Genomic DNA, 115,343 nt, shown 5'->3' with positions numbered 1-115,343 from the left:
TGTCATGTTCAATCTCATAAAGGGTTAAGATCATTTCCTCAACAATCTTGACTTCAGAGCCCCTGAAACCAGTCTCTAGTAATTCATCTAACTCATTAATTGCTTTGCAAGCCTGTTTTGATGCGTCAAGACAACGACTTAAAAAAGGCATAAAAATGGGAACTATTGCTGCGGGGACGGTCATTTGTCTACTAATAATAAGTATCGCAATATCTTCTGTCTTATTCGCGATGAAGTCTTGAGCACTAAGCAACTCAAGCAAATCAGTACGAGAAACAGGAAGGAAAAGTCCAGTAGGCAAATGAAGACGTAGATCTCGCTTGATTAAATCTGCTTCCTTTTCAAGAGAAATTATTTTTTCTTTTATTTTATTGGCCGTCGTCCAGTCTTTTTTTAGAACCGCTTCAAAAAATGGGTAGAGCTGTTTGGCACATTGGTGCACTTTTCGCATGTGTTGTTCTATCGGTCTAATTGGTGAAGGACCAAACATATTAAATATGCTACCCATGATGTTCGCATCTCTTAGGCAAATTTTTGAGAAGTATACCCAAACTTTTTCCGGAACAAAACTATTGAATTGCAGTTAACTAATTTTTTCGCTTTATTATTGGATTTTTAGGGTGAAAAATAAAAATATTTTCAATTTGCTGCAATGATTTTTTATATTGGTCTACAATTGAAAATATTAGGGTTTTCCACAATACATTGTTTTACTCAGATCGATGAAATCGGAACAAGGAGCTCAGGATGAAGCGATTTTGGCTAATAAGTTTATTGTTGTTAGCACATAACGTATTTTCCCAAACGATTACTAAGGTAATTGAATTGCATTATGTTCCTGTCGAAAAAGTTATCCAATTGGTACAACCTTTGCTGCAAACTGGAGAAAAAATAAGTGGCTCCGATCAAACCTTAGTCGTTCAGGTTTCTCCTGAAACATTAACCCAAATTAGAACCGTATTACATCAAATCGATGTACCACCAGTAACATTTAATATTTCTATTTATCAAGGTGACCCAAATTGGCTTAGTGCACAAAATGAAAATTCGGTAACTTATAGCACAAACTCTCCGGCTGAAGTGAAACGTTCCCAATCGGTTAAAGTGATGAATGGAGAATCTGCTTTCGTTTCGACTGATCAAGAGGTACCCATTATTACTGCTGTAGGTGCGGGTTTTTTTACAGGAATCGAGTATCAACAACATCAAATTAAAAATGGTTTATTAGTACAGCCCGTCATGCGTGGATCACAGGTTGAATTGAAGCTGCGTCGGGTGCGTGAACAACAAAATCCTGCTGGCGGCCAACAATTTGATGATCAAAATATAGACACAACATTGATGGTACCATTAAATAAGTGGGTTTCTTTGGGAAGTCCAGAGGGAACACAGGATACGGATTCCACCTCGGTTTCATATACAGCAGGAAGACCATTTTCCCAACAAGCAACGCTTTATGTAAAGGTTACGGTGGTAGGTAATCATTAAAATAGTTGAATAAAAAACGAACAACTGGTGTATAATTAAAATAGAAGCAGCTAAATAAACCGACCTTTTATGGAGGGCTCATGGCAATTATAAGCTCCTTGGCTAATCACTTGCTCATTGCGATGCCTTCCCTCAATGATCCTAATTTTGAACGAACTGTAATTTATATCTGTGAACACCATGAGCAAGGTTCGGTCGGTTTGATTATAAATCGCCCCATGCAATTTCCCTTGTCAATTGTTTTTGAACAATTACATATTGAACCGGTTCGTATAGAGCAAAGCCATTTACCATTAATGTTTGGCGGACCCGTACAGCCGGAAAGAGGATTTGTTATTCATAAACAATTAGGGGGGTGGCGTTCTAGTTTGTTTTTGCAAGATGAGGTGACGGTTACGACATCAAATGATATTATTCGCGCCATTGCAGAGGATAAAGGACCTAAAGATGTTTTAATTACTTTAGGTTATGCTGGATGGGTTGAGCAACAATTAGAAAAAGAGATCCTTGAGAATACATGGTTAGTTTGCCCATATCGCTCCGAAATTCTGTATGAGGTGCCCTTCGAAGATCGTTGGGATTATGCAGGATCCACTTTAGGGATCAAAATGAGTCAACTTAGTTCAAATATCGGCCATGCCTAGTCCTGTTTTCATAGGTTTTGATTTTGGTTATAAACGCATTGGTGTTGCCGTAGGTCAACAACTAACGTGTAGTGCTTCTCCTCTTGCTACTCTTAATGCGCGTGTGGGTGTTCCTGATTGGAATGCAGTCGCTAAAGTTATTGCGGAATGGTCCCCTCAAGGATTAATTGTTGGTATTCCCACGTGTATTGATGGCAGTGAATTATATACAACTTCTGCTGCGCGTCGGTTTGCCAAAGAATTACGCAAGCGATTTTCTTTGCCGGTTCATTTAGTCGATGAACGACTCTCAACAGTTGAGGCGAGGGAGCAATTGTTTGCACAAGGTGGATATCGTAAAATCAAACAATCTGAGGTAGATAGTATAGCGGCTTGTGTTATACTTGAGCAATGGCTGCAACATCCTGAATAGGGCTTTTTCTATTTCTATTATCTTGAGCTCAATCTAACGAAATGGAAAAGAAACCCTGGATTTTTGGGAGTGAAGTTAAAAGAGATAAGGGTTTTATGAATCATTTTTTAGAAATTAGTCAATTATCACGACAACAGATTGAGTCTTTATTGCACCGCGCGGTTTATTTCAAAAACCATGGCCAATCCCAATATCCTTCATATGCACAACATACGGTTGCGAATTTATTTTATGAAAATAGTACCCGCACCCGGGTGAGTTTTGAGTTGGCTGCCAATCGTTTATCTATGCCAGTAATCAATCTGGATTTACAGAGCTCTTCTGAAACTAAGGGTGAGATTATTGAGGACACCATCCGTACCCTGGCTGCAATGGGAATTAAATATTTTGTAATTCGTCATTCGCAAGATGGTTTGCAACAAAGTTTAGCAAGTCAAGTCGGTGATAGTGTTCACATAATAAATGCTGGTGACGGCACTCATGCTCATCCAAGTCAGGGTTTGCTTGATATGATGACGATCCTTGAACAAAAACCACAATTGGATCAATTAAAAATAGCAATTTTGGGAAATATTAGACACTCACGTGTTGCTAATTCATTTCAATGCATTTGTGCACAACTCGGTGTAGGTGAGCTTGTTTTAGTTGCGCCGGAACTGTGGCAACCAAAGACCTTGCATTATGGACGGGCAACTCAAGACTTACACGATGGATTATCTGATGCTGACGTCGTGATTTGTTTGCGGGTTCAGCACGAGCGTTTATTAGAGTCTGATCATTTGGATCTCGATTCTTATCGACGTGATTTTGCATTAACCAAAGAAAATCTAGCGTATACTAAATCGGATGTGATGGTGATGCACCCGGGACCTATAAATCGTGGTGTTGAAATAGACAGTAATGTGGCCGATGGGCCAAATTCCTTTATACTAAATCAAGTTGCTAATGGTGTTTTCGTACGTATGGCAATTTTTGATGCGTTATGTAAGCAAAGCTAATTATTTTGAGAAGCTACAGTGGAAGTGCAATTTAATACGGAAAGAGTTAAGGATAAATGGATGAGTCGTTGCTACCAGAAAATAGGCATTCTTCTGCTACTGAGCTTTTATTGCTTACTGACCTATTTTATTTTTAATCATTATCAACGTATTGATTTTTCTTCTTTTTATTTCTCCTCTCAGGCTTTTTTACAGGGTGAAAATCCTTATAGAAATTTTTTTACTACCTACTTATCTTCTACAAAAATATTACCTGCCAATTTGAATCCTCCATTTGTTTTGTGGAGTTTTAGTTTTTTAGCATATTTTAATTATTCGAATGCATTACTTTTTTGGTTTTGTTTTTCTTTTGTTCTGGGAATAATTGGGGTTACCATAACATTTTATTATGCTTTTTCTAAACGATTTTTTCATAAAAACTATGTAAATCTATACCTCCTTTATTTCGCATTTTTTCCAACACTAATGAATTTTGTTACTCAGCAATTTGGTTGCGTTTTATTGTTCCTCATTATGTTGGGTTATTATTTTTATCTAAATCGCCGGGATTATCTTGCAGGTATATTTTGGGGTATTATCATTGCGATTAAATTGTTTCCTGCACTGTTATTTTTCTATGTTGTAAAACAAGGTCGTCTTCGTGTTTTTCTGAGTATGCTTGTTACATTCTTGATTGCTGTATTTATTCCAGTGCTGGTATATGGTTCAGAGGTTTACCATCAATATTTTAAAATGATGCATAATGTATTTTGGTATGGTGATGAGTGGAATGCTTCAATTTATGGTTTTATGTTTCGATTATTCTTTGGTGGCGAAATACTCCCTAATATGTCGTATTTAATACCGGTTAATTTGGTTTATAGTGTTATTTTTGTCATTTTAATTTTATGGTATTGGCGCAACCTTGGACCAACAGAGAATGCTCCGATAAACCACCAACCTTTTTGTTTGACTTTGGCTATGATGCTACTTCTAAGTCCTTTTGGTTGGGTTTATTATTTTCCTTTATTAATTTTGCCAATGACCCTTCTTTGGTTTGAAGCAGCCCTAGAGAACCAAAATATCTCTATAAAAACAATGATTATTTGGCTTCTATGTCTTTTTCTTATCAATTTTCCTGTTGATTATGTAAATAGCAAAGAGATGGATCATTTACTGGTACGAATCAGCTTTTTCTCTACTTTTTTTTATGGTTTATTATTTTTAATTTATCTTTTAGTTAAAAGAAAAAAAATTTATGGTCATAATGAAATAATCGGTGATGGAGTAAAGCATTATTCGATATCAGTGATAATTATTATTTTTATATTCGGCGTGTTTGTCCCGATAATATATTATCTTACGCGTTTGTTAAATTTGCATTTGAATTTAGGATTACCCTAAATTCAAGCGCAATCCATCCTGGATTATAAATTTCCTGGAGTCGATAAAGTATGTCTAAAGGACAATGCTTGTTGTAGATGAATTTTAGAAACCTGGCTGCTTTCATTTATGTCCGCTATAGTTCGTGCAACTTTCAATAAGCGATGATACCCTCGAGCAGAAAGTTTAAATTGCAGCATCGATTGACGTAAAAAATCCTGTTCTTGAGAACCTAATTCACAAATCTTTTCACAAGTATTAGCGCTTAAATAGGCATTCAAGCAATTTTGTCGCTCCACTTGTATTGATCGGACTTTGATAACTTTTTCTCGGATTAATTCACTTTGTTTCATGGGATTAACATTAGGAGCAACTAATTCTTCCTGGGTTAGCGCTTGGACCGAGATATGCATATCAATACGATCCATCAAAGGAGCAGAAATCTTCGCATGATAACGTTTAATACGATCAGGGCTGCATAAACAGTTTGCTTGAGGATTACCCCATTGTCCACATGGGCAAGGATTCATTGCAGCGATGAACTGAAATTGAGCGGGAAATTCTGTTTGTGCCGCGGCTCTTGAAATGCATACGGTTCCTGATTCAAGCGGTTGTCTAAGCGTTTCTAGAACTTGCCGGTTAAATTCAGGTAACTCATCAAGAAACAAAACCCCATGATGTGCCAGAGAGATTTCTCCCGGCTTAGGCGGGTTTCCTCCGCCAACTAAAGAGACAGGTGATGCGGTGTGATGTGGGGCGCGAAAGGGGGGTGAGCGCCAATTGCTAAAATCAGGTAATTTACCACGTATGGAATTGATGACCACACATTCCAATGCCTCTGTTTCAGATAATTGAGGTAATAAGGTATTAAATCGCTTTGCTAACATCGTTTTGCCGCTTCCAGGGGCCCCACTTAGCAAAATACTGTGACCACCACATGCTGCAATTTCCATTGCTTTTTTCGCATGAAATTGTCCTTTGATATCAGACCAATCCATAGTGTATTGTGTGGTACATGATTCAGGCTTGGGTGGGAGAGCGTGTAATGATGTTCCTTGGCAAAGGTAGCTGCATATTTCTCTCAAATTGTTGGCACTATAGATGTTTTGATAGCCGGTTAATGATGCTTCATGAGCATTGGCGCTGGCAATAATAAGTAAACTTTGGCTTTTATGCGCTGCTAAGACTGCAGGAATAATAGCGGAAATGCCTCGAAGTTCTCCACTTAAGGCAAGTTCTGCTATAAATTCGTGATTGGCTAATTGATTTTGGGGAATTTGATTTGATGCAGCAAGAATTCCAAGAGCGATTGGCAAATCAAAACCACTTCCTGTTTTGGGTAAATCGGCAGGTCCCAAGTTCACAGTGATTCTGCGGCAGGGAAATTCAAATTGACTATTAATAATCGCAGAACGAACTCGATCCTTACTTTCCTTTACTGCGGTTTCGGCAAGGCCTACTATTGTAAATCCAGGCAAACCATTTGATAAATGAACTTCTACTGACACGGGTTGTGCCAATATCCCAACAGTACTACGTGTTTTAGTAAATGCAAGATTCATTGCTTATTCCTGTGATGTTGGACTAATTGAGCGACAAAATTTCCTATTCGCCGCTTAAACTATTTTGTAATTATTTTTGATCTTTATTAAGCTGGGTCATTAATATATCGACTTGCTTTTGAAGTTGTTCTACTTTTTCGCGAGTTCGTGTCAGAACTTTGGTTTGTACATCAAATTCTTCACGAGTAATAAGTTCCATGTGAGAAAAGGCAGCTTGAAGCACTTCTTTAAATTTTTGTTGGATGTCTTTTTCAATGTTTTGTAGACTGGGGGGAAGAGCTGAAAAAAGTTTTTTTGCTAAATCATCAAATTGCTTGGGGTCGAACATAATCACTCCATGTTTGTTTTTGCAAAGAGTCTAACAAAAGTATAAACACAGCGGAATATATTATGAAAATGATTATGGCAATTATTAAGCCTTTTAAATTAGATGATGTTCATGAGGCATTAATGGAAATTGGAGTACCGGGAATAACCATTTCTGAAACGCGTGGTTTCGGACGACAAAAAGGTCATACTGAATTGTATCGTGGGGCTGAATATGTGGTGGATTTTCTTCCTAAAATTAAAATTGAATTAGCGTTACCAGATGATATGGTGGAAGCTGCGATTGAAGCAATTTGCAAGTCAGCATATACCGGTAAGATTGGGGATGGCAAAATTTTTGTTTACGAATTACAACAAGTGGTTCGCGTGCGTACTGGGGAAATCAATGCAGATGCTTTAACCTAAAAACTAGAATTATCCACCATACCAATAAATGGCGCGTTGGGTTATTACGGCGTTAAGCTGAATATCCCAAGGTTCTGGTTCGAGGTACTCATCGACACGTTGGAATTGGTACGCTACGCCAAGCAAAGGACAGTTTTCTTTGCCTTTAAAGGTACGATCGTAATAACCAGCACCCATACCAACACGATTACAGCGTACATCAAAAGCAACTAACGGAACAAAGACCAAATCCAGTTCCTCTACTGGGATTGCTAAATCAGGACTAACATCGGGCTCAGAAATCCCATAGCGATTTTTTTGAAAAGGGGTATCCGCTGTAGCAGGTAAAAAAGAAAGGGTTAAATCCTCATTGAGGACAGGGAAATAACAAATTTTCCCTTGTAAAAGCGCATTTTTCCATAGCTCATCTAAGTCAATTTCGCCGTTTATCGCAAAATAAAGTGCTATTTGCTTGGCATGGCGATATTGCTCCAGCAAGCGGATGCGGGTACAAACTTGAGTTGAAGCTGTGGCGCGATACGAAACAGATATCTTGGAGCGTATTTGTTTCATTGTATCTCTTAATGCCTTCTTGACGTAATCTGTCATAAGTTATCAATGTATTGTGCTTATTAAATTATCGATTCTTTATTGTAAAAATTCAAGGTATTGAAATCTTGGAAAAAATTTGTCACTCTCAAAATCACAGGGAATTGCTATTTTTAAAAAAAAAACTAGTCAAGACAAAAAAAATAAGGTATATAAGCCGTCCTGGTTTTTAGATCCTTTTGGATGGTTCTAGGTACAGTATAACTCATTGAGAGAATGGTATGAGTGATTTGTTTGAAGATGATGAAGATGCTGTTGTAGAAGTCGGAGAAGACTTCGGTGATGTTGATAGCGAATTGGATGTTGAAGCAGAAGTTACGGAAAATGTTCCTCGTGGTTTGGATGCACGTAGGCGATTGGAAAATATGTTGGACGAAAAACGTTTACGGGATGAACTGGACGATTTTGGAGACTATTAAACCCAATTCGTCAGTAATCATTTCGTAGTGAATCAACTGACAAATTAGGGTTAAGCACCGTTTATGATACGAACACGAGTACTCACAGAAGGGGAATGTAATTTTGCATTTCCAATAGATGATCGCATCTTTTTGGGCGAGGGGTTGTTTGAAACGCTCAGAGTAGAGGAAGCCAAGCCATGTTGTGCTTATTTGCATTGGCAGCGGTTAACTGATTCGGCGCGAAAATTGGATATCCCCTTCGATCTTTCCTTTGAGCATTGGTTAGAACATCTGCTCAATAAAATTAAGCAAGATAATTTGTATCAAGGTGGTATTAAAGCGATTTTAAGTGGTGGTTCTGCACCTAGAGGTTTAGCTGCACGAGGCCAGGTAAGCCAGCTTGCATTTCAAGCTTTTAATTATTCTATAGAAACCCATCCACAACGATTGGTTAGTGCGTCATGGCTAAGAGATGGGGCCAATCCTATATATCAAGTTAAATCAGTCAATTATTTAGAGGCGATACTTGCTCGTCGTCAAGCAATTGCGGCAGTTGCGGATGATGCTTTGTTTTTTAACTTGCAGCATCATGCGACAGATACTACATGTGCTAACTTATTTGTGATCCACGATAATTGTTTGCTAACTCCTCCTATAACAGATGGTGTGCTTCCTGGTATTACTCGCTCAAGAGTTCTCCAGCATTCCAAGCAACAAGATATAAATTGTATGGAGGTTTCTGTGACCAAAACAATGTTAAAGGAAGCGGAAGCCCTTTTTGTAACTAATTCCTTACAGGGTATTCGTCCTGTATGCTCTCTGGATGAAACTGTTTTTGCAGTGGACCATCCATTACTTAATCAATTATCTTCTTCTCTACATTTTGAAAACGGTAGTGATTAAAATGCAACAACTTGATAACACACAATAGCAAGAGAACTAGGCCTGCTATTAGAACTACATTATTTTTATAAAATACTTCTTGTTTTAAAACTCCCATTCCAGCATAGCCTAAATAGGTATAAACAATCTCAGCTGGAATAAGAAAAATAAAAGTAGTGAACAGATAAGGTCGGAATTTTATCGTGGTGATCCCTAAGCCATAATTAACTATATTAAACGGGATTATGGGAACTAAGCGCAGAAAAGCAACAATTACCCATCCTTTTTGCTCGACGGCTGAAATGAGTTTGCTTAACCTTTCTCCTTTTCTTTGGGAAAACCAATTATAAATCAAGTGTCGGGTAATTAAGAAAGAGAACGCGGCGCCACTTGTTGCGCCCAATAAGTTGAGTAGGGTGCCAAACAATGGACCGAAAAGCGCACCTCCAGCCAATGTGATCACCATAGTTGGCAAGAACAGGATGGTTGCAAGGCAATATACCACCAAAAAGAGAATGGGGGCAATCCAGCCAAGATGCTCAATCCAATTAATTATTTCAGTTGAATATTTATGAAAAAAAAAGGCAGTCGAAATGAGCGATATCAAAGCTAAAACAATGAAAATTGTCTTAATAGGATGAGTGACTCGATATTTCATAGACGTTATTTTTGTATGAGATAAATCTGTGTCTGTAATCGTACAGTCCTTAACAGTTCGTTAATAATGAAAGTCTATTACACCTGGTTATCGGTTGCAATCTTGAAAAATGATGATTGATTGGGTATAACCAAGAGCGGATTTTCATAAGAGAAACAAAAACATGGAACAAGTTATGTGGAAGGAACGACAAAAGCAGCGTGCTCGTAGATGGATTAGAGCAATTTTAGCCTACTGGTTTAAAGTGGAGCTGCGAGGAAATTATCAGCCGGAATCTAACTCAGTCATTATTGCCAATAGAACTTCGAAAATTGATTTACTTTTGCTTGCTGCTTTTTTACCTGAGCAATTGACTGTAGCGTTCCCTCCACGCTCAGCGGGTAAACTTTGGATGAAGATGATGATGCTTTTTGCGGATGTCATTGTCATTGACTCCACCAACGCTTTTGCAGCAAGAGCTTTAATCAAAGCCATACGAGAAGGGAAGCGTTGTGTTATTTTTCCTCAGGGAATAGGATTGCAAGAAGAGAGCTTGAAGGTTTTTGATGCTCCAGGAATGGTACTCCAAAAAGCGGGAGCCTCAGTGATTCCGATTCGTATCGATGGAGCACAACACAGTATTTTTTCTATAAGTAAAGATAAACATCGTATTCGTTTATTTCCCAAAGTTATTTTGCATGTATTACCAACACAATCCTATATTCAGGAGGATAATGCGCCTCTTGATCGAAATGCGATGAGTACTCGTTTGTTTCAATTAATTAGCGAGCTTACTTTTGAAAATAGCTATCAACCAATGCCAATGTTTGAAGCACTCATTCAAGGAGTCGTATTAGGGACAAAGAATAAAGCAAAAATTGAAGACTCTAATCGTGCGCCATTAACTGCCAAACAATTTCTTGCACGTTGTTTTATTTTAGGCCGACAAATCAAGGACCAAACTCAAGTAGGAGAACATGTCGGTGTCATGCTTCCTACCACGATTGCGGGAATGGTCACCTTTTTTGCTTTACATGCATATCGACGTATTCCAGCCATGCTGAATTTTAGCTTGGGACTTCATAATTTATTAGCTACTTGTGATGTTGCAGAAGTAAAAACAATTTATACGGCAAGACAATTCATTGATACAGCTAAACTGGACGACTTGGTCAAAGGATTACAGAATGCAGGGATAAAGATTTATTTCCTTGAAGATTTTAAGTCTTCCATAACATTAGCCAATAAGCTTTCCGGGATATTCAAGGGGATCTTTCCTTCTCGAGCATATCGATTAATTGGTAACCCGGTTTCTGCAGAGGATCCAGGAGTTATATTATTTACTTCGGGTTCAGAAGGACTTCCGAAGGGAGTTGTTTTAACGCATGCTAATTTACTGGCAAATTGTTGCCAATTAACTTCTCGAGTGGATTTTTCTTCTCGTGATAAATTTTTCGATTCCTTACCTATATTTCATTGTTTTGGATTAACAACGGGCGCAATTCTGCCACTAATACATGGAATTAGTTGCTTTTTTTATCCCTCTCCTTTGCATTATAAAATAATTCCGGGATTAATTTATCAAACCGGTGCTAGCATTATGCTTGGAACCGATACCTTTTTAACAGGTTATGCTCGAGCCGCAGAACGACATGATTTTAGTAGTGTACGTTATATTTTTGCTGGAGCAGAAAAAGTGAAGCCGGAAACAATTCGACATTGGATAGACACTTTTGGAGTAAAAGTTTATGAAGGGTATGGTGCAACAGAGGCTTCGCCAGTGATTTCTATGAATTGTCCTTTAGCTTCTATCCCAGGTAGTGTGGGGATGTTGCTACCTTCTATGGAAAGTCGGATTCAGCCTGTAGATGGCATCGCTGAAGGAGGCCGGTTAATGTTGCGTGGCCCTAATATCATGAAAGGTTATCTCTCTTCCGAAAAGTCGGGAGCGATTGTTACTCCTGAAGAGGGCTGGCATGATACGGGTGATATCGTGACTATGAATGAAGAAGGTTTTATTACTATTGCGGGCCGAGCAAAACGTTTTGCGAAGATTGCCGGGGAAATGGTTTCGCTTACTGCTGTAGAGGGTGTTGCTGCCTCAATTTGGCCTGAGTTATTGCATGCTGCAGTAAGCAAGAAAAGTCCAAAAAAAGGAGAGCAAATTATATTATATAGTGAGGCTGAAAGTGCAGATAAAACCAGCTTTGTTAAGCGAATAAAGGAACTGAGTTATTCGGAATTACTTGTTCCACATAAAATTGTTCCAGGAAGTAAAATTCCAGTATTACCTTCAGGAAAAATTGATTATGTAACCATTCAAAATGAATTAATTGATGAGTAATACGGTTTTAAAAGTGTTTAATACCACCAGGCATTATAATCAGTCTTAGGGCATGTGCTAGTCCCTGTTTGAATGCAATGTCCTAGGCCATCGTCACAACACTTCGTATCACAATTACTTAATAGAATAGATGAGCCCGCGATGATTAAGGCAACTATTATTTTTTTCATTTTTCTCTGCCTCACTTGATCATTTGTACCCTCTATGATTTTATGCTAGACCATGGGCAAGACGTTTTCCATTTTTTATTACTGATAATTTTTGTTTTTAAACAGATACATAGCAATTAAATAAAGTCAGCGGTACTATATTTTTTAAAAGCTAGGAGTATTTTAATTACAGGTATTTGTGATGCGACGAACATCTGGCTTTACCCTTATCGAACTCATTGTGATGATTTTGATTATTACCCTTGTGGCACTATTTTTTGGGATAAAAACTCCATCAGTATCACTTTACAGTTTGTCTTCCATAACAGAACAATTAAGACGTGATATACGTTATACTCAAACTTTGGCGACTAGTTTAAATACAAACTATAGTATTATTCTTTCAACAAATAGCTATACGATTGCTCCCAATCCTCCCAATGGCGCATACTCTGTGAGCATGCCTACAGGGATTACACTATCTTCGGTGAGCATTACCTTTAATTCAATGGGGGCGCCCGCATCAGGCGCTTCAATCACAATTACAGCATCTGGAGTCGGTACCAACACACTGACAGTTTCTGCAGAAACGGGGTTCGTGAATGGGTAAGCAATCTGGTTTTTTAATGATGGTTATTGCTGTCTTACTTGTTGTAGTGGGTGGGCTTGCTACAGCCTTTGTTTCGATGATTGTAAGTGGCACTAATTCAACCATAAGTACTATATCTGCAAATAATGCTTTTGATTTGGCTAAAGCTGGTATTGAAAATGGCAGTTACCAATTATCACTTGGAGCGTGCAATAATACATGGAGCTCGATTGTCACTGTTACGGGGCAAGGGGAATACCAATACAGTTGCAGTCAAAACCAAGCCACCACAACGATTACTAGTACGCTGACGGCTACTTCTTCATCAATGCAACTTGCTTCTGTTGCCAATTTAGGTGGTTTTGGAGCCATAGCTATTGATTCAGAAATTATTTTCTATGATGGGATAAGCGGAAATACCTTGCTCAATTTGCGACGAGGACAAAATGGTACAACCGCGGCAGCCCATCTTTCTGGCGCAACTGCCAGTCAGTCACAATATATAATTAGCAGTCAAGCTGGTGCCCCTTCTCTAGATGCGCCTAATGGCAAGGTAACGCTCTATCAAGCAGTATTATTGTCTCAAGGAGGAGCTTATTATGCTGTGGGGACTCAAGGTTCAAACGGTGTTATTCTCAAATATGATGGCACTTCGTGGTCAACAGTACTGACAGCCCCTGGTGTTACCCTTAGAGGGGTAGAAATTAGCACTAATTATGGCCTGGCTGTAGGTTCTTCGGTTATTAACTTGGGCTATATCTTTCGATTTAATGGAAGCTCGTGGGCTTTATTAGGAACGGTTATCAATGCAAATTTTATCGCAGTTTCTTGTGATGCCCCTAAATATCCAACTCTTTGTTGGATAGTAGGACAAGGCAAAAGCCCACAGTGGCCACTGATGTATTATACGGGGATTGGTCTACCTTATAGCACGAATGGTATGGGGAGTGTCCCAGTCTCAAGTGTGAGTTGTGCTAATGATATTTGCATGGCCACTCTTCCTAATGATGTTTATATGTTTCCGATAAATTCTACTAACCCATTTGGCAATCGGACTAATATAGGAGGTACTTTAAATGACATTGACTGTGTCCAATCGAATAGTTGTGTACTTGTACGCAGCATTGGCGCGGTACATTATTTTAATGGCGTTGCATGGAGTAATGCGTTTAATATTAGTAGCCAGTCGCTTAATGAAGTGCACTGCCCGAGCACGGGTAACTGTATGGTGGTAGGAAATAATGGAGTCATTTTTAATTGCAGTATTCCTATTACCTCTAATGCATCATGCGTAGCTCAAACATCTCCTGGAACACTGAATTTATTGGGAGTGCATTGTAATGCCGCAAACGACTGTTTAGCTGTAGGTGCGGGTGCTGTCGCGTACCGCTATACAGGCGGGGCTTGGACTGCTATTTCACTTCCTACGAGTTTTACTCTTAATTCTGTCAGTGGGTTAGGCTCGGGAACTGGGGCGGGAGTAGTCCCTACTGTATTGCTTAACCAATGAGGGAACGGTATGTCAAAGCAGAAACAGAGCGGTTTCTCTATCATTGAGCTGATAGTTTTTATAGTAACTATAGGGATTATTGTAAGCGGATTGTTGATTGGGATAAATCAAGCACAACGTTACAGCGGTATACCTAGAGGAACACCTCAAGCAAGTTTTTTAGCCAATGCACGTATGCAAATAATATTAATGAACCGTGATATAAATGGTTATACAGGCCTAGACGATCCATGTACTAGTACACCAAGTCTTGATATCTGTATGGCATTATCGAATTATGCATTAGAAAACGATTTTGTTGTCAGTGATCCTACTATTTTAGGCTCCAATCCCAAAGTAATTACCCTGAATGTAACGGGTTCCGGGAGCGCTACCATTAATGCAAGGGTCTATAATTATGCGAACAACTAAAGGATTTACTCTCATTGAAATGTTGATTGTGATGATTATCACAGGTGTGGTTTTGTCTGCAGTATCTCTTATGTTAAGTGCGGGGTTTACTAACTATTTTACAGGAGTAAAAGTTACTGCGTTGACCAATCAGGCAACGATGGCTATGGCACGCATGACTAAAGAGTTACAACAGGCAAATCGTTTTTCAACAATTAACCCAACCAATATGACATTTACCACCACCGATGGTTCAACTATATCTTATAGTTGGTCCAGTCCGATTTTGTTAAGAACAGGTGCTTCAGCTCAGACACTCAATAACCAAGTGACTCGCTTTTCTCTCACTTATTATCAATCCAATTTTACCTTAACGACAACATTGACGGCGGTTCGTGCTGTAACAATCGATATGACTTTAAGCAATGGTAATGAAAGCGTTCCTATGATCAATACAGTGTACTTAAGTAATATGTCATAAACAATTTTCCGACCTTAAATTATCAATTTTTTTCAATCGACAATCGTATGTAGCTCAGTTTATACTGCCATTCATGAACAATGATCAGGATGATCCATGTTTGGATTGGGTAAATTTAAATCGCCTCAACCTCTATCTTGCTTTCTTAGTGAGTTCGGATATTCACTTGTGGGCTTAACTGATAATCAGCACATCCTTTTTTGTGAAGAGCATTATTCTTCTGAACCATCTCCTGTTTATATTGCTAAATGCTTAGAAGACGATGTTAATAAACATCATTTAGTTGGACGCCCATGCCAAGTAATTCTTTCCCCAAGCTTATACCAGCTGCTATTAATAGATACCCCCGAAGTTCCTGAAAATGAACTCGCAAAAGCATTACGTTGGCAACTTAAAGGTTTAGTCGATTATCCCTTAAATGATATCGTTGTAGATGTTTTTACGGTACCCCCACATGGTGCGGGCAGCAAAAGAAAAAAAGCTTTTGTTGCGGTGACATTACAGTCTGCATTACTCAGTCACATATCGATGATGGAAAGTTGTCTATTAAATGTTACTGGAGTGAGTATTAGTGAGTTGGCTTTAAGCAAAATCTTATCTCTTGAGCCAGTATCGACCACAGCGCCACTCATCGTCATTAGTTATGATGATGAGAACTGTCAACACCATGTATATTACATGGGAGACTTGTATCTGTTTCGTACCTTACCTATGAGTAAAACCATTATACAACCCAATAATTCTAAAAATCAGGATATGTTATTGGAAATTCAACGTAGTATTGATTATTGTTTAATGGAACTGAAACTTCCTGAGCCAAAACAAATTTTCTTCACGCCCAGTTTTTATAAGGCAGCAGATTTATTTGCCTATTTACAAGAAGAACTTAATAAGGATGTAAGGTTATTAGATATTAATTCGTTTTTTTCGTCTAAACCCATTGCTCCCGAAACTCTGGAAAAGGTTTTCTATGCTATTGGTGGTGCCCTAATGCTTCTAGATAGGGAAAGTAGATCATGAGTCAATCGATAAATTTTCTCAAGGGTCTTCCTAAAAGTACCAGTCGATTAACTGCCTCATTAATGGGGTGGATTGTCCTTATTACCTTGGTTACTTTAGCTATTATCTCAATAGTTCTTGCGTTAATTAATTTCCAAACTTATAAATCCTTTAGGAGGACTCAAAAGAGCTTAATGCACGCACAAGCCGAGTACAATAAATTGGCGAAGACCTATCCGTTGCTCGTCAGCGATATTCCTTTTGTAGCCCGCGTTAAAACCCTTGAGAAAAAACTGCAAGCTAAGAAAATTGAACTTAACTCCTTGGAGCATCTTGTTGTTCGGCGCGGATTTTCTGAATATATGTTTGATTTAGCTCAAACAACATCAAATACTTTATGGCTAAATCAAATTCAAATTGATCATGATGCTAATAGTATTACCTTAAATGGGTATGCCATTCGTCCTGATTCAGTATCGGAACTGATGAGTCAATTATTAACGACCAATTCTTTTAAAAATGTCATCTTCAATTTATTTTTTGTAAAAACGATTAAAAATCATCCTTATTTGAAATTTTCTATTGCTACCCATGCGCTCGGTCCCCAGGAGGAAGCAATTACTGAACAAACTGATCAAGCTAAAAATGCCCAGGGAGTAAAGTGAATGGATTTAAAGTTCTTTTATTCAAAGCAATTATATTTAGTAAAACAAAAAATTGATCATCTGAGTGAGCGCGATAGAATCTTGTTACTCTTCATTACCATAATCGTTTTTATTATTTTATGGTTTTTTGCTGTTGTAAAGCCAATAATAAATTCAAAACATCACAAAGAACAACAAATCCAAAAGATAAACGAACAGCTTACTATATTGACACAGAAAAAGAAGATCGTTGAAATTTTGATCAGCAACCCGGAAACAGTAAAAGTTATTACTCATATTAGAGACTTATCTACTGAGATTACGAGTCTCGATAAAAAACTCATCCATTATAATAAGCGTTATATTGCGGGACGTGATTTAGCAAAGCTACTGCATGATATGTTGAAACAAACAATGGGGGTAACTATTGAGAGTTTTGCTACGGTTGCGCTACCACCAGCACCTCCTCCTCCTGTGAACCAACAAACAAGTGATGCAGCACCATCTAAAACGCCTCTAGTTAAAACGCCAGCACTTCCATCAACCATACAAGCGAATCATTATCGCCTAGTTATGCGGGGCACTTATTTCCCTGTGATGAGGTATTTGCAACGTCTGGAACAATTACCATGGCAACTCTATTGGGACAAATTTGATTATACGGTAACAAAATATCCGGAAGGATTGGTAACGGTCGATTTTTATACTTTAAAACCCCAAAGTGCTCAACTGATAATAAAAAGAGGGCAAAATCAATGAGCATAAAAAAACAATTCATTATCTTTTACTTTTGTTGTTTTAACTTAATGAATATCGGTTATGCTGCATTATATGATCCAACAAAACCGATTATAAGCCCATTAGTTCATGAATCATCAATAGATGAGGATGATTTTAATTTGCAAAGTATTTTGATTGGGCCAATGCGGCGATTGGCTATGATTAATGGTCAAATTGTAGGAACAGGCAGTAGCATTCAGGGCGCTCGTGTTCTTGCTATTGATAAAAATCATGTGGTATTGTTCTACGCTGGACATAGAAAGATTCTATATTTATTTGGCAAACGCTTGTGGAAGACTCATTGATGAGAAGAGGGATCATAGTAGCAGTTTCTTTATTTCTTACTGCCTGCAACACTCATGCTCCCATAAAGGGAACTGCTATTGATGAGATGAATAAAGTGATGCAACAAGGCGTTGCTAATAATAAAATAATCATGAGAAAAGATCATACTAAGGGGCGAGGAAGCCCGGTCAGAGCATTACTTCCAAGCTTAAAAATCCGTGATGCACGATCCCGAGGTGGTCCCCAACGTTTTGATATAGCGGTTAAAAATGTGCCCGCCCAAGCCTTTTATATGGGATTGGTCGCGGATACTTCAACCAATATGGTGGTGAGTCCTGAAATTAAAGGCAATATTACCTTAAGCATGAAACGGGTTACTGTAGAGCAAGTCCTCCAAGCATTAGAGGATGCATATGGTTATTCCTTTAATGCTATTCCGGGTGGATATGAAATTTTACCTAACACGTTAAGAACCCAGATTTTTAAAGTAAATTATCTTGAATTAGAACGAAAAAGTCGTTCAAGCATGACGGTAAGTTCGGGTGAAGTGACCAATGCGGGCTCTCCTGGAGGCCCAGGTGGCACAGGAACCTCAGTTTCTGGTGGAAATATTTCTGGGGTACTAAGTAATGGAAATCAAAACTATAGTGCTGTCGTTGGTGATGTGGAAACCAAAAGTAATATCGATTTTTGGAAGTCACTTGAAAATACCGTCAAAAAGATGGTAGGTAAAGAGGATGGTCGCACTGTAACGGTCAATAAAATGGCTGGCTTAGTTGTTGTCCATGCTGCACCTCGAGAGCTCAAACACGTCGAACGTTATTTGGACATGGTGCAAAACAGTATGGACCGACAAGTGATTCTGGAAGCTAAAATCCTGGAGGTCAATTTGACCAATCAATTCCAAATGGGAATTGATTGGAAAATTTTTGGAGCAAGGCTCAACGCATTAAGTAATTTCCCAGAAGTTGATATTTCTCAATCGAGTTTCCCTAAAGCGTTTGATATCGACATTCACTGGAATCCTCAAGATTTTACCTCGGTGATTCAAGCATTAGAAACTCAAGGAAACGTTCAGGTTCTTTCAAGCCCACGCGTTACTGCCATGAATAATCAAAGCGCAGCAATAAAAGTAGGATTTGACGAATTTTTTGTAACTAACGTATCCCAAAATCAAAATATTGTCACTTCGAGTCTTGTGACTCAACCGATGTTAAATGTTAACTTGACTCCGTTTTTCTCGGGTATTACGTTGGATGTTACACCACAAATTGATGCAAATGGTCAAGTTACTTTACATATACATCCTACCGTAAGCTTGGTGAAAGACCAACGCAAAGTCATTGATTTAGGAACTCAAGGTGGGATATTGGATTTACCTTTAGCCAATAGCACCATTCGTGAATCAGATACTATGGTACATGCTAAAAATGGCCAAGTAGTGGTTATTGGTGGTTTGATGCAAGATACAACTACGGAAGGAATAGGGCAGTTGCCTTGGTTTGGTAATATCCCGTTTTTAGGCACTTTAGTGCGCGCGACAAAACAAGACTCTCAAAAAACGGAGCTTGTCATTTTATTAAGACCAACTATTGTGAATGGAAGAACTACTAATAAAGACATTACGGTAACTGCGCGGCGCGTTTCTAGTCTCAAACGTGGTTTCCATATTGGTGGTAGACCTGATATTTATGGTACTCAGGGAGAGGTACCTATTATGTTAGGTCCAAAAACTACTGAGAACTTAGGTACGCGCTAAAAGGGAGAAGCAATGTATTTAGAACATTTTAAATTACAAAAAGCGCCATTTACGCTCACACCTAATACGGAGTTTTTTTGTGAACTCCCAACCCATAAAGAAGCATTGAATGTCCTTTTGCTTAGTTTGGCTCAAGGTGAGGGCTTTATCAAAATTATCGGTGAGGTAGGAACAGGAAAAACTTTGTTATGCAGGTTATTGCTTAACTACTTAACTGAGGAGTACGTCACTGCCTATATTCCTAATCCGGATCAAACCGCTGAAGGGTTACGACTTTCTCTTGCCCGCGAGTTAGGGATGCAACCCGATGAAAGTTGGACACAATATCAATTGCTGGAAGCAATAAATCAATGTTTATTAGAATTGCATCGAGCAGGCAAAAAAACAGTATTGATTATTGATGAGGCTCAGTTTTTATCTGACGAATGTTTAGAAGCAGTTCGACTTTTGACTAATTTAGAAACTGAAGAACATAAATTACTGCAAGTAGTTCTTTTTGGACAACCAGAATTAAATACTAAGCTTGAGCAATCTGGATTGCGTCAATTAAAACAACGCATTACTTTTTCGTATCATTTACAGCCCTTGGCGCGTCACGAACTGGACAAATATTTGAATCATAGGATGGCCCGAGCTGGATATACCTATGGTTCGGCCTTTACTCAAAAGGCGCAAAAACGTTTATATCGTGCAAGCCAAGGATTACCAAGATTGTTAAATATTTTGTGTCATAAATCACTTTTAGTGGCTTATGGACAAGGAAAGAGTCAAGTTGATGGGTACGCCGTAAGGCGAGCCATAATTGATACATTAAGTTCTACACGCTTAGAATGGATTTATTCATTATTAATCTACTCTGGAATCGGAGTACTGGGGCTTAGCGTTATTTTTATGATGTATTGGACCTATGGACTATATCTATGAGTTTGCTTAATGAAATGTTACATGACCTTGCGAAGCAAAAGCAGACAAGGCCAGTCACACCTTTATATATGCCTGTACCTCTTAGAAATAAAGGAGCAAGCAAGAAAATTTTATTATGTCTTGCATTGGTCGCCTTCACTTTGTTCCTTTTTTTGCTTCATAAACATTCATCAAAAATCAACCTTACAACACCCCCAAGTGTTCCTGAAACTAAAATCAATAATGCTGACGTAACCATAAACCCTGAACCCATAATTCAAGCTGCCGTTAGTGCAGTTCCAGAATCAGTCATCCTGGAAAGTTATCTTGAGCCCTTTGCCTCCGCCGCATCACAGCACGTTGCTATCCAAGCTCCGATTGCACCAGATACATTGAGCACTCGGGTAGATAATCAAGGTGAACCACCTGTAACTATAGCTGCAGTTAATAAGGTCTATACACCCCAAACTCTTGAGGAATGGCATGATGCTCAGTTAAATAAAGCACTGGAGGCCATAGACAAAGGCTTTGATCAAGAGGCGATAACCCTATTACGAGAAATCTTGATTCGAGTACCTAATGCATCTGATGTTCGAGAAAATTTAGCCTCATTGTATTTGACCTATGGAGATTTTGCCCAAGCCTCTGAAATTGTAAATGAAGGGCTTCAATATGCACCCGCAGATACGGCTCTTATTACGATTAAAGCACGATTATTTCTTGATCAAGGAAAAGCCAAAGAGGCTATTAACCTTTTATCAAAATACCGCCCTTCTATAATGTCTTATCCTGATTTTTATGGCACTTTAGCAGCAGCGCTGCAATCTGAGGGTCGGACTCTTGAAGCAGGGAGTCTTTATCGATCTTTAATACAAATTGATCCTAATGATGGTCGCTATTGGTTGGGTTATGCGATTGCGTTAGAACATAGTAATAAAGTGAATCAAGCCATTGAAGCATATCTTCGTGCGAGCCAAAATCCGGATAGTGATCCAACCGTACGCGATTATGCCGAAAATCGATTGAAAGTCTTACAGGGATAATGATGAAACGGCTTCGACTCGGCGAATTATTGTTTAAGGAGAAGTTAATTACTCAAGAAAGCTTGGATAAAGCAATTGAGTTACAAATAAAGTCCGGAGGTAAATTAGGGCATATATTAGTTGATATGGGGGTAATTTCTGAAGAAGAAGTTTTAAACTTCATTGCCAATCAGCTTAAGATACCTTTTATCAATTTAAATCATCATGAAATAGATAAAAATCTCACGCATCTTCTCCCTGAAATTTATGCTCGTCGCTATAGAGCTCTTATCATTGAAGAGGAAGATGGTGTATTAATAGTCGGGATGTCTGACCCTCAGGATATTAACGCCTTTGACGCAATCTCAAAAATCTTGAAACGGCCTATTAAAATGGCTGTAGTGAGCGAATTGGCACTACTGAAAGTGTTCGATAGAGTTTATCGTCGTACACAAGAAATCACCAACTTTGCTGAAGAGCTTTCCCATGAGATTTTAGAAGAATTTAAAGAACAACAAGATGATTTATTTGATGAAGCACAAGAAAGTGAAGAGCAAGCCCCGGTTGTTAAACTTTTAAATTCTTTATTTCGTGATGCAGTTCAAGCACGTGCTTCAGATATTCATATTGAACCAGGTGAAAAATCGCTACGAATTCGCTTTCGAGTGGATGGAATTCTAAATGAAAATATTTTAGACGATAAACGTATCCTAGGTGCTTTGGTCCAACGTTTAAAACTCCGTGCTCATTTAGATATTGCTGAAAAACGTATTCCTCAAGATGGACGGTTTAATTTTAAAATTAAAGGAAAATCATTTGATGTACGCGTATCAACGCTACCCACAGCGAATGGAGAAGCAGTAGTCATGCGTTTATTAGATCAATCATCCCAGATTACTGACTTAAGTCAGTTAGGTATTGACCCTAAAATTGTTAAACGTTTAGAGAATATTTATTCGAAACCCTACGGAATGCTCCTTGTTACTGGTCCCACAGGAAGCGGTAAAACAACTACATTATATAGTGTACTCCAGCGTATTAATTCTCCAGAACGTAAAATCTTAACTGTCGAAGATCCTATTGAATATAGGATTGAGCGAGTTAATCAAGTCCAAGTGAACCCCAAAATAGATCTTACTTTTGCACGCGTTCTTCGTGCCATGCTACGTCAGGACCCTGATGTCATTATGGTTGGAGAAATTCGTGATTCTGAAACAGCACAAATAGCCATGCGGGCAGCAATTACAGGGCATTTGGTATTAGCAACATTACATACGAATGATGCCATGACTTCCGCCATGCGTTTAATTGATATGGGTTCAGAAGGTTATATGGTTGCAGCTGCTGTTAAAGGAATTATTGGCCAACGATTAGTTCGTAATTTGTGTGATAATTGCTCAAGTGTTGAGGATCTTGAGCCGCATGAAAGCCTGTGGCTTGAGTCAATGAAGGTTGATTTAACGCTCCCATTTAAAAAAGGTAAAGGATGTTCTGCTTGTAATTATCGTGGATATTTGGGACGTACAGGGGTTTACGAACTGTTAGAGTTAAATAAAGACATGCTTATGGCGTTAAGACATAACGATTCAAGCAGCTTTGTCAAAGCAGCATTGGCATGCGAAACCTATCGACCATTATCTGAATCAGTGCTCGATTTAGTGAAGCGAGGCATCACTTCGGTTTCTGAAGCTATTCGTGTCGTGGGACAATTAGATGAAGAGTTTATGAGGCGATAAATTGTATGAAGGAAAAGCACACTCTTTAAAAACGTGTAATCTGAACGCGCATTAAACCAATCCTATTTGAGTAAGCGTTTTAGATTAAAGCTTTATCTTTTTTCGCTACAATCTTTAGTATTACGAGTAGAGTATTATTTTGATAAGGGACTATTAGGGATGCCAGAATATTACTTCAATGCCCGTGATCAACAGGGTAAAGCACTAAGTGGACAACGAAACGCGCTTAGTGCGGAAGATCTCGCTAATCAATTGATCAGTGAGGGTCTTATACCGCTAGATATTTCGGTTAGCGCTGGTAAGAAATCTAGTGCTTCTAGTACTCCAAATCCCAAAAAGGATTGGTTTGTACCTAAAGTCACTTTAAATGATTTGCATATATTTTGTCACCAGATGTACTCTCTAATTCATGCTGGAATTCCCGTTGCTTCTGCGATAACACGTCTTGCCGAGACGACACGCAATAAAACCTTAGCTGAGGCGCTGCAAAAAGTAGTTGTTTCTTTAAACAAAGGCAGTTCACTTAATATTGCGATGAGACAATTCCCTGATATTTTCTCTGATTTTTTTCTTAATTTGATTGTGATTGGAGAAAATACAGGTAACTTAGATAATATTTTTCTCCATCTTGCTGAATATCTTGAGATGGAAGTAGATATTACAAAAAAAGTAAAATCTGCTTTACGGTATCCCATAATGGTGATAGGAGCAATTATTATAGCTTTGCTCATCATTAATGTGTTTGTCATTCCTGCATTTGCGAAACTCTATGCCAATATGCATGGAATTTTACCCTTGCCGACACGCATTCTCTTAGCTACCTCCAATTTCATCATTCATTATTGGTATTTATTGATCGGGATCATAGTAGTAGGTACATGGGTTATTAGAGCCTATATCCATTCGCCTAGAGGAGCAATTCAGTGGGGGAGAATACAACTTAAAATTCCAATTGTGGGATGGCTTATCCACCGCATATTACTAACTCGATTTGCCAGACTTCTTTCTCTGGTATTACGTGCGGGTATCACTGCAGTTGATGGCATTCAAATGGTAGGAGCATCAACTAATAATGCTTATATGGCTTTGCAGATACAAGGTGTTACCGAATTAATTGCTAAAGGAAATACAATTTCAGCAGCTATAGATAGAACCCATCTTTTCCCGCCTCTAATTATTCAGATGATTGTACTTGGGGAGGAGAGTGGTACCATTGATCGTCTTCTTGACGAGGTGGCAGACTATTACCAGCGGGAAATTGATTACGACATTGTGCGTTTAAGTGACACCATTGAGCCTATTTTACTGGTGATTATTGGTGGGATGGTATTGATTCTTGCATTGGGAGTATTTCTGCCGACATGGAACTTAGCATCTTTGGTGAAACAACAATGATGGATATGAAAAAATTCAGTACGTAATAAAGAGTATTTTAAATCAAAATTTTCTTACCAGATGATTATTGATCTATACTTTACAAAGGGTAATAATCATTTTTAAGCTAAACCTATTTCAATGCCATGATAAAAAAATCTGGGGATGTTGATTCATGGTAAATGATTTATTTTTGTTATGTAGGAATAAAATCTCTTAACATAAGGATATGCAAATGAAGACGCAAAAAGGTTTCACTTTAATTGAATTAGTTGTTGTAATGGTCATATTAGGAATTCTGGCTGCTTATGCAATTCCCAAGTTTTATGATTTTAGTTCCCAGGCTAATATTGCAGATCTCAATGGTTTGGCAGGAGCGTTAAATTCCGCCAATGTAACTGCTCATGGTGCGGCTTTAGCGACAGGTCAGACTGGAGCTACTGGTTCCATAACGATGGAAGGTGCTACAGTTGGATTAGTTTTTGGCTATCCATCCGCTGCAGGTATTGTGAATGCAGTGAATGTATCAAGTGCCTTCTCAGCCTCTACTTCAGGATCAGCAACAACTTATACACTCAAAACCAATTGTACCGTGGTATATACCCAAGCAACCAGTGCATCAAATCCTCCAACGGTGGCTGTGACTACTTCTGGATGTTAATTTTTGAGTTTTATACAGTAGCCTGGATAAGTGATGAAGATGTATCTGGGCTACATTTACTATAACCTATACAGTTGGTATATCTGCGATCCGTTCGTCTATAGTGAATAGACCTCTAATGCAAAAACGATTCAAGGTTTGAAATGGATAAGGGAAAGGGTTTTACATTAATTGAGCTTGTTGTAGTTATGGTTATATTGGGAATTTTGGCTGCTTACGCAATTCCTAAGTTTTATAGCTTTAGTACACAAGCGAATATAGCGGATCTCAATGGTTTAGCTGGAGCGCTAAATTCAGCTAATGTAACCGCCCATGGTGCGGCTTTAGCGACAGGCCAAACTGGAGCTACTGGCTCAATTACTATGGAAGGTTCTACAGTTGGATTAGTTTTTGGATATCCATCTGCCTCAGGTATTGTAAATGCAGTGAATGTATCAAGCGCCTTTTCATCTTCTACGTCAGGATCTACAACAACATATACACTAAAAACGAATTGCAGAGTGGTATATACTCAAGCAACCAGTGCATCAAACCCTCCAGTGGTGGTTGTAACTACTAGTGGATGCTAAGCTAATTAGAAGTTATTTAATTCGCGTATAAGACTTCACTTTTACAAACTCGGCAAATAAAGAAGTGGTCTGTTGGCATTTCAGGATTGTGCTTCATCTAAGGGATTAATCCCGGTTGCAAGCAACCGGGCATGGGACAAATCCTGGGGAGGATCCTGGATTTTATTATATTTATTTTTTTAAAACATAACTACCTGGGGCATCCATTACTGATTTTAATGGCAATTGGTTAAAATCTGGCGCGGGTATGAGTTTTCCTGAATGTGTTTTTAGCCATTTTAGCCACTCTGGCCACCAAGAACCTGAATATTCTGTTGCTTGCTCTAGCCATTGCTCTGCCTGGGTAGGACAATGATTATTGACCTTGTAGCCATATTTTTTTGTTTCAGGGGCATTGATAATCCCAGCTATATGTCCGGATCCACCAAGTACAAAGCGTTTGGGACCGTTCATAAGTTTAAAGCCCAGGTAAGTAGTTTTCCAGGGAGCAATATGATCTTTTTCGGTGGAAAGGAAAAAGGTTGGTATGTCAATGGCACTGATGTTAATTGGGGTATGATTAAGATGGATTTTACCCGGTTTTACCAGATCGTTATGCAAATACATCCATCTTAAATATTGGGAATGCATTGTTGCTGGCATGTTGGTGGAATCTGAGTTCCAATACAATATATCAAAAGGAACCGGATTTTTACCGCGCAGATAATTTTTAATAAAGAAAGACCAAATTAAGTCATTTGCCCTAAGAGAGTTAAAACTTGAGGCCATGAATTTTCCAGCAAGATAACCTTTAGACTTCATTTCATCTTCTAGTTTTGCGATTTGCTGTTCATCAATAAAAACAGCGATATCACCTGGATCACTAAAATCAATCATGGAGGCTAAAAAGGTTGCACTGCGAATGGAGTTGTCTTGCCGTGCTTTATTATAAGCAAGTAACATTGATTGAAGTGTTCCACCTATACAAAAGCCCATAGTATTAACCTGCTTTATACGTAGTTGCTTTTGAATCATACTAATCGCGGTTAATGGTCCTTCGTTTAAATAATCATATAGACTTTTATGAGAAAAATTTGAGTCTGGATTAACCCATGAAATGATAAATACAGTAATTCCTTGTTTTACTAACCACCCAACAAGAGAATTATGTGGGCTTAAATCCAGAATATAATATTTGTTTATCCAGGGGGGAATAATAAGAAGGGGAATAGACTTTACCTTAGTGGTTTGTGGCGTATATTGAATAAGCTCCATCAGGTTATTACGAAAGACTACTTTTCCCGGAGTAATAGCAATGTTTTCACCGAGCCGAAATGCCTCCGTATCTGTCATTTTAATCATGAGACGAGGAGAACCTATTTCTAGATCAGAAAGTAAATTATGAAGTCCATGCAATAAATTTTTACCATGACTTTTCAATGTTTCATCCATGATCTGAGGATTCGTATGAAGGAAATTAGCTGGCGATAATGCATCTAAATATTGCTTGGTAAAAAATTGGAGCCGCTTTGCGGTATTTGTATCAGGGTATTCTATCCTTTCAAATAAAGTATTCATATGCTGACTGGCTAAAAGGTAATGCTGAGTTAACACATTAAAAAAAGGATTATTTATCCAATCTTCTTCATGAAAGCGTGGATCATTTATGGGCATGGGCGTCCCATTTAACCAATATTGTAATTGGGTTTGGGCTAAATTAAATGCATCTTGCCAGTATGCGAGTTGCATTTCCCAGATTTTTTCAGGATTCTGCAGAAGAATACTCATTACATTTTGGAAATGTTCCGTTAGCTCAATATATTGATTGATTATCACGGGTACTTGTAAAGGAGTTTCTTTAATATCAGAAATGATTTGCAAACTTTTTGCAGCTATAGCTTGCAATAACTCGCCAAGCTCTTTGTCATGGGTCATCCTAACTCCTGTGGACAAATAATTTTGTTTCCTATTTTGGTTGGTTTATCGTTATGGATCAAGAGCTGAGTGCTTGGAAAGTTTATGATTTACCAATTCCTTGTTTTCCCTTCATGCCAAAAATAACCGCTCTCTTTCTTCTTGTTAATCAATTCAAAAAGTTCGTATGCCGTATCCGAAGGCAGCTTGGGGGCGTTATTTTTTCCCATATCCGTTCTTACCCAACCTGGGTCAAAACTGGAGATAGTAACTCCAGGGAGCCTTTTGGCCAAAAGGAGAGTATACATATTTAGGCATGATTTTGACATTTTGTAATGGGGTACTGACGCAGAGTCATTTGAACTAAAAGCGCCCCATCCTGAAGAGATATTAATTATTTGGGCATTAGGATTTAACTTTGGAATGCACTGTTCAGTTAATTCAATAGTTCCGAACACATTAACAGCAAATGTTTTTCTTAGCTGACTCATGTTTATGTTCATTTCACCCCAATCCTCTAGGAGGATGGCTGCATTATTAATTAATACATCAAATTTGGGTAACTGTTCCGCGAAATGATTAATTTGTTCTGAATCCAACAAATTAAGTGGATGAACTTTTAAATTCTTGTGTTTTAGGGGAGTATCACCTTGTGTAGAAGTTCCAATAACGAACCAACCATGCAATAAAAATATTTTGGCTGTTTCTAATCCTATTCCTCGACTAATTCCTGTAATTACAAGAGTATTCACAGTTGTTTTCTCCATAAAACTACTTCGGTAACTTCATTAAGTTAAGAACTTTGGGTTTGCCTACGTCACTACGATGTGTTCGCGGGACATAGGGATAAGGTTTTTTGTTTCTACCTATCAATGTTTAAAGTGACGGATTCCGGTAAATACCATAATTATTCCATGTTCTTCAGCGCAAGCAATAATTTGTGCGTCTCTGATTGAACCACCTGGTTGAATAATCGCCGCAATCCCAGCCTCTGCAGCAATTTCTACTGTATCTGGAAAAGGGATAAATGCGTCAGAAGCCATAACTGAACCATGGGGGTCAAATCCCATTTGTGCTGCCTGCCAAAGGCCAATACGAGCACTCATAACCCGGCTGGTTTGACCACCTCCAATGCCTATTGTTGCTGCATCTTTCGCATAAACAATCGCATTGGATTTGACATGTTTTACTCCAAGCCAGGCAAACATTAAATCATTCATTTGTTGTGCTGAGGGGTTGTTTTGAGTCATGACTTTAAATTCATAACTGCCTAATGAAAGAGAGTCATGTTCTTGTACCAGCAAGCCGCCATCTACTTTTTTCATGTTCAAGCGAAATGCATCATCGTGTTTCCAAGCTCCAGTTGATAAGACGCGAATATTTTCTTTGCTGGCAAAAATTTCTTTGGCTTCATCACTGATTTCAGGGGCTAAGATGACTTCTACAAATTGTTTTTCAAGAATGGTTTTCGCGGTAGTACCATCCAATTTTTGGTTAAAAGCGATGATGCCGCCGTAGGCTGATGTTGGATCACATTGAAAAGCCTTGAGATAGGCGTTAAGAGGGGAGTCGCTTATAGCAATTCCACAAGGGTTTGCATGCTTGATAATCACACAAACGGGTTTTTCGCAAGAAAAGGATTTAGCACAATCCAACGCCGCATCGGCATCAAGAATATTGTTATAGGATAATTGTTTACCTTGAATTAATTGGGCAGAACCTAAGGAGCCGGATGAAACTTTTTTATCAACATAAAAAGCGGCTTGTTGGTGTGGATTTTCTCCATAACGTAGATCAGTTATTTTATTAAATTGACATGTGAGTACATCTGGGAAACCACAAGGGGTGTATTGTGCATCTAAAGTAGTGAGATAGTTAGTAATTGCTGCATCATAAGCAGCCGTGTGAGCAAAGGCTTTTTTAGCGAGGGTGAATCCCCAATCTGACGGAATTTTTTGGCTTTTTAGGTGCTGAATAAGTTCGGCGTAATCTTCTGGTTTTACCACTACCAACGTATGTGCATGATTTTTCGCTGCTGAGCGAATCATGGCGGGGCCGCCAATATCAATATTTTCTATAGCCTCATTGAAATTACAGTCAGGGCGACTGATGGTTTGTTCAAATGGATATAAATTAATTACCAGCAAATCGATCGGTTTGATTGAGTGCTCTTTAAGTGTTTTTTCATCTTTTTTCCCGCGTGCGAGTAAACCTGCATGAATGGCTGGGTGCAAGGTTTTGACTCGGCCATCCAGCATTTCAGGAAAGCCTGTACAGTCACTAACCTCGATGACTGGCAATTTATGTTCTTTGAGTAATGCAGCAGTATTTCCCGTTGCAATAAGCTCCACGCCCATTTGGTGAAGTACTTTACCCAAGTCCACTATGCCTCGTTTATCTGAAACACTAAGCAGAGCTCTTTTGGGTTTAAAGGCAGAGAAAGCATGTTCTTGGGCCATTATAATTTCCTTAACTAAGTGTAGCCTGAGTGAGGTGCTGCGGAACCTGGAAAATTTAGAGTATTATCTCAGGTTTTATTCTTGCACTACCAAACAACGAGTTCGACAAGTTAATCTGCTTTATGGGTAAAAGCCAATAATGACCATCCATTAAGATTTTCCTGATGAATCGGAGTAAATATTGAAGCATACGTTTCAATGAGTTTAAGCGCTTGTTCTTCTAATATTCCTGATACAATAAGCATCCCTTGAGGGCTTAGCAATTGTTGAAATCGCTCTTTCAGGGTAATTAATGGTGCCAACAATATGTTTGCAATAATCAAATCTACAGGCTCGTCTAATATATCGGGCTTGCTAATAAACAACTTTTGTTCATCAATTTGGTTTGCTAATGCATTGTTTTGAGTCGCTTGCAGGGCTTGTTGATCGATATCGACTGCATGCACTTTTGCCGCGCCTAACTTTAAAGCGGCCAAAGAAAGTATTCCTGATCCACAACCGTAATCAATAACTGATTTATTTTTTAAATCAGCCTGCTCCAGCCAGGTTAAACATAAAGCAGTCGTAGGGTGCGTTCCGGTACCAAATGCCAAACCAGGGTCTAACATTAGGTTAACTGCATCGGATTCTGGTGGAGTAGACCAAGTAGGGCAGATCCATAGGCGTTGACCAAAACGTTGTGGTTTGAAATCATCCATCCAAGCCCTTTCCCAATCCTTGTCCTCAAGAACTTCTAGAGCACAGGTAAGTTTGGGATAAGTGTGCAGCAAGTGCTCTCGGGTGTATTGCGCTTGGAACACTTCCGCAAATAAAGCCTGAATAACAACTTCAGGCCATAATGGCGTTGTTCCGGGTTCAGGCTCAAGAACAGGATTGTCATTTTTATCGGTGAGCATAATGGACAACGCACCGAATTCTTCTAACTCCTCGCTAAGCAGTTCTATTTCTTGGCTTGGACAATGTTCTATTTTTAATTGAAACCACACAGCATTAATCCTTCAGCATTTTTTCCAGATAGTGAATATTAGTACCACCTGCTATAAAAGATTGATCATGGAAAATACGTTGATGTAGTTCAATATTGGTTTTTATACCATCAATGATGATTTCATCCAGCGCATTTCGCATTCTTGCAATGGCTTCCGCACGAGTTTCGCCGTAACTAATCAGCTTGCCTATCATGGAGTCATAATTAGGCGGAACGGTATAGCTACTGTAAATATGAGAATCAAAGCGAATACCAGGTCCTCCTGGTTGATGTAATAATTTTATTGTTCCTGGCGAAGGCATAAAGGTTCTTGCATCTTCCGCATTAATTCGGCATTCAATAGAATGACCATGTATTTTTATGTCTTCCTGGGTGAGCGTCATTGGTATATCACTTGCAATTTTGATTTGTTCTTTAATCAAATCAACTCCCGTGATCATTTCAGTTACTGGATGCTCAACCTGAATTCGGGTATTCATTTCAATAAAATAAAAACATCCATCTTGATATAGGAATTCAAATGTTCCCGCACCTCGATATTGCAAGTCTTGACACGCTTTGACTACAGAAGCGCCAATTTTAGTTCTCAGTTCAACACTTATTCCGGGAGCAGGTGCTTCCTCTACTACTTTTTGATGGCGTCTTTGCATCGAGCAATCACGCTCACCTAGATGTATGGCTTTACCTTTACCATCTCCAAGCACTTGGAATTCAATATGGCGTGGATTTTCCAGGAATTTTTCCATGTAAACAACGGGATTATTAAATGCAGCTTTGGCTTCGCTACGGGTAAGGGCTATAGAATTAAGTAGATTCGCTTCACTATGCACAACACGCATACCGCGCCCACCGCCCCCTCCCGCTGCTTTAATGATCACGGGATAACCAATTTTTCGAGCAATTTCTAGATTTAGTTGATCATCATCAGATAATGGACCGTCCGATCCAGGCACACAGGGGACCCCGGCAGCTTTCATGGCGTTAATCGCAGACACTTTGTCTCCCATGAGGCGAATGGTATCACCTCGCGGACCGATAAAACGAAATCCACTCTGTTCTACTACTTCTGCGAAATCAGCATTTTCAGAAAGAAATCCATAACCAGGATGAATTGCTACAGCATCAGTAATTTCAGCAGCAGAAATGATTGCTGGAATGTTGAGATAACTTTTTTGTGCTGGAGCAGGGCCTATGCATACGGTTTCATCCGCGAGACGGACATGCAATAAATCTTTATCTACATCTGAATGTACGGCTACAGTCTGAATGCCAAGTTCTTTACACGCACGCAAAATGCGAAGAGCAATTTCACCTCTGTTGGCAATAACAATTTTACTGAGCATTGATGCACCTCTATTCTATGACAAACAGGACCTGATCGTATTCAACAGGTTCACCATTAGCGACGAGTATTTCTACAATTTTACCGGCGCGATCCGCTTCAATTTCATTAAACATTTTCATTGCTTCAACAATACATAAAACATCACCTGCTTTGACTGATTGGCCAAGAGTCACAAAGGCAGGACTTTCTGGTGATGGAGATGTATACATTGTACCAACCATAGGCGAACGAATTTTGTGTCCTGAGGCTGTAGGTACAGGTTTACTTTCATGGTGTGAAGGTATTACAGAAGCAGGTACATTATTTACAGCAGGATGTGATTCCTGACGTGGGGCAGGTGATGTAACATAGTGGACCTGGGGATGTTCTACCGCCGGTGCGCTGCTATGCCGACTTAGTCTCAGCGACTCTTCACCTTCTTTAATTTCAATTTCAGAAATGCCAGTTTCTTCCAGCAATTCAATTAATTTTCTTATTTTACGAATGTCCATTATTTGATTCTCTTTCAATAATTGATGTTAATGCTAATGAATATCCTTGCGCACCCAATCCACTGATAGTACCTTTCGCTATATCAGAGAAATAGGAATGGTGGCGAAAAGGTTCGCGGGAATAAATGTTACTGATGTGTACTTCAATAAAGGGGATTGCAACAGCACATAAGGCATCCCTCAAAGCGACGCTGGTATGGGTAAATCCAGCGGGATTAAAAATTATATAATCTATTTTGTCGATACTTGCTTGGTGAATTACTTGAATTAAATCTGCTTCAGAATTACTTTGATGACATTTTAATGCAAATCCTGCTTTTGTTGCTTCTTTGATTAAACGAGTATTGATATGATCTAACGTCGTAGCTCCATAAATTGAAGGTTCTCGAGTTCCCAAGAGGTTTAAATTTGGTCCATGTAAAACCAGAATTTTTTTCATATTTTAGTTAGTATCGAGCGATTTTTGCAGATTTTGCCTGATCTTCCTGAAATTGTCCATATATCTCCGAAGATATCCACATGATCCCCACTTTTTTTATATTTTTTGTGTGCCCCTGATATCTGGGTAAAAATTTGCTCACTTTCATACAGTAACCTAGACTATTAGATTAGGTAAGGATTGAATTATTTTAAGGATTAAAATGGGATTTTATTCAATCCTTCTGGAGAAAGGAATTTTTGATGCAAGCAACGCTCGACCAACAACAGAAGGTACAAAAAGTAAGACCTGTAATATATTTTGTGATTTTTATGATGATGATATTGGTGCAAATTTCCATTGACCAATATGTTCCGTCATTACCAGCCATTACTAAATCCCTTAATAGTAACGAATCATCCATTCAATTCACCATATTTCTTTTTATGTTTGGATTGGGAATTTCTCATATATTTTTTGGACCTTGGTCCGATAAAGTTGGGCGTAGACGCCCTCTAATTTATGGTATTGGTATAAGTATTATAGGATGCCTTTGTTGTTTATTGGCACCTTCTGTCTGGGTGTTAACCTTAGGTCGCTTCTTACAAGGATTTGGCATTGGCGCGTGCAGTTCAGTGGGGCGCTCTTTAATACGCGATCTTTTTAATGACCGGTATTTGTCGAAAATTGGTTCCTATGTTGGCGTGGCAAGTACGCTTCTTTTAGTTGCTTCCCCAATTTGGGGTGGATTTATTCAGGAACATTTTGGATGGAGGGCCAATTTTTTATTTATCCTTGTTGTTGGTTTGGGTTTTTGGTTTTTTATTCTTCTGGTTCTGCCGGAAACCAATAAAAATCTTAATCCTAATGCAACGAAGATAAGGGTGATACAGCAAAATTATTATGCTTTATTAAAATCTAAAGTTTTTTTAGGTTATACCTTATGTGCGTGTTTTGCATGTTCGGGTTTGGTTGCTTACCTGACTATAGCTCCTTTTTTATTTCAAAATGGATTAGGACTAAGTCCTTTGGAATACGGGCAACTTTCAATTTTTATTGCGGGTGCTATTTGTCTTAGCGGACTAATTAATAGCCAATTGGTTATGTCTAAAGGTGTTTCCTACATGTTGTTCATTGGTATCTTGTTGATGATTAGTGGGGGCGGGATCATGCTTAGCTTTGCTCTTGCAGGAATAATGAATGTGCTGACAATCATGATTCCTATTGCTTTGTTTAGTATGGGGGCAGGTTTTACTTTCATTAATGCGTTTGCTGGAGTTTTTCATCCATTTCCACAAATTGCAGGAACTGTAGCTGCTTTGTATGTCAGCATGCAGGATTTAACTTCTGCATTGACCAGTGGTATTATTGCAATAACCAAGATACAAGGTCAATTTTCTTTAGCTGCAATATTACTTGTTCTTGGTATAAGTGCTTTGGCTGCATGGTATTATCAAGAAACAATAACTCAATAAAATAAATTCACGTTCTTGAAAACCACACCATTTTAGGAATTCTTTGGCGATAAGATTTTTTTCATCACACCAGTATTTTCATATAGGTATGTCGCGAAGCATCAAATAATAATTTCAAAAATTCTAAAACTATGCTAGCTTGGATAAGTTTTTAGAGTTATTGGTTGTGTTCAAAGGTGTAACTCACTGTTGAAACCAATCAGGTTTTTTATGACTTGATTTTAAGGATTATTGGTTTGGCAGGAGATGAGTTGCTTTCAATTTAGATTAAGTTGCAAAGAAGGAGTGGGTTTCCATGCATCATAATTACTATTTATCTCCCTTAGCTGTTGCTCTGGCTTTAGGGATAGCATCCTCTGCGAGAGCCGCAGAGCCTATGCCTTTACAGAAGGCGTCTCTTGAGCAAGTAAAGCAAAAATTTGCTTTGACGACACAAGGTGTCGCGGTTGCTAAAGACAGTTTAGGTTTTGTAAGCGAACATACTGACAGTAATAAAGTAACTCATGTTCGTATGCAACAACAATATGTAGGATTTCCTGTTTATGGTGGTTATGCAATTATGCATAGCATGTATACAGCGCAATCATTAACTAAAGCACAGTCCAACGTGGCAATGAATGGCGTTATTTATCAAGGCCTACAATCCGAATTAGGACAACCTGATGCTTCTTTTGTAAAAAATGCGGATTCAGCGCTACAACAGTTTAAAGCGAAGTATGCAGGTAAAGATGTGAGTGAGGAAAAAGTCACTCCTATGGTTTATATAGATGCTCAGCATAAAGCACATTGGGCTTATAAAGTGAGTGTTCTTGTTGTTCATAAAGATCAAATTCCAGAGCGCCCAACTGCAATAATTGATGCAGAAACTAACAAACCTTTTGTCCAATGGAATGATATCAAAACTGGCAAAAGTGCGGTTAATGGAGCAGGTTTTGGTGGAAATAATAAAACAGGTTTCTACCGATATGGTGCTGACTTACCTTATTTAGATCTAACTCGTGATTCAGGTACTGAATCCTGCTTTATGGAGAATACCGATGTCAAAGTAATTGACATGGATCACCGATACAGTTCAAAACGTAGAGCAATGAAATTCAATTGTCCAACCAATGACTCTAATATTTACCTCACTGGTTATAGAGGAGATGGTTACGACAAACAAAACGGAGCCGCTTCTCCAACGAATGATGCATTGTATGCCGGTCATGTGATTAACCATATGTATAAAGAATGGTATAACGCGAATGCGCTGAGTAATTCTGATGGTTCTCCAATGCAATTAGTGATGCGAGTTCACTATGGCGAAGGCTATGAGAATGCATATTGGGATGGCCAACAGATGACCTTTGGTGATGGTGATACCATGATGTATCCTTTGGTGTCTCTGGGAGTAGGTGCACATGAAATCAGCCATGGTTTTACAGAACAACATTCTAACCTTGAATATTATGGGCAATCAGGCGGCATGAATGAGGCGTTTTCTGACATGGCAGCCCAAGCAGCCGAGTATTATTCTGTAAATAAAAGCACTTGGCAAATTGGCGGCGAAATCATGAAAGAAGACAGCGGCTGGGATGCATTGCGTTATATGGATAAACCAAGTCGTGATGGTGAGTCGATTGACACTGCTGATGAATATTATGGTGGTTTGGATGTTCATTACTCCAGTGGGGTATACAACCATTTATTCTACATATTAGCCAATCAACCTAATTGGAATACCCGATTAGCCTTTGATGTTATGGTTAAAGCCAACATGGATTACTGGACCCCTTATTCAAACTTTGATGAAGGTGGTGAGGGCATAGTAAGCGCAATCTCTGATCTGGTAGCTGCTGATCCAAATCATGAGAGATATCCTTCAACTGCTCTTTGTGATGTTAAAAAGTCATTAAATGAAGTTAAAATCACCACTAATATGAGTGATTGCGCTAATTAATCCGCTTGGTAATAAAATCAGCCAGAAGTTTGCTTATAACTTCTGGCTGTTCCATATGAATATGATGCCCGCCATCCATTTTTTTTAGTGTAAGATTTTTTACCGCTTTAATTCTATTATTGATGATTTCAGTATCAAAAGAAAATCCTCTGCTCGATAACACTAAATAGGTTTTTGCAGTAATTTCTTGTAAACAAGAAAGGATTTGGGGTTCTGTCATACGCAAAGGGGAACGTACCAATAAACGTTGATCGTGTCGCCAATAAAATTTACCTTTTTTTTCTATTAAACTTCGTTCACAAAGAATTTTTGCAATCTCTAAAGAAACATATCCTTTAAAGGCACGTGCAAGAGCGGCACTATTTAAACTGTCATATCCTTTAGATTTTTTGCTTTTTTGAGTAAGAAAATAGGAATAGTCTCTTAATTGCTGACATGCCGTCTCTGCAGGATGAGAAAATGGTCCTAAACCCTCAATGAGGCTTAGTGATAAAAATCGTTCGGGGATTACACCGCCAACCAGACTTGCGAGACAAGCCCCCATTGAGTGTCCTAACAGATGGAGCTTATCAAGTTTTAGCGCATTAATTAGTTCAATAACCACAAAAATGCCATCAAAAAAATGATAGTGACATCCTTCAGGAAGATGTGACGAATAACCATGTCCAGGTAAATCTACTGCAATAAAGTGAAAATCATTAGCTAAATAGGAGGCAAGGGGAGCAAAACTGTTTGCATTATCTAACCAACCATGTAGAGCTAGGATGGTTGGCTTATCTGGGCTTCCCCAGGTCCTGCAGGCTATAGAAAAACCTGGAATTGTAAGATTTAATGTGTTCATTTTATTTAATATTTTTTGATTATTATAAGCAATGATTATATCTCTACTGCAAATAGGAGAGCTATAATCCATTATAGATGAATAAGAATTTTTTACCGCGTCGTTTTACATATTACAATCACTTGCCACAAACAACTGTTGCATGTGATTTAAGACGTATGGAGTACAATTTTTTTTATCCATTTAATGTTATGCTTAATCCAGGAACTTGAACAGAGTTAACTATGCAACAAGAAACACAAAGCGTTTCATTAATTACTTACAATATCCATAAAGGGTTTGGTGTAGGGGCTGTACGTTTTTTGCTTCCTAAAATGCGTGACGCCATTACAAGCTTACAACCTGATTTTGTTTTCTTGCAAGAAGTTCAAGGTGAACATATAAAACGACAAAAGCGAATTAATTCTTGGCCTGACTCGCCACAATTTGAGTATATTGCTGAAAATATATGGCCTCACTATCTTTATGCCAAAAATGCCGTATATGAATCAGGACATCATGGAAATGCAATTTTAAGTAAATATGCTTTTGAACGATTTGAAAATATTAATCTTGCAAACATTCGCAGGGCTTCGAGGGGAATATTACACGCTCAACTAAAACTGGATAACGTTACTATTCATTTGTTATGTGTGCACTTAGGCCTTTTTAAGGCGGAGCGAATGGTACAATGTAATGCTTTAATGCAACGTATAAAGGACGTTGTTCCACAAGACGAACCTCTGTTGATGGCAGGAGATTTCAATGATTGGCGTACTATTATTTCTAAGCCTTTGGCTGAGGAATTAAATATAGAAGAAGCTTTTGTTTCGGTAGAGGGGCAGCACGCGCGTTCTTTTCCTGCGATTAGACCAGCGCTTTGCATTGATCGCGTCTATTTTAGGGGTATGAAAGTACAAGAAGTAGCTTGTTTACATGGCAAGCCTTGGCGAATGCTGTCTGATCATTTACCGCTTTATGCACGTTTTGAAGTAATTAAGCCCTAGATGAAGCTAAAGTAGCTACCTTTGCTTCATCCTGGCAATGTTCTTTTACAAAGATTATTCCATTTTGTTGTTGTATTCCCCAACACATGCAAGGCTATTTAAGCGAGCACGCTTCAATAAAGCTTCTTGTGCTTTAGCAATATTATCTTTATTTCCGCCCCAGGCCGCTAAACAATCTTCTTGTAATGCTCTACCGAAAGAGAAACTGAGCAACCAAGGTTGATGGTCGATGCTATTAATCGCATTTAAATTTGCTGTAGCTTGTTGTGGTGTTTGTCCACCAGATAGGAAATTAATTGTTGGTACTGAAGCAGGTACATTATTACGGAATACGCCGATTGTGTAATCAGCAATTTCATCAGGCTCACTGAAAGGGCTATGTGCTTTACCACAGGTTACCATGCTAGGTTTTAAGATAATATGTTCTAATTCAACCTGGTGAATAAATAATGCGTGGAATAACTCATGCAGGACAATTTCACATACTTCTGCACAATGTTCAATGCTGTGATCGCCATCCATAAGTACTTCAGGCTCAACGATAGGAACAATCCCTGCTTCTTGACAGGCTGCCGCATAACGAGCCAGATTTTCTGCCCCTGTTTTTACTGCAGTTAAACTGGGGGTAAATTCAGAAATTGAATAAACATTTCGCCATTTAGCGAATTTTGCACCTAACTTTTTAAAATGTTGTAAACGTTCAGCTAATCCATCTAAACCTTGAGTGACTTGCTCATTTTCAGTATTAGCTAAAGCAATTAATCCTTTATCTACTTTAATGCCAGGAACAATACCTTTATCGGCAAATAGTTTAGGAATAGGAGTTCCATGCTCGTCTGTTTGGCTAAAAGTTTCTTCAAATAAAATAACCCCGTTAACATATTGTTCCAAATCAGATGTAGTGGCGAGCAGTAGCCTATAGTCTCTGCGATTTTCTTCGGTATTCTCAATACCAATTGAGACAAAACGCTTGCCTATAGTTGAATTGCTTTCATCTGCAGCTAATATTCCTTTTCCCTCTTGCAGTATTTGCTCCATTGTATTAGATAGTTCTTCATAATTCATATTGTGTTTGCTCCTGATTGTTTATTATCTAGATATATATTTTTCACGAATAATTTGTTGCATGGCAAAACCTTGTTCTTTTAACGAGTTAAAAGCTTCGTCAATCATGCTGGGATTTCCACATAAATAAATAACATCACGCTGAGGGTCGAGGTTTAATGTAGGAAAAGCATGTTGTACGTAGCCACTGTATTCGTTTTCATTCAACTCATGCGTTGCCTGTCTGCTTAGATAGGGTCTAAATGTGACTTTAGGGTATTTTTGAGCAAACGCATAAAATTCGTTGGCGTAGAGAATTTCTTCCCGTCGTTGTACTCCTTGCAGAATTACTACTTCGAGTTCAGAATGTTGTTCCATGAGTACACTTAGTTCTTGCAACATTGCTCGATAGGGTGTTACTCCTGTACTGGTGGCAACTAAGATAAATCGATTGGGTATATCCTCTTTGATAATTAAGCGCCCATATGGACCACTGATCTGAATAGTGTCTCCAGGTTTTAAATTATAAAGGAATTCAGTGCCAGGTCCATTTTCAAAATAACCGGCTGCGATTTCAATTTTATTATCTTGTTTTGGCGCATTAGCTATACTATAACTACGTTTTAACGATTTTCCTTGATGTTCAAAGTGAATGGTTATAAATTGTCCAGGTAAATAATTAAAATTGGGTGCCACTTCACAATTAAAAATGAAGTGTTTTACTTTAGGAGAGATCATAAATGACTCTTTTAAAGTGATGGGGAATGTATTTATTTGCATGACGAATATCAACTTTACTGTAAAACTAGAGATTATAACTCTGAACTAAAGTTAATATAAGCAAAAAATTATGCATTACAAGTTTTAACGGCATATAATTATATTATGAATACACCAGATCTGATTACAATTATAGGCAATTTCAGCCGTTCTTTGTACCCGGTGCAGCATTTAATCAGTGGACTTGCGTACATACTGGGCATTTTATTTTTTTGGACTGCTATTTCCAAACTTAAAAAAATCGGAGATCACCGAGCACAATCATCATCGCAGGAAAAGATGTATACCCCTATGATGTACTTAGTATTTGGCGCGGCACTCCTGTATTTACCTACTGCCTTAGATGTTATGGCCAATACAACCTTTGGCGTTGGTAATATTTTAACTTATACTTCCTATAGTCCCTTAAATATATTCAGTTCTATGGGCTTATTGATTCAAACAGCAGGGGTATTATGGTTTGTTCGTGGGAGTGTATTGGTTGCACAGTCCAGTCAACCAGGGACCCAGCATGGGCCTAAAGGCTTGGTATTTATAATTGCTGGGGTATTGGCAATGAATTTCGATAATACCATCGCCATGCTAAATTACGTAGTGAGTTCTATGGCTCGTTGGACTATGGCAATCACAGCCAGTCAAGGATATTAATCGTTTCTAACTTTCTTCCCCACAGATTCTAAGGTTGTTAGCTTTGGCAAAATCAATAATGGATTGATACAACAAAGGACTTGATTCTTTAAGTTTGGGATCAAGTAAAACGCATTGATATCCCTCACTATTTACACTGGGTCGTAATAGGGGTGAATAATGAATGCGGCTGTTTTTAAAGCTTGCTAGCGAACCACTCATTCGCTCAGCCCAGTCGCTGGGTCGAAAAGTTTTTCCTTGGTCAGTTATTCCCTCTATAATAATGGTCTTATTTTTCGGTGTAGCCATAGCTTTTTATGCAATATAAATACAGTGTGATAAGTATACCATCATATGCTAGATGCTGTACCGTAATTTATTCATTTTTTACAGAAATAAATTTGTGTTAAATTTGGTTTTCAAAAGTAATTTTTATCCCTATTATGTCAACATATTCTATTTGGCATTTTTTTGAAGGTTATTAAGAATGGAAAAAGATAGTCATTCTGGTATTTATTTGTTGCCTAATTTGTTTACAACGGCCAGCTTATTTGCAGCATTTTATTCCCTTGTTGCATCAATGAAAGGGCAATTTGAAGCCTCTATCATTGCTATATTTATTGGTATGATTGCCGATGGTTTGGATGGGCGAATTGCTCGCTTAACTCATACACAGACTGAATTTGGTGCTGAATATGACAGTTTATCCGATATGGTGACATTTGGCGTTGCGCCTTCATTATTGGTATATAATTTAATTTTAAGTCAGTTGGGAAAAGTAGGCTGGCTTGTTGCGTTCGTATATACAGCCGCTGTTGCTTTACGATTAGCGCGTTTTAATACCCAGCTTGAGACAGCAGATAAACGATACTTCCAGGGATTACCTTGTCCACCAGCCGCTGCTGTGATGGCTTCCTTTGCTTGGTTATGCTATCAAAATGAATGGCAGAATATGTTTGTTTCTCTATTAACAGCCATTTTATCATTAGTTGTTTCAGGCTTAATGGTGTCCAACTTTCGCTATTACAGTTTTAAAGAAGTGGATTTTAAGGGAAAAGTTCCATTTCTTTACGTCTTAGTGATGATTATTTTGTTTGTAGCCATTGCAGCAAATCCTTCGTTGGTTTTATTTGTTGGTTTTACCATTTATGCATTATCTGGCTTGCTTATGACTTTACTGGCGTTGCAAAAAATGAGAAAGCAAAGGAAGAACTCGGAGAAATAAAGCAATTCAAAATAAACTTACAAAAAAATTCAATGAATATTTTTAGGATTGATTTTCAGAAAGGATCATTATTTCAATCCTGTTTACTCACCTTCGCCAAAATAATTATTAATTAGATGCGTTAAGGCCTCATTCATTTGTACTTCATCGGGGCCTTCTATTTCCATAATGAGTTCACTCCCTTTATTGGCTGCAAGCATCATGACCCCCATAATGCTTTTTCCATTAACGGTTTGTGAGTTGCTGGTTACATCAATTTGGCTTTGGTATTTTGCTGCGGTAGAAACAAATTTTGCCGAAGCGCGTGCATGTAAGCCCAACTTATTAATTATTTTAATCTTAGTTTTAATCATAGCGCCCACAATGTACCACGAATTAAGTAATAAGTGTAGCTGAGTGCCGTCAAGTGGAGTCTAGAAGAATAAGGAGACACCTCTCTGTTCTCAAGCATACTTCGATTAGGGACTGATTACATTTGACTAGCTTGGCCAAATTGTCCTTATTTTTCAATTAGTCCACTTTGGCTCAAGCTAGCAAATGCAAACGGCCTTTATTTCTTAATCATGGTGTTTCTGACTTTTTTCTTTATGTTTGAGCAGTTGACGTTCCAGTTTATCAATTAAAGCATCAATTGCAGCATATAAATCTTCAGATTCTGAAGTTGCATGCAGTTCAACTTTGTTTACGTGAACCGTTGCTTCAGCAATTTGGCGTAGTTTTTCTACATTGAATACTACATTAATGGATTTGATTTGATCAAAGTGACGCTCAAGCTTATCGAATTTTTCTTCGGTAAATGCTCTGAGGGCGGGAGTAACATCAATATGATGTCCAGTGATGTTAATTAACATAAAAAAATCTCCGAGTTACATAGAATCATGATGAAATCATGATCCTTAATTAATTACAAATAATTTTTCGTTCATTAGATGGAGCAATTCCCATTGCTTCACGATATTTTGCTACGGTTCGTCTTGCTACTTTGATACCCTGTTCTTCCAATAATTGGGTAATTTTACTGTCACTTAATGGTTTTTTTCTATTCTCCGCGGAAATTAATTTTTTTATCACAGCACGTATTGCAGTAGAGGAGCATTCATCTCCTGCATTTGTGTTGACATGGCTTGAGAAAAAGTATTTAAGTTCAAATACTCCTCGGGGTGTATGGATAAATTTTTGTGTAGTGACACGAGAGATTGTCGATTCATGCATATCCAGAGCAGAAGCAATGTCATTGAGAATCAATGGTTTCATTGCTTCTTCACCATATTCGAGAAATCCTTGCTGATATTCCATAATACATTTGGCTACTTTAAGGAGCGTTTCCTGACGGCTTTGGATACTTTTTAAAAACCAACGTGCTTCTTGTAGGTTATTTTTCAAGAACTGATTGTCTGCACTATTATCAGCGCGTTGAATCAAAGAGGCATATTGGTTATTAATACTTAAATTAGGAAGCACGCTTTGGTTGAGTTGAACCTTCCATTTATGGTTAACTTTTTTAACAGTTAAGTCCGGAATAATGTATTCAGTAATGTCTTCATGAATCAAATTACCAGGCTTAGGGTTTAATCCTTGAATGGTCTTTAATACTTCATCAACCGTTTTTTCAGTAATCTGATGATTTTTCATTAATTGCTTATAATTGTGCTGGGCTAGCAACTCGATGTTTTCTGTAATAATTTTTTTGGTTAGAGCTAAATATTCACCATCCAATGGAAGTTGTTCTAGCTGCACAAGTAGTGTTTCTGCGAGATTTACAGAGGCACAACCCACAGGGTCAAATAATTGCAAACGATGACGTACTGCTTCTATTTCATCTAAATCCAGTGGATGTTCCTCGCTGGTAAGACTTGTATGCAACTCCGTAAGGCTCATTGTTAGAAAGCCATCGCTATTTACTGCATCAATGATAGCTGTTGCGATCGCCCTATCCACATCACTCATAGGCGAAAGTTCCAGTTGCCATCTTAGATGGTCTTGTAAGTTGGTCGTTGTGCAATGTAAGTTATCAAAATTATAGTCATTTTCTTCAAAAGCAGAGCGTTTATTTGAGCTTTGGTAAAGTTCTGACCATTGAAAGTCATATGACTCATCATTATCTTGTTGTTTTACTTCCGCCGTTTCAAATCCCTCTTTATCTTCGCTGGGAGTGGCTTCAAGCATTGGATTTGATTCAACAATGAGTTGGATTTCTTGCTGTAAATCGAATGTTGAGAGTTGTAACAGTCTTATTGCTTGTTGTAACTGTGGGGTTAGTGTTAAATGCTGGCCAATGCTTAGTTGCAATGATGGTTTCATGCAAATCCTCTTTGTATTCATTGCTATTTACTATCAGTTTAAACGATTCGTAAGGATTATCCAGTATCTACTACGTTAATTTAGAAAATAACCGATGAAAAAACGGCACTTAATAACTGGGTTGCAGTAATAAAATACAAAGCTTGGGTCTCAGGTACTGTTTGCTTGAGCAAACATACTGAAATAAATGAATTGCTATGATGGTGGAGAATTGGCGTTGCCTAAAATAAATAAAAGCCCCATAAGCTATGGGGCTTAAATCATTATTTTACTTTTTTCTCTTTAAAAAGAACATGCTTACGTACTTTAGGATCGTACATCATAAGCTCCATCTTTTCAGGATGGTTTCTTGGGTTTTTAGTTGTAGTTTTATAGTATCCAGTTCCTGCTGTGGATTCCATTTTCACTTTGATAGTGACGGCTGCCATGGTTTATCCCCTTAGTTATACTTTTTCGCCTTCAGCTCTGAGTTTATCCAGAACTGCTTTAATACCTAACTTGTCTACAATACGCATACCTTTGGTGCTAAGTTTTAATGTGACAAATCGTTTTTCTTCTTCAACCCAGAAACTATGATTCTGAATATTCGGCAGAAAGCGTCTTTTAGTTTTGTTGTTAGCGTGCGACACTTTATGACCAGTCATGGGTCGCTTGCCAGTTACCTGACATACTCTAGACATTGTGTTACTCCAAAATAGGTTTTAATTTGCTTGTCTTTGTAAAATTCTGGGCAAATAGCCGGATGTGAAATACAAGAGCGGTTTTATATCAAAAAAATGCATTAGTTGCAAGATTTTTGTAAAAACATATAATTCAGGCTTTGACAAAATATGAGTGCAATTTATGCAACGCAAGATAAAAAGTTATGTCTTAAGGGCTGGTAGGGTGAGCAATCGGCAACGTCAAGGATTAGATCTTTGGTTTAAAAATTATGAGCTTACTGTGGGTGGAAGTCCATGGAATTTGGCAGAAGAGTTTCACCGTGTTGCAGATACAGTTGTTGAAATAGGTTTTGGCATGGGTGCCTCATTGTTAACTATGGCTCAAAATAATCCGGAAATTAATTATATAGGAATAGAGGTGCATCAGGCTGGCGTCGGTAGTTTGGCTGCTGATTTGCATGAATCTCAATTATCTAATGTACGTATCGTTGCTCATGATGCTGTTGAAGTATTTCGCACACAATTGTTGGACAATTCAATTGCAGGTGTACAAATTTTTTTCCCAGATCCATGGCATAAAAAACGCCATCATAAAAGACGTTTAATTCAGAACGAATTTATTCAATTATTAACAACAAAAATAAAGCCTGGAGGGTTTATCCATTGTGCAACGGATTGGCAAGATTATGCGGAACATATGTTAGATGTTTTATCCACAGAGCCTTCTTTGCAGAATACTCAAAAAGAAGGAGGATATTCACCTAGGCCTTTATCGCGCCCACTTACAAAATTTGAGCTTCGTGGCGAACGCTTGGGGCATGGGGTTTGGGATTTAATTTTTACTAAAATTGGATGAGGACCCTTGCTTAAATTCACAAAGCTTTTTTTTGAAAAATTGATGAATTTGTAGAAATTTTAACTATCCTTTTGATCTTCTATTGTCCAATGTGTAATATGAATCCGGATGGAACATTACAAAGGACGTAATATGGAATTTATCACTGAAATAAATGCAGCTATAAAATCAGGGTTGAAAGGATTTAACGAGTTCATTGAGCAAAAGCTGCAAGTAGACACCAATTATCTTGAGCATCCATTTTGGATGGCAGAAGGTGCTCAAGTAACCGTTTTGAATTATTTGATTCAACTACACCAGAGAAAAAAAAGAGATTCTGTTGATGAGAAGCGACCTTCTGATCTCACTGAATTTATTGATCTGGTCCTTGGCAAGATTCAGAATAAAAATATTGGCCAGCCTTTGCACCAAGCAATTGCTTTAGGTAAGGTGCGGTTAGCTCTTCATCTTTTGGAGTCTCATAATTTTGATATCAATCAACGTGATGAAGAGGGACGCACGCTCTTGTCTTTGGCATTGCCTACTAAAAACCGTCAATTATTGGAAAAAATCTTAGTCGCTAAACCTGATGTTAATGCGCCAACACGACTTACAGAAGGTCGTATTCCCTCTCAACCCTTGCATCAAGCCATAGCACTTGATTTTACTTCAGGAGTAATAAATTTAGTAAGAAGCGGTGCAGATGTGACAAATCCTTTAGGCACGATGAAAGAAACTCCACTGCAATTGGCTGCACGGCAAGGCAAGATTAAGGCGCTTGAAGCCTTATTAGAAGAGGCCCCAGTAGAAAAACTGAAGCTTGAGGCGGAAAATAATAAATGTTCTGAAGATAAGAAAACAGGTGAGAATGCAATTGAAGCTCTTTGTAAGCAGTTGAATCATAATCGGCACAACAAAGATTTACTGCGGGGGGTTGCAATGTTGCTTTGTCGTGGTGCTGAACCACCACGAAGTGAAGCACTCTGTCAATTATTAGCCGATAAACGTAGTGAGTTGCTCAAAGAGATCGATCGCTATCTGGATACTCGCCCCGAATTAGTGGATCCTTTTGTGAACCGATGCCATTTAAATGACAGTGCATTGTATAAAATAATTTATGTGGATCATTCTTGGGGAAGTACTTTACGCCAGCTTTTCGGTAGGCCAAGTGAGGCAGCCTTTGTTATAGAGCGGTTAGTTACTCGCAAATACAGCCGTCGACCGGAAGGGAGTATAGCAGCCTCTATATTGCCAACAGTCGCGGCAGTACCATTAAAAGAAAATGAGCCTCCATTTAAACTTTATGCGGAATTTGTACGACGTTATAACGAAGCTTATGAGAATCAAAAAATTCCCAATCCTTGGAGTACCATGCGTTGGATGATTGCTGAGGGAAAATGTAATTGGGAGACCGTAAAAGAATATGCTCGTACCCATAAAGGAACTAGAACGCAGATTATTTATGATGATATGTTTAAGACCTTGCCGAAAATGGAGATGCATGAACAAATTGAGAGTTCAGTTGTAGACGTTGAAAACAGGCTTAGCTCTATTGAAGTTAAGTAATAAACCAATTTTAATTACAGTTGCATATTTTCTCTGTAGAGATAGGAACCACAATAAGAGTTTAGAGGAGACTATCTCTCTAATTAAATAATAAATGGATGTCATGTATGCATTGAATTAAAATTAGTAGTTAATCGTAGTCTTAATATATTTTTGGGGTGTAGTCATTATGAATATTAGTTTATTACTTTTAATGATGATTTGTTTTATTGGTATGATTAGTCCAGGGCCAGATTTTATACTTGTCACAAAAAACGCTTTTTTTTACCCCAAACGACAGGCTTTGGCAACGGCCTTTGGTATTGTCACTGGATGTCTTTTTCATGCAACTTATTGTATTTTGGGATTGGCATTTATTATCACTCAAAGTATTGTCCTTTATACCACTATAAAATATATCGGCGCATGTTATTTAATTTATCTTGGATTAAAAGGTCTAAAATCCAAACATTCTGCAACAATATCTCAAGAGCAGGCTTCCATAAAAAATATAACGATTTCAAAAGCTTATATTGAAGGTGTTTTGTGTAATGCTTTAAATCCAAAACTTGCAGTTTTTCTCCTGAGCTTGTTTACCCAATTTGTCTCAATTAATGCATCAATGGGTGATAAGGCTTTAGTCGCTGGAGTATTTGTTACTGAGTCTGCTTTTTATTGGCCTTTATTAGTTTTATTTCTGCAATCTAATAAAGTTCGAGTGGTATTTGCTAATTTTCAAGCTGTTTTGAGTCGTTTGTTTGGTGGTTTATTGGTTTATATAGGAATTCGAGTGATGTTGAGCGCGGATTAGTTGTTTTATGAGGAATACAATGTTGAAAACAGCATTAGGTTTAAAAAAAACAGAGTTGGATACCCCTTGCTTAGTAATTGATAAAAATATTCTACAATCCAATTTAGCAACCATGAGAACACATTCTATTGAGAATAAAGTTAATGTCCGACCGCATTGTAAAACTCATAAGTGTTCCAAATTAGCTCAGTTACAAATTGAATACGGAGCAATAGGTGTCAGTGTTGCAAAAATTTCTGAAGCGGAAGTTCTTATTCGGAATGGAATATCCAACGTACTGATCACGTCTCCAATAGTCACGAGCAATAAGATTTCTAGGCTTATCTCCTGTTTGGAACACGCTCCTTCTACTTTAATAGTTGTAGATAATAAGGAAAATCTTGCCGCTTTAAATGAAGCTGGTGCACGCAGTAAGAAGATGATTCATGTACTCGTGGATGTCGATCCAGGAATAGGACGTACCGGGGTTAAACCAGAATATGCCTTAAATTTTGCGTTAGAAATGAAGCAATTTCCTTGGTTAAACTTGATGGGAATTCAATGTTATGCAGGTAATTTACAGCATATATCTTCCTTTAATGAACGCAAAATTAAATCATTGCAAACAATGCAAATGGCAAGTGACCTTGTAAAACGTTTTAGAAAAAATGGTCTTAATTGCCCAATATTAACAGGAAGTGGAACAGGAACTTATGATATTGATGTTGAGGCAACAGAAGTAACTGAGGTTCAACCGGGTTCTTATACGGTTATGGATGTTCAATATACTTCTATTGGTTCTCAAAGCAACCCGGAGCAATTTAATACATTCAAACCGGCACTGACACTTTTGACTACAGTCATCAGCAATAACAGAACTGAGCATGTTACCGTCGATGCAGGGACGAAATCCATTTATGTCGATCAATACAAACCTAAAATTATTAGTCATCAGGGTTTGGAATATGATTGGGGGGGATTTGGTGATGAACATGGAAAGATTACCGCTGTAAATGGCACTCAATTACCCCCATATGGTGACGTTTTAGAACTGGTGGTCCCTCATTGCGATCCCACAATTAATTTATTTGATCAATTTTTTATTACTGAACATGATATTGTAGTTGATATTTGGAATATTGATCTTAGAGGAAAATGTCAGTAGTTTCTCAAAAACTTGAACGATTTTTGTAATAGAACCAAAGCGATACATTAACTACCTTAATTAGACTTTGTCGCATGAAAAGGCATAGTATCTGAACAATAAAGAATTCAGATTGAGCTAATTCCATCGTGAAAACTTGCTTAAACTTCATATACCCCATAGAATTCTAGTTTTCTTAGAATTGGCCAGGAGAGTAGTACATGGGGTGGAATGAGCCAGATAAAGGCAAAGATCCCTGGAAGGGTAAAAATCAGCCTCCAGATTTAGATGAAGCTCTTAAACGTGTTCATGACAAATTGAAGAAGATTCTATTCGGAGGAGCTGCTAAAATGAACAATGAGCCTTCCAAAAAATCAAATAGCGGGCTAGTGACTTTAATCGTTGTCTCGATTGCGTTTATTCTCTGGGTACTTTCTGGCATTTTTATCGTTGATCCTGCTGAGCAAGCGGTTATTCTTCGTTTTGGTAAATATGTAGAAACTGTGGGGTCCGGACCTCATTGGATACCAAGAATTATTTCTTCTAAAATCATTATGAATGTGGATAGGGTGTTGGATTATTCCTATTCTGGGCAAATGCTTACTCGAGATGAAAATTTGGTTTCCGTGTCTTTAGCCGTGCAATACCGTATTGGTGATCTGGAGGATTACTTATTTAATGTTGCCAATCCCGAAGAAAGTTTGCAGCAAGCGACCTCAAGTGCTCTAAGGCAAGTAGTGGGAACAACTACATTAGATCAAATGATTACGGAAGGTCGTGAAGTTTGGGGCAATCAAGTTCAAGATACTTTGGCAAAAACATTGGATCTTTATAAAACGGGTATTTCGATCGTGAACGTATCACCTCAGCCCGCACGTGCACCTGAGAGTGTTCAAGATGCGTTCGATGACGCGATTAAAGCACAAGAAGATGAAAAACGTTTTAAAGAACAAGCCTATGCCTATGCAGCTAAAGTAGTACCGATTGCTGAAGGGAGGGCAAGCCGTATCCTGCAAGAAGCCGAAGCTTATTCCAAACAGGTTGTATTGAATGCCCAGGGAGAGGTTTCTGAGTTCTTAGCTTTGCTCCCTCAATATACCGCGGCCCCTAATATTACGGCGGAACGTATGTATTTAGAGACAATGCAAAAAGTATTAAGCAAGAGCAGTAAGATCATTGTTGATAGCAAATCCAGTAATTTATTGTATCTACCTTTAGATAAATTATTTGAAAAGCCTGCCGGTTTTCGAAATGTCTCCGCCAAAAATGGTAAAACGGAGCGAGATGACATCGGTGAGACAGAGAATTTAATCGATGATCGTGAGTTTACTAGACCTGTTTATCGACAAGGGAGAGATTAACAATGAAAACTACTGCTAGAACCCTTGGCATCTTGATCTTCGTACTCTTGTTATTTTTATTGACCAGCGTATTTACTATCACCGAAGGACAGCAAGGTATTCTTTTGCGTTTAGGTCGTCTGGTCGATGATAAGTTGACTAATAAAGTTAAAGTATTGAATCCTGGATTGCATTTTAAAATACCATTTATCGAAAATGTACGCATTTTTGATACGCGTATTCAAACTATGGATATCAAATCGACTCGTATTGTCACCAAGGAAAAAAAGGATGTAATGGTTGATTATTATGTTAAATGGCAGATTACTGATTTGGCCCAATACTTTAAGTCAACCGGTGGCAGTGAATTTAAAGCGGAAACATTATTGGAGCAACAATTAAATACATTATTACGTGCTCAGTTTGGTAAACGTACCATTCCAGAAGTAGTTTCGGGTGGTCGTGACGATTTAATGGAATTGTTGCGTAAAGCGGCTCAAAAACAAGCTGGCGGGCTAGGCATAATTGTGGTGGATGTCCGCATTAAAGGAATAGAGCTACCGGCCAATACCAGCAATGCGATTTATCAACGCATGCGTGCTGATATGCAAAAAATAGCGAATAGGCATCGCGCTGATGGTCAAGCAGCTGCTGAGGAAATAAAAGCTAAAGCAGACGCTAATGTTATGGTCTTATTGGCGAAGACTCGCAGTAATGCGCAGAAAATAAGAGCAATTGGACAAGCACAAGCTGCATCAATCTATGCGGATGCATACAATAAAAATAAAGATTTTTTCTCTTTATATCGTAGCTTACTTGCATATGAAGGGAGTTTTAATAGCAAAAGGGATATTTTGGTATTGGATCAAAGTAATGCATTTTTCGATTATTTTAAGGAAGCCATACCAAAAAATGATGGTGTACCTGCTAAAAAGTAACTATAATGTTGAGTTTTGGTAACTATTCATCCTAGAGCAAAATTGTGGATAACATCCACATATGAGTACAGGTTGAATAAAAACATTCTGAAAAAGCACAATGACCTTGTGAGTATTTTCAGAATGTTTTTTATTTAAGATGCCTCCAATGTGGAATCAGCCTGGGGGAGGAGTAGTTACAAATTTTGTTGAAATTGAGTCCAAGTGTGTTCTCAATTTAGAGCGGCGAATAGCATTTTGCAAATTAAGAGTAGATCATGGGTAAAAACGTTGTTGTTTTAGGAACGCAGTGGGGCGATGAAGGCAAAGGTAAAATTGTCGATTTATTAACTCAAGATGCGCAGGTTGTTGTTCGTTATCAAGGCGGTCATAATGCAGGCCATACCTTAAAAATTAATGGGGTGAAAACGGTTCTACGTCTCATTCCTTCCGGTATGCTGCGACCCAATGTAATGTGTTACATTGCAAATGGAGTGGTTCTGGCGCCTGATGCACTTTTGAGTGAAATTAAAGAACTTGAAAACAGTGGAGTTGATGTTCGTTCTCGCTTACGGATTAGCATGGCATGTCCTTTAATCCTCCCATGTCATGTGGCTATGGATAAAGCACGCGAAGCACATATGGGGAATGCTGCGATTGGTACTACTGGCCGTGGTATAGGACCAGCGTACGAAGACAAGGTAGCTCGTCGCGCTCTAAAGGTTAGTGATTTATTTCACCCTGAGCGGTTCGAAAAAAAATTAGCAGACCTTTTAGATTACTACAATTTTGTTTTGACACAATATTTCAAACAGCCTGCTGTAGCGATGCAACCCATATTAGATTCTGCTTTGCATTGGGCTGAGGAATTACGTCCCATGGTATGTGATGTTTCTGCTTGTTTGCATGAACATAGAGAAAATGGGGATAATATTTTATTTGAAGGAGCCCAAGGGGTCTATCTTGATATTGACCATGGTACTTATCCTTTTGTTACTTCTTCAAACACGTGTGTGGGCTCAGTAATTAATGGTGCAGGATTTGGTCCTAAATACCTTGATTATGTTTTAGGCATTACAAAAGCGTATACTACACGTGTTGGTGGTGGTCCATTTCCGACCGAGCTTTTCGATGACGTAGGTAAACGAATCGCTGAGCGTGGCCAGGAGTTTGGGGCGGTAACCGGAAGACCTAGACGCTGTGGCTGGTTTGATGCGGTTTTATTAAAACATTCTATTGAATTGAATAGTATTACTGGATTGTGTATTACTAAGCTGGATGTTCTGGATAATTTAGAGGTATTACGCATCGCTGTTGCATATAAGGACGAAAACGGTAATTTAATTTCTCGTCCACCTCAATCAGCGGCTGATTTTCAAGGTTTAGAGCCAGTTTATGAAGAAATGCCCGGTTGGGAAGAGTCTACGGCCGATATCACGAACATCAGTGATTTGCCTGCCAATGCCATTGCTTATTTGAATAGAATAGAAAATCTTCTCAAAGTTCCTATTGATATATTATCAACAGGTCCAGAACGTGACTCGACGATTATTTTACGCAGTCCATTTAAAGCTTAATTGTCCTTGGCTATACAAAAAGCCAGGCATTGTTTCTAAGTGCCGCGACTTGTTCGCGGTATCTAGTAGTTTAATCAGCAGCAACAGACTTCTTCATAAAAATCACATCATCTGGATGTAAATCTTCAATCAATTTAATATTCGCTTACACCTTGCTTCGTGTGTTTCAGGCTCTTTACTCCAATAAACCAATCGCTAATCTGTAATGTTTTGATAAGATTCAGAGTTCTTTGCATTGAATTGCTATATTGGAAATTTCGGTATTTAATGGATACCGCGAACAAGTCGCGGTACATAAATGAGGGATGGATTGTCAAAACACTGAGTTTCAGTCACAAGGATATAGATATTTAAAACTTATTCTCAAATGCGCGTAGTTTTTTCTCTAAATTCCATTGTAATTGCGCTTTCTCATTTGCTTTTATAAACTGCTGACAGCTTTCACTTTCTAAATCTTGGCAATCATGAGTCAAGAGAGCTTTACCTGAATCGGACCAAATGCTCTTTCCTGGTACGAATGCGTAGGTTAGGGCATTTCTATTGATTTGTTTTAAAGTTTGATAATCCAGACCATGTTCTAATACGGCTTCAACATATTGCTGAGTTAAATTGGTCCGCAATATCCCTTCATCATCAGTAGATAAAACAACTGGAACATGATGTTGGAGATAAAAATTCAGAGGGTGGTTGCGCCCTGAAATCTTTAATATTTTTAAATTGCTGATGAGATTAATTTCTACTGCCTTATGATGTTTCGCCATGAAGTTTAAGGTTTTTTCCTCATTATTTTCATGAGCAATATCTACTCCATGCCCGATTCTTTGCGCCTGACCAGTAAAAAGCGCATCATGGATGTGATAATCCAAATCTTCGGGAGCAACTATTTCTTGGCTTAATTCGCCAGCATGTAAAGCGATGTTGACTTGTGGGTAGAGCTCATGAAGATACTGGTACATTTGCATTTGTTTACGAAAATCGCGCAAAGAAATAATACCGTCCTCAGGTTGCACCAAATTAACGCCAACAAGCGCACCGTTGCTTTTTATGGATTGAGTTACGGCTTCAAAAGCATTAAGTGTTTGTGCAAAGAGATTATCTAATGATTGCTCTCTAAGCGAATAATATAAAAATTTAACTTTTATTTGGCAGGCTTTTTTTTCTGGATGTGTTTCACAGCCCAATTCGCGGCGTGTTTGTTGCAAAATTCGATTTGATTCTACCACAGTGTAGTTAATATTATTTTGAAAATCTTGATTTGCTAATAAACGCTTTCTTTTTTGATTAAACGAAGTGGTATCTTTGAGCATATCCCCAAAACTGCTAGAGTGGGCGTTATCAGGTAAAATCATTAATTCCATATATTGTTCATTTTGTTGCGCTGCGGTTTGCAATACTGCTGCTACTAACTCAGGCTGATGATCTGCAACTATAGGAATGAACTTGTCGAATGAGTTGAAAAAGTGATCATGCCCTGATTCTTTCCCTGGTACAAATTCTTTCATAGACCAACTTCTCACAGTATTTGCATAGAGTTCAGGGTGGTTAAGCAGATCCTTTGTATCAATTCCATTACATACAGAGGAAGTTTTACTAACATTCCAATTGGTTGTATTTAAGCAATAGCTATCTTTGGCTGCTAGCTCCAGCATAACCTCAGGGTAAGCTCCCCCAGCTAAGTGATAATGTAATTCACCACCCTTAGGCATACTCTTAAAAAATGCATATAATGCGTTAGGATCATTTTTTATTTGGTCGAAATGGGATTGGACATTAGCTTGTGAAAAAGAGGAAAAAAATAGACCAGCAAGGAGTGGTATTGATTTAATATAGTTCATTGTATTCGAAAATATGTCAGTTTTGTGGGAATTATCGCACAATTATTATTAAATCCCAACCATTGTATTTAGGATCTATTCATAGCAAAATGATTTTATTGTTCTTAGGGGCTGTCATATAAGCTCTCGTCACAATTATATTTCACCTATTAGTGGGGCTATAAAGTGAGGGACTGGACATGCAGGAAAGGGGGCAACACTCATTTGAATGTAATACCCTATAAAGTCTAATCAACTAGGATGATGAACATGAAACATTTTTTATCAAAATTTTATACTGTATTAGGTACTTTTTTTCTGTCGTTAATGACAGCGAGTTTTGGTAATGCGACATCAGATCTGAGTGATTCTACAAATAAAGCTAAAATGACAATCAATGTGGCTATTTATGCTCCCTTTTCTGAGAAATCTGCTTTTATTGGTAGAAATATGTTAGGAGCAATGGAAATTGCCCGGGATCAATTAAAGTCCTCAGAAATTAATTATGAGTTTTATACGCTGGATAAAATGCCCAATAATGCTAATGCAGCAAATACTTTGCAAAAATTTATAGATGCCCATCACATTAACGTAATTATGACTGAAGGAGTAGAGAGTGGGGCTTTAGTTGCACCTTTGGCAAAAAAAAATAAACTCATACACTTTTGTCTCACGGATGACTCAATAATTGCTGATGGAAAAAATAATTTTCAGGCACAAAGCCCTAATCACAAGCAAACTGCTGTTTTAACACAATCAATGAAGCCAGAGTTTATCGCGCAATTTAAACAAGAATATCTTAGCCACCCTATCAGTGAAGCCGGTTATGCTTTTGATGTATTCCATCTAATTCATAATAGTGCTTTGCTTGCAATGCAAACCCATTCTGATTTTTCCAGCCAAGCAATCGCAACACATCTCTTGGCTCTTGAGCCAGGAACAGGGGTCATGGGCGCATTTAATTTAAACAAAAATGGGGTTTCCTATAAGAAGCAGACCCTTACTGCCTAATTTTAATCTACCAATGCAGCAAGCTTCAAAAAGAAAAGGAGCCTAAGTGGCTCCTTTTTTTGATGAGAGACAAATTATCTATTAGCTAAAGCCATACCTTCCAAAACCGTCAAAGCAGCATAGAGTTGATAATCATTGTGCATTAGCTCATCCATTTGTGCCTTGAAATTTTTAGCTTTAGCTTCTTGATTACTTTTATTGATTATGTGCCCATTAAGATTTGCTTCACTGTATCCTGTAGGATCAGCAGGCTTCGCAGCAGTTTTAGGAATTTCTACTTCATTAACTACGATATCAGGCACAATTCCTTGAGCTTGAATTGAAGTTCCTGATGGGGTGTAATACAAAGCAGTAGTTAACTTGATCCCTGTTTTTTCATCTAGTGGCAAGACAGTTTGTACTGAGCCTTTACCAAAGCTTGTTGTACCAAGAATAACAGCTCGTTTGTTATCTTTCAGAGCGCCAGCTACAATTTCAGCTGCAGATGCAGAGCCGTTATTAATTAATACAACCATTGGAGCATCGTGTAAGACATCTACTCCTTTGGATAAGGCGGTAAAATCTGAACCAGGTAAACGTCCTTTAGTTGAGACAATTGTTTCTGGTTTTCCTGATTTATCTTTACCAAGGAAGGCATCAGAAACTTGAATTGCTGAATCAAGAAGTCCCCCTGGGTTGTTACGTAAATCCAGGATCAGGCCTTTTAAATTTCCACCAGATTGTTGTTTTAGCCTATCAATGGCTTGCAACATATCTTTTCCAGTTAATGCTTGGAATTGGGTTAAACGAATATAACCATATCCGGGGGCGATTATTTTGCTTTGTACACTTTTAATTAGGATAATTTCTCGCATCAAATCAAAAGTAAGCGCTTTATTAACCCCTTTACGTAAGATAGTCAATTGAATAGTACTTCCAGCTTTACCACGCATCAAATTGACTGCATCTTTAAGTGAGAGACCCTGAACGGATTCTTTTCCCAATTTAATAATGTAGTCACCAGATTTGATGCCTGCTTTAAAGGCTGGCGTATCAACGAGAGGAGTCACTACTTTTACCACTCCATCTTCCATGGTCACTTCGAGCCCCAAACCACCAAATTCACCACTAGTTGAAGTTTGTAGTTCTTTAAACTCTTCTTCATCCAAGTAACTGGAATGAGGATCCAGTCCATTGAGCATACCACGAATGGCATTATCAAAGAGTTCTTTATCATCAACAGGTTTTACATAGTATTTTTTAATTTCACCAATAGCATTGGAAAAACGTTGAACATCTTCTAAAGGAACCGCTTTCGTCGTAGAGCTTGAGGTTGTAGACGTATCTGTATTAGCCTCATCTTCAGCAAAGCTTGTGAGAGGTAACATAAGAGTAAACGCGTATACTATCGCAAGCTTGCCTGGGTATAGTTTTCTTATCAACATAGCGATCTCCTCAGATGCAAGGCCACAAAATAAGCCATCTTCTTTTATTATAATTATTGAAATGCAATTAAGGTGCCAGGGTTATCTATGACAACCAGTTAAGTGGTGGAATAGCCTTTCCCCTTAGTCTTATTTCAAAGTATAGACCGTTTTGTTTAATTCCGCCGCTATGACCAACACTTGCAATTTGTTCATTTTGGCGTACATACTGGCCCTTGCTCTTAAAGAGAGATTGATTATGAGCATACAAGGTCATAAAGCCTTGTCCGTGATCAATAATAAGCAGTAAACCATAGCCTTTAAGCCAGTCACTGAATACTACTTTCCCAGGATAAACGGCAGTGACTACTGCGCCTTCCTCGGCAAAAAATGTCACTCCTTGGTTCATTTTTCGTAGAGAGCGGCTCTGGCTGTGGATTGGAAGCGGCAATTTTTTGCGCATCTGACTAAAGGGTGTACTCGTAGGAGTAATGCTTTGTTGTGTTGCTAATGATTTGAGTAAACGTGCTAGATTTTCTTTATTTTTTCGTACCTCGCGTAAAGTGTTTTGTTTGTCTTGAATTTCATGATTCAGTGATTGAATTAGAGCGGTATGATAACTTTTATTTTGTTGCAGTTGCTGCTGATGTTGAGTAAGTTCTTTTTTTAATTGTTTATTGGCAATGAGTTCTGTTCTGAGTTTTTCTTTACTATCACTAAGGTTCGCACGAGTTTTATCAATTTTCTCGATAAGCTGTTGCCGTGATTTAACGATGTACTGATAATAAGTTAAGGTTCGACTGACTTTATTGGGATCATCCTGATTCAGTAGCAACTTAAGTGGTTGATACTCACCCATTTGATAACGAGCACGTACATGATTCGCTAATAATTGTTGTTGGGTAACCAACTGTTGATTTAATTGATTTACTTGTTCTTGTAGGTCGGTAATTTTACTTTCTTTATTCTTGATATCATCTTGAATGGAGCGTAATTTATGAATTCCTGTACCGATTTGCTTTTCAGTTTCTGACAGTTCCTTATTTAAAATACCTTGTTTATCGTGCGCTGTATTCAATGTTTTTTGGAGGCTGTTAATTTGCGCATCCAATTGTTTTAATTTATTTTGTGTTTGTACTACAGTTGATGCAGATTCTGCATACCCCCCGAAGCAAAGCAATATACTAAAGAGTAATCCAGTAAAATAAGTTGTACCATGTTCAGTAATAGGTCTTTTTTGAGCCATTATTTCAGAAGAATAGTTCTTCATTGATATGATGTCCGAATCCTGGCATTCTAATTTCTGTCCGATTGTAATTGCGCTGTCTAAGCAGTAATTTTTAACATCTGAGCGACATAAATTAAAAGAAACTGTGTCATTCCATTTATTCATGAGTATTTTTTTCTAACAATTGATGACCTGTCATTTCCGCCGGGGGAGTAATTCCGAGTAAGCCCAGCATCGTTGGCGCGATATCAATCAAGCTTCCTTCGCTTTGGGTAAAGTGCCAATTACCTCCAACGTATACTAATGGGACAGGTTCACTAGTATGAGCAGTATGTGCTTGATGCGTTGTTTCGTCAAACATTTCTTCAGCATTGCCATGATCGGAAGTAATGAGTAATTTTCCACCTTGTCTTGCCAGTGCATGCCAGACTTTACTCATGCATTGATCAAGACATTCGATTGCACGAATTGTGGCTTTAAAGTCTCCGCTATGTCCTACCATATCGGCATTGGCGTAATTACAAATAATGACATCATAATCTTGTCTATTAATTGCCTCGACCAAACGATCTGTTAATTGAGGGGCGCTCATTTCAGGTTGCAAGTCATAGGTGGCAACTTTAGGAGAGGGAATTAAAATTCGTTCTTCATTAGTAAAAATATTCTCGTTCCCTCCGTTAAAGAAAAAAGTTACGTGGGCATATTTTTCCGTTTCTGCAATGCGTAATTGACTTAAGCCATGAACTGAAAGCACTTCTCCTAAGGTATTATTTAAAGGAATAGGGGGAAAAGCTTGGGTTGTTGGTAAGTTTTTATCGTATTGGGTCATGCTGACGAAATAGGATAAATGGGGTTGCACCCTTCGATTAAATTTTTTAAACGATGGATCAATAAAAGCAGTAGTTAATTGTCGGGCTCTGTCTGCACGAAAATTAAAAAATAAAACAGTATCTCCATCTTCGATGACTTTCTTCTCACCAATAAGGGTAGGTGGGATGAATTCATCAGAAAGATTTTGTTGATAATAAGATTTTATTGCCGTTTCTGCATCCTGAAAATGATGCTTGCTATCGCCTTGGGTTAATAAAGTATAGACAGGTTCTACTCGTTCCCAGCGGTTGTCTCTGTCCATCGCATAATAGCGTCCGCTAATCGAACAAATTCGGGCTACTGGATGTGTTTTTAACTTTGCATTGAGGCGCTCTAAACTTCGTAATGCGCTTTGTGGTGGCGTATCTCGTCCATCTAAAAATAAATGTAAATATACTGAAGTAAATTTTTGCTGTGCACAAAAGTCAAGCAAAGAAAATAAATGATGTTCGTGGCTGTGGACTCCTCCTGGAGAAAATAAACCCATGAGATGTAATGATTTCCCGGTTTTTTGCAATGTGGTAATTACATCATGGAACACAGGATTATTGGCAAACTCTCCATGCTTTATGCTCTCATTTATGCGCGTGAAATCTTGTTGGATTACTCTGCCTGCGCCTATATGCATGTGTCCTACTTCTGAGTTACCCATTTGCGCGTCAGGTAAACCAACAGCAAACCCGGATGCTTCTAAAAGAATATGGGGGCAGTTTTTCCACCACTCGTCCCATTGGGGTGTGTAGGCTTGGGCAATAGCATTATGTTTATTATTTTCGTTATATCCCCAGCCATCTAAGATCATGAGCAACAATGTTGCTTTTTTTTGCATGAAGTTCTCCAGAACACAATCCAAATTTTTTGGTGGGAATTATACCTTACTTAATAAGTATTTCGTAATGCCTTCTCTCGATTTCGGTCACGTTTCTTGCAGGAATGAAATGTGCCCTGAGTTATTAATTTACTTTTTGACCTAAATTCTGATGTCGATTTAATAATTTCTTAATGTTTTGTTTATAAAATATGCCCAGTTTGTCTTGTTTTGAGTCAGATGTGATGCGGCAAACTCTTTTAATCGATAAACAATATGAACGAAAAGGAGCGATTTTAATGTTTACTAAAAACTCATCATTTAAGTTTTTTACACCAAGCTCAAAAGAAGAAAATACAGATTCATCTCAACATACCAATCTGAATGTAACGCAGCAATCGGCTGCGAAATTTTTAGATAAAGTGAAGTTGTATTCGAAATTAGATGTGAAAACAAGTCCTATACTAATGAGGCATTTATTAGGACTGTTAAAACTGAATGATTTAAAAACTCAAGACAAAGAGTTTGCGGATTTTATTGAAACACTGAGTACAACACGACTTGATTTGACGCAGCTCATCAATGCATTTCAAGAATTTATCTTGAATAATGATGAAATCTGCTCTCTTTTAGCCTACATCGAAGACAATCAATTAATTTCCCAAGAAGAAATTGAACATTCAGCAGGTACTATAGAGCTCCAGCTTCATTTATTGTGTATACTTGAAGCTTTTGTAGTGACTTTAACGAATAGTAGTCAATTTGCTGAAGATGCCTTAAAACATATTCTCAGCCATCGCAATAATCCGTTTAACAAAGGTAATACCTGGACCAATTTTTTATTCGGGGCTCCCTGGGATGCATCTTTATTCGAACGTTTAAAACTCATTTCTATTGAGCCTGGTTTTTTGCAAATTCTTTTTCAACGGGAATTGAGCGGTAAAGATGAGATAACTCAGGATGATGTAAAAAAATTTATTGAGAAATATAACTTATCCAGTTGGAATGCCTCTTCTATTATTGTTCCAAACGTTGATGAACAACCCTTATCAATTGCGCCCATGGCAATTAATATAATTGAAGCATGTCGTACAGATGTGGTTAGTCCGCGACACGAGGAGCGTGGCGGAAAAGAAAACTCAAAATCAGGATTAGGCTTAATTGGTTTAATGGAACAGTTAAATTATCCTACTGCCGCAAAGCATAAAGAATGTATTTTACCAGAGCATGTTAAAGCGCAAATGGGGGATGCAAAGGCTTATCCATTGATTCCAGGTTTGAAGATTAATGGTGCTCCTAAGATAGTTTCACAGTTCAAAGTTGATAAATTTTGGCAAGATTTATACATAAGTTGGAATGCGCGATTTGTTATTAGTAACATTGATAATATTTTCCTCATATTTAAACTCATGATCCCTTCAGTGCTTGGGGCTAAAGCGCATAATTTTAAGGAAACGAGATTACTTGCATTATTTTTTATTGGTAATTTATACCTCAGCGCTGCACCACAAAATAATCCTCTTTTTGAACCTGGCTATCAATTTGAGAATGCTGATGAGATATTGAGGCAATGGGGAATTATAAATCAGGAAAAAGCATTGTCGTTGTTACAGAAATTTACAAAAGATTCTGAAGTTATGCCCGATAAAGCGTATGAAAAAATTATTGGAGCTTACCCCACGCTGAATATGGTCAGACAGCTTGTTTTCTTTTCTCAAAGTCCAGAAAATTATCGAATGTTAGTTAAAGATAAAACTGATGAACCAGAAAAATCAATTACAGGTAAAGAGGAAGTGATATCACCCAGGTGGTAATAGGAGATAGTTTAATTAAAGAGGCATAGTTTCATATCTAAACATATAATGTCTTTAGCTATCGCCTCTTAAATTACTCTTTAAAACGGTATCCTTATATTAAACACACAAAATAATGCTTTGTGCTCATCTAATTTTCTTAAGAAGCGATTTATCATTTTGATATGTGGCTTCTTTAACAAACTCTATAGGTTGCTGTCTTACGCAGTGTCTCCTTACTCAACTGTTCCTGCTGTCAGTAGTGACATTTTTGTATTAAAGAGGTTAGACTATGCACCATTTATTATATTGGGATGAGTAGTTTGGAACAAAAAATTCCTCAGCATGTTGCCATTATTATGGATGGAAACGGTCGTTGGGCTGAAAGTCGAGGTTTACCGCGTATAGAAGGTCATAAAGCGGGTGTTGAATCAGTAAAAAAAATGATTCGTTGTTGTATGACCAAAGCTATTCCTTGTCTTAGCTTATTTGCTTTTAGTTCAGAAAATTGGTCTCGGCCTGCTGAAGAAGTTAATTTTTTAATGGAATTGTTTCTCGAGTCATTAAGAAAGGAACTTCCTGAATTGGATCAACACGGGATTCACTTACGATTTACTGGGGACCGAAGTTTACTCTCGCCTGTATTGCAAAAACAAATGCAAGAAGCAGAACTTTTGACCGCAAAAAATGAGCAATTAATTCTGAATGTGGTTGTTAATTATGGTGGTAAGTGGGATTTGGTGAATGCTGCCAAAAAAATAACCAAAGAGGTATTGAATGGTGAGTTGAAAGTAGATGATATAAATGAAACTAGTTTTGCTCGTTATCTGGACACAGTAGGATTGCCTGATCCTGATTTATTTATTCGTACCAGCGGTGAGTTACGAATTAGTAATTTTTTCCTTTGGCAGCTTGCCTATACAGAGCTTTATTTTACTGAAGTGCATTGGCCAGATTTTGGTGAGCATGAGCTTGAATTGGCCTTAGCTGCCTTTAATAAAAGAAAAAGAAGATTTGGGCAAATTTCCTAATTAACTCTAGGGTCTAATTACATTTTTAGTAAAATGTGAACTGATCCTAACTTTAAGGACCAAGAGATGTTCTTACAACGCTTGATTACAACCCTCATTTTAGTACCCTTGGTTTTATGGCTTATTTTTTATGGTAATCAATGGCTTTTGGCTGGTATCGTTTTGGTTATTTTTCTAGCTGCAGTAAGAGAATGTTTTCAATTGATCCCTTTAAAAAATTGGCAGTTGCAAGCCGGATTTGTTGTGTTGATGCTTTTGTGTTTATGGGCATGTGGTTATCTGTTTTCATATTGGTTATATGCTGGGTTAATTGTTTGGGCTTTGAATATTCTTGCCATCCTCAGTTTTCCCGGTTCACAGAAATATTGGGGGTACCCTGGCATTGTCGCAGTTGTATGCTTGATTCTCTTACCCTTATTCGCTCAAAGTCTTATTCATTTATATTCTTTATCTAATGGCAAGGCATCCCTGGTGTATTTGTTGTTTTTAATCTGGGTCTCAGATACAGGAGCTTACCTTAGTGGGAAACTTATGGGGAAACATAAGTTAATTCCTCAAGTTAGTCCTGGAAAGTCTTGGGAAGGGGTCGCTGGTGGGGTTATCTTGTCGATGTTGATTGCTTGGGCTGGCTATAGTTATTTTCATCCAGTTTCCGGTGTTTATTGGTTCATTTTAGCCTTATGTACTATAATTATTGCGATCTTTGGTGATTTATTCATCAGTATATTAAAGCGTCGTTGTCATTTAAAAGATACAGGCGCTATTATTCCTGGTCATGGGGGTATTTTAGACCGTTTAGACAGTTTAATTGCAGCTTTACCTTTATTTTATTTCGGACTAACTTTGTAACTACTCACAAGGGTTATTCAAACCATCCGGGCTTATAAATCGATAAAACAGGATGTTTTTTCGCGAGTGTGCAATAGTAAAAAGCACTTCTTTCTAGGTTCCGGAGAATTCTGAGAGAGTAATTCTCGAGTATTACTTCATTTGGGATACCACTATGCTTTCAACATTGCTGTATTTTCTTTTGGCCTTAGTCTTACTAGTTACAGTACATGAATATGGCCATTTTCAAGTGGCGCGTTGGTGCGGCGTTAAAGTACTGCGTTTTTCTTTTGGTTTCGGCCCTATTTTGGCACGTTGGTGTGATAAAAAAGGAACAGAATATGCCTGGTCATTATTTCCTCTTGGTGGTTATGTCAAAATGCTTGATGAATCCGAAGGAGATGTTCCTGAGAACGAGCGTCATTTAGCCTTTAATAATCAATCTCTTTGGAAAAGAACTGCAATTGTTCTTGCTGGTCCTTTTTTTAATTTTATTTTTGCGTTTGTCGCTTTATGGTGGGTATTAGTTATCGGGATGCAATCTTTAGCACCGATGATTGAATCGGTAAAGCCTAATAGCATTGCGGCGCAATCTGGATTAAAAGCGAAAGAAGAAATCATCGCGCTGAATGATACTAAAATAAACAGCTGGCGCGATTTTCAGTATGCAATCATGCCTCTTGTTGGTTCTCAGGAAACAATTCAATTAACATTGAAGTCTTTGGCTGATGGGCATAAACGTCAGGTTTCATTGCCTTTGACTGATTGGAAATTAGATAGTAAAAAACCAGATGCCCTGCAAAGCCTAGGCATTGAACCTTTTATCCCCTCAATCCCTCCAATAGTTGGGGAAGTCGTTCCTAATACTCCGGCAGCAAAAGCAGGATTAGAGAATGGCGATAAAATATTGAGCGTGGATGGCAAACCTTTTAATGATTGGCTATTTTTAGTTGATTATGTGCAGACACGTCCAGATAAACAATTAACCTTATCTATTAATAGAAAAGGCAATATACAAAAAATAATAGTCCACACTGGAAGCCAAAAAAATAAAGATAAAATTGAAGGGTTTTTAGGTGTGCGCTCACAAAAGGTCCAATGGCCAGCACATTGGTTACGTTTAGAAAGACAAGATCCCTTAACCGCTGTAGGCACCGCATTAAAACAAACAGTACAATTAACCGGTACCACATTTACTTTGATGGGGAGGTTGGTTACCGGCCGCTTAGGATTAAATAGTATTAGTGGTCCAGTTGGTATTGCTCAGGGCGCAGGTGATTCTGGACGGAGTGGATTAACTTCCTATTTATTTTTCCTTGCTTTGGTCAGCATAAGCTTAGGAGCATTAAATTTATTGCCCATTCCTATGCTTGATGGGGGGCACTTGCTTTATTATCTACTGGAAGCAGTCCGACGTAAGCCCTTGTCTGATAGTTTAAAATCGGCAGGAGCCTATGTGGGATTATTGCTATTAGCTGCGCTGATGTTTATTGCTTTGACGAATGATTTATCGAGACTTGCTGGATAGTTAGGACGATTAATCAGACCGCAATCGCAAAGTATTGGCAAAGTCAGGGAACAAAAACTTGACAGTAGTTTCTACTTCCTATAAAAAGTGTTTCAATTTTCGGTGTACAGAGATTGAGTATTAAAAGTACACGTAGTACTGGGCGTAAAATAATAATGAAAAAAATCAGTAGTAAATTTATATTAGGTGTTTGTTGTTCCTCGCTCATAGCCTGGTCTTCACAAACGATAGCAGCAGATACTTTTGTCGTGCGAAGTATTAAAGTTACCGGTTTGCAACGTGTTTCTACTGGAACAGTACTCAATTATATACCTGTTCAAGTTGGAGAGGAGATAGGTCCTGAATCAACTGCTGAGATTATTCGAACTCTTTATGATACTGGTTTCTTTCAGTCTGTTTCATTGGAGCGACAAGGCAACACTTTAATTGTCAATGTGATTGAAAGAGCAACCATAGGATCGATTAGTGTAGTAGGAAATAAAGAAATTCCTAGCGACAAAATGAAAGAATTCCTTAAGGACATGGGCTTAGCGAAAGGACGTGTATTTCAAACATCCACTTTAGAGCGTTTGGAAAAAGAATTAAAGCAAGCCTATAACGCTAGAGGGAAATATAACGCGCGGATAGAAACTCGAGTTAGTCCTTTAACCGACAATAGAGTGGGTATTACCGTCACGATTTCTGAGGGACGTGTTTCACGGATTAAACAAATCAAAATAATAGGAAATCACGATTTCTCTACTAATGAATTATTGCCAGAGTTTGCTTTATCAAAATCTAGCATCTTTACTTATTTTACTAAAAAAGATCAATATTCCAAGTCAGGTATGGATGCATCTTTAGAAGCATTACGTTCCTTCTACATGGATAGAGGTTATTTAAAGTTTAAAATTATCTCGTCACAGGTATTGTTATCACCCGATAGAAAAGACGTTTACATCAATGTCCATATTGAAGAGGGACCTCAATATCATTTTTCAGGCTATAAAGTAGTAGGAAAACCGATATTGCCGCCTGAAAAAGTTAATTCATTAATTCAAATCAAAAAAGGCGCTGTTTTTTCACGTAAAAAGGTGACTGATTCAATTTCTGCTATTGGTTTGGCTTTAGGAGATATTGGTTACGGTTTTCCTGCAATTAATGCGGAACCGCAAATCGATGAAGAGAACAAAACGGTATTTATTAATTTTATTGTGCAGCCAGGGCGGCATGTATACGTTCGCCGTATTAAATTCCATGGCAATACCAAAACTAGTGATTATGTATTGAGGAGCGTAATTCGTCAGGACGAAGGGGGATTGTTATCGCTTCATAATATTAAAGAGTCTGAGCGCCAATTGCGCTTATTAGGGTATTTAAAAAATGTTGATGTAAAAACCAATCCAGTACCCGAAGCAAACAACCAGGTTGATTTAGATGTACAAGTAGAAGAAGCTCCTTCTGCTGAAGCGAGTGCTTCTATTGGTTATGGTACCAATGGTTATCAATTGAATGCCTCAGTAAATCAACATAACTTTATGGGTACAGGACGTTCCATGGGGGCTGCATTTACTGCAAGTAAATGGGGACAAGACTACACCGTAAATTACTATAATCCTTTTTATACCGAGACAGGTATAGGACGTGGCCTTAATCTTTATTATGCACGCGTCGATCCCAGAAACCTCAATGTCAGTACATATAACTCCAACCGTTATGGCGGTGACGTGAATTATAGTATACCTCTTGGTGAAACAAGCAGATGGCAATTGGGTTATGGCTATCAGGATGTAGAAATCAAAAGTGTTGGTAATGTAGTGCCTATTAAGAATTTCGTGCAAATCTATGGAACTCATTTCCAGGAAATTCGTTTATCAACAGGATGGAACCGAAACAGCTATGATCAATTCCCATATCCTACAAGAGGCATTAACCAACAGCTTTCTGGCGTAATTGCATTACCTGCTAGTTCGAACTCGTTATCCTACTACAAGGGTTCTTATCAAGCGCGATTGTATCAACCTATAGCACGAGGGTGGATTTTCTCCGTGCAAGGGTTTGCAGGCTATGGAAACTCCTTCAACAATAATGGGTTGCCATTTTTCGAGAATTATTATGCAGGGGGTACTGCACAGCCTGGTCAGGTGCGCGGATATGACAGTTACTCTTTAGGTCCATTAGATAACTACCGTAATTCAGTGGGAGGTAACTTATTACTTACTGGAACTGCGGGAATTATATTACCTTATCCTCTGAGCCGAGATAACGTACGTACAACGGTTTTTGTTGATGCGGGTAACGTCTTTGGGGTGAATACTTTACCTACCCTGACCGGAAAATATGAAGGTCCTTTGCGATACTCAGCAGGTCTTTCACTTGAGTGGCGTTCTCCTTTTGGACCTTTGGCATTTAGCTTGGCTAAGGCATTGAATCCTCAACAATTCGATCAAACACAAGTCTTCCAGTTTGCTCTATCTTCAGGATTTTAATCAATAATTTCTTAACCTCACGTTCACGCTTAGTGTGAGGTTAGGAAAATTTCTTATTTATTACAAAATTATCGAAAATCATGTTGTACATATCGCAACCTATTTCGAATTATGCTAGCATCATGCTCTTTAATTTAGGAGATTAGTTATGAAGCGGTTAGGTCTGGTCATAATGGCCTTAGTTTTCAGCGTGTTTGGGGCTGGCGCATTTGCTGATACAGCAAAAATCGGTGTAGTTGATCTACAAAAGATCATGCAAACTTCCAGTCAAATCAAAGAAATCCAAAAGAAATTGGAGAAAGAATTTAAGCCGCGTCGCGACAAGCTTGTAGCTGTTGAAGCAGGCATTAAAGCGGATATGGAGAAGTTCAAGCGTGATAGTGCGATCCTGAGCGCTACTCAAAAGAAAGAAATGGAAAAGAAAATTGTTAGTGCACAACAACAATTTGAGCGTGATGGGCAACAATATCAACAAGAGTTAAGTACAGCAAATAACGAAGCAATGGAAGCATTGTACGCTAAAGTTCGTGCAGCTATTGCAAAAGTTGCTAAAGATGACAAGTACGATCTTATTGTTCAAAAAGATGCGGCTCCTTTCAGTGCAACTACTCTTGATGTAACTGATAAAGTTGTTAAAGCAATTAACTAATTCGGCGATGTCAACTTGCTGACTTTAGTAGAACTTGCAAATCATTTAGATGGCGTGTGGCATGGAAATGCGGATCACGCCATTTTTTGTTTTGCTTCCCTTAGCCGAGCTACATTACAGGATGTTGCTTATTACGATAACTCTGTAGTGCGTCAAGCTCTAGATACTACATCCGCTGGGGCGGTCTTACTCAGAGCCGAACATCAGCATTTGTATCGAGGAAATTGTATCGTCGTTTCTCATCCTTTACGTGCGATGATACAAGCTACCCAGCTTTTATCTCCTCCCATGTTTCCAAGATCTGGGATTGATTCTACAGCTATAATTCATCCATCGGTTCAATTAGGTCACGATGTATCAATAGGTGCGTACAGTGTAATTGGAGCAGATGCTCAAATTGCTGATGGAGTTACAATAGGAGCAAATGCTGTTATTGAATCTTCAGTCCGAATTGGTGCGTACAGTAAGATTGGTCATGAAGTGGTAATCCATTCCGGTTGTCAGTTAGGTGACTATGTGGTTATAAATTCTGGCTGTGCCATTGGTGCCTCTCCTTTCAATTATTTAAAGGAGCAAGGGCGCTGGCAACAAGGATATAGTGTTGGTGCTGTAATTATTGCAAATGATGTGCATGTAGGATCTAATACGGTAATTGATCGAGGTTCTTTAAGCGATACTTATTTGGGAGAAGGGGTCTGTATTGATAATTTAGTCCAGATTGCACATGACGTATTGGTTGGTAAAAATACAATCATTGCTGGATGTGCTGCTGTAGGTGCTTATGCCCAAATTGGTGCAGATTGTATTATTGGTGGTGCTAGTTGCATCGCGGCTCATGTCCATTTGGCCGATGACATAGTAATCACAGGTATGTCGACAGTAAGTAAATCGCTTGCCAAATCTGGAATTTATTCCTCTGGAACTTTAGTACATGAACACCGGCGTTGGCGTCGTAATGCAGCACGATTTCGACGATTGGATGATTATATAGTTAAGCTTGGTGCCCTAGAGAAAAAGTTAAGCAGAATGGACGAAGAGTAAGTTTTTAACATTAGCAATTGATTTGAACCCTCTAAATTAGGATAATGGTTTTTTTTTTGACCTCACTTTTGGACCATGCTAAGCATACTTATTTAAGCGAGAAACTGTGTATGAGTGAACCTGTAGATATAAAACAGATTTTTAGTATATTGCCCCACCGCTATCCAATGATTTTGATAGACAGGGTATTAGATTACACCCCATTTGATTGTTTGACGGCTATAAAAAATGTCACAATTAACGAGAATTATTTTTCTGGTCATTTCCCAGAGAATCCAATTATGCCAGGAGTTTTAATGCTGGAAGCGTTGGCACAAGCTAGTGGACTTTTAGCAGGATTATCTCAAACACCCGAAGAAAATTATGGTATTTTGCATTTTTTTGCGGGTATAGATAATGCAAAATTTAAACATGTAGTTACTCCGGGTGACCAGCTACGCTTGGAAGTAAAAATATTAGCCAGAAAAAGAGAATTTTGGCGTGTGCATGGCGAAGCTTATGTGGGTGATAAGTTGGCCTGTTCCGCGGATTTATTAAGTGCTGCAAAGGAAATTCTAAAGTGATAGATGAACGAGCGATAATTCACCCCACTGCAAAATTAGCTAAAGGGGTATCAGTAGGTCCTGGCAGTGTAATCGGGGCTGATGTGGAAATCGGTGAAAACACCTGGATTGGTCCTTATGTAGTAATTGAGGGGCCAACAACAATTGGAAAAAATAATAAAATTTTCCAATTTGCTTCAGTAGGCGATGCGCCACAAGACATTACTTATAAAAGTGAACCAACCCGATTAGAAATCGGTGATGATAATATCATTCGTGAATATTGTATGATTAGCCGAGGAACTGTTAAAGGGGGTGGAGTTACCCGTATAGGTAACAAGAACTTCTTTATGGCTTATTCCCATGTAGGTCATGATTGTATGATTGGCAATCAAATTATTTTGGTTAGCTATGCTGCGTTGTCAGGGCATGTAACGGTTGGTGATTATGCCAATATTGGAGGTTATGCCGCAGTACATCAATTTTGTCATGTGGGTTCCTATGCCTTTATTGCTAGAGCTTCTTATGTAGCCAAAGATGTGCTCCCTTACCTCATGATTTCCGGAGATACCACATCTGCATGTGGTATTAATACAGTAGGATTACGTCGACGAGGATTTTCTTCTGAAGCGATCGATGGCTTACGACGTGCATACAAAATAATTTTCCGTAAGGGATTAACAGTACAACAAGCGGTTGCTGAATTAGAGTTGATGCAAAATGAATGTCCTGAAGTAGTTCTGATGATCGATGCTTTAAATCAATCCACCCGTGGAATTGTTAGGTAAACTGAGTAGGTTAATAAGGTAGAGTGATATTTTATGCTAGACATTCAATTATTACGCGATGATCCGCAATTTGTCGCTACGCAATTATTAAAGCGAGGTTTTAAATTTGATGTTTCATCTTTTACTGCTTTAGAAGAAAAACGTAAGGCGTTACAAGTTGCAACACAAGCATTGCAGAATGAACGTAATTCACGTTCTAAAGCTATTGGTGAGGCTAAATCTCGCGGAGAGAATATTGAGCCAATGCGCGAAGATATGAATCGTCTTGCTAAAGAGTTAGATGAAAAGAAAAATGAGTTGGATGGCTTGTTACAGCAAATTGAAGCAATTGCTTTAAGGTTGCCTAATATACCTCATGAATCTGTTCCTGTTGGTGAAGACGAGCAGCATAATCAGGAAGTGAGACGCTGGGGTAAAATTCCAACTTTTGATTTTCAGGTTAAATCTCATGATGAATTGGGTGATAGTTTAGGCCAAATGGACTTTTCCTTAGCTGCGAAATTGACTGGTAGTCGTTTTGTAGTTATGAAAAATCAATTGGCAAGGTTACATCGAGCATTGATCCAATTTATGTTGGATATCCATACGCAACAACATGGTTACCAAGAAATTTATGTGCCCTACATTGTCAATGCAGATAGCTTGTTGGGAACAGGACAATTACCAAAATTCGAAGAAGATTTATTTAAATTAACTGGGGATCAGGGATATTATTTGATTTCTACATCAGAAATTCCTGTAACGAATACAGTTCGCGATGCTCTTTTGGAAGAACCTGTTTTGCCTATTCGATATGCCTGCCATTCGCCATGTTTTCGTAGTGAAGCGGGTTCTTATGGTAAAGATACTAAAGGAATGATCCGACAGCATCAGTTTGAAAAAGTGGAGCTGGTTTGGATTACAAAACCTGAAGATTCTTATGCCGCTTTGGAACAATTGGTTAATCATGCAGAAACAATCTTGCAACGTTTAGAACTACCCTATCGAGTGATGACTCTTTGTACGGGGGATATGGGTTCCAGCTCTGCAAAGACTTATGATTTGGAAGTTTGGTTACCCAGTCAAAATACCTATCGAGAAATCTCTTCTTGTTCAAATATGGAATCGTTTCAAGCACGCCGCATGAAAGCGCGTTACAGACATGAACAAACCCGCGAAATCGAGTTGGTTCATACGCTAAATGGCTCTGGACTTGCTGTAGGTAGAACATTAGTTGCTTTGATGGAAAATTATCAAGATAAAGAAGGAGCTATTCATATCCCAATGGCTTTAAGACCCTATATGGGTGGGATCGAGTGCATTAAATGTGCGGTTTAAAGCTGTAATCATTCTAGTTCTACAGATAGGTTTGTTGCAGTAAAACTGCAACAAACATACAAGTAAGTCCCTTTTAACTACAAATCCTCATATTATTTTCTATTTTTTGTTCGTTTAAATTATAGCTTGGTGAACATTGCTTCGTGCTTCTATGTTTGTATTGAGGTGATGATGAGAAGAAAGTAAGGCGCTGAGCCATAAAAGGACGATTTTTTATATATATAGATTGTTTTGTACATTTCGCAAAGAAAGTTAAATTAGTATGTCCTGCTGATGAAAGATGTGGTTTTTCTATGCACAATTCATCCTCATGGTACTCGGGCATCAATTGTTCCAACTCCTCTACAGGTGTTTTTATTTTTTTTATCTTGAGTTTAGGTGACAATTGCATAAACATTTTTATCTGATTCATATCTGATAAATCATGAGCGTCATGTTTCTTTTTTTCCAGGTTGTAGGTTCTAATCTTTGGTGCAAATAATGCTGTTAAGCGATTTCTTTTCTTTTGTTTTGCTTTACGGTCTATTTTTTTAGCTAAAACAATTGAATGACACTGCTTCTGTGTAAAGGATCGCGTTTTAAATAATTGCTCAATGACATTAAATTGTCTTGTAACTGTCAGAAAAAATAATAAGTTGAATTTGATTAAAAATTTGAACTCATTATTTTTTTGCTCATTTTGATGTATTACATCCCTTTTATTAAGAGTTGTATTAATTTTTCTGAGCCACTCCGAATATGAAAAAAGTAAGGTGTGGGTTACATCTAATAAGTCCTGTTGTTTGAAAAAAAATCGGTGCGAATTTTGAATAGTCCTTTTAAAACGTACATCTAGTGCTAATTGAATGGTATCCATATCACTCAATTCCTGTTCGTCCAAGTTTTAAAAGTATAGTAGTTTTTGTAAAAAGTGCATTTATTTTGGCCTGACTGTGTTTTTGATTATCTTTCAGTGGGTTAAGCGGATTTTTGACTGATTGAGTATTTGTTTTTATGATGTGTTTTTATTTTGAATTAAAAGAAATTTATGCTTATCGACTCAGCAGAACTGATTCATACCGTTGAACATTATTTACGCCAGTGGTTTTCTTTTCCTAGAAATAGGGTATTTGCTCAAGTAACTACGGTCATGAACCAAAAACCCTATGTTAGAACTATGGATCTTTATCATTTTACTCCTAAGGGTTCATTTATTTTTCTAACCGATACTCGTTCACCGAAATGGAGCCATTTAAATCATTGTTCTAATGTAAGCATTTGTTTGGTAAATCCGGAATTTGGCCAAATTATTGTAGAGGGGAGCGTGCGATTAGATACAAGTCAGAGCAATCTTCCAGTAGCTAGTTTATATTGGCAAAATTATTTGGACGAATATTGGCGAAATTATTATTTAAGCAACTCCGAAACGTCAGATGGAATCCCTTTATCTTTTGGAATCATGGAGGTTATTCCACATGTCTGGCAAATTCTGAAAATTAATAAAAATGATTTCTTAAAAGGTTCACGTATGAACTATGAATTGCAAAATGGTTCTTGGTTCAAAAATCAACTTCCTCTTCTCTAGTAATATAAAAGTGGAGTTTTCATTTGTTAACAATTTTTGCAAAGTAACCTAGGAATACCATTGTGAAAAAAGGATTATATTATTTTTTAGCTCCGCTTTCCTTGATTGTAGTGTTTTGGTTTCAGCCTACTTTTGCAGCCTGTTCCCTCATAAATTCATCTGGGGAAACTGCAGGACGTACCCATGATGCACTAGGGATTTTACTTTTATCTGATGTCTCATGCCCCAAAAATGTTTTTGCATTGCGCCAGCTTCTCAAGAGCTCGGGTTTGAAATTGGAAACTACGTTGGTAGCAAATCGGGGATTTCATAATCCCAATCAAGGTAGCTTTAGTTTATTTGAAATGGTCTTGGGAGAATTTAAAACATTAGATGAGCATTTATCTATTGAGGCAGGAGACTTTTTCTTTGGTCATTTTACAGCAGTTAATCCAGAAGATGAGTTAATCGCAGATCAAAATCCGGAAAAAAATTCATTGATGGTTGAAGCATTGGCGTGGGATCCCCAAAAGGAAGTATTTAATTTCTATGAATTACGTGGTGATGGCATCCAAGGTCAATGGTTTTATCGAGGAGATTCATCAGATATCTTTGCCGACAATGAGTTACTTCATCGCCAACCTGATCCACAACATCCAAAATTTGGCAATAGACTGCGCTGTTCCGGTTGTCACGGTGCAGGAGGTCCCATTATGAAAGAGCTAGCTAAACCACATAATGATTGGTGGGAGCCAATTAGAGGGCTGGATTTTGGTGGAAGACAACCTGACGCTTCATTACAAGAAATTTTGGAAACCCTTGTTTCTTCAGAGGAGTTAGCGAAAAACGTCCTAACTGGTCTTAAAAAATTGAATCGTAGTAAGACGGTGTATCCAAAAAAATCGCCCTCATTACAGGAACTGCTTCGACCTCTATTTTGCCCCGTTGAACTCAATTTGATGTCCGATTTTTTTCCTAACCATGCAATGCATGCTGAAGTGAATATTCCTGTTGAGTTTTTTCTTGATCCACGCGTGCTACAGACTGAAGAAGAACAAGTTATTTCAATACCTAGGGCTTCTTATAACGCTGCATTAAATACAGGAGGTAGTTATTTTCCTGAAACCGATTTGAATGATGCAGATCACGCATGGCTCACTCCAGTTAAGGCTCAATCAGACCAATTAGCAATCGATAATTTAATACAACATGGGATCATCGATCAAAAATTTATGTTGGATGTCTTAGATGTAGATAGGACTAATCCAGTATTTTCATCAGCACGCTGTGGTCTTTTGCAGTTGCTCCCTAATACAGTTATTTCTAATTGGCGGGAAGTCTTCATTAAAAATCTCAGCCAATCAGAGGTTTGGGCTGCTAAAAAATTACTTAAAAACCTTAGCTCACCACAAAAAAATGCTGAGTTTTATCAGCAAAAAGCCAAGAGATATCTACAGCATTGCCGGTTGAAACTACAAAATAGCGAAAATGTACTGTTAATGTACCATTTATTAGTGCAAAGACGAGCTGAAGTTCGGGTATCGGAAATTTCATTGAATCCGTTGGGACAAATTTTGGAGCCTGGATTTCGTGTTATTTTTCCTGAAAATAAAATAATGCCTATGCCAGGCTCACTAAAGCTTACGTCAACTTGTGATGTAGTTAGGGCTTTTTGAAAATCTATTTTTGAATACGCTGTACTTTTGAAACTTGTTTGGCTTATCTATTGTCGATGAATATAACTAGATTAACAGAATGGTCGTGTTAAAAAACACGAGGGTTTACGATTCTGGGCAATTGGTTACTACATGGCTTTAATTATGAATCCATTGTTTTTCAAAAGAATAGCACAAAAAAAATTTTATTTCTTAAGCTGTTTGATTTACTGGATTAACATTCAATTTAATTGTAACCTTCGTATTGACCTAAACGCGATGAGTCTTTATGTTGCTTTAATTTCGAGCTTAATTTAGGAAAGAGTATGGTTATCTACGAAGTAAATTTGGCCATTGATGGAGATATTTATCCTCAATTTCAATTATGGCTAAAAAAGCATGTCAAAGAAATGCTTCAACTTCCAGGCTTTATTCAAGCAAGTATTTTAAAACCTGAAAATGAGAACACAAATCAGGAGCAATTAACAGTTCAATATCAATTGGAAGATAGAGAGTCCTTAAATGTGTATTTTACTGAATTTGCACTGAAGATGCGTGAAGAAGGGCTTAAGTTATTCCAAGATAAATTTTCTGCTCAAAGAAGAGTTTTCGAGGTAGCTGCCAACATCTTTAAATAAAAAATTTGCATGGGAAGTATGTTTTCATATAGCCTTTTCAACTTGAGTAGAAAACATCGCACTTTGTCCTTTGGATTAGTATAGGATATAGAATGAGACAGATAATTAAATTTGGATTTATATTGGGTTTGGCGGCAAGTAGCAGTGCGTTCTGTTGGGAACCGGTTCAGGGGTTATATTTGGGGTTACTGGGGCAGGTGAGTCATGCTACAAACCTTGATCTTGGTTTTTCACTGACCCAACTCCCTACTCTAGGAACTGTAGGAACAGTACAATTAGGGCCGGTTGGTGGTGGATTGGGAACTTCTCTTGGATACAAAATACAGAACTTCCGATTAGAGGGCGAGTTTCTGTTTAATATCAATAATTACGGTCAATTAAGTGCGGGCTCCTGTACACTTATAAGTCCTGCCGTTTTAGGCCCTGAAGGAGTATGTCCTGCTGAAGTTGTTAATACTGGCTTAGGATTTAATGGTTATACTATAGGATTATATGGATTTTTCAATGCGTTTTATGATTTCCTATCTTCTGACCCTAATGTGAGTTTTGTTCCCTATCTGGGGGTGGGTGTGGGAGGCGCTGATATTTTGAACCATGCTGTATTTCAAAGTAATGACCAATGCATTGCCTTGGGGACTTGTTCACCAATCGTCAACGAAAGCTTCGATACCTCAAGTTTTGGCTTTGCAGCACAAGGCATTATTGGATTTAATTATTATATCGACGATTTCACTACTATTGGGCTAGATTTTCGTTACGTTTCTACATTTAATTTTAATAATAATAACTCGTCCTCTACTACGAATTCGAGTAGCAATTCTTTTGGAATAAGCACCATCAATCTAACCGGAAATTTTGCTCTGGAGAAGGGTGACTAATAGCCATAATGCCATAATTAATTCTTTTAATTATGGCATAAAAGCCAAGTAGTCTAAGCAATGTACTTTCGTAATAAGCACATAAACTCTTACCCTGTATCGATGAAAAAACCGAGTCCAGATTTATTTCAGAATATGTCGGCTTACCACCTCGTCCTCTGTAGACAGGAGCATATGTGAGTAACATGCTTCATGTCTTTAAGGGTTCTTTTTCTCAATGATTTAATAATCTCAGTTTCTATGCCCAAATTATATTAAAAAAATCAGCAAGTAATGAAGCGATTCGTTTATTTTATGGCTAGAATTAAAAATAAGAATTTTCATCTTTGATGCATTACGATAACTATTAAATAAGCAATCCCGTAATGGTGGTTAATTTATTTACAGGAGTTTACAATGCTCTATAGTTTGATTAATAATTGTTTTCCCACGTTCATATTTCTTTTTTATCTACTGGTTTTTGCCTTTTTTAGTCGCATAGTATCTCATTATAGATATAAGCAAAAGTCTGTTGAATTTGTTACTACTGAAGCGATCCAATTATATATTATTGGTGAAAGTTCCCGTGCTTTTTCTCCTGAGGCTCATCAAGGCATTGTACATAACTTGACTCAATATATATCCTCTATTTTAAATGATGAATTAGTCGCCATGTCTCGGGGACATGAATGTCAGAAAACGCAAGAAGCAAGTGATAAGTTGTATGATGAACTTTTGAAGTTTAAGCCTGCCGGTCCTGTTTCTACCTATTACAATAATGCGGTTTCATCACTCAACCAAGCAATAGAATATCGTAATTTTCGTTTGAATATGCTTCATTCACCAATTCCCACTGCTTGGTACCTAATCATCTTTATGGGTGCTTTTTTTATAATTGGCATCTATTCTCTAGAAACCAATTTAAAAGGACACTTATTTCTTATTATTTTATGTATTTTTCTCGCTATTTACATGACTACTATTACGGTTTTAAGTTTTCCCTTTTCAGGGTTTTTAAAGTTTCAGATGTACCGCTTAAAAAAGTTTTTAAGGAACTAAACAATATGTCTATTCAATCAAATATCAAGCCCAAGATAGAGATTTCAAAATAAGACAATATAATTTAGTAATGTATGTATTTTAATTAAAGCAATTTAGGAAAGAATTATGACCTTAAAATATGATGTGATCGTTTTAGGTGGAGGCAAGGGTGGTAAAACACTAGCTATCGATTTAGCAAAAGCGGGTCGAAGAGTTGCCATGGTGGAAGACAACCAAATTGGTGGTACTTGTATCAATGTGGCATGTATCCCGACAAAAACACTCGTACAATCTGCTAAGATAGCCCACTATTGTCGTTCTGCAACAGCTTATGGTTTAGAAGCTAGCCTGGCACCTATTGACTTTAAAGCGGTACGTGCTCGCAAAGATGCAATTGTGAATGCGATGCGAGAGGCTAATTTAAAACAATTTTTAGATTCTGGAATGGATCTCATGTTAGGGCGGGGGCATTTTGTTGGACCTAAGACAATTGAAGTGAGTTTATCATCGCCTCGAGATAATCAAAAAGTAGTGGAAATTACTGCCGATCAGATTTTTATTAATACAGGGGCTTTACCTTTTGTTCCCTCCATACCTGGTCTTGATAAAATTAAATATTATACTAATGACAGTTTAATGAATGTTGATCGTGTTCCTAAGCATTTGCTAATAGTGGGCGGGGGGTATATTGGTTTAGAGTTTGCCCAGTTATTTCGTCGTTTAGGATCTGATGTCACATTGATAGAAGCGGATAGTAAGTTTTTGGGGCGTGAAGACAGAGATATTGCTGAACAGGTTCTAGATACATTAACTAAAGAAGGAATTCATTGTTCACTGAATACTAAAATCAATAGTATTCAAGAAGATCATGGTGACATAGTGATCCATGCGAATCGGAATGGAACTTCTGAGCTGATTCGTGGTAGTGATGTGTTAATTGCTGTTGGTCGTCTCCCGAATACAGCAGGATTAAATTTAGATAAAACAGGTGTGGAGCTTGATGAGCGTGGTTTTATCAAAGTAAATGAGTACCTTGAAACAACTACTAAAGGGATCTGGGCTTTAGGTGATGTAAAGGGGGGAGCCCAATTTACACACTTATCCTTAGATGATTATCGTTTAGTCAAACATAATCTCCAAAATCCACAAGATAAGCATTCGATTCGAGGACGGCTCATTCCTTATACCGTATTCCTCGATCCGGAACTTGCTCGTATTGGTATGACAGAAATACAAGCCCTTGCCCAAGGGTACTCTATAAAGATAGCAAAAATTCCTGCTGCGGTTATTCCTCGAGCAAAAACACAAGGGGAAACAACCGGTATTTTAAAGGCTGTTATTGATGCAAAAACCGATCATATTTTAGGTGTTTCTATTTTTTGTGCTGAGGCCGGTGAAATCCTTGGAGTAATCCAATTGGCTATGGAATTAGGTATAACGTATCAAAAACTTCGAGATGTAATGTTTGCCCATCCTACATTAGTTGAAGGCATTAATCTGTGGTTTGCCACAGTAGAAAATGTCAAATCTTAAGGCATCATGCTGGTCTAATATAGTCCAGAATGTACTTATATTAAACTAATCCGTGATGAGTTTTATCCTTCCTTTAAGGTCTTTTTCTGTTCTTTTATAATAAAAATAGAATTAATTTGTATTAAATTGGTCTTATTTTAATCTAAAAAGTCTAAAAAGTGTTGATTTCAATTTCATCTTATGTAAACCTTGCGCAACTATGAGTAGGAAATTAAGTTACACAATAATCTGTATTAGTTGCCTTATATTCGGTTTGGTCGGACTGTCGCTTTATAAGAAATCAAAGGTTTATGAAAAGCCACTTAGTCTTAAACAAGAAGCTATTAATACCGAACCTGTAAGGAACTCTACGGCAAAAAATAGTAGCCCACATCAGAGTGCTGGAAAACTAGCAAATATGACATCTAAGGGTGCTCATAAAGTAGTTGCTCATGCGAGAGAAAGCTCTCGGCCTAAGCACACTCCAAGAAAGGTTATTATGAAGAGCCATAATATTGCTTTAACAAAGGTATCGTTTGAGGAATTACCAGGCTGGGATACTGCAGATGTTAAAAAATCTTTAATCGCTTTTCAGAAATCATGTGAGACGTTTTTAAAACAGTCCCCATCTCATACGATCCAGACACAACACATTAAATTGAAAGCTCGAGATTGGCATCCGGCATGTAAGGCGGCTTTGGCTCTGGATTCAGTTTCAGACGACTCAGCAAAAGAATTTTTTGAGAAGTGGTTTCGTCCAATTGAGTTTGCCCAAAAAAAACCAGTTCATGGTTTATTTACGGGCTATTACATGCCCAAAATCAAAGGGAATTTAACCAAAAGCACCAAATATAATACGCCTATTTATGGTTTACCAAAGGGTAGATATTCAACTTCCTATACCCGCGAGCAAATTGATAATGGAGCCCTTAAGAAAAAGGCACGGGTAATTGCATGGATCCACAGCCCCGCTGAACGGCTTTTCTTAGAGATAGAAGGCTCTGGTGTAATTCAATTACCTAATGGTGAAAATATATACCTAGGGTATGCAGGTGAAAATGGCGCACCTTACACATCGATTGCGAAAGTGATGATTAATAAAGGGATTATGACTCGGCATAATGCATCTAAAACGGCGATTATACGCTATTTAGAAAACCATCCTGAAAAAGCCAAATCGATTATTCAAAAAAATAAGTCCTTTGTCTTTTTTGAGGATTTAAAGGAACCCATGGCTCTTGGCGCTCAGGGAATGGCTCTTACACCGGGATATTCTTTGGCTGTAGACAAAAAATGGATTCCGCTTGGTGCTCCTCTTTGGTTGGATACGAAACGACCAGGTAAAGATCAAACGAGTGAAAAACAATTCCAACGCCTTATGATCGCTCAAGATACAGGTGGTGCAATTCGTGGATTTATGCGAGGCGATATTTATTGGGGTTCAGGAAAGTTTGCCACGTTTTTAGGTGAACATATGAAAAACGAAGGTCATTATTGGCTCCTGCTCCCCAAACATATTTTAAATCGGTTGGCTAAAAAAGCACTTTAGTCTCGGCATCTGGATGAACTCGAAATGGATCATTTTTATTCCTTGATGAGTGCAATCGTTACATTAAGAAAATGGACTATAAATTTTGAAGAAAATCGTTTTGCATCTTATAGTGGGATTTTCTGTTGGACTCGGTTTGTGGTTATTTTTTAATTCAATTCTCAATAAAGAATTGATGCAAAGCATCATTTTGTATTATTTTTGTCTATTTTGTTATGGATTAGTTATTGGATTGATGTGTAACGCCATGTTTTTGTCCTCCTATCTTGGGATTATTCTTGGCCAATTTATTTATTTATTTTTTCTTGGAAAAATTGGATCATTTATCATGATCGAAGTAATTTATATATTCATCTTTTCAATCCTGGTGATTTTCGGCAATGCAATTGGCGTGTTAATTTCCACCAGGAAATAAATAAAAATTGTAACATGCATTTCTTACATGGCCTCATAGCGGAAGATTATTTTGCTGATTGGGATTTGGCGGCGCGGAACTAGGAACGTGCACCAGTAATATAAAAAAGCAGCCAGGGAAAAAATCTAAAATGATTTTTGCTATAAGGATAAGTGCAGGATTACTTCCTTTAAATCTGTAAATGGCCATGAGAATGGCTATACCCAAAAAATACAAAAGCCTCTATTAGCATAATGTCCCTTTTATCAAAAGTTTGCTATTTACAATAGATTACACTTGAGCGGATAGTTTATTTTGATTTTTAAAAATTATTTGTTTATTAGTTTAGGTTGTTCACTTAAATTTCAAATTTAGAAGATTTATCCGTCCCATCTCATAACATTCTACTTTACGCGCAATTGCCTTCTCTATCAGGTCCTCTTGTTCAATTCATATGTTCTATCAAACTGGAGTTTTTCACGTCTTATACCTAGCTACGTAACCTTATGATTTTAGGAGAGCCCTTGGATTTTTTAATCTCTTCTATACTTAAAGATATTGATGCATTCTTTGTTTTGCATTGAATCGCTTTTGTCTAATGATTGTAAAGGACATAAATGATTTCTATATCCGGATATGCATTACAAGAAAAAATGCGGTATAACCATAATATTGATACCTTTCATGCGCTAAGGCTAAAAGATGGATGTAAAGTTTTACTTAAAACGCCAAATAAACTTCATGGAAGCTCCGAAAATTTAATCATTTTGCAACATGAGTATCATCTCCTGAAAGCGATCGAAGCACCTACTATTATTAAGGCTTATGATTTCCTGCAAAATACTTATTCGCCTGTTTTAATTCTTGAGGATGTAAAAGGAGAGTTATTAACTTCCTATCTCCTTACACATCGATTAACTATGAGTGATTTTTTTAGTCTGGCGCTACAACTTATTGATATTATTGGAGAGTTACATCAGCGTCATATTATTCATAAAGAAATTAAGCCATCCAATATTGTTATTGATCCGGAACAGTTGACACTTAAACTCGTTGATTTAAGTGCTTCCACAAAACTTTCCGAAGAAACGTTTGATTATTTGTCCTTGAGTGAATCTGAAGATTTGGCCTATATTTCACCGGAATTAACTGGACGTATTAACCGTCCTGTTGATTATCGGACTGATTTTTATTCGTTGGGGATCACATTTTATGAAATGTTGACCAATCAATTACCCTTTCAGACTATGGATACTCTTGAGTTAGTCCATTGCCACATCGCTAAAAAGCCACCATCGGTAGTACAAGTTAGACAGGATGTGCCTAAAATGCTTTCGGCAATTATCGACAAGCTATTAGAAAAAATGCCAGAGGAACGTTATTCAAGTATTATCGGATTAAAATCAGATCTTCAAGAATGTTTTAACCAGTGGCAATTAAAAGGAATAAACAGTGAATTTTTACTAGGAGCAAAAGATATTCATGATCATCTGAGCATCTCACGTAATTTATATGGTCGAGAACCACAGGTACATGAATTAATCAAATCATTTAATCGAGTGCGTAAAGGTAACAAAGAAATTGTCTTCATTGCTGGTTATTCAGGGATTGGAAAAACTTCTCTGGTGAAAGAGATTTATAAACCTATTGTTCAACATCGGGGCTATTATATTCAAGGTAAATTTGATTTCTTGCAACGAAGTACCCCCTATAGTGCAATTGTTACTGCCTTTAAGAATTTAGTGAAGCAAATACTCTCGGAAAGTGAAAAAAGATTAGAAAAAATAAAAAAACTTCTTATTTATTCGTTAGGAAATGTAGGTCAAGTTGTTATCGATGTGATCCCTGAGGTTGAGCTAATCATAGGAAAGCAGCCTCCAGTGCGTTCTTTAAATCCAACAGAAGCACAAATTCGTTTTAATTTAGTATTTCAAAATTTCGTGCGTGTATTTGCTCAATCGGAGCATCCCTTGGTTATGTTTTTGGATGATTTACAATGGGCAGATAATTCTTCACTAAATTTTATCGAGAATTTATTACAAGATCGCGAAACAAATTATTTGCTTATGATTGGGGCTTATCGCGATAATGAAGTCAATGAAAATCATTCCTTACACCTGAGTATCAATAACTTAAATAAAAATAAAGTTGATATAAGCACAATAACCTTACAACCACTACAGCTAAATAATATTCAAGAATTGCTGCACCATACGTTGTCTGGCTCACGAGAGCAGATCCAAGAACTTGCTCAATGTATTTTTGATAAAACCCACGGTAATCCATTTTTTATTAATGAATTTCTTAAATCGATTTATCAGCAGAATTTACTTACTTTTTCTTATCCACACGGAGCTTGGGAATGGGATTTCTTTAAAATTCAGCAACAAAGCGTCACAGATAATGTAATTGATTTATTAACCGCTAAAATTCATTTACTTCCTATTTCTACGCAAGAAATTTTAAAGCTGGTCTCGTGTTGTGGACATCAATTTGATTTTAAAACCTTACAATTGGTAAATAATCAATCTATAAGTAAAATCGCGGAACAATTGGGCCAAGCAATTAATGTAAACTTAATTTATCCACTCGAAGAAAGTTATAAAACAATGGGCTTGATAGGATTAAACGAAGAGGTTATCGATCTTGATATGAATTCGCTTCGTTATAAATTTGCTCACGACAGGATTCAACAAGCAACTTATGAGCTCATTGATGTACAAGAGAGACCCCATATTCATTTGAAAATAGGTAGATTATTGTTAAAGGATAAACCTTTAGTGGAGGATGATGAGCGATTATTTGATGTTCTGAAGCATTTTAATCAAAGTATTTCTTTGATCAAGGATTCAAATGAAAGGTTACAATTAGCCCAATATAATTTATGGGCGGGTCAAAAAGCAAAGCGCTCATCCGCATACTCTACTGTTAATGAATATCTCTCAGCTGGTATTGCATTATTAAAGCCTAATAATTGGGCAAAAAATTATAGTCTGGTATTTCAGATTTATAAAGAATTGGCTGTATGTAAGTATTTAATTGGTGATTTCGACACCGCAGATAAATATTTTTCCGAATTATTAAAACATGCACATAGTGCGCTTGATAAAATTGAAATTTATCGCTTAAAAATCGAGATGCTATCTACTTTGGGTAAACACACCGAAGCATTGAAAATGGGGTTAAATACCTTACGAAATTTTGGTGTGAAACTACCGAAGAAACCAAATTTAATTCATATTTTACTTGCTATTTATAAAATAAAATTTCAACTAAGAAACACCAATGTCGAACAATTAGATTTACCTTTAATGAAAGACCCAAAACAAATAGCAATTGTTGATTTAATTACGCAATTACTCAATAGCGCATTTATTACGAATCAGCAGCTATTTGTCATCCTTACCAGCAAGAATATAAGTTTAAGCTTAAAGTACGGTTATACTGAAAGTACTTCAATGTCCATTCCTGTGTATGCACTTATTATCATGCATTCATTAAATCTTTATAACGATGCAATCTCCTTTGTTGCCTTTTATAACCGATTAAAACAAAAATACGGTGCTTCACATTTCGAAGGTAAAAATCAATTTGTAATTGGAAGCTTTATCGAACCGTACCAAGAGTCACTTGATGTATGTAATAGTACGCTTAATAAAGCATTTAGGCTTTGCTGTGAGGTAGGTGATTTAGTATATAGTAACTACAGTAGCTTAACCTTAGTGCTCCTTTCTTTTTCTATAGGTAAAAACCTCGGTGAGATTAAAAAAAACATACAATCTTCTCTGTCATTTATCTCGCGGGTTAAAATTTCTGATTTTATTAATGTGGCAAAATTTTGGGATTACATAACTCAATGTTTGGAACAACCTGGTCTTACAAAGATTAAGCAACTCTCGCTTTTTGAAGAAAGTATTCTTAGAGGCAAGAATAAAACAGAATTAAGCTTTTTTTATAGTTCATTAACTTTACTGCATTTTTTACTGGGTAATTTTTCTGAAGCAATAAAAGCAGGGAGTAAGCATGAACTGTATGCGGAATATGATAAAGGTATAATAAGTCATTTTGATGGTAAATTTTTCTATGCTTTATCGTTACTGTGTCAATTCCCTCATGTCCCTAAGGCAAAGCATCAAGCTTATTTAAAAAAATTAAAAAAACTGGACCAGTTTATCAAAAAATATGCAACTTGGTGTCCCAATAATTTTAAAGCTCATTCACTGCTTTTTGCTGCAGAGTTTTCTTTATTGAAGCAAGAGCATGAGAAAACGCTTTCTTTTTACGAACAGGCAATAGAAGCAGCCCTTTCCAGTGGATTAATATTGCTTGCTGCCATTGCAAGTGAACGTGCTAGTTTTTATTGCTTTAGGTTTAATATCAAGCGAATGGCAAAGATTTATCTAGATAATGCCCATCAATATTTTAAAGATTGGGGAGCAAATACGAAGCTTAAGCTATTGGAACAATCCTATCAGGCAATTACCTTCGAGCATTTTGGTCCTAGTGAAATGCTCCCTATAAATTCACCTCAATCTAAAGCAAAGACACACTCAATTGATATGTTGGCTATTTTAAAATTCACTCAGCTAATCTCGAGTGAAATTCGTTTGGATAAGTTGCTGCAAAAACTTTTAGTGATTGTATTAGAAAATTCAGGTGCACAACGAAGTATTATTTTAACAAAAGATAATGGACAATGGGTTGTTGAAGCAGAAGGCAATTTAGAACAACAAATTATTTATCTTAATGAGTCTATAGAGAGCCAAGTTACTTCAAAATATCCATCTTCTATTTTGAATTATGTTCAAAGAACACAAAAACCAATTATTTTAAACGATGCAACTCAATCTGAACTGACTTACCAAGATGAATATATTCAGCAAGGAAATCCCCGTTCGCTTCTAATGATGCCTTTATTTTATAAGGGACAGCTGTTTCGAATGTTGTATTTAGAAAACAATAGTAACAGTCATACCTTTACACCCAGTCATTTGGATAGCCTTCAATTATTGGCCTCACAAGCAATGATATCACTTGAAAATGCCAAACTTTATTATCAAGCCACACATGATCCCTTAACCGGATTGGCAAACCGGAATATGTTGTATGAAATGTTTCAACAAATCAGCAAGAAAGCGAAGCATCCTCGTGAAAAAATTGCATTATTATTTATAGATGTCGATTATTTTAAGGTGATTAATGATACCTTAGGACATGATAATGGAGATAAACTTCTGATTCATGTTGCAAAAACCATTAATGCATGTTTACGTGAATGTGATATTGCAGCGCGTATCGGTGGTGATGAATTTACCGTAATACTGGATAATATTACTTCAAAGGAACAGGTCACTGTTATAGTTGAACAATTATTCAATGAAATTTCAAAACCAGTTCCTATTGATGACCATTTAATTCAAATTGGATACAGCATGGGGATCAGTATCTTTCCTCATGATGGAACAGATATAGAAACCCTACTTAAGTTAGCTGATACTGCACTGTATCAGGCAAAAGCCAAAGGCAGAAATCAATTTCATTATTATTCAATGGAATTATATAGAGAATATCAACACACGTATGGCGTAAGTAAAGAATTTCAGCGTGCTTATGATAAACAAGAATTTTTTATAATGTATCAACCTTTTCATGATATATCGACTGGGGAAATTATAGGGCTTGAATCCTTATTACGTTGGAATCATCCGGAACAAGGGATCCTCAAAGCATCAACATTTATTCAAAGTTTAGAGCAAAGCCCACTTTTGATTCCAATAAGTGAGTGGGTAATTAAAACTGTATGCCAGCAAGCAAAAGTTTGGCAGGATAAAAAAATTCTCTCAGGACCTATCGCAATCAATATTTCGACAATCCAGTTTATTCAGCATTCATTGAGTAAGAAAATTGCTGATGCGTTAGCAGAAAATAATCTCAAAGCGTCATGGATTGAATTAGAAATTACTGAGTCGATTTTTATCGAATACAGTCAGAGACTATATAATGAAATTAATGCACTAAAAAAAATGGGTGTTCATTTAGTGATTGATGACTTTGGTACTGGTTACTCCAGTTTATCCTATTTAAAAAACTTACCTATTAAAAAAATAAAAATAGATAAAGCGTTTATTAATAATTGCCACCATGATTATTTAGATCAAACAATTATCAAAGCCATTGTAACGATTGCTCACAAATTAAATATTAAAGTTATTGCTGAAGGCGTTGAGAATGAATTACAACTTGAGCTTTTGCGTGAGCAAAATATTGATACTATACAAGGATTTTATTACTCTCCTCCCTTAACTGTAGAGGAATGCGAAATTCAACTGCAAAAAAATGCTCGAATTATTTCCCAATGATTTGGGGTTTTACTCCTCACTCAATTCAGAATTTTACTTTGCACAAAGGAAAACCTGGCCTATATTTAAAAATAAAGCATTGTGTTTAAGGATTGATCATGCCTCATCCTAAATATATCTCTTTCGATCCTCCAAATGATAAATCACCTGATCCTGAAGTATGGGCCCAAGCTATAATGCCAGATGTATTAGCTTTGGGGCGCAATACCATCGCTTTATTCAAAAATTTCCCGCCTGAATATGTTGATTATTACAAAGCCCTCCAGGTGGAAATTGCCAAGATACGTCCCGAAGAACAAGATCGACCTTTAATTTGCCTGGATATCATAGGGAATAAGCGTAAAGGTGAGAAGTCTCCTGCTGATGTGGGGATGGCTGGAGGTACAGGACCATTATCTGATGCAACAGCTTTGGAAAATCTGGTACGGCGGATGGGTAAGGTTGGCGAAACTCCATGGAACAAAGGGACAAGAGAAACGATTGCGGAGAACATGGCAAATTTTTCCGGAGTGATGTACTCAATGCCTCCGCCACGAGATGTAAAACACGCACATGATGGTACTTCATATCTAAGTTTATACAAAAGTGCTCGAAGAGATATACCGTGTACTTCGTTGCACATTCTTACCAACACAGGTCATTCTAATAAATCGTATTTTGGTAATGATTATCTCCTCGGGAAAAAGAAATTTGGAGATGTTGATGATATGACAATAAAAGTTGCGCACCGAATTAAAGTAAGCTCAGAAACTCGTCCACCGGGTGAGCGCGTATTAGTATTGGGAACCACAGATGCGGCTAAAAAAAAGTTATATCCTAATTTATTAGACAATAGAAATCTCGAATCAGTTTTACCTACTGGAGTCGTTGAAGGGCTGGAGCCTCGAACATATTTTCAAAGGATTGTTAGTCAAGCGAAAAGAGTATTTCAAGGAGAAGAGGCTCAAACCTATTTACAAACAATTATCAATCAGGCTAAAGCCGGTAAAATAAATGATCCTATGCCCAATGAAGAGCGTACTTGCGGTCAAGCATTTGTTGACTTTGCAGTACAATTTGCAAGAGCTAATCAATGTACCTCGTTGCTTTTCAGCTGCACAGAGATCCCTATGCTTTTACATACCAAAGTGCCACCAGACAATGAGCAAACTTATTATGATTTATTAAAAAAGGAATTGCCCAAAAATATTGCGTATTTTGATACAGAAGATATCTTTGTTGATGAAATTGTAAAAAAAAGTGAGGATTTGCAAAAGCATCCAGAAATCCGTTCGACTGCTTCTTTAAGAGGAGGGGGCTTATCCCATTACCATGTTCTTCATGCTAAGTTGGATGAAGTAAAAGAAAGCATGCTAAAGCATTGTCACAGTTTTATGGATTTAAAAGATGACTTACAAAAGCAGAAAAGAAACGTGCTGTTGGCAACATTACAATTTTTTGAAGATGGTGATAAGAAAGCGTTACAGGCTGTAATAGCAGAAAATCCAAGATATGCTGATGCAACACTACGCAGTACTACCCTCGCTCTTGTATCAAAAGGCATACGATTAGCAGAAGAGATTAATGATGCGAAATCAAAAATGAATTCATTTAAAACATTGAAAGAGGATTTAAACAAAGGAAGAGCGCAGGAAAGGGCTGAAGCAAATGCAATGCAATTTGATGAAAGTAAAGAACCGTATGATGATCAAGCTCAATCCGTTTATGGTTAAGCATCAATTGCTTGCAATCAGGTTACACCTCTTGCTACTGAAAGGTGTCTGTATCATTTAAGGCAAAAATTTAACTGGTTTAATATTTTTTAATGACCTTTAGGGGCTGATGTTTCTACCTGCTCAGAAAAATTCAATAGCAGTTATATTTTGTCTTTGTTCATGGCTAATTCTCAAACCACAAAATCATTCTATTTCTATTATAAAGAAGTTTAAATAAGAACAATATCTCAACTATGGAAGTTACCGTATAATTTATCCGATTGGATAACATGTTAGGAATGGTTATTAAATAAGGTTCAACCCATGCAAAATACAAATGATAAAAAATTTACTACGGGAAAGAATAAGTTTTGGAGTTTTTTTATCACTATGGCTAAGCCTTATCGCTTTTGGTTTTTGGCGATGTTCTTAGTCGGTGTTTACTCATCGATTCATAGTGTTTTGCAACCCTATGTTCTTAAAATCCTATTGGATGCAATAGCTAATTCTGGAACGAAAAAATTTCTTGATGTTTCTTTAACGCCCGCACTTATTCTAATTGTTTTAGGGTTCCTGATTACGTTTGTTTGGCGTTTCTATAATTATATTGTTCTGAAGTCACTGCCTAAAATGAAAGCGGATATCATTGCTGTAACCACCGCTCATCTTAGGGAGCAATCCTATGCTTTTTTTCAAGACCAGCTAAGTGGGTCGATTAGCGCTAAAATTTCAGATTTAACAAGTAACATTCAAAACATAGTCAACTCTTGGTTTAATATAGCCAGACAGGGATTAACTATTTTTCTTTCTATACTCATGGCGGGTCTCGTTAATCCTTACTTCAGTTTGATTTTCTTGTTCATTTCCATCATGTTTATTTTAATCGCGTATTATTGCTCAAATAGCATAAAGCCTTATGCAATGGCCTTTGCGGAAGCTAGAACGAAAAATACTGGAAGCATTGTTGATTGTTTTTCTAATGTATTAAATATGTTGTTGTTTGCTAGAGAACAATATGAATCAGAGTATTTAAGTTTGACGACGAAAGATGTTGTTTTAAAAGAAACAAAAATGCAATTTAAGAACATGATGAATGCTTCTTTACTGGGTACATTTGCTTGGCTGCTGCAAGGCTCATCCATTTTACTACTCATTTTTCTTGGCGATAAAGGGTTGATTACCGTTGGGGACTTTGCTTTTATTTTTATACTATCAATCACAGTGATTGATCAAATATGGTATTTGACTGAAAACTTATTAGTTATTGGGGAGCAAGCGGGTATTTGTGAGCGTGCACTTGAAACAATTTTTACAGCCCATATGCAAACTTCTCATGATGCGCCCTTAAACATATCCAAAGGGGACGTATCGTTACAGGATGTTTATTTTGCATACCAAGATGATAATTTAGTAGTAAAAGATTTTAGTCTTAAGATTCCTGGTGGTACTAAAGTTGGTCTCGTTGGTTATAGTGGGGCGGGTAAAAGCACTATTGTACAGCTAATTACCCAATTATTTGATCTTAAGAGGGGTGAAATAAAAATTGACCAACAAAATATTTCAGCAGTGAATAGGAACAGTTTACGTGAGCAGATTGCTTTTATTCCCCAACAACCCCACTTATTTCATCGGTCAATCTTTGAAAACATTCTCTATGGACGAGTTGATGCAAGTTACCAGGAGGTAATCGATGCTGCTAAAAAAGCCCATGCCCATGAGTTCATAATCAATTTACCCAATGGTTATGACACCATAGTGGGAGAAAGAGGCTTGAAATTATCTGGTGGGCAACGTCAACGCATTGCTATTGCAAGAGCAATATTAAAAGATGCCCCAATATTAATATTAGATGAGGCCACGAGCTCGCTTGATTCAATCACAGAAAAACTGATTCAGGAGTCATTGGCAGTAGCGATGCGACATAGAACGGTTATTGTAATTGCACATAGGCTCTCTACCATACTCTCTATGGATAATATTGTAGTGATGGATAAAGGGAAAATTATTGAAATGGGTACGCATCAAGAATTAATTGAGAGGGATGGATTTTATAAAACATTATGGGATTCTCAAAGCGGGCATAGTGTTATTTAAATCATTTTTGGTATAGAAACTGAGTCCTCATGAGTATATTGCTCAAGTATTTTCTTTTCATTGTTATTTAATAAGTCCTGTATTTTTTGTGTATTTAGATAAGACAGAAATGAGGAAATAACAGATTGGTCAATACCATTAATAAATTGGTAGACCTGAAAGTCATCCATCTCAATTTCAGTGCAAATAATTTTTTCTTGACGCAAAAAAACACGCAAATTTCTATCAGCAATTTCTTCTAATGCCCATTCTATTAAATGAAGCTCTAATACTAGATACTTAGATTCACAGGAATTTTTTGATTGTAAGACCTGAATAAGTTGTTCTGTATTTCGTGTTAAACGAATTACTCCTACATGCTCTTTATTGTTTAGAATAGCAAAATATCGTTGTTCAAGTTGTGTTTTTGGTAGTGATAAATAAGCTGTAAGTAGTTTTTTAGGTAAGTCTAAAACATTCCAAATATTATAATTCAAATCGTTTTGTTCTTTTAACTTTATCAACTTAAATAGGGTTAGTGAAAAAGCACGTTCGAGTTTTTCTGAAGAATTCTCTTGTGAATCAATGGGTGCAAGAGTCGATGAATAATGTACAACACCCTGCTCGTTATCATAAGAGAGATAATTCATTGGAAATTTTAGGGATTTGTTTTTTTCTTTTTTAATTAAAAGATAATTTACATAATTGTCATTTTTTTCGTTAAAGTTACGACCGCGGGGCATAGTTCCACTTAATTTTGCACGGTAATTGTTTTCTAACCAATTTAATAAAGCGTTTTTTTCACCATTTGTTATACCATTAATATAAAATTCGTTGGTTAAAAAATAGCCTCCATCTTCCAAACACTCATAAGCCTGACTAAGAAAATGGAGCGGATCTATAAAATGCATCACGGTACATGAACTCATAATAAAATGAAATTTTTTATTATGGAAATGGTCTATAAGGTGTTCCGCATTTTCGATGAGAATGTTCTTTTTAACAGAGGGATAAATATTCTTAAACGGCGCGGTAATACCACTCACTTCAATGCGCTCACCATAGGTTTTTTTTAAATGAGCCAAAACACTACCAGCACCTGTGCCTACATCAAGAACCCTAATGGAAGGGTGTTCTTTTAATAACTTTTCGATAACATGTTCGGTGGTTAATGTTGTTATGGGCCCGGGGGCTATATGATAGCCAGAGCGATTTTCGCCAGTAAAATAGTAGGAACCACCGTTTGCAACGGAAGTATTTTCTTTTTGGCATAGGTAATGATATTGAGTTTCTATCGCTTGCAAAACATCATTCGGACGTACCATTTCCGCTGAGATAAAAGAACGTTCTGTTTTATTGTCATTATTAAAAAAACGGTAAGAAAACTCTTTTTTTTGTTCCACAATAATTCCAAAAATCACTTAAGTTTTGCATGCATTATATGCAACAATTACTATTTTTATGTAGTTGAAAAATAAAGATAAGAAGGGAAGCTCCTGAAATCCACTGTCAAACATGCCCAATCCCCCTTTGTTTGCAAACAGGTTTAGTCTGTAAACATCAAATTCGTAGGTCAATTTTAGGTAATAATTATTTACGCTTCATTTGGAAAGTATTTCTTTAGAGTCAAAACATAGATTATTCGTAAAATATTTCTAGCGTAAGTTATTGTGTCATTGATTTCTTTATATAGAAAAAAGAATTAAAGTGGCTACTTTTGATTAAATTATGCACTTGAAGATTATTTGTTCTACACTTATAGTACGATTATTATCCAAATAAGGTGCAATATGCACAGTAGAACAATTTTTGCTTCTAATTTAAAAGGTGGCGGTCCTTCAAGTAGATCTTTATGGACTCGAGCTCAATCTTATCCGACAACATTTAGTTCGCAGTGGACAATTGAGATGCATTGTTTTCCAACGAGTACTTTTTTTGGCAAGAGGTTGCATGAATGTAATCTCTTTAGTCTCTTTTCTATGCCTCGTTCATATAATCTTGCATTTAGAGGTATGTCAAAATTAGAGGCTGACTGTGAATACAACCAAAGAATGCATGGTTTGGTAGGAAGAAGTCCTCGCTCTTTTAGAATTGAAGAAAAAGAAAGTGAGATGCTTGAACATCAACGTGGTAATATCAAGGGAATTTCTACCTCAAGAACTTTATCTTCGGCGAAAAGTTTTGCTAATCGTTTGGCTAAAGATTATGAAATAATGGTAATGGATTTAGAAAACATCCCTGAAGAAGAGCTATACCATCAAAAATATATCGAAGGTGCAATGGGGGTGAATTCTACGGGTGAGCCTACCGATTATAGTCATGAAAATGAATGTACTTTAAGTGCTGCTCATATATCTTCTTGCGTCGCGAGAGTGAATCGCAAAAACATGCTTGCCTGGGATATTGAATATAATCCGCTCTATGTGGATCAAAAATTATTATCCTCAGAGTTAAAACTTGAGTTTAAACAAGTTTTACATACGTTTTATGATCTGATTCAAACTAAAAAACCTGACCCCGATGAAGTTAAAAAATACGGGAAAATAGAACTTGATTTCTATCTAAAGGTAGCTCAAGAGCTTGATTATAGTGAGGAGCATAAAGCGGCAATCGTTTCTTACCTTTCAGGAGGAAAGAGTTTGGAGTTATTTGAGGAAATGGAATTGGAAACGGAGAAAAAAGGTCCAGACCTAAAATAAATGGGCCAGTCTTAAATCAAAAATTACCTTTGTGGCATGCAACTTTACATTAAGTTCATGTGGGTTACTTGAGCCGCAAAGGTTTTGCCCCATCTCTTGCATATCTTGTCACCATTCTATTGGGAAAAAATTTGATAAATGTCTCTATCCTAATTTGGGTATATTTTTGATAAATAGTGTTTTTGATAGCATAATCAATGCAGTATTTAAGTATAAATCAATAAGATGCAGTTTGAACTAGGTGATCCACGTGTTACTTATAAACTAAATAAGGAAATAAATAATGGCTTTATCAATGTATCAAGTTACTATTCCTGTTTTTATCCGCATGTTAAATAATTTATTATCTATTCTTGCTAAAGCATCACAGTATGCGGAAGCAAAAAAAATCGATCCGGCTGTTTTAATTAATGCACGTCTGGCTCCGGATATGTTTGCACTTGCTCGGCAAATACAAATTGCTTCAGATACGGCTAAAGGCTGTGGTGCTCGTCTGGCGGAAATGGAAATACCTTCTTATGCAGATACAGAAACTACTTTTGCAGAATTACACGAGCGCATAACGAAAACGATACAATTTTTAAAAAGCATCAACAAAGACAAATTCAATGGCTGTGAGGATCGCCAAATTGTATTGAAAGCTCGGGGTAAAGACATTCATTTTACCGGCCAGGACTATGTGCTAAGTTTTGTAATACCCAATTTTTATTTTCATGTGACAACTGCCTACGACATTTTGCGTCATAACGGTCTGGAAATAGGAAAAATGGATTTTCTGGGTGCGGAATAATCTGTAATAGAGGATATTCGGTCCCCTCTCACCATTAAGCGAGATAGGTATGACACGCAAACAGTTGACCACATTATTGACGCCAGAACTCTGCTGCTCCAATATTAAATCCAGCCTTTCTTTTTATATCGAAACGCTCGGATTTAAAATTCAATATGAGCGACTTGAAGAGGGATTCGCCATGCTCGAACGTCAAGGTTCACGGATTATGTTGGATGAAATAGCGGATACCTCGAAAACCATAACCAAAAGAACATGGATATCAGCTCCCATGGAGCCTCCTTTTGGCAGAGGGATAAACCTGGAAATTAAAACAAAAAAAGTTGATGAATTATATGAGCGTTGCATATTGTTAGGGGCCAATATTTTTTTACCTATTGAAGATAAATGGTATCGAGCAGGTAACAAGGAAATTTGTAATCGTCAATTTATAGTATTAGATCCTGATGGCTACATGCTGCGATTTGCACAAAATATTGGAAGACGAAATATAAATATTGAGTTAGAAATTTAGGTTTAACTTTGATTTTTTAGTTTTGCTGAAAACTTATAGTTTTACTTCAAATACGAGTTGTAAGTCAGTCGTTTTGTTCTTAAATAATCATATGTTAGTATCGCCGCGCCTTTCCTGAATTATGCCAGCAGGTAAATTAATTGTAACAAGAAAAAGGAGAACTCATGAAAATAACAGGAACGATTCACTTACAGAAAACTGAAGGGCGAAAAGATGCTTGGGTAAAAAAACAACTTCCAAATGATTATTTTTTGTCTCTCGAAATTACTCAAATTGGTGACCACGAAATTTCAACATTGGCAAGTGCTTTCAATGCATGCAAGACAGAATTTCCTTCCATTAAAATTGCTGGTGAAGAGTTTAAAGACCAGTTTGTAACGGCTACTTTACCTGTGGGTGCTAAGGATGTATGCCACATTGTCCTGGGTAATTTTGGGGATTTCCGAAAAAATCGTGATGTTGCTAATGAATTGGATGATGAGAAAATCGCTCTAGCTGAAGAACTTGAGGGGGAGATTGTTTCTTTTGATATTGATAGTACGGCTTATCAAGTAGTTTCGACCAGCGAGCTCTATAAAAATATAGAAACAAAAGCGGATTTAGCGTATGGAAAAACTGTGGGATTTAACCGAGATGGTATTCTTAATCTATTCCCTGGCACGACGATTCAAAAGATGCTTGCCCAGAAAAGTAAGTTTGTATTTGGTGATAATTTTGAGCTTTGGAATGCCCAAAAGCAACCAATACCTTATAATATAACGCTGGCGCAAACAAATAACTTAAATCAAGCACTTCAAAAAACGAAACAAAATGAAGAAAACAGAGAAGTAGTATTCTCTCCAATCTAATAATTATCCTAATCAATTTAGCGCGAACAGTCTGATTTTGGAGCTAGAGTGGGTCATTTAACCTAAGGTATCTTCGAGTCATGATGGGTTAAATTTTAATATGGTGTCATTCCCGCCTGTGCGGGAATGACACATAGTTGGCGTAAATGTGCTAGGTTACATTATTACAACTTTGTTGCATTTTATTAAAATCAGCGTTTATTTTACTTGCTATCGATTTAGGTAAAACACAATTTGAATTAGACTTTGAGCTCATGCTGTATCGTCTTTTACATTCATTTACTTCATAAGTATAGAGTTCATTTTTTTGTTGAGGATAATAAGCATTATAGTCAACCCAGTTTTTAGCTTCATTTAAACAATTTTTATATCGTTTCATACTCGTATTATTTTGAGTAATACACGCTTCCGTCAATGATTTTTTATGCAAGTTAGAGACAAGTTTTTGACACGTTGAAACGATTAGGGTTCGCTCTTTTTCTTTAAATGCTTGCGCTTCCTGCTCATGCCGGGTTTTCTCTTCATTTGCCTTTATCTCATTATTTATTTGAATTTTGTTCCATATAAGATAAACAACGACTATCTGTACTGCCAATACAAATGCCGCGGCATAGATTATATGAATGACATAATTGGGTTTAACTTGTGTTGTTTCAGTAGTCATTTGTAGCCTCTAATATAAGTCCCTATTTCGAGAATATTGCCCTGTTTTTTGGTGCTAATAATTTAGCGTTTGTGATTATATATTACCCAAGTCGCCTCATCAAATAATCGATAAAATATCTATAAAGCAAAAAAATAATACGTCTATGATGAAAAATTATGGGCTCCGACCTTTAAGGTACATTTCTCTTTAGGGGTTGAAGAGAATAAATTGAGGCACCTACATTGATGAATCATCAAGACACTCGAATCCAGATAAGTTTTTATTCGCTAGAATGCTTATAAAATTATGATTATTTGTGGATTTCTTATATAAGGCATAATGTAATTTGAAAATGAAAGATTTTACCCGCAAAAACGGGAAGAAACTGGGGAGACGCTTTCTGAGTAAGTGAATCAAATGAAACAATTTTGTCAAGAAGTATCTCAGTATCAGTACAATTTTTTAGAACAATTCATTCTTTGATTGTTAGTCGCGCCATATCTAAATTGCTTCATTTCGAAAAGCAAAGATGGCGGTAAGGAGTTGAGTAGTCGTGAGGAATAGGATGTTTGATGCTCGATATGTGATGCAATTTTATTGGGAAAAAACAGAAATAGTAGAATTATGTTTAGTGTGAATAAAGAGCGATCTTAAAAAGAAAAAATATTAAATAAATAATGGATTTCATTTAATGATTATTTTATCTTACTTAAACTTGAGTAATCAATATGGTATGCTTTAGCTTAATTTAAACTTGAAGGGAGTTAAGTCATGAGTATCATAACGCTTCTAGAGCAATTAGCTACTACAGCCCATCATAAAATCAATCTTGACACATTATTAAAGGATAAACCTTCAACAATTAAAAACGCTTTTATTTATAACGATGCTGTATCTTTAAAAAATAATTTAAATGAGAGTGTAGCTTTCGCTGATCGAACTACAATTTTCGAAATATAGATTTAATGTATGATATGTCAGATAAAGCTTCATTAATTGTTGTTGGTTGTGGTATTAAATTTTTTGCCCATATGACGAAAGAGGTAATTGCGTATATTAAACAATCTGATGTTGTACTTTATCTAGTAAATGATCCTATCCTAAAATTGTGGATCCAACAGCAAAATCAATATACAGAGTCCTTAGATCAAGTATATTTTTCATGCCCAAATCGCGCTGATTCCTATTCCCTGATAACAGATTATGTTTTAGAAAATTTATATCAAAATAAACATGTATGCTTTGTTCTTTATGGACATCCTAGTGTATATGCTAAACCCGGTTTAGATGCTGTAAAGAAAGCAAAGGAAAAAGGATATTATGCAAAAATTCTACCTGCAATTTCAGCGGAAGCCTGTCTTTTTGCTGATTTGTTAGTTGATCCTGGTTCATCAGGGTGTCAATCATTTGAAGCTAGCGATTTTCTGATTCATCAGCGCCAATTTGATATAAGCTCTCATTTAATTCTTTGGCAAATTAATGCTGTGGGAATTCTAAATCATGAAACAACAAACAATAAGAAAGTGGGAATTTTATTGCTACTCGATTATTTAACAAAATATTATGAAGTTACAGATAGGATCATTATTTACGAGGCGGCGCAATATCCTGGATTTGAACCCGTGATCACACAAACTCAATTAAAATATTTGTCTGATATTCAATTGTCAAATCTTTCAACTTTATATATACCGCCTGCTAAAATTACTGCTTGTGATCAAACCATTTTAAAGGCCCTTGAACTAGTATAAAAATGTACAACTATTTTATAACTTTTATCAAAGAATACTCGGAAAATTATTTGGGACTACCTAAATTTTGTTGGCAGAAAATAAGCTTAATTTGTATCAATGCATCAACCATAGGCATTTGTTTTTTTCTATCGTTGTATTTTGTGAATGACCAAAAACTAAACATTTCAAATGTTGGACTACTTCTTTCTTGTTATGGTTTAGGTACCATGATCGGTGGTATTGTGGGAGGTAAACTCTCCGACAAAACTACCCCATATGTTGTTTCAATCATCAGTCTTTGCATTCAATCTGCTAGTTTTTTTCTTTTAATGTATTTGCATTCCACCCCTAGCTTAATGCTTGATCTGTTGCTACTTGGGATATCTGCATATAGTTTTAAAATATCAAATAACATGGGTTTGCTAAATTTATGCGCCAATGATTTGGATTTACGATATAGAACCATCAGTATTTCTCATGTGGCAGCAAATTTAGGGTTGGGGTTATCAGGTATTTTTATTGCTGGTGTCGGAGCATATGGTTTTACTATTCTTTTGGGCTTATCAAGTTTAATATTATTTGTTTCAGCAATTTATCTAATATTACAAGGCAATATAACCAATCTCATTTCAGAACAAAGAACTGTAGAGCTCCATCCAAATAAAACAAATACAGCCACTAAAATTAATATATTAATTCTCTCCTGCGTTTTTCTTATAGGGCTTATTATTGCACAATTGAGCTCCACTTATCCATTATATGTTCAAGAGTCATTTCCCGAATTAAATGTGATGGCGGTTAGTATCTTATTTCTTTTAGATACTGCTTTAATTGTGATGTTCCAAGCGCCACTGACCGTATTAGTAAGTAAACAAAATAAACTACTAATTACTGGGCTAGGTGCTTTACTCATGGGCTTAGGAATGTTGATCTTACGTTTTTCCTTCATATTTTCAGTGGCTATTCTATCTTGTATTGTTTGGACAACAGGTGAAATGCTATTTATATCTACCGCTCAACTGATATGTTATGAAAACAGCGATAATAAGAGAAAAGGACAAGGTTTAGGTCTTTTTCAATCTACTTTTGCTATTAGTAATGTAGTTGGTCCTTGGCTAGGAAGCTTTATTTATCAATATTTTGGTGGAAATATATTATGGTATTGTAGCACAATCATTGGAGTATTTTGCTTTCTGCTGTGCTGGTATTTTAGCCGTTTTAATGCTGACACAACCTCGTAAGAATGAAGCGTCTGCAGCAAAGATAGCTCCTTGTTGTTCTTTTGTGAAGTCTGAATTATTAAATCGACTATCAATATTTAATATTTCAAGTGAACTTTGCATGACATTGTGTATGTCTTGAGTATTATGAAAGTAGTTAAACTCAACAAACTTTGCTATTTTTCCAATAATTGTATCAGAGGATAAGGCATTATCTTTTGACAATTCGTGGATAAAAATCCTCATTATATGCTCTAATTCACGCATCTCATAAATTGTGCTTGTAACCTGTCTTGATCTAGGTGAAAACACATGGGTAGCTGGATGCTGTAACGAGTAATATATGGGAAAAGAATCTTCCTCAAAATTAAAGTGTTTTGGTTGCATGATTGTTGGAATATATTTTCTCAAGCCATATGACTCTATAAAAACCTGCTGCAAGACATCTACAGGTAAAGCTCTATTATCTATTGATGGTACATATCCAGGTGCAGCGCCCAGAGCTGTCGCAAATAAATGTTTAGCTGTATCAGTTAAATACGGGTTAGGTTTCAAATTTCGATTTTTTTGTATGATTGAAAATGTAATATCATAAAAGACTCGATTTCTTTCATATTCATATCGATACCATGCTAACTCATGTAAATACTGCTTTAAAATTTTCCATTTAATGTCGTTATGTAAACTAATTAACCATTTTTCCGAAAAATACATTACACAACAACGCCAGTCTGAGTTGATTACTTTGCTATTAGCTATTTCCCGAAAAACTTGCCAATGCTCATACAGCGATTTTGGTACCCGACTTTTAACATTAAAATCACGTTGTAAATTTGAATGGTTTATTGTCGCACCAATGTTGGGAAGCATAAATGTAGATCTCACACCCGCAGTAGATGACAATAGGCCGTTAGGAGCATAAACTCTATCATTAACCTTACTTAACACAGTAGAAAGAGGAAATATATCTCCGGGTTTATAGATAAGCCAGGGGATGGTAATGTTGTCATTTTTCAGATCAATATAACATTCAATTTCTTTATCAAGAACTATTCCCAGGGGTGTGTTATTTGCACTATATCCAAGGTGGTGAATTATATCTTTTGGCACATTAGGATCAGTTATCCGATAATATCCACCATTGGTATTAGGGAAAAGCGAGCTTTGTGTATCTGCATCAGTTGCACCATATGGATAATATGCTAAATAAAGAGGATATGATTGATCTGGGCTTAACTCATCTATAATAGCTGCAAAGACTGGTTCTATTTCTGTAACTCGCAGACGAACATCAGTCCAACATACTTTTACTAATCCCTTTCGTTCATCAATGGCCGTAAACATTAATACAATTCCCTTCGTACATGACCTTAAAAAAATGTTGCATTCTAATTTTCTAAAAATAGAACTGTCAAGATAAGTTTAACTAAAATGTCTATAAAAACATCAGTAAGACTATTATTTTCCATTAAAAATTTACATGCAAAAAAAAGAATTTTTTCATAATTCAATTACGACTAAATTTCTCGGCGATAAGGAATTAATAATAAAAAGGAGCAATCATGTTAGTTACAATGTTAAAAGCAAAAATTCATCGAGCGACAATAACTCAGGCAAATCTGAATTACATAGGCAGTATTACGATTGATGAAAATCTACTATTAGAAACAGATATCCAAGAAAATGAAAAAGTTCAAATTGTGAATATCAATAATGGTTCTCGATTTGAAACTTATGTAATAAAAGGGCGTAAAGGAAGTGGTGAAATTTGTGTGAATGGAGCTGCTGCAAGGCTTGTTCACGAAGGTGATAAGATTATAATCATTTGTTACTGCAACCTTAATGAACATCAGGTATCAAATCATATCCCCAAAGTTATTTTTATGAATGAAGATAACACCATCCATAGTCATTCAGACCAGGAATTACCTAATACATTGTTTATAAATTAATGTGATCAAAAAATTCAAATAACAAAAATATTAAAACTAAATTGTTATCTTCAAGATAACTATTTGCATCAATTGGAGAATTATTATGGACAATACTGTAAATCCAAAAATTAGTCTTATCTTTGGTGGTGTTTCAGTAGAACGAGATCTTTCTTTGAGAACTTTTCACAGCATTTATTCTGAATTGCAGTGTGAAGCAAAAAATAAAGACTTCTATCAATATGTCTACTATATAACTGAAAAAGGATTTGTGATTAGAAAACCATTTAATTTTGACAAAGATCCTGACTACTACATGACGAGCAAAAGAGCCCCGTTATCAATTATCGAAGCCCTCCAACAAATTAAAAAAAATAACGAATACATATTTTCTTTATTATATGGACAATTTGGTGAGGACGGACATGTTCAGGGTTTAGGAAAGATATTAGATATAAAAAATTCTTTTGGCTCAGTGCTTTCCTCTAGCCTAACTAAAAGTAAATTTCACTGCTCAAAATACATTGAATCAATGTATCCACAATTAGAGCCAATACCGATGGTGTCTATTAGAGATACAGATATGTCGAGTATAAAGGAAAAATTATTGCCTTTTTATAACCAAGAAATAGTGATTAAGCCTAATTCACTTGGCACAAGTATGTTCACTGAGCGTATGGTGCTTAATGAGAAATCAATTAATGATGCTTCAAGCTTAATCATTGACATTTTAAAAGTCGATAATATTGCTTTGGTGCAAAAGTATATTCCAGGTGAAGAATATTCTTGTGGCTGTATCGAAATTCTGAGTAACATCGAAGTGCTGCCTCTAATATTGGTGCGAACCCGAAATAGATTTTTTGGACGTCGAGAAAAATTATGTAAGTTTGGAGTGAGTGAACGAATTATTCCCCAATCTTATAATAAATTTACAACTCAAATAGCCGATATTTCAAAACGAATTTTTTCTGATTTGATGTTTGAAAATATGTTTCGCCTTGATTTTATTGTTTCAGAAGGGAAGATTTATTTCCTTGAAGTAAATTCATTACCCGGATTAAGCTACGCCAGCTTTTTCCCAAAAATGCTCAAAGAAATTAATATCTCTATGTCTGATTTTATTCAGATGACCTATAAAAATAGCTTAAACAGGAAGAATAAAACAATTCAGTTTAGTGAGGAAATGGATTTGCGAGGTGCAGCATGAAGTGCATTGGTTTACTGGGCGGCGTAAGTTGGGCTTCTACAATGGAGTACTATAAGCGACTTAATGTAACTATCAATAAAGAAAAAGGGAAAAATCATTCAGCCAAGATAGTATTATATAGTTTTGATTTTGAAGAGATTCTTGAGCATCAAAAAAAACAAAATGAAGTAATGGAGTTAAGATTGCTTCAAGAAAAAGTGATTTTGCTTGATAAAGCAGGTTCAGATGTAATCGCAATCTGTTCCAATACTACGAATAAGCTGGCGAATCAACTGGATGCAACGATTCATAAAAAGTTAATTAACATTATTGATGCAACCGGTGATTATTTACATTATTTGGGTGCAAAGAAAGTGGGTTTAATTGGCACTCGTTATACAATGGAGCAAGATTTTTATAAAAATAAATTGCTTAAAAAAGGACTGCAAGTTGTAATTCCCGATGCTTATGATCGGGAGTTACTTCATCAGATCATTTATCATGAACTATGTCATGGTATTGTCACGGATATATCGAAAAAGACTGTTCTAAATATTATTAATAAATTAGCTTCGAGTTACCATTTAGATGGGGTGATTCTTGGTTGTACAGAACTTCCTCTATTGATCTCTAAAACAGATGTTAATTTTCCACTGTTTGATACGATTGAAATACATGTAAATGCAATTTTAACAAAAATTGAATGGCTTAATTAGGGGAATAATGATGAGATTTTCTAGCCCTAATTTAAAGCTGATTTGGTGTTTACTCTCAGGCATTGTTTGCGTGAATATAGCAAAATTTATGTGTCTTCCTTTTTTAATCTTATTTCTTAATTATAACACTCATGTTTCGTTATGGATAAGTGGTCTGGTTTGTGGAATTGCTCCCTTTTGTTCAATATTTGGTGGTTTTATTGGTGGGCAATTATCAGATAGATATGGACGAATTCCTTTATTATATATTTCGATTTTCACATCGGCGTGTATCTTCATATTAATAGGTTTGAGCTGTCAAATTAATTCTCGCTATCTTCAATTAATAATGATCAGCATTCTAAATGGGATGTTTGGTTTATTTTCTTCTTTTTTTCAACCTGCAGCGCTTGCATTACTCAGCGAATTAGTTGACAAAGAACATCGAGAATTATTTTTTCATTTACGTTATTCAGCAATGAATATTGGCGCTGTATTAGGTCCTCTATTAGCAGTATATTTAGGTGTAACTTTATCTTCCATTGCATTTTACATCGCGGGTTTAATTTATGTTGGTTTTGGCTGTTTTTTATATATCATTCTGCTAAAAGAACAAAAACAATTTGCTAGAAAAAAAGAGAGTAATGTCTCGTTATCGGCTACTTTGCGCGTTATTTCTTTAGATCGTAGGTTATTAAATTTTATTCTTTTTAACATTGTATTTGCCTTATGCTATTCGCAAATTGATTCAACATTAGCCCAATACATATCTCAGCAATTCAACGATGGTCCACGGATTTATTCCTTAACGATTGCATTAAATGCATTGTTTGTCCTGATTGGGCAAGTGCCTATTTTTCTTTTATGTAAAGGAATACCAAAGCATCAAGCTATTTTTTATGGATGCTTTCTATTTTTTCTTGGTTGTGTGGGTTTTTCTTGCTGTGGCAATAAAGCAAGCTACTTCTATTACTCTATTTTAATTATCACTGTAGGTGAGCTGTTCATATTTCCTTTTGCATTCTTGTTTGTTGATGATATGGCTCCATTGCATTTGAAAGGTTCTTATTTTGGAGCATTAGCCTTTAGAGAATTAGGTTTGTCTTTTGGCCCTATTTTAGGCGGAGCGATTCTTGAATTTTTTGGGGGGCAGATTCTTTTTATCATCATTGGACTTCTGTCATTGATTTCATATTTTTTTGTTTATTTAGGTGAATGCAGAAAACCCAGACCTTATGAGCAATCATTAGGGAAGAACATTTTATAGACTTTTTTCGAAACTCTACTGTAGCGCAGGTTTCTTGTCGATACGGTGCTCGAATCCTCAAGTACTTTGTTGTATACACTCGGGTTCTGCATTTCCTCCTATTTTGTTTACTACAGCGAGTTTCAAAAGAAGTCTAATAACACGGAGTAAATATGAGAAGATCGATTTTATTTGTGAATGTTTCTGATGAACATAATCTAGTAAAAATAGAAGCCGCGAAGAAACTAGGGGTTAAGGTTTTTTTGGTAGCTCCTAATTTACCTGATTGGGCAAAAGATATAATTGATAAATTTATCCAGGCTGATACTACCAATTTTGGTGAGACTATTTCTGTTTTAAAGGAAGAGTATAAAGAGACACCTTTTGATGGTGTAATTACCATACTAGATAAAAGTGTTGAATTGGTTGCTGCAATCGCTGAAGAATTTAAATTGCCAGGTAGCTCACTTACAGCGGCAACTACAGTGAAACATAAATACAAAATGCGAGAAGCTTTGAGGAGAAGCGGGGTTCCCCATCCAAAATTTCAATTTGTAAAAACATTCCAAGATTTGCAAAATGCTGCAAATAATATCGGGTTCCCATTAATATTCAAACCAGTAGCTGCATCAACAAGTGTCGCTGTTTTTAAATTAAATACTCAAGCGGAACTTGAAGATGCATTTACACTGATGAGTACCTGTGAACGTGTATCTTATTGGTTGTATACTGATGAGTATATTGCTGAGGAATTTATGAAGGGACAAGAGGTAAGTGTTGAAGGAATCATTAATCAATCCAAAATACATTTTGCAGGGATAACCAAAAAATTCGTAGAAAAACCTGGTTTTACAGAATGGATGCATTGTTTTCCTTACGAGACAGATATGTGTTCTGCAATTTATAACGTCGTTGAACAGGCTATTGATGCTGTGGGAATCAACAACTGTGCTTTTCATGTGGAGGTTATATTAACCAAAGAAGGCCCCAAAATTGTTGAAGTTAACTCACGAATGGCAGGGGGCTTTGTTTCAAGTCATCTTGTTCCATTAGCATCAGGAATTGATTTGGCTAAAGCGAGCATTCAAACCGCACTTGGCGAAGCTATTGAGTTAAAAGCAACTAAAAATAAATTCGCATGTGAACGAAATTTATTTGCGACCAAGAATGGTATCGTTATGGATTGGAAACATACTGAGGAAATGAGCAATCAACCTGGAGTAAGAGATTTTAAACTTCTGCGACAGGTCAATGAGTTTGTTAAGGTTCCGCCACAAGGATATGACAATTTGTTGTGTGCTGTTATAACCGAAGGAGATACTTTTCAAATGGCAATAGATTTAGCAGATGTAGCTTTGAAGAGAATTCATTGCGATTATCAGTAAATTCTTTGGTTTAAAGTAATGTCTTTTTTCTCTATATTTTATTAATGAATTGTCGGGATTAAGCTACTCTCTCTGGCAAGAACTTAAAATTGTTGGGGAAAAATGTCTCAGTCTTGCTACTTGCTATTTTATGTATAGTATCAGGCGATGATTAGTTTCTCATGTGACCTCTACGGGTTCTGCTCAAGTTAACTGCTTATATTAAAAATAGGTAGAAAAATGAATAAATAAAATTGAAACAACTAATGGGGTTAGGCCTTGAGTTTTGAATTGAAGCCACACACTCAGAAATCATTGAATTCAAAATTCAAGGCCTGACCCCATTGGTCAGGGAGAGATTGTTGTATTCATAAACTTGTTTAATTTGAACAATTAAGGAGATCGGGCATAACCATTAGTGTCAACAGTCAATATTGTGCGGAAATAGGCTTTTACACAGGAATATTCGATATGTCAGAAATTGTAGTTAAAATTTTAGAAATTTTATTTAATCTTAATCAGATGAGGCCTGTGTCACAATATGCTCCCCGTTTTACACCTGAAAGCAATGATCAGGCGAAAGAGTATATATACAACTTACAACAATATTTGTTAGATAACCCTAATCTTTCCTTGACGGAAATAAAATCAGCATTTCCATATGCCGTTAGTGCAAAAGATATGCCCTCATGGTTGCATCTTTCATTTCGTCAAATGGAAGCAATGGGTGAGCAAGGAATAAATAACTTTTAAAAGAAATAACGCCGAATATGAAAATGGATTTCCAAAGTTCTTTTGTAAATAGGTGCTAAGGTAACAGGAATTTGTATTATTGAAATGAGGCCATAAATAAGGTTTAAGATCAGCTTAGTTAACGAAAACCTGCAACAAGTGGGGTCATGCCTTGAATTTTTGAATTGGCCATTATTTCCGTGTAAGTAAAATAGTTAAAAAATCATGTAGCTTTTTAAATTCAAAATTCAAGGCTTGACCCCATTGGTCTTATTCGAAAGCGCGGGATTAGAGTAGGGCAATTGGTTGCCCGACAATTCAGAATTTCTTTCCTGTATTTAGTGATGTCTGTAAATCTTCATCATCTTTTGCATCAAGGTTGGATAATTGAGCTAATTCATTTTTTAAATTGATGAGTTTTATGACGCTCGATTTGGTTTCATACAATGGTTGTGCTGATGTACTAAAGAATCCAGGGTGTGCGGTAAACGACAATACATAACAAACAATATTAAGGGCTGATTTTAAAAAATCCACTCCGAACTCATATAATGATCGATTATCCTTGATAAGTTCAATTGCGTCATCAACATCTCTGAAAAAATCGCATAAGATGCGCTCGATTTCTTTTTTACTTAACGTTTCCTTGATGCCGAGTTCTCGATAAAAGTGATCATCGATGAAGTGGTTTAACTCTTCCAGTATTTTTCTGAGCTTACAATATAATACTGCTTTTGTTACGAGCGCATGAGATAACCGCTCGGACTCCTTTGTGAACGTTCCCCAGAAAAAGACATCCTCTAATGCGAGGCGATCTTTACGGGATAGCTTTTTTTTCTCGAGCTCGAGTTCCTCTTGAATCTCTTGTAGTATTTGTTTCTGATGATGAGCTTCTTTTGTAAAGCTATTTTCAATTTTTGCTCTTTTTTTTAAAATTTCTAATTTCAATGCAGTCATTGTTATTTTTTCCATAACGTAATATTTAGAAGTTCCCATTATGGACAGTCATCGCTCAAGGGAGATATGAATGCTCCGCGAGATGCAACGTTGGACAGTACAAAATGATCGCTCCGTATCCTACCGATGAGACAATAAAAAATGAAATTGAAAATTTGTATCTTGGTTATACAATTTTTTTATATGGTAGGAAAATGGAGCAAAGCGGATTATGGGATTATTCCCCAAAGTCCAAAATTAAGATTAGGGTAATTGAATCAAAGGGACCCAGAATTTAATTGATTATCGAATTAAATAAAGTATTACTTTTTAAATTTGTATTGAATAAAATCCTCATTATTAGAAGTTTGTCAAATGAGTGAAAATTGATTTTAATAGAAGAGATGTTCTTAGTGGCTATATTCTCTATTTGAGAACTAACCACCAGTTTTAGCGGGAACTGTGGATATTTTGTTAATGATGCCCTGATAAATTTAAAGAAATAGGATTGCGATGGACAATTTTGTAGAAACACCAAGTAACAACACGGATTCAGTGAAATTATCCGAAGAAGACATTCATACACAAGCCAATCAATGTATTTTGGAAGCACAGTATCTTGTATTTCAAAAACTGCCGAAAATCATTGAGCAAATTATAGAACATGAAGTTTGGAAAGAGAAAAACTATAAAAACTTCGGAGAGTATGCACTGACCCAATCATCTTCTGGTTTAAGTATTACCAATAATCACAGGTTATGGCTCTTAAAGTGTGCTATGGATATTCATGGCCAGCATGCCGTTGAATGGGGTGATGTTCTGAATGAAGTTGATGGCTCCGTCAGGACTTATGCTAGGAAAAATAAAATTCCAATTAAAGAGTTAGATAAAAATTTATTTGCATTAGATAGTAAACACACAAATCCCGATATTGAGGAAACAATCACCTATTTGCCGTCACGGTCTAAATCAAATGATGGCCAGCTTCTTAAGCTGAGGAATAACGATCAAGAGACATACAATAAAGTCGTGCAAGGCGAAGTAGCGTTAAAAGATGTATTGCCCGCACCAACCCCTAGGAAGCAGCTACCACCTATTGAATCAGTCAAGAATAAATTTAGAAGCCTGTCTGATGTGGATCGTGAGGCATTTTTAGCCTGGATTGAGGAGCAAAAAGAGGGGATTGAGAATACCTGATTGTTGGGTCGAAAAGACCCAACCTTAATGTCATCAATTATATGGATTCAGTATTGAGCTCTGTAGATCTAAATAATTGCCAGTCCTTACCTATGGATTAAATTGATTGATACCAATAAATATATGGATGATATTTTAAGACAGATAAGCTAGAACTAGAGAGGGCTGGTTTAGGGTATCGGAGCCGGCAGAGAGGAACGCAAGAGACAATGTGTAGCTCGGCCAAATTAACTTAATTTTGGATGCGGTGAACCCGAGGGATCCAGTTCTATTTCTGATTCTTTGTCTTTGGGAGCTTTAATTGTCGGCTGGGATTGAAAAAAATTATATAATCCATAGCCCAAACCCGTGAGAGTAGAAAAACCAAGCGTTAGAAAGGCCTCTTCCATCAAGCTAGCCCCCTGATCATATTGATTGGTTTGAATTGCAATTCCAAACAAAGTAGCTACTGTCGCAGTAGTACCTACCATGGATACTCCTACTCGCATTAAGAAACTGTAGTTTGGTGCGGTTTGATTGGACAATACAACATTACTTTGCTTTTCCGTTTGTTCTGAAAGGAGTTTAAGCAAAACATCCAAAGGTTCTTCATCCAGAAGACCTTTCGGACAAATTACTCTAACTAATATAGAGGTTACAGGCAGGGTGTCGCCGTGAAGGAGAGCTTTGCGGTCAGCTTTATATTGAGTATAACTTCTTTGATATTCTTCCAAATCAGCCTGAGTCTCTTTGGTTTTGAAAAGAGAATAATGACCTTGTTGAGCATCAAAAGCTATTTTAAATTCAGGACGTTTTTCATCCGTACCGATATACTCGGCAAGTATGGAGCTACCATTGGTGTAATATATGGTTAATGATTGATCGATGATTTTCATCATCGGCATGATCTCTAAAGGGGAAAGTTTAATGTAAAGTTGAGCTATACGTTGACAATATAATTCGTATCCCTCATCAATCCAATAATTCCTAATTGCCTCTTCAGCTGATTGTGAGTCAGAAAAATACTTTTCAAAAGGTGATTTTTTGTCTTCATCTTGAGCACGGTTAACAAAATGCTCTAAAAAAGCGGCATTAGACTCATATAACAGTCCAAACTCTCCTGAATATAAATCTTCTTTAGGCATATATTCTCTATATTCCTTATAGCTTTTAAACGCATTTAATACACCCCTGTCTCCCTTTAGCATCTTTATTTTATGTTCTGAATTAGCGACTAATTGTGTGGCAAACCATTCTCTTAATAAAACGCCTAGCACCAAGGTTTTTTCAAAAATGTAAGTAGGGGACTCGTCTTCTACCTGGGGTGCTAATGAGGAAAATAGGTTTAACGCACTAGGATCTGAAAAGAAATGGTGTAGTTTTTCAGCTGGGCTCTTATGAGACAAAAGAGATTTAAAGTGAAATAAATCTTTTGGCAAAGGTAACTTATTCGATAATAAGTAGAGGGCATAATCATGAAAGAAACAATTATCGAAGGCAGAAGATACATCCACTGTCAGTTTCATTTCAGAGAGAGTCTCAAGTTTCTCATTCATTACTTATAAGGCCTAAAAAAGCACAATTAAAGTAATTTTTGATTATACTTGAAAATTATTAAACAAATATTAACTCCATCACATGATTTTAAAAGTGGCTACGTTGTTTTTCATACTGTAAATAAAACCTTGGTTACGCCTTAAGAACGCACCGAGGTTATATGTCAAGATAAATTGGCAAACTGAATTTATTCTTGCTCAAATGATTTTAGTGAAATCACCTATGATTATAAATTTACCTGCCGGCTCTTTTTTACTAAAAGTAGCCATAATGAAATTTAAACAAATCGATGCGGTTCTGAAACTTACGGGGTCAGGTCTTGAGTTGTGAATTTACGAAACTATAGCATAATTCACAGTTCGGGGCCTGACCGCCATTGGTTTGTTTGATGTTTTTTTATTGAGTTGCTGTTGGGGAAAATGATTCCCCCAAACTGCTCAGGAACTTAGCGCATTCATTATGCATTCGAATCTAAAAATTCTTCCAGAGCTGATTGCGTTCTGTTTCCCATAATATTGTTTTTCATATTATTTTTAAAAGTGACAGGAACACCCTTAATAGCAGTACCACAAACATTTACAAACTTATCATTTACCATTTGATAGAAAATCCAATCTTTGTATTTTTCTTTATCAGAGACTAGTTCATAAACTGGCAAGAAAGCCTTGCAGTGTGAGCACCATGAGGCATGAACTAATAAGACTGTTTTAGGCATTGCTAAAGCGGCGCAATCTCTGTTAGTAAATTTTTTTAGAGTCGCAAAAGATAGGCTAGGAGTCAGCGTGATTAGCGCTATAGCTAAATATTTTCTTGCATTTTGCATTTATTTTATACTCTGGATTTGATTTCGAGACGAGATAATAAGGTATATGACAATTCAAATCAATTAGAAGGAAATAGCTCAATGAGAGAGCTAGTAGTTCGTAATAAAAGTGCCCCCTTTGCATATAATTAATTGATATAGAATTGATTTTTTACTATTGATTCATCGTGGCTTCACCACAATTAGAGAAGAGTATTTTCAAATCTTCATGAATTGGGATTTCCTCGGACAAGCCGCTGTTTTTCGGATAAGTGAAGTGATAAAAATCGTAAATGTGACGACAAAACCTAAGAAGAATATATCTTTTGATATGGTTTATAGTACAAAATTCATATTAAAATACAAATCTAATACAGTGGCAATTTATGTATCTATGAGAATTATTTATCCAAAGCCTTTAAAAAAAGGAGATACCATTGGAGTCGTTTCTCCTTCGAGTCCGTTGAGAGCAAAATCAATTGATGAAGGGATTAATTATCTCCAAGATCTGGGATTTAAGATAGCATTTGGATCTCATTTTAAAGAAGAGGATAGATTTTTAGCTGGAAGCGATGAACATCGCGCAAAAGATATAATGGATTTTTTTAAAGACCCTGAAGTCAAAGCTATTATTGTGAGTAGAGGAGGGCAGGGCTCACAACGAATTTTACCCTTGCTTGATTATCCTATTATATCGAATAACCCGAAAATTCTTGTTGGGTTCAGCGATACCACAGCTTTACAATTAGGAATTCTTAAAAGAACAGGCTTAATTTCCTACAGCGGATATACACTAACTCTCCCGTTTAATCCGTTATTAGAAAAGACATTTTTATCGTGCATATTTAATGAAGATTATACCGTTCAAGGTGGAGAGATGATTCATTCAGGTAAAATTAAAGGTGAGTTGGTTGGTGGGAATTTATCACTGATTACCTCCCTAATAGGGACACCTTATCAGCCTGATTTTAAAAATAAAATTTTATTATTAGAAGACGTAGCAACAGAACCTTATAATATAGATAGAATGATTTCTCATTTACATTTGGCAGGAATATTAGCCCAGGTTTCAGGGATTGTATTTGGTCAATTTGAGAATTGTATTTCGAAAGACGAGACAGAGGGAACTATTGATGACGTTATTAATGAATGGGCATCTTGTTTTAAAATTCCTTGTCTTAAAAATTTTCCATATAGTCATGGAGTGAATAACTGTGTTTTACCAATTGGTAGTCTTGTCACGCTAGATGCTTCCTCACGCTCCTTACATATAAATAAAAGATTAACTTAATCCTATATTCAAAGACGCATTTCATCGATAGATTACATGGTTCGTAAAATGATGGGTTTGTGGACGCCCGAAATTAATGCTCAAAAATTTGTAATTCACTGCAAAAACTAGTTCGAAAACTCTATACATTAATCAAAGTTCATTTTAATCTATTCTTTTAGTTTTTCTGAACAAAAGGAATAATAATGAGAGTAGGGTATGCCAGAGTTTCTACACATGAACAAAATTTAGACTTGCAACTTGATGAGTTAAAGAAAGCAGGATGTGAACAAATTTTTACGGATAAAATTAGTGGATCAGTATCCGAACGCCCTGGATTAGAAAAAGTCGAAAATTTTCTTAGAGAAGGAGATGTTTTAGTTGTTTGGCGATTGGATAGGTTAGGGCGATCTCTCAAACACCTTATTTCTTATGTAAGTAAGTTGGAAGAAAAGGGAATTGGTTTTCATAGTGTAACAGAAGCTATTAATACTGAAACTCCTTCTGGAAAATTTATGTTTCATGTATTTGGTGCCCTTTCTGAGTTTGAACGTAATTTAATAAAAGAGCGTACTCTTGCAGGACTTGAAGCTGCAAGAGCTAGGGGACGACAAGGAGGGAGGCCAGAAAAGCTCAATGATGAACAAAAAGAGCTAGTTAAAACGCTTTATGCTAATAAAAAACATTCAATTCAGTCCATTTGTAAGATGGTTGGTGTAGGAAAGACTACACTTTATAAATATCTCAACCAGTAATATAAAGACCTTCCTAAAGGCTTTGGAGAGATAGATGGGTAGAAAACAAGACAATCAAAAAAAGCAAAATCGCAAAATCAAAAAAAATTCTGCAAAAGTTCAATTTAGAAAGAATAAACTAAATTTTATTGAATTGCTTCTAAAAAAAAAATACGAACTTATTAATTATAAAAATGAATTAGTAAAAAGAAAAAAAGAGGCTTTTTATGTCCCATTAAGGTGTGTATCAATTGGAGATTGGAATCCTCAACCAAATTTGTGTCACCAAAACGTATTTACCATAACTAGAAACATTCCAGGATACTATGCTGTTCATGGATGGTTATACTTTGATATGATTGGGAAATTTGTTGCTCATTCCGTAATCAAAGCACCCGACGGAAAATATTATGACATAACACCTCAAATGTCGACGACACAATATCCTTTTATTACCGCCAATCTAAAGAAAAAAGAATTTTATACTATTGTAAAATTAACTAAGGGCAATCTTTTTGAGTAAGGTCAAGATCAAATGGGTTTATTGAATACCAAAAACACATGATTTTGAACGCATGATGTTCGCCTTATCTTAAGGAATGAAATTTTGACATAAGATGAGCGCAGATCCTCCGTTCTATTGATTCAGGTCATATGTAACTACTTATAAATTAATCCTTAATCGCTGGTGTTTAGTGTCCTTAACCTTGCGTCCATCACGTAGAGTATTTTCTTTGCATATTCCTAAGTAATGAATAAAAGGTCATATGCAAAATTAAATAGTCTATAATTTTCAATTCAAACCCTAAAATTATAAATGCAGTTTGATAAGAGACATCAAAAGAATTTATTAATGGACTAATATGAAATTAATTAGAATTGAAATACAGAATTTTCGCACTATAAATAGAATAAAGTTTAATCCTTCTGATTACACTCTACTAGTTGGTGCTAACAATGCAGGAAAAACAACCATTATTGATGCATTAAGAATTTTTTATGAACATGAGGGTTATAAATATGTAGATGAAAGAGATAAACCATACAATGTGAATAACGAAAAGGAAATTGAAAGTTGGATAGAATTAGGCTTTTCTATTACAGAGGAAGAGGAAAAGCTCCTGCCAAAGACTTATAAACACTATAAGAGAGAAATCATATTAAGAAAATGGTTCGCACATGTTGACAGGGGTATAAAACCGCGGAAATATGGCGCAGGCTTAAATTGATCAAAGTACGCGCAAAGTACACACTTTGATCTGACATTTACCTTAAAGCTAAAATGGGGGCTCCTCTCTAAAGATATC

At 36.9% G+C, this 115,343-nt stretch carries 109 protein-coding genes (1 of these 109 running past the window's edge); 76 read left to right on the top strand and 33 right to left on the bottom strand.

Features of this window, described 5'->3' with window-relative positions; genetic code table 11:
• A protein-coding gene (locus ACWTEW_RS17320) for a TIGR00153 family protein (protein WP_454782910.1) crosses the window boundary here: on the bottom strand, positions 1–508 show its 5' portion. The gene continues 164 nt to the left of window position 1, outside the view; only the first 508 of its 672 coding nucleotides appear in the window; the start codon lies at positions 506–508; the stop codon falls past the left edge of the window.
• A 239-nt stretch (positions 509–747) separates the two neighbouring features.
• On the opposite strand from ACWTEW_RS17320, the gene ACWTEW_RS17315 reads away from it, so the two are divergent.
• The 5 genes from ACWTEW_RS17315 to ACWTEW_RS17295 all read left to right on the top strand — a co-directional run bounded on the left by ACWTEW_RS17315 (position 748) and on the right by ACWTEW_RS17295 (position 4,925).
• A complete protein-coding gene (locus tag ACWTEW_RS17315) occupies positions 748–1,488 on the top strand; it encodes a type II/III secretion system protein (protein WP_454782909.1) in 741 nt (246 codons plus the stop codon).
• Between the two features lie 80 nt (positions 1,489–1,568).
• Entirely contained in the window at positions 1,569–2,132 is a 564-nt protein-coding gene (locus ACWTEW_RS17310) for a YqgE/AlgH family protein (protein ID WP_454782908.1), read from the top strand.
• Positions 2,125–2,544, top strand: a complete 420-nt coding sequence (ruvX, locus tag ACWTEW_RS17305) for a Holliday junction resolvase RuvX (protein WP_454782907.1) — start codon at positions 2,125–2,127, stop codon at positions 2,542–2,544. Before ACWTEW_RS17310 ends, ruvX begins: the two co-directional genes overlap by 8 nt.
• 95 nt (positions 2,545–2,639) lie before the next feature.
• Positions 2,640–3,542 (top strand): aspartate carbamoyltransferase catalytic subunit, encoded by a 903-nt coding sequence (locus tag ACWTEW_RS17300; protein WP_454782906.1) that lies wholly within the window; start codon positions 2,640–2,642, stop codon positions 3,540–3,542.
• Between the two features lie 60 nt (positions 3,543–3,602).
• A complete protein-coding gene (locus ACWTEW_RS17295) occupies positions 3,603–4,925 on the top strand; it encodes a glycosyltransferase family 87 protein (protein ID WP_454782905.1) in 1,323 nt (440 codons plus the stop codon).
• A gap of 23 nt (positions 4,926–4,948) precedes the next feature.
• On the opposite strand, the gene ACWTEW_RS17290 is transcribed toward ACWTEW_RS17295, so the two are convergent.
• Together ACWTEW_RS17290 and ACWTEW_RS17285 are read right to left on the bottom strand one after the other, a co-directional pair.
• Positions 4,949–6,466, bottom strand: a complete 1,518-nt coding sequence (locus ACWTEW_RS17290; protein ID WP_454782904.1) for a YifB family Mg chelatase-like AAA ATPase — start codon at positions 6,464–6,466, stop codon at positions 4,949–4,951.
• A 70-nt stretch (positions 6,467–6,536) separates the two neighbouring features.
• Complete coding sequence (locus tag ACWTEW_RS17285) at positions 6,537–6,794, bottom strand: accessory factor UbiK family protein (protein WP_454782903.1); 258 nt, start codon at positions 6,792–6,794, stop codon at positions 6,537–6,539.
• 62 nt (positions 6,795–6,856) lie between these two features.
• Between ACWTEW_RS17285 and ACWTEW_RS17280 the strand changes: the two genes are divergently transcribed.
• Positions 6,857–7,198, top strand: coding sequence for a P-II family nitrogen regulator (locus ACWTEW_RS17280; protein ID WP_003635241.1), 342 nt, complete (start codon positions 6,857–6,859; stop codon positions 7,196–7,198).
• 9 nt (positions 7,199–7,207) lie between these two features.
• Here ACWTEW_RS17280 and ACWTEW_RS17275 read toward each other — a convergent pair whose 3' ends face one another.
• Positions 7,208–7,786 (bottom strand): 5-formyltetrahydrofolate cyclo-ligase, encoded by a 579-nt coding sequence (locus ACWTEW_RS17275; protein ID WP_454782902.1) that lies wholly within the window; start codon positions 7,784–7,786, stop codon positions 7,208–7,210.
• Positions 7,787–8,007: 221 nt separating this feature from the next.
• Here ACWTEW_RS17275 and ACWTEW_RS17270 point away from each other — a divergent pair, with 221 nt between their 5' ends.
• Positions 8,008–8,205: a PA3496 family putative envelope integrity protein gene (locus ACWTEW_RS17270; protein ID WP_454782901.1), complete on the top strand. Its 198-nt coding sequence runs from the start codon at positions 8,008–8,010 to the stop codon at positions 8,203–8,205.
• A gap of 63 nt (positions 8,206–8,268) precedes the next feature.
• Positions 8,269–9,090 carry an aminotransferase class IV gene (locus tag ACWTEW_RS17265; RefSeq protein WP_454782900.1) on the top strand — a complete coding sequence of 274 codons (822 nt, stop codon included), beginning with the start codon at positions 8,269–8,271 and terminating at the stop codon, positions 9,088–9,090.
• Here ACWTEW_RS17265 and ACWTEW_RS17260 read toward each other — a convergent pair.
• Complete coding sequence (locus ACWTEW_RS17260) at positions 9,044–9,727, bottom strand: TVP38/TMEM64 family protein (RefSeq protein ID WP_454782899.1); 684 nt, start codon at positions 9,725–9,727, stop codon at positions 9,044–9,046. The genes ACWTEW_RS17265 and ACWTEW_RS17260 overlap by 47 nt on opposite strands.
• Before the next feature lie 163 nt (positions 9,728–9,890).
• Here ACWTEW_RS17260 and ACWTEW_RS17255 point away from each other — a divergent pair, with 163 nt between their 5' ends.
• Positions 9,891–12,050: an AMP-binding protein gene (locus ACWTEW_RS17255; RefSeq protein WP_454782898.1), complete on the top strand. Its 2,160-nt coding sequence runs from the start codon at positions 9,891–9,893 to the stop codon at positions 12,048–12,050.
• Between the two features lie 17 nt (positions 12,051–12,067).
• Here the strand turns inward: ACWTEW_RS17255 and ACWTEW_RS17250 are convergent, their stop codons facing one another.
• Complete coding sequence (locus tag ACWTEW_RS17250) at positions 12,068–12,220, bottom strand: hypothetical protein (RefSeq protein WP_158618887.1); 153 nt, start codon at positions 12,218–12,220, stop codon at positions 12,068–12,070.
• A gap of 181 nt (positions 12,221–12,401) precedes the next feature.
• Here ACWTEW_RS17250 and ACWTEW_RS17245 point away from each other — a divergent pair, with 181 nt between their 5' ends.
• The 15 genes from ACWTEW_RS17245 (at position 12,402) to ACWTEW_RS17175 (ending at position 25,901) form a co-directional block, all read left to right on the top strand.
• Positions 12,402–12,809 carry a prepilin-type N-terminal cleavage/methylation domain-containing protein gene (locus ACWTEW_RS17245; RefSeq protein ID WP_454782897.1) on the top strand — a complete coding sequence of 136 codons (408 nt, stop codon included), beginning with the start codon at positions 12,402–12,404 and terminating at the stop codon, positions 12,807–12,809.
• A complete protein-coding gene (locus tag ACWTEW_RS17240; protein WP_454782896.1) occupies positions 12,802–14,298 on the top strand; it encodes a hypothetical protein in 1,497 nt (498 codons plus the stop codon). Before ACWTEW_RS17245 ends, ACWTEW_RS17240 begins: the two co-directional genes overlap by 8 nt.
• Before the next feature lie 9 nt (positions 14,299–14,307).
• Positions 14,308–14,709 carry a type IV pilus modification PilV family protein gene (locus ACWTEW_RS17235; RefSeq protein WP_454782895.1) on the top strand — a complete coding sequence of 134 codons (402 nt, stop codon included), beginning with the start codon at positions 14,308–14,310 and terminating at the stop codon, positions 14,707–14,709.
• Entirely contained in the window at positions 14,696–15,169 is a 474-nt protein-coding gene (locus ACWTEW_RS17230; protein WP_454782894.1) for a PulJ/GspJ family protein, read from the top strand. Before ACWTEW_RS17235 ends, ACWTEW_RS17230 begins: the two co-directional genes overlap by 14 nt.
• 96 nt (positions 15,170–15,265) lie before the next feature.
• Complete coding sequence (locus ACWTEW_RS17225; protein ID WP_454782893.1) at positions 15,266–16,189, top strand: hypothetical protein; 924 nt, start codon at positions 15,266–15,268, stop codon at positions 16,187–16,189.
• Positions 16,186–16,833, top strand: coding sequence for a PilN domain-containing protein (locus ACWTEW_RS17220; protein ID WP_454782892.1), 648 nt, complete (start codon positions 16,186–16,188; stop codon positions 16,831–16,833). Before ACWTEW_RS17225 ends, ACWTEW_RS17220 begins: the two co-directional genes overlap by 4 nt.
• On the top strand, positions 16,834–17,571 hold the full coding sequence (locus ACWTEW_RS17215; RefSeq protein ID WP_454782891.1) for a hypothetical protein: 738 nt from the start codon (positions 16,834–16,836) through the stop codon (positions 17,569–17,571).
• Positions 17,568–17,897, top strand: coding sequence for a hypothetical protein (locus ACWTEW_RS17210; RefSeq protein ID WP_454782890.1), 330 nt, complete (start codon positions 17,568–17,570; stop codon positions 17,895–17,897). Before ACWTEW_RS17215 ends, ACWTEW_RS17210 begins: the two co-directional genes overlap by 4 nt.
• Positions 17,897–19,636, top strand: coding sequence for a pilus (MSHA type) biogenesis protein MshL (gene mshL, locus ACWTEW_RS17205; protein ID WP_454782889.1), 1,740 nt, complete (start codon positions 17,897–17,899; stop codon positions 19,634–19,636). The genes ACWTEW_RS17210 and mshL overlap by 1 nt, the downstream gene beginning before the upstream one ends.
• Positions 19,637–19,648: 12 nt before the next feature.
• Entirely contained in the window at positions 19,649–20,560 is a 912-nt protein-coding gene (locus ACWTEW_RS17200) for an ExeA family protein (RefSeq protein ID WP_454782888.1), read from the top strand.
• Entirely contained in the window at positions 20,557–21,582 is a 1,026-nt protein-coding gene (locus tag ACWTEW_RS17195) for a tetratricopeptide repeat protein (protein WP_454782887.1), read from the top strand. Before ACWTEW_RS17200 ends, ACWTEW_RS17195 begins: the two co-directional genes overlap by 4 nt.
• Positions 21,582–23,297, top strand: coding sequence for a GspE/PulE family protein (locus ACWTEW_RS17190; protein WP_454782886.1), 1,716 nt, complete (start codon positions 21,582–21,584; stop codon positions 23,295–23,297). Before ACWTEW_RS17195 ends, ACWTEW_RS17190 begins: the two co-directional genes overlap by 1 nt.
• Positions 23,298–23,456: 159 nt before the next feature.
• Positions 23,457–24,692 carry a type II secretion system F family protein gene (locus ACWTEW_RS17185; protein WP_454782885.1) on the top strand — a complete coding sequence of 412 codons (1,236 nt, stop codon included), beginning with the start codon at positions 23,457–23,459 and terminating at the stop codon, positions 24,690–24,692.
• Positions 24,693–24,906: 214 nt separating this feature from the next.
• On the top strand, positions 24,907–25,332 hold the full coding sequence (locus ACWTEW_RS17180) for a type II secretion system protein (RefSeq protein ID WP_454782884.1): 426 nt from the start codon (positions 24,907–24,909) through the stop codon (positions 25,330–25,332).
• Between the two features lie 143 nt (positions 25,333–25,475).
• The gene (locus ACWTEW_RS17175; protein WP_454782883.1) at positions 25,476–25,901 is read left to right on the top strand and encodes a pilus assembly FimT family protein; all 426 of its coding nucleotides are present in this window, start codon (positions 25,476–25,478) and stop codon (positions 25,899–25,901) included.
• Between the two features lie 171 nt (positions 25,902–26,072).
• On the opposite strand, the gene ACWTEW_RS17170 is transcribed toward ACWTEW_RS17175, so the two are convergent.
• The 7 genes from ACWTEW_RS17170 to aroQ form a co-directional block, all read right to left on the bottom strand.
• The gene (locus ACWTEW_RS17170; protein WP_454782882.1) at positions 26,073–27,815 is read right to left on the bottom strand and encodes a PHA/PHB synthase family protein; all 1,743 of its coding nucleotides are present in this window, start codon (positions 27,813–27,815) and stop codon (positions 26,073–26,075) included.
• 89 nt (positions 27,816–27,904) lie between these two features.
• Positions 27,905–28,546: an SDR family NAD(P)-dependent oxidoreductase gene (locus ACWTEW_RS17165; RefSeq protein WP_454782881.1), complete on the bottom strand. Its 642-nt coding sequence runs from the start codon at positions 28,544–28,546 to the stop codon at positions 27,905–27,907.
• A gap of 117 nt (positions 28,547–28,663) precedes the next feature.
• Positions 28,664–30,253 carry a bifunctional phosphoribosylaminoimidazolecarboxamide formyltransferase/IMP cyclohydrolase gene (gene purH, locus ACWTEW_RS17160; protein WP_454782880.1) on the bottom strand — a complete coding sequence of 530 codons (1,590 nt, stop codon included), beginning with the start codon at positions 30,251–30,253 and terminating at the stop codon, positions 28,664–28,666.
• Between the two features lie 110 nt (positions 30,254–30,363).
• Entirely contained in the window at positions 30,364–31,239 is an 876-nt protein-coding gene (gene prmA / locus ACWTEW_RS17155; RefSeq protein WP_454782879.1) for a 50S ribosomal protein L11 methyltransferase, read from the bottom strand.
• Positions 31,240–31,243: 4 nt separating this feature from the next.
• Positions 31,244–32,584: an acetyl-CoA carboxylase biotin carboxylase subunit gene (accC, locus tag ACWTEW_RS17150; RefSeq protein ID WP_454782878.1), complete on the bottom strand. Its 1,341-nt coding sequence runs from the start codon at positions 32,582–32,584 to the stop codon at positions 31,244–31,246.
• A 10-nt stretch (positions 32,585–32,594) separates the two neighbouring features.
• Positions 32,595–33,077 carry an acetyl-CoA carboxylase biotin carboxyl carrier protein gene (accB, locus tag ACWTEW_RS17145; RefSeq protein WP_454782877.1) on the bottom strand — a complete coding sequence of 161 codons (483 nt, stop codon included), beginning with the start codon at positions 33,075–33,077 and terminating at the stop codon, positions 32,595–32,597.
• Positions 33,064–33,516, bottom strand: a complete 453-nt coding sequence (gene aroQ, locus ACWTEW_RS17140) for a type II 3-dehydroquinate dehydratase (RefSeq protein WP_454782876.1) — start codon at positions 33,514–33,516, stop codon at positions 33,064–33,066. Before aroQ ends, accB begins: the two co-directional genes overlap by 14 nt.
• A gap of 242 nt (positions 33,517–33,758) precedes the next feature.
• Between aroQ and ACWTEW_RS17135 the strand changes: the two genes are divergently transcribed.
• A complete protein-coding gene (locus ACWTEW_RS17135) occupies positions 33,759–34,970 on the top strand; it encodes a multidrug effflux MFS transporter (RefSeq protein ID WP_454782875.1) in 1,212 nt (403 codons plus the stop codon).
• Between the two features lie 295 nt (positions 34,971–35,265).
• Positions 35,266–36,909 carry a zinc metalloprotease ProA gene (proA, locus tag ACWTEW_RS17130; RefSeq protein ID WP_454782874.1) on the top strand — a complete coding sequence of 548 codons (1,644 nt, stop codon included), beginning with the start codon at positions 35,266–35,268 and terminating at the stop codon, positions 36,907–36,909.
• Here the strand turns inward: proA and ACWTEW_RS17125 are convergent.
• On the bottom strand, positions 36,902–37,750 hold the full coding sequence (locus ACWTEW_RS17125; RefSeq protein WP_454782873.1) for an alpha/beta fold hydrolase: 849 nt from the start codon (positions 37,748–37,750) through the stop codon (positions 36,902–36,904). The genes proA and ACWTEW_RS17125 overlap by 8 nt on opposite strands.
• Before the next feature lie 224 nt (positions 37,751–37,974).
• On the opposite strand from ACWTEW_RS17125, the gene ACWTEW_RS17120 reads away from it, so the two are divergent.
• Positions 37,975–38,736 (top strand): endonuclease/exonuclease/phosphatase family protein, encoded by a 762-nt coding sequence (locus ACWTEW_RS17120; protein WP_454782872.1) that lies wholly within the window; start codon positions 37,975–37,977, stop codon positions 38,734–38,736.
• A 54-nt stretch (positions 38,737–38,790) separates the two neighbouring features.
• On the opposite strand, the gene ACWTEW_RS17115 is transcribed toward ACWTEW_RS17120, so the two are convergent.
• Together ACWTEW_RS17115 and ACWTEW_RS17110 are read right to left on the bottom strand one after the other, a co-directional pair.
• The gene (locus ACWTEW_RS17115) at positions 38,791–39,801 is read right to left on the bottom strand and encodes a class I fructose-bisphosphate aldolase (RefSeq protein ID WP_454782871.1); all 1,011 of its coding nucleotides are present in this window, start codon (positions 39,799–39,801) and stop codon (positions 38,791–38,793) included.
• Positions 39,802–39,825: 24 nt separating this feature from the next.
• The gene (locus ACWTEW_RS17110; RefSeq protein WP_454782870.1) at positions 39,826–40,560 is read right to left on the bottom strand and encodes a ferredoxin--NADP reductase; all 735 of its coding nucleotides are present in this window, start codon (positions 40,558–40,560) and stop codon (positions 39,826–39,828) included.
• Positions 40,561–40,665: 105 nt separating this feature from the next.
• Here ACWTEW_RS17110 and ACWTEW_RS17105 point away from each other — a divergent pair, with 105 nt between their 5' ends.
• Positions 40,666–41,208, top strand: a complete 543-nt coding sequence (locus ACWTEW_RS17105) for a type IV secretion protein IcmC (protein WP_454782869.1) — start codon at positions 40,666–40,668, stop codon at positions 41,206–41,208.
• Positions 41,209–41,214: 6 nt separating this feature from the next.
• Here ACWTEW_RS17105 and ACWTEW_RS17100 read toward each other — a convergent pair whose 3' ends face one another.
• Positions 41,215–41,496, bottom strand: a complete 282-nt coding sequence (locus ACWTEW_RS17100; protein WP_058466581.1) for a DUF3579 domain-containing protein — start codon at positions 41,494–41,496, stop codon at positions 41,215–41,217.
• A 178-nt stretch (positions 41,497–41,674) separates the two neighbouring features.
• Here ACWTEW_RS17100 and pssA point away from each other — a divergent pair, with 178 nt between their 5' ends.
• Positions 41,675–42,412 carry a CDP-diacylglycerol--serine O-phosphatidyltransferase gene (pssA, locus tag ACWTEW_RS17095; protein ID WP_454782868.1) on the top strand — a complete coding sequence of 246 codons (738 nt, stop codon included), beginning with the start codon at positions 41,675–41,677 and terminating at the stop codon, positions 42,410–42,412.
• 83 nt (positions 42,413–42,495) lie between these two features.
• On the opposite strand, the gene ACWTEW_RS17090 is transcribed toward pssA, so the two are convergent.
• The 5 genes from ACWTEW_RS17090 to rpmB form a co-directional block, all read right to left on the bottom strand.
• Positions 42,496–42,765 carry an HPr family phosphocarrier protein gene (locus ACWTEW_RS17090; protein ID WP_454782867.1) on the bottom strand — a complete coding sequence of 90 codons (270 nt, stop codon included), beginning with the start codon at positions 42,763–42,765 and terminating at the stop codon, positions 42,496–42,498.
• 204 nt (positions 42,766–42,969) lie between these two features.
• Positions 42,970–43,263, bottom strand: coding sequence for a ribosome hibernation promoting factor (gene hpf, locus ACWTEW_RS17085; protein ID WP_454782866.1), 294 nt, complete (start codon positions 43,261–43,263; stop codon positions 42,970–42,972).
• A gap of 49 nt (positions 43,264–43,312) precedes the next feature.
• Positions 43,313–44,713, bottom strand: coding sequence for an RNA polymerase factor sigma-54 (locus ACWTEW_RS17080; protein WP_454782865.1), 1,401 nt, complete (start codon positions 44,711–44,713; stop codon positions 43,313–43,315).
• Positions 44,714–44,976: 263 nt separating this feature from the next.
• Positions 44,977–45,141 carry a 50S ribosomal protein L33 gene (gene rpmG, locus ACWTEW_RS17075; protein WP_003635328.1) on the bottom strand — a complete coding sequence of 55 codons (165 nt, stop codon included), beginning with the start codon at positions 45,139–45,141 and terminating at the stop codon, positions 44,977–44,979.
• Between the two features lie 15 nt (positions 45,142–45,156).
• On the bottom strand, positions 45,157–45,393 hold the full coding sequence (rpmB, locus tag ACWTEW_RS17070) for a 50S ribosomal protein L28 (protein WP_182391467.1): 237 nt from the start codon (positions 45,391–45,393) through the stop codon (positions 45,157–45,159).
• Positions 45,394–45,556: 163 nt separating this feature from the next.
• Here rpmB and trmB point away from each other — a divergent pair, with 163 nt between their 5' ends.
• The 7 genes from trmB to ACWTEW_RS17035 all read left to right on the top strand — a co-directional run bounded on the left by trmB (position 45,557) and on the right by ACWTEW_RS17035 (position 53,523).
• A complete protein-coding gene (gene trmB / locus ACWTEW_RS17065) occupies positions 45,557–46,231 on the top strand; it encodes a tRNA (guanosine(46)-N7)-methyltransferase TrmB (RefSeq protein WP_454782864.1) in 675 nt (224 codons plus the stop codon).
• 132 nt (positions 46,232–46,363) lie between these two features.
• Positions 46,364–47,776, top strand: coding sequence for a Dot/Icm T4SS effector AnkC/LegA12 (ankC, locus tag ACWTEW_RS17060; protein WP_454782863.1), 1,413 nt, complete (start codon positions 46,364–46,366; stop codon positions 47,774–47,776).
• A gap of 169 nt (positions 47,777–47,945) precedes the next feature.
• Positions 47,946–48,566, top strand: coding sequence for a LysE family translocator (locus ACWTEW_RS17055; protein ID WP_454782862.1), 621 nt, complete (start codon positions 47,946–47,948; stop codon positions 48,564–48,566).
• 19 nt (positions 48,567–48,585) lie between these two features.
• A complete protein-coding gene (locus tag ACWTEW_RS17050; protein WP_454782861.1) occupies positions 48,586–49,710 on the top strand; it encodes a DSD1 family PLP-dependent enzyme in 1,125 nt (374 codons plus the stop codon).
• A 200-nt stretch (positions 49,711–49,910) separates the two neighbouring features.
• The gene (hflK, locus tag ACWTEW_RS17045) at positions 49,911–51,050 is read left to right on the top strand and encodes an FtsH protease activity modulator HflK (protein ID WP_454782860.1); all 1,140 of its coding nucleotides are present in this window, start codon (positions 49,911–49,913) and stop codon (positions 51,048–51,050) included.
• A 2-nt stretch (positions 51,051–51,052) separates the two neighbouring features.
• On the top strand, positions 51,053–51,967 hold the full coding sequence (gene hflC / locus ACWTEW_RS17040) for a protease modulator HflC (RefSeq protein WP_454782859.1): 915 nt from the start codon (positions 51,053–51,055) through the stop codon (positions 51,965–51,967).
• Positions 51,968–52,224: 257 nt separating this feature from the next.
• Positions 52,225–53,523: an adenylosuccinate synthase gene (locus tag ACWTEW_RS17035; RefSeq protein ID WP_454782858.1), complete on the top strand. Its 1,299-nt coding sequence runs from the start codon at positions 52,225–52,227 to the stop codon at positions 53,521–53,523.
• Between the two features lie 350 nt (positions 53,524–53,873).
• Here ACWTEW_RS17035 and ACWTEW_RS17030 read toward each other — a convergent pair whose 3' ends face one another.
• On the bottom strand, positions 53,874–55,358 hold the full coding sequence (locus tag ACWTEW_RS17030; RefSeq protein ID WP_454782857.1) for an adenosine deaminase family protein: 1,485 nt from the start codon (positions 55,356–55,358) through the stop codon (positions 53,874–53,876).
• Between the two features lie 249 nt (positions 55,359–55,607).
• Between ACWTEW_RS17030 and ACWTEW_RS17025 the strand changes: the two genes are divergently transcribed.
• Positions 55,608–56,348 carry a branched-chain amino acid ABC transporter substrate-binding protein gene (locus ACWTEW_RS17025; protein WP_454782856.1) on the top strand — a complete coding sequence of 247 codons (741 nt, stop codon included), beginning with the start codon at positions 55,608–55,610 and terminating at the stop codon, positions 56,346–56,348.
• Between the two features lie 74 nt (positions 56,349–56,422).
• On the opposite strand, the gene ACWTEW_RS17020 is transcribed toward ACWTEW_RS17025, so the two are convergent.
• From ACWTEW_RS17020 to gpmI, 3 genes are all read right to left on the bottom strand, one after another.
• The gene (locus tag ACWTEW_RS17020) at positions 56,423–57,772 is read right to left on the bottom strand and encodes a S41 family peptidase (RefSeq protein ID WP_454782855.1); all 1,350 of its coding nucleotides are present in this window, start codon (positions 57,770–57,772) and stop codon (positions 56,423–56,425) included.
• Positions 57,773–57,857: 85 nt separating this feature from the next.
• Positions 57,858–59,144, bottom strand: a complete 1,287-nt coding sequence (locus ACWTEW_RS17015; RefSeq protein WP_454782854.1) for a murein hydrolase activator EnvC family protein — start codon at positions 59,142–59,144, stop codon at positions 57,858–57,860.
• Positions 59,137–60,678 (bottom strand): 2,3-bisphosphoglycerate-independent phosphoglycerate mutase, encoded by a 1,542-nt coding sequence (gene gpmI / locus ACWTEW_RS17010; RefSeq protein ID WP_454782853.1) that lies wholly within the window; start codon positions 60,676–60,678, stop codon positions 59,137–59,139. The genes ACWTEW_RS17015 and gpmI overlap by 8 nt, the downstream gene beginning before the upstream one ends.
• Before the next feature lie 278 nt (positions 60,679–60,956).
• Here gpmI and ACWTEW_RS17005 point away from each other — a divergent pair, with 278 nt between their 5' ends.
• The 10 genes from ACWTEW_RS17005 (at position 60,957) to serS (ending at position 72,642) form a co-directional block, all read left to right on the top strand.
• The gene (locus tag ACWTEW_RS17005; RefSeq protein ID WP_454782852.1) at positions 60,957–62,471 is read left to right on the top strand and encodes a symporter; all 1,515 of its coding nucleotides are present in this window, start codon (positions 60,957–60,959) and stop codon (positions 62,469–62,471) included.
• Positions 62,472–62,773: 302 nt separating this feature from the next.
• A complete protein-coding gene (locus ACWTEW_RS17000; protein ID WP_454782851.1) occupies positions 62,774–63,481 on the top strand; it encodes an isoprenyl transferase in 708 nt (235 codons plus the stop codon).
• A gap of 66 nt (positions 63,482–63,547) precedes the next feature.
• Positions 63,548–64,330, top strand: coding sequence for a phosphatidate cytidylyltransferase (locus ACWTEW_RS16995; protein WP_454782850.1), 783 nt, complete (start codon positions 63,548–63,550; stop codon positions 64,328–64,330).
• A 154-nt stretch (positions 64,331–64,484) separates the two neighbouring features.
• Positions 64,485–65,837 (top strand): RIP metalloprotease RseP, encoded by a 1,353-nt coding sequence (gene rseP / locus ACWTEW_RS16990; RefSeq protein WP_454782849.1) that lies wholly within the window; start codon positions 64,485–64,487, stop codon positions 65,835–65,837.
• Positions 65,838–65,992: 155 nt separating this feature from the next.
• Entirely contained in the window at positions 65,993–68,305 is a 2,313-nt protein-coding gene (bamA, locus tag ACWTEW_RS16985) for an outer membrane protein assembly factor BamA (RefSeq protein ID WP_454782848.1), read from the top strand.
• A 148-nt stretch (positions 68,306–68,453) separates the two neighbouring features.
• On the top strand, positions 68,454–68,954 hold the full coding sequence (locus ACWTEW_RS16980) for an OmpH/Skp family outer membrane protein (protein ID WP_454782847.1): 501 nt from the start codon (positions 68,454–68,456) through the stop codon (positions 68,952–68,954).
• Positions 68,955–68,969: 15 nt separating this feature from the next.
• Positions 68,970–69,995 (top strand): UDP-3-O-(3-hydroxymyristoyl)glucosamine N-acyltransferase, encoded by a 1,026-nt coding sequence (gene lpxD, locus ACWTEW_RS16975; protein WP_454782846.1) that lies wholly within the window; start codon positions 68,970–68,972, stop codon positions 69,993–69,995.
• 110 nt (positions 69,996–70,105) lie between these two features.
• Positions 70,106–70,558, top strand: a complete 453-nt coding sequence (fabZ, locus tag ACWTEW_RS16970; protein ID WP_454782845.1) for a 3-hydroxyacyl-ACP dehydratase FabZ — start codon at positions 70,106–70,108, stop codon at positions 70,556–70,558.
• Complete coding sequence (lpxA, locus tag ACWTEW_RS16965; protein WP_454782844.1) at positions 70,555–71,325, top strand: acyl-ACP--UDP-N-acetylglucosamine O-acyltransferase; 771 nt, start codon at positions 70,555–70,557, stop codon at positions 71,323–71,325. Before fabZ ends, lpxA begins: the two co-directional genes overlap by 4 nt.
• Before the next feature lie 33 nt (positions 71,326–71,358).
• Positions 71,359–72,642 (top strand): serine--tRNA ligase, encoded by a 1,284-nt coding sequence (serS, locus tag ACWTEW_RS16960; RefSeq protein ID WP_454782843.1) that lies wholly within the window; start codon positions 71,359–71,361, stop codon positions 72,640–72,642.
• Between the two features lie 73 nt (positions 72,643–72,715).
• Here serS and ACWTEW_RS16955 read toward each other — a convergent pair whose 3' ends face one another.
• A complete protein-coding gene (locus tag ACWTEW_RS16955; RefSeq protein ID WP_454782842.1) occupies positions 72,716–73,498 on the bottom strand; it encodes a hypothetical protein in 783 nt (260 codons plus the stop codon).
• Between the two features lie 171 nt (positions 73,499–73,669).
• On the opposite strand from ACWTEW_RS16955, the gene ACWTEW_RS16950 reads away from it, so the two are divergent.
• From ACWTEW_RS16950 to ACWTEW_RS16900, 11 genes are all read left to right on the top strand, one after another.
• Entirely contained in the window at positions 73,670–74,206 is a 537-nt protein-coding gene (locus ACWTEW_RS16950; RefSeq protein ID WP_454782841.1) for a pyridoxamine 5'-phosphate oxidase family protein, read from the top strand.
• A gap of 62 nt (positions 74,207–74,268) precedes the next feature.
• Positions 74,269–75,861 carry a hypothetical protein gene (locus ACWTEW_RS16945; RefSeq protein ID WP_454782840.1) on the top strand — a complete coding sequence of 531 codons (1,593 nt, stop codon included), beginning with the start codon at positions 74,269–74,271 and terminating at the stop codon, positions 75,859–75,861.
• A gap of 305 nt (positions 75,862–76,166) precedes the next feature.
• Positions 76,167–76,478: a DUF4286 family protein gene (locus tag ACWTEW_RS16940; RefSeq protein ID WP_454782839.1), complete on the top strand. Its 312-nt coding sequence runs from the start codon at positions 76,167–76,169 to the stop codon at positions 76,476–76,478.
• A 92-nt stretch (positions 76,479–76,570) separates the two neighbouring features.
• Positions 76,571–77,356 carry an outer membrane beta-barrel protein gene (locus ACWTEW_RS16935; RefSeq protein WP_454782838.1) on the top strand — a complete coding sequence of 262 codons (786 nt, stop codon included), beginning with the start codon at positions 76,571–76,573 and terminating at the stop codon, positions 77,354–77,356.
• Positions 77,357–77,752: 396 nt separating this feature from the next.
• Positions 77,753–78,394: a bestrophin-like domain gene (locus ACWTEW_RS16930; protein WP_454782837.1), complete on the top strand. Its 642-nt coding sequence runs from the start codon at positions 77,753–77,755 to the stop codon at positions 78,392–78,394.
• A 108-nt stretch (positions 78,395–78,502) separates the two neighbouring features.
• Entirely contained in the window at positions 78,503–79,909 is a 1,407-nt protein-coding gene (locus tag ACWTEW_RS16925; RefSeq protein ID WP_454782836.1) for a mercuric reductase, read from the top strand.
• Positions 79,910–80,108: 199 nt separating this feature from the next.
• On the top strand, positions 80,109–81,437 hold the full coding sequence (gene mltA, locus ACWTEW_RS16920) for a murein transglycosylase A (protein WP_454782835.1): 1,329 nt from the start codon (positions 80,109–80,111) through the stop codon (positions 81,435–81,437).
• An 85-nt stretch (positions 81,438–81,522) separates the two neighbouring features.
• Positions 81,523–81,852 (top strand): hypothetical protein, encoded by a 330-nt coding sequence (locus ACWTEW_RS16915; protein WP_454782834.1) that lies wholly within the window; start codon positions 81,523–81,525, stop codon positions 81,850–81,852.
• Positions 81,853–82,448: 596 nt separating this feature from the next.
• Entirely contained in the window at positions 82,449–88,190 is a 5,742-nt protein-coding gene (locus ACWTEW_RS16910; protein ID WP_454782833.1) for an EAL domain-containing protein, read from the top strand.
• A 98-nt stretch (positions 88,191–88,288) separates the two neighbouring features.
• Entirely contained in the window at positions 88,289–89,902 is a 1,614-nt protein-coding gene (locus ACWTEW_RS16905) for a hypothetical protein (RefSeq protein WP_454782832.1), read from the top strand.
• 306 nt (positions 89,903–90,208) lie between these two features.
• Positions 90,209–91,978, top strand: a complete 1,770-nt coding sequence (locus ACWTEW_RS16900) for an ABC transporter ATP-binding protein (protein ID WP_454782831.1) — start codon at positions 90,209–90,211, stop codon at positions 91,976–91,978.
• Here ACWTEW_RS16900 and ACWTEW_RS16895 read toward each other — a convergent pair.
• The gene (locus ACWTEW_RS16895) at positions 91,975–93,360 is read right to left on the bottom strand and encodes a methyltransferase domain-containing protein (protein WP_454782830.1); all 1,386 of its coding nucleotides are present in this window, start codon (positions 93,358–93,360) and stop codon (positions 91,975–91,977) included. The genes ACWTEW_RS16900 and ACWTEW_RS16895 overlap by 4 nt on opposite strands.
• Positions 93,361–93,747: 387 nt before the next feature.
• Here ACWTEW_RS16895 and ACWTEW_RS16890 point away from each other — a divergent pair, with 387 nt between their 5' ends.
• The 4 genes from ACWTEW_RS16890 to ACWTEW_RS16875 all read left to right on the top strand — a co-directional run bounded on the left by ACWTEW_RS16890 (position 93,748) and on the right by ACWTEW_RS16875 (position 96,808).
• On the top strand, positions 93,748–94,656 hold the full coding sequence (locus tag ACWTEW_RS16890; RefSeq protein ID WP_454782829.1) for a hypothetical protein: 909 nt from the start codon (positions 93,748–93,750) through the stop codon (positions 94,654–94,656).
• A 283-nt stretch (positions 94,657–94,939) separates the two neighbouring features.
• Entirely contained in the window at positions 94,940–95,446 is a 507-nt protein-coding gene (locus ACWTEW_RS16885; protein WP_454782828.1) for a DUF1993 domain-containing protein, read from the top strand.
• Between the two features lie 49 nt (positions 95,447–95,495).
• On the top strand, positions 95,496–95,960 hold the full coding sequence (locus tag ACWTEW_RS16880; RefSeq protein ID WP_454782827.1) for a bleomycin resistance protein: 465 nt from the start codon (positions 95,496–95,498) through the stop codon (positions 95,958–95,960).
• 164 nt (positions 95,961–96,124) lie between these two features.
• Entirely contained in the window at positions 96,125–96,808 is a 684-nt protein-coding gene (locus tag ACWTEW_RS16875) for a hypothetical protein (RefSeq protein ID WP_454782826.1), read from the top strand.
• 151 nt (positions 96,809–96,959) lie between these two features.
• Here the strand turns inward: ACWTEW_RS16875 and ACWTEW_RS16870 are convergent, their stop codons facing one another.
• Positions 96,960–97,472, bottom strand: a complete 513-nt coding sequence (locus ACWTEW_RS16870) for a hypothetical protein (RefSeq protein WP_454782825.1) — start codon at positions 97,470–97,472, stop codon at positions 96,960–96,962.
• 753 nt (positions 97,473–98,225) lie between these two features.
• On the opposite strand from ACWTEW_RS16870, the gene ACWTEW_RS16865 reads away from it, so the two are divergent.
• From ACWTEW_RS16865 to ACWTEW_RS16855, 3 genes are read left to right on the top strand one after another with little or no spacing between them, the layout of a single operon-like run.
• Positions 98,226–98,414: a hypothetical protein gene (locus ACWTEW_RS16865; RefSeq protein WP_454782824.1), complete on the top strand. Its 189-nt coding sequence runs from the start codon at positions 98,226–98,228 to the stop codon at positions 98,412–98,414.
• Positions 98,415–98,428: 14 nt separating this feature from the next.
• On the top strand, positions 98,429–99,205 hold the full coding sequence (locus ACWTEW_RS16860) for an SAM-dependent methyltransferase (RefSeq protein ID WP_454782823.1): 777 nt from the start codon (positions 98,429–98,431) through the stop codon (positions 99,203–99,205).
• Positions 99,206–99,207: 2 nt separating this feature from the next.
• A complete protein-coding gene (locus tag ACWTEW_RS16855; RefSeq protein WP_483099570.1) occupies positions 99,208–100,428 on the top strand; it encodes an MFS transporter in 1,221 nt (406 codons plus the stop codon).
• Here the strand turns inward: ACWTEW_RS16855 and ACWTEW_RS16850 are convergent.
• Positions 100,342–101,751, bottom strand: coding sequence for a hypothetical protein (locus ACWTEW_RS16850; RefSeq protein ID WP_454782821.1), 1,410 nt, complete (start codon positions 101,749–101,751; stop codon positions 100,342–100,344). The two genes, ACWTEW_RS16855 and ACWTEW_RS16850, sit on opposite strands and share 87 nt — an antisense overlap.
• A gap of 218 nt (positions 101,752–101,969) precedes the next feature.
• On the opposite strand from ACWTEW_RS16850, the gene panD reads away from it, so the two are divergent.
• The 6 genes from panD (at position 101,970) to ACWTEW_RS16820 (ending at position 107,582) form a co-directional block, all read left to right on the top strand.
• Positions 101,970–102,359 carry an aspartate 1-decarboxylase gene (panD, locus tag ACWTEW_RS16845; RefSeq protein ID WP_454782820.1) on the top strand — a complete coding sequence of 130 codons (390 nt, stop codon included), beginning with the start codon at positions 101,970–101,972 and terminating at the stop codon, positions 102,357–102,359.
• Positions 102,360–102,444: 85 nt separating this feature from the next.
• Entirely contained in the window at positions 102,445–103,545 is a 1,101-nt protein-coding gene (locus ACWTEW_RS16840) for an ATP-grasp domain-containing protein (protein WP_454782819.1), read from the top strand.
• On the top strand, positions 103,542–104,240 hold the full coding sequence (locus ACWTEW_RS16835) for an aspartate/glutamate racemase family protein (protein ID WP_454782818.1): 699 nt from the start codon (positions 103,542–103,544) through the stop codon (positions 104,238–104,240). Before ACWTEW_RS16840 ends, ACWTEW_RS16835 begins: the two co-directional genes overlap by 4 nt.
• A gap of 7 nt (positions 104,241–104,247) precedes the next feature.
• Positions 104,248–105,486, top strand: coding sequence for an MFS transporter (locus ACWTEW_RS16830; RefSeq protein WP_454782817.1), 1,239 nt, complete (start codon positions 104,248–104,250; stop codon positions 105,484–105,486).
• 152 nt (positions 105,487–105,638) lie between these two features.
• Positions 105,639–106,850 carry an ATP-grasp domain-containing protein gene (locus ACWTEW_RS16825; RefSeq protein ID WP_454782816.1) on the top strand — a complete coding sequence of 404 codons (1,212 nt, stop codon included), beginning with the start codon at positions 105,639–105,641 and terminating at the stop codon, positions 106,848–106,850.
• Positions 106,851–107,300: 450 nt separating this feature from the next.
• Positions 107,301–107,582, top strand: coding sequence for a hypothetical protein (locus tag ACWTEW_RS16820; RefSeq protein ID WP_454782815.1), 282 nt, complete (start codon positions 107,301–107,303; stop codon positions 107,580–107,582).
• A 297-nt stretch (positions 107,583–107,879) separates the two neighbouring features.
• Here ACWTEW_RS16820 and ACWTEW_RS16815 read toward each other — a convergent pair whose 3' ends face one another.
• Positions 107,880–108,518, bottom strand: a complete 639-nt coding sequence (locus ACWTEW_RS16815) for a hypothetical protein (RefSeq protein WP_454782814.1) — start codon at positions 108,516–108,518, stop codon at positions 107,880–107,882.
• Positions 108,519–109,010: 492 nt separating this feature from the next.
• On the opposite strand from ACWTEW_RS16815, the gene ACWTEW_RS16810 reads away from it, so the two are divergent.
• Complete coding sequence (locus ACWTEW_RS16810) at positions 109,011–109,694, top strand: hypothetical protein (protein WP_454782813.1); 684 nt, start codon at positions 109,011–109,013, stop codon at positions 109,692–109,694.
• Positions 109,695–109,921: 227 nt separating this feature from the next.
• On the opposite strand, the gene ceg23 is transcribed toward ACWTEW_RS16810, so the two are convergent.
• Positions 109,922–111,229 carry a Dot/Icm T4SS effector Ceg23 gene (ceg23, locus tag ACWTEW_RS16805; protein ID WP_454782812.1) on the bottom strand — a complete coding sequence of 436 codons (1,308 nt, stop codon included), beginning with the start codon at positions 111,227–111,229 and terminating at the stop codon, positions 109,922–109,924.
• Between the two features lie 458 nt (positions 111,230–111,687).
• Positions 111,688–112,053 carry a thioredoxin domain-containing protein gene (locus ACWTEW_RS16800; RefSeq protein ID WP_454782811.1) on the bottom strand — a complete coding sequence of 122 codons (366 nt, stop codon included), beginning with the start codon at positions 112,051–112,053 and terminating at the stop codon, positions 111,688–111,690.
• Between the two features lie 256 nt (positions 112,054–112,309).
• Between ACWTEW_RS16800 and ACWTEW_RS16795 the strand changes: the two genes are divergently transcribed.
• From ACWTEW_RS16795 to ACWTEW_RS16780, 4 genes are all read left to right on the top strand, one after another.
• Complete coding sequence (locus tag ACWTEW_RS16795; RefSeq protein ID WP_454782810.1) at positions 112,310–113,323, top strand: S66 peptidase family protein; 1,014 nt, start codon at positions 112,310–112,312, stop codon at positions 113,321–113,323.
• Between the two features lie 185 nt (positions 113,324–113,508).
• Positions 113,509–114,057: a recombinase family protein gene (locus ACWTEW_RS16790; RefSeq protein ID WP_454782809.1), complete on the top strand. Its 549-nt coding sequence runs from the start codon at positions 113,509–113,511 to the stop codon at positions 114,055–114,057.
• 34 nt (positions 114,058–114,091) lie between these two features.
• On the top strand, positions 114,092–114,559 hold the full coding sequence (locus ACWTEW_RS16785; protein ID WP_454782808.1) for a hypothetical protein: 468 nt from the start codon (positions 114,092–114,094) through the stop codon (positions 114,557–114,559).
• A gap of 340 nt (positions 114,560–114,899) precedes the next feature.
• Complete coding sequence (locus ACWTEW_RS16780) at positions 114,900–115,265, top strand: AAA family ATPase (protein WP_454782807.1); 366 nt, start codon at positions 114,900–114,902, stop codon at positions 115,263–115,265.
• Positions 115,266–115,343: the final 78 nt, after the last annotated feature.

It is taken from the genome of Legionella stuttgartensis, assembly GCF_977063405.2.
This window is presented reverse-complemented; position numbering and strand designations above follow the sequence as displayed.

Coding starts and splice junctions, on each gene's coding strand:
- gpmI (WP_454782853.1), bottom strand. CDS start 60,678: ATGCAAAAAAAAGCAACATTGTTGCTCATGATCTTAGATGGCTGGGGA.
- ACWTEW_RS16905 (WP_454782832.1), top strand. CDS start 88,289: ATGCCTCATCCTAAATATATCTCTTTCGATCCTCCAAATGATAAATCA.
- ACWTEW_RS17225 (WP_454782893.1), top strand. CDS start 15,266: ATGTTTGGATTGGGTAAATTTAAATCGCCTCAACCTCTATCTTGCTTT.
- ACWTEW_RS16880 (WP_454782827.1), top strand. CDS start 95,496: ATGACACGCAAACAGTTGACCACATTATTGACGCCAGAACTCTGCTGC.
- ACWTEW_RS16995 (WP_454782850.1), top strand. CDS start 63,548: ATGTTCTTACAACGCTTGATTACAACCCTCATTTTAGTACCCTTGGTT.
- ACWTEW_RS17270 (WP_454782901.1), top strand. CDS start 8,008: ATGAGTGATTTGTTTGAAGATGATGAAGATGCTGTTGTAGAAGTCGGA.
- ACWTEW_RS16870 (WP_454782825.1), bottom strand. CDS start 97,472: ATGACTACTGAAACAACACAAGTTAAACCCAATTATGTCATTCATATA.
- ACWTEW_RS16875 (WP_454782826.1), top strand. CDS start 96,125: ATGAAAATAACAGGAACGATTCACTTACAGAAAACTGAAGGGCGAAAA.
- ACWTEW_RS17195 (WP_454782887.1), top strand. CDS start 20,557: ATGAGTTTGCTTAATGAAATGTTACATGACCTTGCGAAGCAAAAGCAG.
- ACWTEW_RS17080 (WP_454782865.1), bottom strand. CDS start 44,713: ATGAAACCATCATTGCAACTAAGCATTGGCCAGCATTTAACACTAACC.
- ACWTEW_RS16780 (WP_454782807.1), top strand. CDS start 114,900: ATGAAATTAATTAGAATTGAAATACAGAATTTTCGCACTATAAATAGA.
- ACWTEW_RS16930 (WP_454782837.1), top strand. CDS start 77,753: ATGCTCTATAGTTTGATTAATAATTGTTTTCCCACGTTCATATTTCTT.
- ACWTEW_RS16815 (WP_454782814.1), bottom strand. CDS start 108,518: ATGACTGCATTGAAATTAGAAATTTTAAAAAAAAGAGCAAAAATTGAA.
- rpmB (WP_182391467.1), bottom strand. CDS start 45,393: ATGTCTAGAGTATGTCAGGTAACTGGCAAGCGACCCATGACTGGTCAT.
- ACWTEW_RS17265 (WP_454782900.1), top strand. CDS start 8,269: ATGATACGAACACGAGTACTCACAGAAGGGGAATGTAATTTTGCATTT.
- ACWTEW_RS17275 (WP_454782902.1), bottom strand. CDS start 7,786: ATGACAGATTACGTCAAGAAGGCATTAAGAGATACAATGAAACAAATA.
- trmB (WP_454782864.1), top strand. CDS start 45,557: ATGCAACGCAAGATAAAAAGTTATGTCTTAAGGGCTGGTAGGGTGAGC.
- ACWTEW_RS17235 (WP_454782895.1), top strand. CDS start 14,308: ATGTCAAAGCAGAAACAGAGCGGTTTCTCTATCATTGAGCTGATAGTT.
- ACWTEW_RS17020 (WP_454782855.1), bottom strand. CDS start 57,772: ATGTTGATAAGAAAACTATACCCAGGCAAGCTTGCGATAGTATACGCG.
- ACWTEW_RS16830 (WP_454782817.1), top strand. CDS start 104,248: ATGATGAGATTTTCTAGCCCTAATTTAAAGCTGATTTGGTGTTTACTC.
- ACWTEW_RS16810 (WP_454782813.1), top strand. CDS start 109,011: ATGGACAATTTTGTAGAAACACCAAGTAACAACACGGATTCAGTGAAA.
- ACWTEW_RS17295 (WP_454782905.1), top strand. CDS start 3,603: ATGAGTCGTTGCTACCAGAAAATAGGCATTCTTCTGCTACTGAGCTTT.
- ACWTEW_RS17315 (WP_454782909.1), top strand. CDS start 748: ATGAAGCGATTTTGGCTAATAAGTTTATTGTTGTTAGCACATAACGTA.
- ACWTEW_RS17290 (WP_454782904.1), bottom strand. CDS start 6,466: ATGAATCTTGCATTTACTAAAACACGTAGTACTGTTGGGATATTGGCA.
- panD (WP_454782820.1), top strand. CDS start 101,970: ATGTTAGTTACAATGTTAAAAGCAAAAATTCATCGAGCGACAATAACT.
- ACWTEW_RS17170 (WP_454782882.1), bottom strand. CDS start 27,815: ATGACCCATGACAAAGAGCTTGGCGAGTTATTGCAAGCTATAGCTGCA.
- ACWTEW_RS17025 (WP_454782856.1), top strand. CDS start 55,608: ATGAAACATTTTTTATCAAAATTTTATACTGTATTAGGTACTTTTTTT.
- ACWTEW_RS16910 (WP_454782833.1), top strand. CDS start 82,449: ATGATTTCTATATCCGGATATGCATTACAAGAAAAAATGCGGTATAAC.
- ACWTEW_RS17030 (WP_454782857.1), bottom strand. CDS start 55,358: ATGAACTATATTAAATCAATACCACTCCTTGCTGGTCTATTTTTTTCC.
- ACWTEW_RS17180 (WP_454782884.1), top strand. CDS start 24,907: ATGAAGACGCAAAAAGGTTTCACTTTAATTGAATTAGTTGTTGTAATG.
- ACWTEW_RS17255 (WP_454782898.1), top strand. CDS start 9,891: ATGGAACAAGTTATGTGGAAGGAACGACAAAAGCAGCGTGCTCGTAGA.
- ACWTEW_RS17055 (WP_454782862.1), top strand. CDS start 47,946: ATGAATATTAGTTTATTACTTTTAATGATGATTTGTTTTATTGGTATG.
- ACWTEW_RS16865 (WP_454782824.1), top strand. CDS start 98,226: ATGAGTATCATAACGCTTCTAGAGCAATTAGCTACTACAGCCCATCAT.
- ACWTEW_RS17105 (WP_454782869.1), top strand. CDS start 40,666: ATGAATACACCAGATCTGATTACAATTATAGGCAATTTCAGCCGTTCT.
- ACWTEW_RS16890 (WP_454782829.1), top strand. CDS start 93,748: ATGCACAGTAGAACAATTTTTGCTTCTAATTTAAAAGGTGGCGGTCCT.
- ACWTEW_RS17220 (WP_454782892.1), top strand. CDS start 16,186: ATGAGTCAATCGATAAATTTTCTCAAGGGTCTTCCTAAAAGTACCAGT.
- ACWTEW_RS17210 (WP_454782890.1), top strand. CDS start 17,568: ATGAGCATAAAAAAACAATTCATTATCTTTTACTTTTGTTGTTTTAAC.
- ACWTEW_RS16840 (WP_454782819.1), top strand. CDS start 102,445: ATGGACAATACTGTAAATCCAAAAATTAGTCTTATCTTTGGTGGTGTT.
- ACWTEW_RS17190 (WP_454782886.1), top strand. CDS start 21,582: ATGATGAAACGGCTTCGACTCGGCGAATTATTGTTTAAGGAGAAGTTA.
- accC (WP_454782878.1), bottom strand. CDS start 32,584: ATGCTCAGTAAAATTGTTATTGCCAACAGAGGTGAAATTGCTCTTCGC.
- ACWTEW_RS17230 (WP_454782894.1), top strand. CDS start 14,696: ATGCGAACAACTAAAGGATTTACTCTCATTGAAATGTTGATTGTGATG.
- ACWTEW_RS16950 (WP_454782841.1), top strand. CDS start 73,670: ATGCTTATCGACTCAGCAGAACTGATTCATACCGTTGAACATTATTTA.
- accB (WP_454782877.1), bottom strand. CDS start 33,077: ATGGACATTCGTAAAATAAGAAAATTAATTGAATTGCTGGAAGAAACT.
- ankC (WP_454782863.1), top strand. CDS start 46,364: ATGGAATTTATCACTGAAATAAATGCAGCTATAAAATCAGGGTTGAAA.
- ACWTEW_RS17015 (WP_454782854.1), bottom strand. CDS start 59,144: ATGAATAAATGGAATGACACAGTTTCTTTTAATTTATGTCGCTCAGAT.
- aroQ (WP_454782876.1), bottom strand. CDS start 33,516: ATGAAAAAAATTCTGGTTTTACATGGACCAAATTTAAACCTCTTGGGA.
- ACWTEW_RS16925 (WP_454782836.1), top strand. CDS start 78,503: ATGACCTTAAAATATGATGTGATCGTTTTAGGTGGAGGCAAGGGTGGT.
- ACWTEW_RS17005 (WP_454782852.1), top strand. CDS start 60,957: ATGTTTACTAAAAACTCATCATTTAAGTTTTTTACACCAAGCTCAAAA.
- ACWTEW_RS16980 (WP_454782847.1), top strand. CDS start 68,454: ATGAAGCGGTTAGGTCTGGTCATAATGGCCTTAGTTTTCAGCGTGTTT.
- ruvX (WP_454782907.1), top strand. CDS start 2,125: ATGCCTAGTCCTGTTTTCATAGGTTTTGATTTTGGTTATAAACGCATT.
- ACWTEW_RS16860 (WP_454782823.1), top strand. CDS start 98,429: ATGTCAGATAAAGCTTCATTAATTGTTGTTGGTTGTGGTATTAAATTT.
- hflC (WP_454782859.1), top strand. CDS start 51,053: ATGAAAACTACTGCTAGAACCCTTGGCATCTTGATCTTCGTACTCTTG.
- ACWTEW_RS16855 (WP_483099570.1), top strand. CDS start 99,208: ATGTACAACTATTTTATAACTTTTATCAAAGAATACTCGGAAAATTAT.
- ACWTEW_RS16955 (WP_454782842.1), bottom strand. CDS start 73,498: ATGGATACCATTCAATTAGCACTAGATGTACGTTTTAAAAGGACTATT.
- ACWTEW_RS17175 (WP_454782883.1), top strand. CDS start 25,476: ATGGATAAGGGAAAGGGTTTTACATTAATTGAGCTTGTTGTAGTTATG.
- ACWTEW_RS17215 (WP_454782891.1), top strand. CDS start 16,834: ATGGATTTAAAGTTCTTTTATTCAAAGCAATTATATTTAGTAAAACAA.
- ACWTEW_RS17300 (WP_454782906.1), top strand. CDS start 2,640: ATGAATCATTTTTTAGAAATTAGTCAATTATCACGACAACAGATTGAG.
- proA (WP_454782874.1), top strand. CDS start 35,266: ATGCATCATAATTACTATTTATCTCCCTTAGCTGTTGCTCTGGCTTTA.
- ACWTEW_RS16825 (WP_454782816.1), top strand. CDS start 105,639: ATGAGAAGATCGATTTTATTTGTGAATGTTTCTGATGAACATAATCTA.
- ACWTEW_RS16835 (WP_454782818.1), top strand. CDS start 103,542: ATGAAGTGCATTGGTTTACTGGGCGGCGTAAGTTGGGCTTCTACAATG.
- pssA (WP_454782868.1), top strand. CDS start 41,675: ATGGAAAAAGATAGTCATTCTGGTATTTATTTGTTGCCTAATTTGTTT.
- ACWTEW_RS17120 (WP_454782872.1), top strand. CDS start 37,975: ATGCAACAAGAAACACAAAGCGTTTCATTAATTACTTACAATATCCAT.
- ACWTEW_RS16850 (WP_454782821.1), bottom strand. CDS start 101,751: ATGTTTACGGCCATTGATGAACGAAAGGGATTAGTAAAAGTATGTTGG.
- hflK (WP_454782860.1), top strand. CDS start 49,911: ATGGGGTGGAATGAGCCAGATAAAGGCAAAGATCCCTGGAAGGGTAAA.
- ACWTEW_RS17240 (WP_454782896.1), top strand. CDS start 12,802: ATGGGTAAGCAATCTGGTTTTTTAATGATGGTTATTGCTGTCTTACTT.
- fabZ (WP_454782845.1), top strand. CDS start 70,106: ATGAGTGAACCTGTAGATATAAAACAGATTTTTAGTATATTGCCCCAC.
- ACWTEW_RS16785 (WP_454782808.1), top strand. CDS start 114,092: ATGGGTAGAAAACAAGACAATCAAAAAAAGCAAAATCGCAAAATCAAA.
- ACWTEW_RS17110 (WP_454782870.1), bottom strand. CDS start 40,560: ATGCAAATAAATACATTCCCCATCACTTTAAAAGAGTCATTTATGATC.
- hpf (WP_454782866.1), bottom strand. CDS start 43,263: ATGTTAATTAACATCACTGGACATCATATTGATGTTACTCCCGCCCTC.
- ACWTEW_RS17035 (WP_454782858.1), top strand. CDS start 52,225: ATGGGTAAAAACGTTGTTGTTTTAGGAACGCAGTGGGGCGATGAAGGC.
- rseP (WP_454782849.1), top strand. CDS start 64,485: ATGCTTTCAACATTGCTGTATTTTCTTTTGGCCTTAGTCTTACTAGTT.
- ACWTEW_RS16940 (WP_454782839.1), top strand. CDS start 76,167: ATGGTTATCTACGAAGTAAATTTGGCCATTGATGGAGATATTTATCCT.
- ACWTEW_RS17090 (WP_454782867.1), bottom strand. CDS start 42,765: ATGATTAAAACTAAGATTAAAATAATTAATAAGTTGGGCTTACATGCA.
- ACWTEW_RS17250 (WP_158618887.1), bottom strand. CDS start 12,220: ATGAAAAAAATAATAGTTGCCTTAATCATCGCGGGCTCATCTATTCTA.
- ACWTEW_RS17285 (WP_454782903.1), bottom strand. CDS start 6,794: ATGTTCGACCCCAAGCAATTTGATGATTTAGCAAAAAAACTTTTTTCA.
- ACWTEW_RS16790 (WP_454782809.1), top strand. CDS start 113,509: ATGAGAGTAGGGTATGCCAGAGTTTCTACACATGAACAAAATTTAGAC.
- ACWTEW_RS17245 (WP_454782897.1), top strand. CDS start 12,402: ATGCGACGAACATCTGGCTTTACCCTTATCGAACTCATTGTGATGATT.
- ACWTEW_RS17200 (WP_454782888.1), top strand. CDS start 19,649: ATGTATTTAGAACATTTTAAATTACAAAAAGCGCCATTTACGCTCACA.
- ACWTEW_RS17100 (WP_058466581.1), bottom strand. CDS start 41,496: ATGGCTACACCGAAAAATAAGACCATTATTATAGAGGGAATAACTGAC.
- ACWTEW_RS17280 (WP_003635241.1), top strand. CDS start 6,857: ATGAAAATGATTATGGCAATTATTAAGCCTTTTAAATTAGATGATGTT.
- ACWTEW_RS16800 (WP_454782811.1), bottom strand. CDS start 112,053: ATGCAAAATGCAAGAAAATATTTAGCTATAGCGCTAATCACGCTGACT.
- serS (WP_454782843.1), top strand. CDS start 71,359: ATGCTAGACATTCAATTATTACGCGATGATCCGCAATTTGTCGCTACG.
- mltA (WP_454782835.1), top strand. CDS start 80,109: ATGAGTAGGAAATTAAGTTACACAATAATCTGTATTAGTTGCCTTATA.
- ACWTEW_RS17135 (WP_454782875.1), top strand. CDS start 33,759: ATGCAAGCAACGCTCGACCAACAACAGAAGGTACAAAAAGTAAGACCT.
- ceg23 (WP_454782812.1), bottom strand. CDS start 111,229: ATGAATGAGAAACTTGAGACTCTCTCTGAAATGAAACTGACAGTGGAT.
- ACWTEW_RS16820 (WP_454782815.1), top strand. CDS start 107,301: ATGTCAGAAATTGTAGTTAAAATTTTAGAAATTTTATTTAATCTTAAT.
- ACWTEW_RS17185 (WP_454782885.1), top strand. CDS start 23,457: ATGCCAGAATATTACTTCAATGCCCGTGATCAACAGGGTAAAGCACTA.
- ACWTEW_RS17125 (WP_454782873.1), bottom strand. CDS start 37,750: ATGAACACATTAAATCTTACAATTCCAGGTTTTTCTATAGCCTGCAGG.
- mshL (WP_454782889.1), top strand. CDS start 17,897: ATGAGAAGAGGGATCATAGTAGCAGTTTCTTTATTTCTTACTGCCTGC.
- ACWTEW_RS16935 (WP_454782838.1), top strand. CDS start 76,571: ATGAGACAGATAATTAAATTTGGATTTATATTGGGTTTGGCGGCAAGT.
- rpmG (WP_003635328.1), bottom strand. CDS start 45,141: ATGGCAGCCGTCACTATCAAAGTGAAAATGGAATCCACAGCAGGAACT.
- ACWTEW_RS17310 (WP_454782908.1), top strand. CDS start 1,569: ATGGCAATTATAAGCTCCTTGGCTAATCACTTGCTCATTGCGATGCCT.
- ACWTEW_RS17260 (WP_454782899.1), bottom strand. CDS start 9,727: ATGAAATATCGAGTCACTCATCCTATTAAGACAATTTTCATTGTTTTA.
- bamA (WP_454782848.1), top strand. CDS start 65,993: ATGAAAAAAATCAGTAGTAAATTTATATTAGGTGTTTGTTGTTCCTCG.
- ACWTEW_RS17115 (WP_454782871.1), bottom strand. CDS start 39,801: ATGAATTATGAAGAACTATCTAATACAATGGAGCAAATACTGCAAGAG.
- ACWTEW_RS16885 (WP_454782828.1), top strand. CDS start 94,940: ATGGCTTTATCAATGTATCAAGTTACTATTCCTGTTTTTATCCGCATG.
- ACWTEW_RS16900 (WP_454782831.1), top strand. CDS start 90,209: ATGCAAAATACAAATGATAAAAAATTTACTACGGGAAAGAATAAGTTT.
- purH (WP_454782880.1), bottom strand. CDS start 30,253: ATGGCCCAAGAACATGCTTTCTCTGCCTTTAAACCCAAAAGAGCTCTG.
- ACWTEW_RS17050 (WP_454782861.1), top strand. CDS start 48,586: ATGTTGAAAACAGCATTAGGTTTAAAAAAAACAGAGTTGGATACCCCT.